Below are 108847 nucleotides of genomic sequence, written 5' to 3'. Positions count from 1 at the left end.
TAGCGTAACGAGGGGCCCCGGCGGAAACGCCGGGGCCCTTTTCGCATGCGTCACATCAACCTGTGACTGGACGTCCCTTCAAATCAGGCCATCATCACCTATCTAGTCATTCGAACTCCCCAACCGGAACGTAGATGCCGACAAGAAGGCCAGGTGAACAGAATGGGGGTGGCCAGGGTGCCGCCACCATCACCGAGACAAAGCCCAAGGTTCAGAAGCCCTCGCTGTATCGGGTGCTGATCCTGAACGACGACTACACGCCGATGGAATTCGTCGTCTATGTGCTGGAGCGGTTCTTCCAGAAGAGCCGCGAGGACGCGACCCGCATCATGCTGCATGTGCACCAGCATGGCGTCGGGGTCTGCGGCGTCTTCACCTACGAGGTGGCCGAAACCAAGGTCGCCCAGGTGGTCGAGACGGCGCGCCGTCACCAGCACCCGTTACAGTGCACTATGGAAAAAGACTGAGAGGATCTCCCCATGCCCTCGTTTTCACGTCCTCTCGAAGAGACCCTGCATCGCGCGGTCTCCTATGCCAACGAACGCCGCCACGAGTATGCGACGCTCGAACACCTGCTGCTGGCGCTGGTCGATGACGCCGACGCCGGCGCGGTGATGAAGGCCTGCAACGTCGATCTCTCCGCGCTGAAGACCGCGCTGACGCTGTATGTCGACACCGATCTGGCCGCGCTCGCGACGTCGGACGGCGAGGACGCCAAGCCGACCGCCGGCTTCCAGCGCGTGATCCAGCGCGCGGTGATCCACGTCCAGTCCTCGGGCCGCGAAGAAGTGTCCGGTGCCAATGTGCTGGTCGCCATCTTCAGCGAGCGCGAGAGCCACGCCGCCTACTTTCTGCAGGAACAGGACATGACCCGCTATGACGCGGTCAACTTCATCGCCCACGGCATTCCCAAGAAGGCCGGTGGTGGCGAGCCGCGTCCGCCCAAGGTCGCGGGTCAAAGCCCGGAGGAGGCCGAGGACGCCGCCGCTGTCAAACAGGGCGGAGAGGCGCTGGAAGCCTATTGCGTCGACCTGAACGAGAAGTCGCGCAACGGCAAGATTGACCCGCTGATCGGCCGCCAGGCCGAGGTGGATCGCTCGATCCAGATCCTGTGCCGCCGGACCAAGAACAACCCGCTGCTGGTCGGCGAGCCCGGCGTCGGCAAGACCGCCATCGCAGAAGGCCTGGCGCGCAAGATCGTCAACCACGAGGTCCCGGCGGTGCTGGAAGGCGCGACTATCTACAGCCTCGACATGGGCGCGCTGCTGGCCGGCACCCGCTATCGCGGCGACTTCGAGGAGCGGCTGAAGCAGGTCGTCAAGGAACTCGAGAACCACGAGAACGCGATCCTGTTCATCGACGAGATCCACACGGTGATCGGCGCGGGTGCGACCAGTGGCGGGGCGATGGATGCGTCGAACCTGCTGAAGCCCGCCCTGGCCTCTGGCACCCTGCGTTGCATGGGGTCGACGACCTACAAGGAATACCGCCAGCACTTCGAGAAGGACCGCGCCCTGGTGCGGCGCTTCCAGAAGATCGACGTCAACGAGCCGACGGTCGAGGACACGGTGAAGATCCTCAAAGGCCTGAAGACCGCCTACGAGGGTCACCACAAGCTGCGTTACACCGATGCGGCGATCCGTTCGGCGGTCGAGCTGTCGGCCCGCTACATGACCGACCGCAAACTGCCGGACAAGGCGATCGACGTGATCGACGAGGCGGGGGCGTCGCAGATGCTGCTCCCCGAGAACAAGCGGAAGAAGGTCATCGGCCAGAAGGAAGTGGAGGCCGTCATCGCCAAGATGGCGCGCATTCCGCCCAAGTCGGTTTCCAAGTCCGACACCGAGGGCCTGCGTGAGCTTCAGACCGACCTGAACCGGGCCGTCTTCGGCCAGGACGCGGCGATCGAACAGGTCGCTTCCGCCATGAAGCTGGCCCGCGCCGGCCTGCGCGATCCGCAAAAGCCGATCGGATCCTTCCTGTTCGCCGGACCGACCGGCGTGGGCAAGACCGAGGTGGCCAAGCAGCTGGCTTCGACCCTGGGCATCGAGATGCTGCGCTTCGACATGTCGGAATACATGGAGCGCCACACGGTCAGCCGCCTGATCGGCGCGCCTCCGGGCTACGTCGGGCATGACCAGGGCGGCCTGCTGACCGACGCCGTCGATCAGCACCCTCATGCCGTGGTCCTGCTGGACGAGATCGAGAAGGCCCACCCCGACGTCTACAACATCCTGCTCCAGGTCATGGACAACGGGATGCTGACCGACGCCATCGGCAAAAAGGTCGATTTCCGTAACGTGGTCCTGATCATGACCACCAACGCGGGCGCGGCCGACAATGCCAGGGCCTCCATCGGCTTCGGTCGCGGCAAGGTCGAGGGCGAGGACGAAAAGGCCATCCAGCGCCTGTTCGCGCCGGAGTTCCGCAACCGTCTGGACGCGGTGGTCAGCTTCAAGGCCCTGCAGCCGGAGGTCATCCGTCAGGTGGTGACCAAGTTCGTCCTGCAGCTGGAGGCCCAGCTTGCGGATCGCAACATCACCATCGAACTGACCGACGACGCGGCCGACTGGCTGGCCAAGAACGGCTTCGACGAACTGTATGGCGCGCGCCCCCTGGGCCGGGTCATCCAGGAGAACATCAAGAAGCCCCTGGCCGACGATATCCTGTTCGGACGTCTGACGCGCGGCGGCCACGTCAAGGTCGAGCTCAAGGACGGCAAGATCGCCTTCGACATCACGCCGACGGCGGGTGCTCCGGCCAAGGAAACGGTGGATGGGGTGGCGGTGTAGTCTGTCGCGTCTCCTCCCCGTCTCGCAGAAATGGGGAGGGGGCAGCGAGCCCTTCGCGAGCTGACGGAGGGGTTCTTGAGGCGCTCAAGGGCGGTGGGGCGTCGAGAACCCTCCACCCCCGCCAAGAGGCGGGCGGTCCCCCTCCCCATCGCTACGCGACGGGGAGGAGACAAGAAAAAAGGCCCGGGAGCGATCCCGGGCCTTTCGTTTGTCTGCAGGCTTGAAGCCTAGTAGCGGCGGCGGCCCGAGCCGGCGATCAAGAAGGCGAGGCCCGCCAGGATGCCCGTGGTCAGCAGCGGCTTGCGACGGGCGAAATCCAGGCCCGTGTTGATCGGCTGGCGCAGGTCGGCGGGGGCGCGCTCTGCCAGGGTGTCCAGCTTGTCGATGGCGCGGCCATAGGCGTCGAGCGCCTTGCCCTTCACTTCCTCGAACTTGCCTTCGACCTGCAGCTTGGTGTCGCCGGTCAGGTTGCCGAGGCCGTTCTTGAGCTTGCCAGAGATGCCGTTGGCGGCACCTTCGATACGTTGGTCGGTCATGATGAAAGTCCTTCTGATCTGAAGCGCCGGGGAGGCTGCCGTGATAGCGCGCGCCAACGGCTACGGTTCCGCATTTGAGCACCTTCCGGTGCGGCGTTTCGTCAGAGGCGCGTGAAGGCGATCCCGTCGCCGTCGAACAGGTGGGCGTGATCAGGGTCGATGTGCAGGGTCAGCGCCTGGCCCACCGTCGGGCGGACGTCGCCGGGCAGCTGGACCGTCAGGGTCTCGGGCGAACCGGGATGGGTGACGTAGGCATAGGTGGCATTGCCCAGGGTCTCGACGAAGGCGACGGTCACGGCGATGACGCCGTCTTTGCCGGACAGGGTCAGATGCTCCGGTCGGATGCCCAGGGTGATGGGCTGACCGACCTTGGCGTTCGAGGCCTGGGCGGCGACCGTGATCGTCTCACCCGCCGGGGTCCGGACGACGGCGCGGGTCGATGAGGCCTCCATCACCTCGCCGGTGATCAGGTTCATCTTGGGGCTGCCGATGAACTGGGCCACGAACAAGGTGCGGGGATTCTCATAGAGCTCCATCGGTGCCCCGACCTGCTCGACCACGCCACCGTTCAGGACCACGATCCGGTCGGCCAGGGTCATGGCCTCGACCTGGTCGTGGGTGACGTAGATCATGGTCGTCTTCAGTCGCCCGTGAAGCGACGCGAACTCGTAGCGCATGCGGACGCGCAGGGCGGCGTCCAGGTTTGACAGCGGCTCGTCGAACAGGAAGACTTCGGGCTCGCGCACGATGGCGCGGCCGATGGCGACACGCTGGCGCTGGCCGCCGGACAAGGCCTTGGGCTTGCGGTCCAGGTATTCGGTGATGTTCAGCGTTTCGGCGGCGGCCCGCACCCGGCGGTCGATCTCGGCCTTGTCCGCCTTGGCCAGAGTCAGGCCGAAGGCCATGTTCTGATAGACGCTCATATGCGGATAAAGCGCGTAGGACTGGAACACCATGGCGATGCCCCGGTCGGACGGGCTCATGTCGGTGACGACCGTGCCGCCGATCGAGACCTGACCCGCGTCGGCCTGTTCCAGACCGGCGATCACGCGCAGCAGGGTGGATTTTCCGCAGCCGGACGGGCCTACGAAGACCACGAATTCGCCGTCGCCGATGGTCAGGTCGACGCCCTTGAGCACCTCGGTCGCACCGAACGATTTGCGAATGCCGCTGAGGGCCACGTCGGCCATGTTTGTTCCATCCCGGTCGTCTTGTTTTGCAGGAACTGTAAGCGGTTACAGGTTCGACGCAAACGTGCATCTTTTAAACCCTGCGTCTCGGACAGGCGGCGTCCGCCGATCAGACCAGCAGCGCCGCTCGTTCCTCGGCCGTCAGCATGCGCCAGCGGCCTTCTTTCAGACCATCCAGCCGGATCGGGCCGATGCGGATGCGAAGCAGGTCGATGACTTCCAGCTCGGCGTGTTCGCACATGCGCCGGATCTGGCGGTTGCGGCCCTCGGTCAGGACGAAGCGCAGGCGTTGCTGCTCCATGCGGCTGACCTTGGCGTACTTCAGCTGGCGGCCGTCCAGCATGATGCCGTGGCGCAGCAGGGCGAGCTTCTTCTCCGTCACGTCGCCGACGACGCGGACAAGGTATTCCTTGTCCAGCCTCGACTCCGGACCGATCACCGCCTTGGCCACCACCCCGTCGGACGACAGCATCAGCAGGCCCCGCGAATCCTCGTCCAGCCGGCCGATGGGGGGCAGGGAAGTGTCTGCGTCGGGCGCGGTGCCTGGACCAATCAGGTTGGCGGATGTCAGCAGGCGGACGGCCGGAATCTTGTCCGGCTCGGGCTGGCCGGAGACATAGCCGACCGGCTTGTGGATCACGACGGTGATCCCGGCGGCCAAGGCGGTCTCCGCGCGGTCGGACAGGGTCAGGGTCTGGCCGGGTTCGATTTTTCGGCCGGCGTCTGTGACGACTTCGCCGTCGATGGAGACCAGGCCATCGGCGATCAGGGCATCCGCCTCTCGCCGCGAGCAGACGCCGGTCTGACCGAGCCATTTGTTGATGCGGCTGGGTTCGAGGCCGTCGTAGAGGCGGGAGAGGGCCAAGTCAGTCGGCCGAAAGCGCAGCCGTGGCGACCTCGGCGTCCTGGGCGGCAGAGGCTCCGGAGACACCGATGGCCCCGACGATGCGACCGTCGACCACGATGGGGATGCCGCCCGCGATCGGCAGGGCGTCGTCGTTGGCGATGCTGACGATCCGTCCGGCCAGCGTCCGCTCCTCCATCACCGAGGTGGCCAGGCGGTAACGCGCAGCGGTGCGGGCCTTTTTCTGGGCCACCAGAATCGAGCCGTACTGGGTGTCGTCCATGCGGGCGAAGGCGACGAGTTCGCCGCTGGGCTCCACGATGGCGACGGCCATGCGGAAGTTGCCACGCGCGGCGGCGGCGACCGCGCGGTCGATCAGGGCCTGGGCGGCCTCCAGGGAGATCGGCGTGCCATAGGGCGGCGAGGGAGCGGCGACGATGGCGGGCGCGGCCTGGGCCGGCGCCGCCGTCTGGGCCATCGCGGCGGGCGCGGCGAGCGCGAGGGCCAGACCGATGGCGATCAGGGGGGCGAGGGTCTTCATGGCGCGCTCCAGAGGCTCAGCTGACACGGCGGAACATCAGCAACAGGTTGTTGGCGGGCATCTCGGCACGGCGGGTCAGGTGCAGGCCATGCGTCTTGGCCAGGGCGGCGACGGCCTCGACCTCGCGCAGGCCCCACGCGGGGTCGCGAGACTTCAGGCTGGCATCGAAGGCTTCGTTTGACGGGGCCAGAGGCACGTCGGTCTCTCGGAAAGGACCGTAAAGGACCAGAAGGCCGCCAGGGTCGGGCAGGACGCGGCCGGCCCCGGCCATCAGCCCCTGGGTCGCCGACCACGGGCTGATGTGGATCATGTTGATGCAGACGATGACCTGGACATCGACACCGGGCCAGGAGTCGGGACGGGCCGCATCGAGGTCGATCACCGGCTTCAGGTTCGGCAGCGCGGCTTCTGCGGCCCAGGCGGCGATGCTGGCGCGGGCCTCGGGCGACGGGTCGCTGGGGGTCCAGGTGGTCAGGGGCAGGGCGCGGGCGAAGGCGACGGCGTGCTCGCCGGAACCGGATGCGATCTCCAGCACGCGGCCCCTGGCAGGCAGGTGCGCCCTCAGCACCGCCAGGATCGGATCGGTGTTCCGGGCCACGGCGGGAGAGGCCATGGCACCGCTGGGCGCGGCAAGCGTGATGGGATCGAGCGTCTGCACAGCGTTGCAGATACAGGGGCTCGCGCCATCGCGCGACTGGATTCGACCTTGGCGGCACGATGGACAGGCGGGCGGTGGGTGAAATCCTGCGCCGGTTGACGCGGCGGCATCGCGGGTGGCATTGCGCCTGTAACGGGCCGTGAGGCGCTGTTACAAAAGAGGCGGTCCACGGCGGCGTCAGACCGGCCGGGCCGACGTTCAGGAGAGTTCGCTTGGCTTCCATCTCGACCATCGCAGGGCTTAGCCCTGCGCCGACCCGACACGCCCGCCTGATCGCGTGGGTGGAACAGATCGCTGCATTGACCAAGCCGGCACGGGTGCACTGGTGCGATGGATCGGAGGCCGAGAAGGCCGAGATCGTCGCCGACCTGATCGACAAGGGCACGCTGAAGGCGCTGGACCAGGACAAGCGTCCCGGTAGCTATTACGCCGCCTCGGACCCCAAGGACGTCGCGCGGGTCGAGAGCCGGACCTTCATCTGTTCGGCCGAGGAGATCGACGCCGGCCCGACCAACAACTGGGCCGATCCGGTCGAGATGCGAACGCGGCTGGACGGTCTGTTCGACGGCTGCATGGCCGGGCGGACCATGTATGTGGTGCCCTTCTCCATGGGACCGCTGGGCTCGGAGCTGTCGGCTCTGGGTGTCGAGATCACCGACAGCGGATATGTCGCGGTCTCCATGGGCATCATGACCCGGATGGGAGCGGCGGCGCTGGAAGCCCTGGGCGACGACGGCGTGTTCGTGCCGGCCGTCCACACCCTGGGCGCGCCCCTGGCCGAGGGACAGGCGGACGTCGCCTGGCCCTGCAACGCCGAGAAATGGATCGTCCATTTCCCCGAGACGCGCGAAATCTGGTCCTATGGCTCGGGTTATGGCGGCAACGCCCTGCTGGGCAAGAAATGCTACGCTCTGCGGATCGCCTCGATCATGGCCCGGGACGAGGGCTGGCTGGCCGAGCACATGCTGATCCTGAAACTGACCGATCCCAAGGGGCGGTCGAAATACATGGCCGCCGCCTTCCCCAGTGCCTGCGGCAAGACCAATCTGGCCATGCTTCAGCCGACGCTGCCGGGATGGAAGGCCGAGACGATCGGCGACGACATCGCCTGGATGCGCTTCGGCGACGACGGGCGCCTGTACGCCGTGAACCCTGAGGCAGGTTTCTTCGGCGTCGCGCCGGGCACGAGCCGCAACACCAACCAGAACGCGCTGGCGACCCTGGCGACGAACACCGTCTTCACCAATACCGCCCTGACTGCGGACGGTGACGTGTGGTGGGAGGGTCTGACCAAGACCGCGCCTGATGGCATGACGAACTGGAAGGGCGTGGCGCACGACCCTGCCTCTGGCGAGCCGGCGGCCCATCCCAACGCCCGCTTCGCCGCCCCCGCGAGCCAGTGCCCGACCATCGCGCCGGAATGGGAGGATCCCAAGGGTGTGCCGATCGACGCGGTCCTGTTCGGCGGCCGCCGCGCCTCGGCCGTGCCGCTGGTCACCGAGGCGTTCGACTGGGAACACGGGGTGTTCATGGGCTCGACCGTGGCGTCCGAAGGTACGGCCGCGGCAGAGAACGCCATCGGCGAACTGCGCCGCGATCCGTTCGCCATGCTGCCCTTCTGCGGCTACAACATGGGCGACTATTTCGCCCACTGGCTGTCGCTTGGGGCCAAGGCCGATCCTGCCAAGCTGCCGGGCATCTATTTCGTCAACTGGTTCCGCAAGGACGAGGACGGCAAGTTCGTCTGGCCGGGATTCGGCGACAATGCGCGGGTTCTGAAATGGATCGCCGAGCGGCTGGATGGCGAGGCCGAGGCCGTGGATACGCCGGTCGGGCGGGTGCCTGCTGCGGGTGCGCTGGATGTGGACGGTCTATCGCTGAGCGAGGCCGATCTGACGACCCTGCTGGAGGTCGATGCCGAGGTCTGGACCGAGGAGGCCGGGCTGATCCCGCCATTCTACGTTCGCTTCGGCGACCGGCTGCCCAAGGCCCTGTGGGCCCAGCACGCCGCCCTGACCGAGCGTCTGGCGGCGGTGCGGATCGCGGACCAGGCGGCGGCGATCGCGGCGGAATAGGGCCAAGGTCAGTCTCGACTTGAAATCGACGGACGCTCGGTCGAAGGACTGGCCGTGGCTGATATTTCCTGTGACATCGTGGTGGTCGGTGCCGGCGTGCTGGGGCTTTGCGTCGCCAGCGAACTGACGGCGCGCGGACATGATGTGCGTGTCGTCGATCCGGGCGAGCCGAACGCCTCTTCGGTCGCGGCGGGGATGATCGCCCCCGGCGCCGAGACGCTGCTGGACCTGCCGAGCGGGGACGTCGCGGCCCTGTTTCGCGAGGCGGCGGAGCTATGGCCCGACCTGGCTGCACGTCGGGGCGTCACCCTCGACCTGACTCCCGCTGAATGGGCGGGCGACGACCGGGAAGCGGCCGCGTCCGTGCTGGTGGACAGGGGCTTTCGGCCGCTGTGGGAGGGTGCACGGTTGTATCTGCCGTCCGACGTCCGGCTGGACCCGTCGCAGGCCCTGTCCGCCTTGGCCGCCTCCATCGACTCGCCGAGCCTGCCGCGAAGGCTGGCCCGGATGGAGCGGGTCACGGACGCGTGGCGGCTGCATATGGACGGTGGCGCGATCACGACCCGGACCCTGGTCTTGGCCAACGGGACGGCGGGTTCTGTTCCGGGGCTGCCGGAGGCCGTCGCCGGAATCCTGCGCCGCGTCTCGCCGATCGGGGGGCAGATCGGCAGGATCGCGTCACCTCTCACGCACCGGGTTCTAAGAGGCGATGGCGTCTATGTCGTCCCAGGATCTGCGGGGACGACCCTGATCGGCGCGACCATGGTCGAGGGCGAGCGGCATCCCAGACCCGATCCCGAGGCGTCGAGAGGCCTGATCCGGATGGCCGAACGGCTGTTGGGCCAGACGATCGAGGATGCCGTCGAATGGCGGGTGGGCGTGCGGGGGGCCAGCCCGGACGGTCTGCCCATGGCCGGGCCGACGGACGATCCGTCGATCCACGTCGCCCTGGCTCCCCGCCGGAACGGCTGGCTGCTGGGGCCGATGGTGGGTCGGGTCGTGGCGGACGGCATCGAAGGGCGGCCGCGCGCTCGACACGCGGCCGCCCTCGATCCGCTGCGGTTCACCCCTCCGGAAGATTGAAGCGCAGACCGATGTTGACGCGGGCCCCATCCACCGCCTGACCGTCCACGGTGCGGGGGCTCATGCGGAAATACCGCGTCAAGCCCAGGGCGGCGCGGCCAAAGCCGAAGCCGCCGGGTGTCTCGGACACGACGGCGCAGTCGCTCACCGTGCCGTTGGCGCGAACCAGGCAGCTGAGTCGGGCCGACCCCGAAATGGACTGCGAGATCGCCCGGCCGGGATAGGCGCGCGCCAGTTGCTCGCCGCTGGGCTGGCTGACCCAGCGCGGCGAAGTGATGACCGGCGGGCCGGGCGGCGTCGTGTCGACCGGCTCGCTTGACGTTCCGGTCGTCTCGGTCGAGGGGACCAGCGTCGTCGTGTTGATGGTCGGGCCTGGTTCGGAGACGGTCGTGGCCGACGGGACCGTGCTCAGCGTCTCCGTCGGCTGCTCGGGCAGAGGCGTGCGGTTCACGTCGGGATTGGGAGCCGGAGGGGTCGTGGACTTGACCGGATTTAGAGGCCTTGGCTCCGGGCGGAAGAAGGTCGTCTCGATGACCCGTTCCGGCGGCGTGGGCGCGGTCTCGGCCTCGACCTTCTGGTAGTAGAGCACGGCACCGACCGCGACGTGGGCCAGGGCCACGATGCCGATGGCGATCCAGGTGGACCGGGGCAGGGGTCGTTTGCGCTCGGCGAAATCGATCGGGCTGACCAGTCGAGGTCCGCCTGCGGTCTGCATCATCATGGCCGTCACTCCCTCAGTTTATAAGCCGCTCCCCAGCAACCCTGAGAGGAATGACGCGCGCGACTGATGGCGGGAATGGGGCAGAAGAAACGTCGGTTTCTGACTGAACAATGATAAGTGCGCTAACGCTCGGCTCGCGGAGCCTCGCTGCATGAGCGCGACGTGTTGACGCCGTTAACGGACATTAACGCTCGATTAACCACGATCTCCGAGCCTTGCTCCATGAGCGTCGGAGCGATTCCAGCAGCGGGCGGGGTGGAGGCGGCGATCCGTCGTGCCGCCAGCGCGACCGGCGTGGACTTCGACTTCCTGATGAAGACGGCGCGCCGCGAGAGCGCGTTCAACCCGTCGGCCCAGGCACGGACGTCATCGGCGGCGGGCCTTTTTCAGTTCATCGAGCAGACCTGGCTGGCGACCGTCAAACAGCACGGAGCGCAGCACGGTTACGGTCAGTACGCCGACCTGATCCACCGGGGATCGGACGGACGCTGGCAGGTCAGCGGGTCGGCGCGGAACGTGGTGCTGGACCTGAGGTTCGACCCTCAGGCCGCCTCGACCATGGCGGGCGAGCTGACGGCCTCGAATGCCGCCTATCTGCGCGGGCGGACGGGGCGCGAGCCGGGCGCGGGCGACCTGTATGCCGCGCATTTCCTGGGACCGGCGGGGGCGGCGCAGATCATGGAGGCCATGGAGGCGCGGCCGGGTGCCAATGCGGCGGCCATGTTCCCGCAGGCGGCGGCGGCGAACCGCTCTATCTTCTATCGTGACGGGCGGGCGGCGACGGTGGCCGAGGTGCACGCCAACCTGCAGCGCACGGCCGGCGAGGGGGCACCGGCGATGGGGTCGGGCGGGGCCAGCCTACCGGCGCTCGACGAAAAGGACGCCGCCATCGCCGCGCGGATGGACCGTCTGAAACAGGATCAGGGCCTGCTGGCGCTGCTGTTGGGGCAAGAAGGCGACCAGAAGGCCGGCGGCTTCACCAAGGCCTTCGGGGCCGGCTCGGATTCGGTATCCGGCGGCGGGTGGTAAACCGCGCGTTAAGCAAGCAGGCTCACGGTATTGATCGTCCTCCGCGACTCACGATCCGAGCCCCCATGACCGCCTATCGCGCCCGCCTGACCGAGTTCGACATCCGCCGCCTGATCAAGGCGACGGACGAGGACGAACGGGCCTCGGCTGCGCACAAGCTGTGCCGCAGCATCGACCGAATCGATCTGGACGACGCCGACCGCGAGGCCGCGCAGAAGATCATGCGCGTCCTGGCCCAGGATGCGGCCGAACTGGTGCGGCGAGCCCTGGCCGTGACGCTGAAAAGCTCGGACCTGCTGCCGCACGACGTGGCGCGACTGCTGGCGGCGGACGTTGATTCCATCGCCCTGCCGATCATCGGATCGTCGCCCGTCTTCACCGACGACGACCTGATCGAGATCGTGAAGGCCGGATCGGCCGTGCGTCAGGTCGCCGTGGCTGCGCGACCGAAGGTGTCTCGTGACGTCGCCGACGCCCTGAGCCGGGATGGGTGCGAACAGTCGGTGCGGACGCTGGCGTCCAACGACAACGCCGATATTTCCGAAGGCGCCATGGGCACCGTCGTGGACCGGTTCGGGTCGGTGCCCGAGGTCGTGGCCGCCCTGGCTTACCGGCAGGTGCTGCCGCTGGACATCACCGAGCGGCTGGTCGCCCTGGCCAGCGAGGCCGTGCGCCACCACCTGGTGACCCGCCACGCCGTGGCCCCCGAGACCGCCATCCGGCTGTCGACCTTCGCGCGCGAACGGGCCACCGTCGATCTGATCGACCAGGCCGCGACGACGCAGGACATCGCAACCTTTGTCGGTCAGTTGAACGCGCGGCGCGCCCTGACAGGATCGCTGCTGCTTCGGGCGCTGGCGCGGGGGCAGATGACCCTGTTCGAGCACGGTCTGGCGGAGTTGGCCTCCACCCCGCACGAGCGCGCATGGCTGATGGTGCACGACGCGGGTCCGCTGGGGCTGAAGGCGATCTATGATCGGGCCGGGCTGCCGCCACGGCTGTTCCAGGCCTTCCGTGCCGGCGTCGACACATGGCGACAGCTGTCGGCGGAGGGTGCCGACACGACGGGCGAGGCGTTCCGCGAACGGATGCTTGAGCGGTTCCTGACCCAGCGGCCGAACACGTCGCGCGACGATCTGGCCTATTTGATGGAGCGGCTGGACCGGCCGTCGGAAACGTCGACCCGGCTGGTGGCGGCGAACGCGGCGTAGAGTTCGCTCTGCCTGTGCGCCGGGGTTCAGCCCGCCCGGTGGGCGGCGACCTTGGCTTCGAGGGTTTCAGACAGGACGCGGCCAGTGGGATGGTCGTCGGTCTGGATCTGATCGCGGACGACGGCACGGATGGCGTCGATGTGGGCGTCGATCAGGACCATGGGCGCGTCCATGCGCTTGATCGGATCATCCATCAATTTGCACAGCGATCCAGCCAACCGCGTGACCAGCGGATACTGATAGGTGGCCCCCAGACCCTTGAGGTCATGGGCGCGGAAATACAGGCCTTCGGCGGTCTTGGCGTTGTAGCCCTCGGCGCGGATCGCGGCCTGGGCGGCGTCCAGCTTGGTGATCTCGTCCTGCAGCCACTGACCGAATTGGCCCGACATCGCCTTCAGAGCCTCTTCGGCGCGGGCGATGGCGTCGGCGTTGATACCGCTGAAGCCGCCGCCGACCTTGGCGCGCAGCATGTTGGGCGGACGGGTGACTTGAGCCGGGTTGCTCACGGTGGACTCCTGCGAACGTCGTGATCGCAGATTGCACAGCCCCTCTTAAGAAGCCGTGACCTGCCTTCAGGCCGTGAACTGTTCGGCCAGGACGCGTTCCTCGAACGAGCGGCCGGCATCGAACAGCATGGTCAGGGCGACGTCGCGCCGTTCCTTGACCGCGACCTTCACCACGCGTCGAATCTCCAGGCTGTCGGCGACTGCGCTGACCGGCCGCTTGTCCGCCTCCAGAACCTCGAACTCCACCCGGGCGCGATGGGGCAGCAGGGCACCGCGCCAGCGGCGGGGTCGAAACGCGCTGATGGGCGTCAGGGCCAGCATCCGCGCGTCCAGCGGGATGATCGGGCCGTGGGCGGAAAGGTTGTAGGCCGTCGAGCCGGCGGGCGTTGCGACCATGCAGCCGTCGCAGGACAGCTCCTCCAGCCGCACCTTGCCGTCGACGCTGATCTTGAGCTTGGCGGACTGGCGGGTCTGGCGCAGCAGGGACACCTCGTTGATGGCCAGGCCGGTGTGGACCGCGCCGCTTTCGGTCCAGGCATCCATCTGAAGCGGGTGAATGACGGCGCGACCGGCCGAGCCGATCCGTTCCAGCAGGCCGTCCTCCTCGTAGTCGTTCATCAGAAACCCGACCGACCCACGGTTCATGCCGTAGACGGGCGTGCGGCGCGTCAGATTGGCGTGAAGGGTCTCCAGCATGAAGCCATCGCCACCGAGGGCGACGATCACGTCCGCCTCGGCTTCGGAGACCGTCCCGTAGAGGGCGGAGAGGCGCTCGCGCGCTTCCAGAGCCTCGGGTCGATCGCTCGCGCAGAAGGCCAGCCGGGGCGTTGAGGTCGGAGCGTTCACCGCACCACGAGAAGCCGAGGCGACCAGCGAAGTCAAACGGCGTTTCGCCGGGTCAGCCGCCGACGTGGCCCATCAGGGCGCGGAATTCCCGTGCCGCGGCCGACGGCGGCAGGGACATGCGGCCATGTAAGCCAACGTCGCCGTCGCCCGGCCATCCGTCGCTCAGTGCCCGGATTTCGTCCAGCACGGCTGGGAAGACGGCCCGGTCGATGCCGACGGCGGCGCACAGAAGGAACAGGGCGTCGGGGCTGGGGCGCACGATGGCGGCGCGGACCTGATCGATCGTGAACCCGCTGAGCGCCGTGACGCCGTGCTCGAACAGGCTGAGGCGCTTTTCGCGGACGGCGCGGATCAAAAAGCCCGCACGCAGCTGGCCCGCGCCCTGCAGCTTGGCGACCAGCCGGCGTTCCATTTCTTCCTTGTCGACGACGGCGGCGGCGTCCTCGATGCCCTTGGGTTCGGCCAGGGGCGGTCGGGTGACCGTGTCGATGGCGGTGGCGAGTTTGGTCTCATCGACCCGGAAACGCTCGCCGATGGCCTCGCGAAGGGCCTGACCGACCCATTGATAGAGCTGGGTCGCCAGGGCGTCGTTCAACCGCGGATGGCGGGTCAGGGGGGCGCGCAACGCCGCGATGCGGCGAGAGTGTTCGATCAGCCGTCCAAGGGCGTCGTCGCTGATCTGGGCGGTCCGGTTGCCGGCCAGGGCGGTCAGGGTGGCCGGCTCGCCCCGGTCGATGATGGCGTCGGCCACGCTGCCGCCGATGTTGGGGCGGCGCGCCACCTCGATCTGATGCTCGAGGGTGGCTTCCAGCAGGACGCGCAGAAGGTCCTGATCCTTCAGCAGGGGGCTGGCGGCGATGACGGGGCGGGCGATCTCGATTTCGTCCAGGGCCAGCATCGCGATCAGCGCCGGCGGAGCCCATTCGGCCGAGGCCAGGCATTCCGACAGGGCCTTTCGGATATCGCGCTCGGCCTGACGGGCGATGACCATGAAGATTTCGCCCAGTACGGGAGACGCCTCGGCACCCGGCGGTGACGCGTCGCACAGGGCGGCGATGCCCAGAAGCAGCCGTCGTCGGTCGTCGGTGGTCTTGCCTTTGGCGAGTTCCAGCAGACGCGACGCCGATGTCAGCGTCTCCGCATCGGAGGGCGGGGGCGTCGTCAGGCGAAGGACAGCGGTCACGGCGGGCTCCGGTCGGAAGGTCTCCGAACGCCTGCCAGCTTGACCTTGAGGTCGTGAAAACTTGGTTAAGCAAGCCTGAATCCAGCCCGGCTTGACCCCACTCGAGGTTGGAGCGAGGGTTGGCGCACGGTCGTGTGATCGACGATCAGGAGTGAACCATGGCCGACGGTGCCGCACAGAGCCTCAAGTCCCGCGTGTCGGCAGAGGAATGGCAGGCGCGGGTCGATCTGGCCGCCCTCTACCGGCTGGTCGCCCTGCACGGCTGGGACGACATGATCTTCACCCACATCTCCGCCCGGGTGCCGGGGCCGGAGCATCACTTCCTGATCAACCCCTATGGCTTCTATTTCGAGGAGATCACCGCCTCGTCTCTGGTGAAGGTCGATCTGGAGGGAAACGTCGTTCAGGAGACGCAGAGCTTCATCAACCCGGCGGGTTTCACGATCCACTCGGCCATCCACGCGGCGCGCGAGGACGCGCATTTCGTCATCCATCTGCACACCGTGGCGGGCGTGGGCGTGGCGGCGCAGGCGGAAGGACTGCTGCCCATCGGCCAGAACGCCTGCCTGCTTCAGCACCAGGTGGCCTACCACGGCTATGAGGGACTGGCCCTGAACCACGACGAGCGCGAGCGGCTGGTGGCGGATCTCGGCGACAAGCCGCTGATGCTGCTGAGGAACCACGGCACGCTGGCCGTGGGCCAGACCGCTGCGGCGGCGTGGGTCGGGATGTTCTTCCTGGAGCGGGCCTGCGCCCAGCAGGTGGCGGCGCTGTCGGGGGGACGCGAGCACGTCCTGATGGCCCCGGATGCCGCGCAGGCCGAGACCAGGGAGCAGGGCAAGGGGATCGGCTTCGTTTCCAGCCTGGCCTGGCCCGGCGCGCTGCGCCTGCTGGATCGGAAATCGCCCGGCTACGACGCCTGATGCTCTGCCGCTGCCTCGTGGGCCTTGTGCTCGCGGCGGTGGCGTCGTCGTCCGTCGAGGCCGGGGCATGGACGCAGAAAAAGGGTCGGTCCCAGGTCATCGTGAAGGCCGAGATCATGCGTGCCGAAGACGGCTATGACCCCTCGGGTGCCGTCTTGTCCTTGCCCGACACGCGCCGTGACCGGGCCCTCGGCGTGTTCGCGGAATACGGCATTACGGATCGGCTGACCGTCCAGTTCAAGGGCGACTGGCAGTCGGGCGAAGATGCCTTCGTCGATTACGAGGGACGCGGACCCGCCGAGATCGGACTGACCTGGCAGGCGTGGCGCGACGACCGGGCGGCCGTCAGCCTGTATGCCGGATATGCGGTCGCGGGCGAGGGGCGCAACGCGGGCTATGCGGCACCCGGCATCGGGGATCAGGACTGGGAGGTGCGAGCCTCGGCCGGCCGGTCGTTCGGAGACGGGGCGGGCTGGGTCGATCGGCTCGTGCCCGGTCGCTCTTTCGTCGAGGTTCAGGCTGCGCGTCGGATGCGGGACGGCCTGCCGGACGAAACGCGGGCGGACGTCACGATCGGCAACCGGTTCGCCGAGGGGTGGATGCTGTTGGGCCAGGCCTTCGGCGGCGTCACGGACGATGACGGGGCGCGTTGGCTCTCGGTCGAGACCTCGATCGTGCGTGATATCGGACCGTGGAGCATCCAGGCGGGATGGCGACGAACGGTGGCGGGACGGGAAACACCACGGGCCGAAGGTCCGACGATCGCGCTCTGGCGGCGATTCTGACGTCCGGGCCCCGTGGTGGAATGCCGCGACGGAAACCGGAACGGCTCACGTTACAAACTCTTTAAGTTGCCTCGCGAAGCGGAACGGCTATGCCGTCCGACGTGCAATCAGGAGTCGGTGCCCGCGTGATCAAACGTCATTTCTTTCTCGTCGCCGCGGCCGTGGTCCTGGGTCTGATGATCGTGGCCGCCGTGATGCGCGTGGCCTTCGCCGGTGACGAGGCGGGTGCCGGCGGCTCAGGCGGCGGGGCCGGAGGCCGGGGCGGCGGGAGAGGACAGGCGGTCGAGGCGGCCGTGGTGGCCCAGCGACCCTTCAGCGACCAGATCAACGTGCTGGGCGTCGCGCGCGGCCGGCGGTCGGTCAACATCACATCCAACAGCTCGGAACTGATCACGCGGGTGATGTTCTCCGATGGTCAGCGGGTCGCGGCGGGAACCGCGCTCGTCGAGCTGCAGGCGCGCGAAGAAGACGCCGGGATCATCCAGGCGCGCGCCAACGTCGCCCAGGCCGAGCGGGAATACGAGCGTTACCAGGGACTGGCTGAACGGGGCGTCGCGCCGCGCGTGACGGCGGAGGAAGCACAGACGACGCTGGCGACGGCCCGTGCCTCGCTGGCGGCGGCCGAGGCGCGGCGGGGCGACCGCGTCATCCGCGCGCCGTTCGCCGGGACCCTGGGGCTGTCCACCGTGACGGCGGGAACCCTGATCAGCCCCGGCGCGGTCATCACGACGCTGGACGACACTTCGGTGATCCGCGTCGATTTCCCGGTGCCGGAGCGCTACATCGGCGTGCTGCGATCCGGGCTTTCCATCACCGCCACGGCGGACGCCTATGGCAACGAACAGTTTTCGGGGCGGATCGCCCTGGTCGACACGCGCATCAACGAGACGACCCGCGCGGTGACCGCGCGGGCCGAGTTCCCCAATCCGGGCGGGCGCATCCGGCCGGGCATGCTGATGCGCGTGGCCATCCAGCAGGGCCAGCGCCAGACCCCGGCCGTGCCCGAAGCGGCGGTTCAGTACGAGGGCGACGGAGCCTTCGTCTATCGCATCGCGGCTGGCGACAAGGGATCGACCGCCCAGCGCGTCGAGGTCGAGACCGGGGCCGTGGAGGGCGGCTTTGTCGAGATCGTCTCTGGTCTGAACGCGAATGACCGGGTTGTGGCCAGCGGCCTGAACCGCATCCAGCCCAACGCCCCAGTGACCGTGGCCGGAGCCGGCGGGGCGCGTCGCGCCGGAGCGGCCCCGAACGCAGCCGCACCGTCGCAGGCGGCTGCTCCGAATACAGCCGCGCAGCCGCAGGCGGCTGCACGATGATGCTGTCCGACGTTTCCGTCCGGCGGCCGGTGCTGGCGGCCGTGGCCGCTATCGTGCTGTGCGTGATCGGGGCCGCGGCCTTCTTCTTCCTGCCGGTGCGCGAGCTCCCGGACGTCGATCCGCCGATCGTGTCGGTGTCGACCAGCTATGCCGGGGCCTCCGCCGAGGTCATCGAAAACCGGATCACCGAGCCGATCGAGCAGCAGGTCGCCGGCATCCAGGGCGTCGAACGCATCACCTCGTCCAGCCGTGACGGCCGATCCAGCGTCACCATCGAGTTCGGCCTGGACCGCGACATCGACGTAGCCGCGTCCGACGTGCGTGACCGCGTCAGCCGGGTGCAGGGGCGCCTTCCCGACCAGGCCCAGCCGCCGGAGGTGGCAAAGGCCGACTCCGACAGCCAGCCGATCATGATCCTGTTCCTGCGGTCGTCGTCGATGAACCGGCTGGAGCTGACGGATTATGCAGACCGCTATCTGCTCGACCGTCTGGCGACAGTGCCGGGCGTGGCCCAGGCCCAGATCTATGGCGAGCAGCGCTATGCCATGCGCATCTGGCTGGACGCCGACGCCATGGGCGCGCGCGGCCTGACCGTTTCGGATGTCGAGAGTTCGCTGAGCGCCCAGAACGTGGAACTTCCGGCCGGCGCGCTGGAATCGACCGACAAGGACTACACCGTCCGCGTGGCGCGCACCTATGCGCGGGCGCAGGATTTCGCCCAGTTGCCGATCGGCACGACGGGTTCTGCGTCGATCGGGTCGGCAGGCGCGTCCGGTTCGGTATCGACCGGCTCGATCCCGAACGGATCGGGGGCCAGCGGCGCGTTGCAGCCCCGGGCAAGCTATGTGACCCGTCTGGGGGACATCGCCCGCGTCGAGGAGGCTCCAGCCGAGTCGAGGCGTCTGTTCCGGGGCAACGGGCTGGATCAGATCGGTCTGGCCGTGACCCGTCAGGCTCAGTCGAATGACCTGGAAATCTCCAAGGGGGTCACGGCGCTGGTCGACGAGATCAAGCCGAGCCTGCCCGAGGGGACCGAACTGGTGGTCGGGTCCGACAACTCGGTCTTCACCTCTCACGCCATCGACGAGGTCTGGATCACCATCGGCATTTCGATGGCGCTGGTCGCATTGGTGAACTTCATCTTCCTGGGAAGCCTGCGCGCGGCGCTGATTCCGTCGATCGTGGCCCCGATCTGCCTGCTGTCGACCTTCATCGTCCTGGCTCCTCTGGGCTTCTCGCTGAACCTGCTGACGCTGTTGGCGCTCGTTCTTGCCATCGGTCTGGTGGTGGACGACGCCATCGTGGTGGTCGAGAACATCCAGCGACGCCTGGACCACGGCGAGCCGCCGCTGGTCGCGGCCGAACGGGGCACGCGACAGGTCTTCTTCGCCGTCATCGCCACCACCATCACACTGCTGTCGGTGTTCGCGCCGCTGCTGTTCCTGCCGGGGTATGTCGGGCGTCTGTTCGTGGAGCTGGCGGCGGCCATCGCGGCCGCGGTGGCCTTCTCGGCCTTCCTGGCGCTCAGCCTGTCGCCGATGCTGGCCTCCAAGATTCTGCGGCCCGCCGCCGGGTCTGGATGGGTCGCGCGCAAGGTCGACTGGGCCATGGACGGCCTGAAGAACTCCTATGCCGACTCGCTGAAGATGCTGGTCGGCAAGCGGGTGGCGGTCATCGGCGTGTCGCTGGTCATCCTGCTGGTGGGCGCGGGGGCGGCGACCATGTTCCTGACCCTGCCCGACGAACTGGTGCCGCCCGAGGATCGCGGTCGCGTCCAGGTGCGCGTGCAGGGGCCCGAGGGTTCGGGCTTCGACTACACCAAGAAGATCATGCTGGGGCTGGAGCCGATCCTGGCGGAGTACAAGAACAACGGTGAGGTCGAAAGCTATCTGATCTCCTCTCCGGGTTTCGGCGGCGGCAGCTTCAACTCGGGCAACGCCTCCCTGATCCTGAAGGACTGGTCCGAGCGCGACCGGTCCGCCGACGAGATCGCCCAGGAGCTGAATGGCAAGCTGCGCGGCCAGACGGGTGCCCAGGTGAACGCCTCGGTGCCGGGTGCCTTCCAGCGCGGCGGCAACACCGGCAATTCGATCGAGCTCGTCGCAACGGGGACGGATTACAGGGAAATCTATAACTGGCTGCAGCCCGTGCTGGCGGCGGCACAGGAGAACGCTGGCTTCTCACGACCGCGCCTGAACTATGAACCGAACGCTCCGCGCTTGCTGGTCGAAGTCGATCCCGAAAAGGCGGCCGCTCTGGGCGTTTCCGCCCAGGAGATCGGGCGTACGCTGGAGACCATGTTCGGATCCCGGCTGGCCACGACCTATATCCGGGGCGGTCAGGAATACGATGTGATCCTGCAGACGGATCGCGAGGACCGGTCGTCGCTGTCCGATCTGGAGACGCTGTATGTCGGTGCCGGGTCGGGCGCGCTGGTTCCGCTGTCGTCGGTGGTCACGACCAAGACCAGTGGCGACACGCCGGACCGTCGGCGACTGGACCGTCAGCGGGCCATCACCCTGTCGGCCGACCTTAACCCGGGCACGACGATCGCCGACGCGGTGGCCTTCATGAACGCCCAGGTGGCCGAGCAGCCCAAGGGTGTCGTCAACATCCAGTACGGTGGCGCCGCGCGGGATCAGCAGGAGGCGGGCGGGGCCGTGGCATGGGCCTTCGCACTGGCTCTGCTGCTGGTGTTCCTGGTTTTGGCGGCGCAGTTCGAAAGCTGGATCACACCGGCGGTCATCATGCTGACGGTGCCGCTGGCGGCGGCGGGCGGGCTGTTCGGCCTGTTCATGGCCGGGTCCAGCCTGAACATCTATTCGCAGATCGGTCTGATCATCCTGATCGGCATCGCGGCCAAGAACGGCATCCTGATCGTGGAGTTCGCCAACCAGCTGCGCGACCAGGGCCGGTCGATCACCGAGGCGATCATCGAGAGCTCGTCGCTGCGTCTGCGGCCGATCATCATGACCTCGATCGCCACGGCGTTCGGGGCCCTGCCGCTGGTGCTGTGGTCGGGCGCCGGGGCGGGCAGTCGCCAGACCATCGGTGTGGTGATCTTCACCGGCGCGATGTTCTCGACCCTGCTGACCCTGTTCGTGGTGCCGGTGATCTACGGGGCCCTGGCCCGCTTCACCAAGTCGCCGGAATACACGGCCCGCAAGATCGAGGAATGGGAAGCTCAGGAAGCGACCGCCAACGATCCGGTCCCTGCGGCGGCGGAGTGACGGAGGGGTTCTTGGCCAGCACTCAGAACCCCTCCGTCTGCTCGCAAGGGCTCGCATTCACTTCCCCATTCGCCGAGCGGCGAACGGAGAGGAGACAATCTGCCACTGGACGAACCGCTTACGCGTCTGATAAGCGTTCGCAGTAACGGAGATGCAAGTCGATCTCCGGTAAGGCGAGCGTCATGAGCAACGTCATTTCCCTGTCCGAAGCGCGTCTGGGCGACCGGGGTGTCATCACCCGGGTCGGCGCGGATGCTCGCGACGAGCACGGGGCCGAACTGGAACGTCGCCTGCTGGAACTGGGCCTCGTCGAAGGTGCCGTGATCCAGCTGCTGCACCAGGGTGCGATTGGCAAGGATCCGATGGCGCTGAAGGTCGATGACATGCGCGTCGCCTTGCGTCGTCGCGAGGCGCGCGGCCTGACCATAGAGCTGTTCGCGGAAGCCGCCGAATAGGATGGACGTCGCCGTCAGGCCCGTCCGGGTCGCGCTGGTCGGCAATCCCAACTCGGGCAAGACCGCGCTGTTCAACGCTCTGACCGGGGCCCACCAGAAGGTCGCCAACTACGCCGGCGTCACCGTCGAACGGAAAGAGGGCCGCGTGCTGGCCGCATCCGGCCGGTCGATGTCGGTGCTCGATCTGCCCGGCACCTATTCCCTGCGCGCCCGCAGCCCGGACGAGGAAGTCACCCGAGACGCCGTGCTGGGTCGCCTTCAGGGCGAGGCCGTGCCCGACGTCATCGTGGCCGTGGCCGATGCGACCAACCTGCGGCTGGTGCTGCGGCTGATCCTGGAGCTGAAGGCGGTCGGGCGGCCGATGGTGCTGGCGCTCAACATGTACGACATCGCCCAGCGCCAGGGCCTGCGGATCGATCTGGAGCGGTTGTCGCGCGAGCTGGACGTGGCGATCTTCACCACCGTGGCCACGCGCAAGCGGGGCATCGTCGAACTGGTCGAGGGCATCGAGACGGCCGCCGGACCGGGCTGGATGTCGGCGGGCGACGGCTGGACCGCGCCCGATGCCGACGCCCTGCGCGGGGCCCATCGCCGGGCCGAGCAGATCATGCGCGATTGCGTGCGCCCGCCCGAGCGGCCGGACACCCTGACGGGCAAGATCGACGGCGTTCTGCTGCATCCCGTCGCCGGACTGGCCATCCTGATGGTGCTGCTCTTCGTCATGTTCCAGGCCGTCTTCACCTGGGCGACGCCCCTGATGGACGGGATCGAGACGGGCTTCTCCATGCTCGGGGTCGGCGTCGCATCGGTTATGCCGGACACCGGCCCCGTGTGGCCGCTGGCGCAGAGCCTGCTGGTCGATGGCGTCATCGCCGGTGTGGGATCAGTGCTGGTCTTCCTGCCCCAGATCCTGATCCTGTTTCTGTTCATCATCGTTCTGGAAGACTTCGGCTACATGGCCCGGGCCGCCTTCCTGATGGACCGGATCATGGGCGGGGCAGGGCTGCATGGGCGGGCTTTCATTCCCCTGCTGTCCAGCTTCGCCTGCGCCATTCCGGGGATCATGGCGGCGCGGGTGATCGATGCGAAGCGCGATCGGCTGACGACCATCATGGTGGCGCCGCTGATGACCTGTTCGGCGCGCATACCGGTTTACACGCTGATCATCGCCGCCTTCATTCCAAGCCGGACCGTCTGGGGCTTCGCCAATCTGCAGGGGCTGGTGATGTTCGGCCTTTACGCCGTCGGGATCGTCAGCGCCCTGCTGGTGTCGTTCGTCATCCGCAAGGTTTTCTGGAGAGGGGCGGTCGAGCCCTTCATGATGGAACTGCCGGCCTACAAGACGCCCGACGTGAAATCGGTGGCGATCAACCTGTGGATCCGGGCGCGCATCTTCATGGCGCGGGCAGCACGGATCATCCTGCCGCTGATGATCGTCGTGTGGGCCCTGTCGACCTTCCCCTATCCGCCCCAAGGCGCGGTCGGGCCGGCCATCGACTGGTCGTTCGCGGGCATGATCGGCCATGCGCTGGAGCCGCTGTTCGCGCCGATCGGCTTCAACTGGCAGATGGTGGTGGCCCTGGTGCCCGGCATGGCGGCGCGCGAGGTCGCGGTGGCGGCGCTGGGCACCGTCTATGCCATCGGCGATCCAGAAGCCGCCGGCAGTCTGCTGGGTGCCACCCTGGCGGCGCAGTGGTCGCTGGCGACGGGCCTCAGCTTCCTGGCCTGGTACGTCTTCGCGCCGCAGTGTGTTGCGACCCTTGGCGTGGTCAAGCGCGAGCTGAACAGCTGGAAATGGATGTGGGTCATGATCGCCTACATGTTCGCCCTGGCCTATGGCGCGGCCTTCGTGACCTATCACACCGCCGTCGCCCTGGGTGGCGGCTGAGCCCCGAAGCGGGCTAAGCCGGATTGGTGCCCACGCCCTTCGTCATCGCCATCCTCATGGGCCTGCTGGGCCTGATCGTCGGAAGCTTCATCGCCGCCGTGACGGTCCGCATGCCGCGCGACGAGGACATCATCTTCGGCCGGTCCCATTGCATGAGCTGCGAGGCACCGCTGAAGGCCTGGCAGCTGGTGCCCGTGGTCAGCTGGCTGGTGCAGCGCGGGCGGTGCGCCCTGTGCGGGGCGGCGGTGTCGCCGCGCTATCTGCTGATCGAGTGCGGAGGGGCGACCATCGGAGTCTGGGCCGGGCTGTTCGGGGCCGAGATCGGGTGGATCATGGTGGGGGCAACCGCCGTCCTGGGGTGGCAACTGCTGCTGATCGCCCTGATCGATGCGGAGAATTTCTGGCTGCCGGACGAATTGACCCTGCCGCTGATCGCGAGCGGCCTGATCGCGGCGGGGGTCATCGCGCACGACTGGCCAATCCCCCAACTGATCGGGGCGGCGTTCGGCTTCGGGGCGCTATGGGTTCTGGCGGCCCTGTATCGGTTGATCCGCAAGCGAGATGGGCTGGGTGGCGGCGATCCCATCCTGTTCGCGGGTGTCGGGGCCTGGGTCGGCTGGATAGGCCTGCCCAGCGTGCTGCTCTGGGCCTGCGCGGCGGGGTTCAGCGTGGTGCTGACACTGCTGATCACGCGGCGCAAGGTGTCCGGCGGGGACCGTCTGCCCTTCGGCACCCTGCTCGCGATCGGCGTCTGGCTGACCTGGCTCTACGGGCCGATCGGCGGGTGAAGGCGGCGTCCTATCGTCCCGTGACCAGCTTCACGACGATGTGGGCGGTGGTGTCCAGGATCGCATCGGACGGCGTGTCGCCGCGTCGCATCAGCTCGAACCCGGCCGCCACCGACTCGACCAGGTTGGCGACTTCATATGAAGCCAGTCGGGGGTCAAGACCGGGGGCGTGATAGCCAGTGGCATGGGCCACCGCGATCCGGCGCTCCAGCGACAAATGGACCCGGCGCAGACGGCGCACGCGGGCTTCGACGAACCCGATTTGTCCCTTGTCGGCCAGCATGTGCTCGATGCGAAGGACGGGCCCGTGGTCGCGCCAGATCATGAGTACGTCGACGACATAGGCACGCGCGGCCGCAAAGGCCTGTTCCGCCGACCAGTCACCGTCCAGGTGGCGCGACAGCGGCTGGAAGTCGGTGGCAGCGGCCTCGCATAGCGCCAGAACGGGTTCCTCGACCGTCTTGAAGTAGGTGTAGAAGTTTGACGGCGACACACCGGCCTCGGCCGCCAGGTCCGCGACACGCAGCTCTCCCAGATGGTGCCGCTCCAGAAGCCGACGGGTGGCATCGAGGATGGCCGCGCGCGTCCGTCCGCCTCGCGCGCCGATGCGGTGTCCCAGCTTGTTGATGGTGCGTTCGGCCATGGGCGGGGATAGGGGCGTGGGGAGGGCAGACGGGTGTTCGCGACGATGGGATAGCCATCGCACCTCCCTCCAGGCGCGTCATCCCCTCTCGCCCCGAAAGAGCGCTCAGATCGTCCCGACGACACCCAGCCGAACCAGCTGGTCGGCGACGGCGCGCGCGGCGTCCTCGGGCGTCAGATCGGCGGTGGGCAGCGTGAGGTCGGGGGTCACCGGGGCCTCGTAGCCCGAGCCGACGCCTGTCAGGCCGATGATCGTCCCTCTTTCTGCACGGGCATACAGGGCCTTGGGGTCGCGGGCGCGGCACAGGTCGAGCGGGGTGTCGATGAACACTTCGAGGAAGGGTGTATCAAAACAGATCGACCGGGCGTGGGCACGCTGGGCCTGAGCGGGCGAGATCAGGGCGCAGATCGCGACGACCCCGGTCCCGGCGAACAGGCGGGCGACCTCGGCCACGCGACGAACGTTTTCCGATCGGTCGGCGTCGGAGAACCCCAGATCGCGGTTCAGGCCGTGCCGCAAATTGTCGCCATCCAGCACCACTGTACGGATCCCGCCGGCGTGGAGGTGGCGCTCCAGCGCGGCGGCGATGGTCGACTTTCCAGAACCGGACAGGCCGGTCATCCAGACGACGGCCCCGCGGTGGCCATTCCGATGTTCCCGGGCCGCGCGATCGACAGCCGGGGCGACGCGGTGAATGTCGGTCGGCTGACCGAGGGGGGCGAGCGCGGTTCCGGCTGCGACGGTGGCATGGGTGTCCCGGTCGATCAGGATCAGGGCTCCTGTGCCAGGGTGGTCGGCGAAGGTGTCGAAGGCGACGCGCCCGGTCGTCTGGATAACCCGGTCGCCGATCTCGTTCATGGCCAGGGCGACGGTGCCGCCGTCGTCGGCGCTCAGCCGGGCGGGGACCAGGGCGGTGCCGATGCGCAGCAGATAGCTGCGGGCCGGATCCAGAGGGGCCTCGTCCATCCACAGCAGGCGGGCCGAGAGCCGATCTACGGCGGCGGGGCGATCCGTGGGTGGGGCCAGGACGTCGCCGCGCGCGATGTCCAGATCCCGGTCGAGCACCAGGGTGACGGCGTCCCCGGCCTGGGCGGTCTCGGCCCATTCGCCCGCGCGGACGATGCTGGCGACGTGGGCGGTGCGGCCCGAGGGAGCGACGACGATCGCGTCGCCCACGGCGATGCGTCCGGAGGCGATGGAGCCGCTGTAGCCCCTGAACTTTTCGTCCGGACGGCTGACGTACTGGACCGGCAGCCGGAATGCGGCGTCGTGGCCAGCCGGTTGCGTGTCGGCGATCTCCAGCGCCTCGATCAGGGTCGGACCGCTGTACCAGGGCGTCGTGGCGGAGCGGCGGACCAGATTGTGACCATGCCGGGCGCTGATCGGAATGGCCGTGACCTGGGTCAGACCGTGGTCGCGGGCCACCTCGGCATAGGAGGCCTGGATGGCGTCGAAGACGGCGGCGTCGCCATTCACCGCATCCATCTTGTTGACGGCAAGGATGACCTGACGGATGCCGAACAGGGCGACGATGCGGCTGTGACGGCGGGTCTGTTCGGACAGGCCCTTGGTCGCATCGACCAGGATGACCGCCAGGTCGCAGGTCGAGGCCCCGGTCGCCATATTGCGGGTGTACTGGGCGTGACCGGGCGTGTCGGCGACGATGAAACTGCGCCGGGGGGACGAGAAATAGCGATAGGCGACATCGATGGTGATGCCCTGTTCGCGCTCGGCCGACAGACCGTCGAGCAGCAGGGCATAGTCGGCGGCGTCACCATCGGTGCCGAAACGGCGCGAGTCCTTCCGAAGGGTGGCCAGCTGGTCCTCGGGCACCTGTCCCAGGTCAAACAACAGGCGACCGATCAGGGTGGATTTGCCGTCGTCGACCGAGCCACAGGTCAGGAACCGCAGCAGGTCGCGCGACCCGGCAGGCGGGGGCGGGGGGCGAACGGCAAAGGTCGTGCCGTCCACTAGAAGTAGCCCTCGCGCTTCTTCATCTCCATCGAGCCCGTGCCGTCTCCGTCGATCAGGCGACCCTGACGTTCGGAGTGGCGGCTGGCGTTCAGTTCGGAGATGACGGCGTCCAGCGTCGTGGCGTCGGATTCGACGGCGGCGCTCAGCGGATAGCACCCCAGGGAGCGGAAGCGGACGCGGCGCAACTGGGGCACCTCGCCCGGCAGCAAGGGCATTCGCTCGTCGTCGCGGACGATCAATTGACCCTGGCGGATCACGGTGGGGCGCAACGCGGCGAAATACAGTGGGACGATCGCGATGTTTTCGGCGCGGGTGTACTCCCAGACATCGCGCTCGGTCCAGTTGGACAGGGGGAAGACCCGCAGGGATTCGCCCGGACCGATCTGCGTGTTGTACAGCCGCCAGAGTTCGGGCCTTTGCAGCCTGGGCTCCCAGGCGTGGACGGCGTTGCGGACCGAGAAGATGCGCTCCTTGGCGCGCGAGGCTTCCTCGTCGCGTCGCGCCCCGCCGAAGGCCGCATCGAAACCATGCCGTTCCAGCGCCTGTTTGAGGCCCTCGGTCTTCATCACACGGGTGTGGGTTTCCGCGCCGGAGCGGATGGGGTCGATGCCTTGCGCCGCGCCGTCGGGGTTGATGTGCACGATCAGACGCACGCCATACAGGTCGGCGATAGCGTCTCTATGCTCGATCATCTCCCGGAATTTCCAGGTCGTATCGACGTGCAGAAGCGGGAAGGGGATCGGTGCCGGGAAGAAGGCTTTCCGGGCCAGGTGCAGCATCACGCCCGAATCCTTTCCGATCGAATACAGCATGACCGGATTGCGGGCCGTCGCGGCGACCTCGCGGATGATCTCGATGGCCTCGCTTTCGAGACGGCGCAGGTGGGCGTTGGGCCGGGGCGCGGTCCGGGGCGAAAGCGGCGTGGTCAGGGTCAGGTCGGCGTGCACGGCAGGTCCTCGGCGAGGCTGTGCAGTGCCGGACCTTCATGCGGGCGTCGAACGAGGATTGTTCGGCGGCGGTGATAGAAAAGCTGAAGCCGCCTACAGGGTGTCCATGTTGTTGTCGTGATCGACGGCCTGTCGCTTCAGCCAGGCGGTGAAGGCGAGGGCGCTGGCCGAGGCCGGGCGGTCGCGGGGCATGATCACATAATAGGCGAATCCCACGGCCTCTGATCCATCGGCGAAGGGCGCGACGAGGCGACCGGCGGCGAGGTCGGCCTGGGCCAGGGTGCGTTTGGCCAGCGCCACGCCGCGTCCGGCGATGGCCGCCTCGATCAGCAGGCTGGACTGGTTATAACGCGAGCCCCGGCGCGGATCGGGATGGCGGACCTTGCGCGCCTTCAGCCACATGGCCCAGTCGGGACGGCTGGGATCCGCGTCGGACGACACGTCATGCAGCAGGGTATGATGGACCAGGTCGGCCGGCGACTGGATCGGATGGTCGCCCTTCATCAGGCGCGGGGCGCAAACGGGCAGGACCGTCTCGGTCATCAGCAACTGGGCGACGTGGCCGCCGTAGTTGCCGGGGCCATAGCGGACGGCCAGATCGGCCGCGCCCTCGGCCAGATCGACCGGCTCCATGTCGGCGGAAATCCACACCTCGATCTCCGGGTGGGCGGCGTGGAAGTCGTCCATGCGCGGCATCAGCCATTTTGCGGCGAAGCTGGGGGCGACGCTGACCGAGATCTGGCGTCGGCGCGGCGGCTCGCGCAGCAGGGCCGAGGCGTCCATCAATCGCTCGAACCCCTCGCGCAGCAGGGGCGCGGCCGCGCGGCCCAGGTCGGTGATCTGCAGCCCCTTGGCCTCGCGCTTGAACAGGGGGCCGCCCACGGTGTCCTCAAGCAGACGGATCTGCTGACTGACGGCGCCCGGCGTGACGGACAGCTCGTCGGCGGCGCGAGTGAAGTTCAGATGCCGCGCGGCGCTCTCGAAAGCGCGCAGGGCATTGAGGGGGAGCAGGGGTCTGGCCATACCCCTAGAAATCCTATCAGCAATGCGAAGACAATCTGATTTGTGACCCCCACCGCGACAGGTCGATAGGAACCGCACGTCGGACCGTTGTTCGCAGGCCCGGCGGGAGCTTTCGTCATGCGTGTCTTTCTCGCTTCCATTCCCCTGGATCATGCCCGCGTCGTCGTCATTGGCGGGGGCGAGGCGGCCCTGGCGAAGTTGCGCCTGTTTATCGACAGCCCCGCGGAGGTGCTGTGGTTCGCGCCCGATGCCCTGCCGGAACCGGCGTCGATGCCGCGCGGTGGGCCCGCGCCGGAACTGCGGATGCCGGACGCCGATGACCTGGCGGGCGCCAGGCTGGTCTTCATCGCGGTGGAGAACGCGGCCAAGGCGGCGCGGCTGGCGAGCGTGGCGCGGGGTGTGGGGGCCCAGGTCAATGTCGTGGACCGCCCCGCGCTCGGGGATTTCCAGACGCCGGCTTTGATCGACCGCGACCAGATCGTTGTCGCCATCGCCACGGGTGGCACCGCGCCGATCCTGGCCCGCGACCTGCGTTCGAAGATCGAGGCGGTTCTGCCGGCTGCGCTCGGGCCGTTGGCAAAACTGGCGGGCGAGCTGCGCGATACGGTCAAGGCGACGGTGCCGGACTTCCTGGCGCGGCGCCGTTTCTGGGAGCGGGCGTTCCGTGGCGCGGCGGCCGATCTGGTCGGGGCCGGCAAGGTCTCCGAGGCGCGGCGCGAGATGCTGCGGCTGCTGAACGTGGCGGCACCGGAGCAGGGCGTGGTCCATATCGTGGGGGCGGGGCCGGGCGATCCGGAACTGCTGACGCTGAAGGCGCTGCGGGTGCTGCAGGACGCCGACGTCATCATCCACGACCGGCTGGTGCCCGAGGCGGTGCTGGCGCGCGCCCGCCGCGATGCCCGCAGGCTGTATGTCGGCAAGACGCGCGGCGACCATTCGGTACCTCAGGATCAGATCGAGCAGTTGATGATCGAGGAGGCGCGCGCCGGTCAGCGCGTCGTGCGGCTGAAGGGCGGCGACCCCTTCGTGTTCGGGCGCGGCGGCGAGGAGCTGGAGGCCATGCGCACGGCGGGCGTGCCGGTCTTCGTGGTGCCGGGCGTCACGGCGGCCCTGGCTTGCGCGGCGTCTGCGGGGATTCCTCTGACGCACCGGGACCATGCGCAATCGGTGACCTTCGTCACGGCTCAGGAAAAGCCGGGCGGTGTGGCTCCGGACTGGCAGCGGCTGGCGGGGGCGAACCAGACGCTGGCCATCTATATGGGCGCGGGCCGGGCGGGCGAGACGGCGGCATCGCTGATCGCGGCGGGACGGTCGGGCGCGACGTCCGTCGCCATCGTGGAGAACGGCTCGCGGCCGGACGAGCGGGTCATCACCGGACGGCTGGACGATCTGGGCGCACTGGTCGCGCGTTCGAACCTGACGGGCCCGGCCCTGTTGTTCGTCGGCGAATGCGCGGCCTTCAGCGCGGCGCAACTGGACGTGCGGGCGGAGGCGGCCGCGTGAGGATCGTCACCGCGAACCGGCTGAGCGACGGGCGGGTGTTGTATCTGGGTGAAGGCGGTCGGGCTGTGGAAGCGATCGGGCAGGCTGCGACCTTCGACGACGATACGGCCGATGCGGCGCTGGCCATCGCGGCGGGACGACCCGAAGTCTTCGTGAACCCCTATCTGATCGCAGTGAGTGGCCATACGCCGTCGGGCCGCGACCGGCTGAAGGAATCGATCCGCTCCGCCGGCCCGACCGTGGGTAACAGCCTGTCGAGCGAGGCCGCCTGATGTATCGCTATGACGAGTTCGACGCCGCCCTGGTGCGCCAGCGGGTGGAGGAGTTCCGCGATCAGGTCGATCGCCGCGTGTCCGGTGCCTTGACCGAGGACGCGTTCAAGCCGCTGCGGCTGATGAACGGCGTCTATCTGCAGCTGCACGCCTACATGCTTCGGGTCGCGGTGCCCTATGGCGTGATGAACGGCACCCAGATGCGGCGCTTGGCCCATATCGCCCGGACCTACGACAAGGGCTACGGCCACTTCACCACACGCACGAACATCCAGTTCAACTGGCCCGCATTGAGCGACCTGCCCGCGATCCTGACCGAACTGGCCGAGGTCGAGATGCACGCCATCCAGACCAGCGGCAACTGCATCAGGAACGTCACCACCGACGTCTTCGCCGGTGCCGCCGACGACGAGATCGAGGACCCCCGGCCATGGTGCGAAATCCTGCGCCAATGGTCGACGATCCATCCGGAGTTCAGCTTCCTGCCCCGCAAGTTCAAGATCGCGGTGATCGGCGCCGAAAAGGATCGGGCGGCGATCCGGACCCATGACGTCGGCCTGCGGATCGTGCGTGGTGCCGATGGCGGGACGGCATTCCAGGTCTATGTTGGGGGCGGGCAGGGGCGACTTCCGTATATCGGGCAGGAGATCGCGGCGGCGGTGCCGGGTTCGGAGATCCTGGCCTATCTGACGGCCATTCTGCGGGCCTACAACCTGCTGGGCCGGCGCGACAACAATCAGAAGGCGCGGATCAAGATCCTGGTCGCGTCGCTGGGCATCGATGCCTTTCGCGAGGAGGTCGAGCGCCAGTTCGCGACCCTGCGTCAGGAAGACTTGCGCATCCCCGACGCCGAGATGGCCCGCATCCGCGCCTATTTCGCGCCGCCCCCGTTCGCCGACTTGCCGCGCGTGTCGGGTGCTTTCGATCGAGCGGTGCTGGCCGATCCGGACTTCGCGCGGTTCAGCCGGAACAATGTGCGGCGTCATCGTCAGCCGGGATACGCCAGCGTGGTGATCTCGTTGAAGCCCGTCGATGGCGTCCCCGGCGACATCACGGCGGCGCAGATGGAGGCGGTGGCCGATCTGGCCGAGCGGTTCTCGTTCGACGAGGTGCGCGCCGCCTATGAGCAGAACCTCGTTTTGCCCCACGTCCGGCTGGACGATACGCCCGCGCTGTGGCGGGCACTGCGCGAGGCAGGGCTGGCGACGGCGAACGCGGACCTGGTCACCGACATCATCGCCTGCCCGGGCCTGGATTACTGCAGCCTGGCCAACGCCCGCTCCATCCCCGTGGCGCAGGATCTGTCGCGCAGGCTGGCGGACATGGCGTGGCAAGAGGATGTGGGTCCGGTGCGGATCAACATGAGCGGCTGCATCAACGCCTGCGGCCACCACCACGTCGGCCACATCGGCGTGCTGGGCGTCGATCGAAAGGGCGAGGAATACTACCAGATCACCGTCGGCGGTTCGCCCGACGAACAGGCGGCCCTCGGCGAGATCGTGGGGCGCAGCCTGCCCGCCGACGCGGTCGCCCCGGCCATCCAGCGGGCGCTGGACCGCTATCTGGTGATCCGCAGCGAAGGCGAGCGGTTCATCGACACGGTCCGCCGGGTCGGGGCCGACCCCTTTCGCCAGGCCATCTATGAGACGATCGATGCTGCTGCTTGAGCCGACAGTTCCGGGTCTGAGGCTGCCGGTGTCGATCCCGCTCGCCGAGCTCGAGGCGGCGGTGGTCGGGGTCGAGACGCTGGTGCTGGAGTTCGGCGCGTTTCGCGATGGCCGTGGATTTTCGCTGGCGTCCATCCTGCGCGAGCGGGGCTGGACCGGGCGGCTGGTGGCGGCGGGGCATGTCTTGCCCGACCAGGCGCGGCATCTGATGCGCTCAGGCTTCGATGCCGTGGAGCGGCCGGTCGGCGACGACGCCGCGCCGTGGCAGCGAATGCTGGCGGCGTTCGATGTGGTCTATCAGCCCGCCGTCGACGATGCAGTGCCTGCCTGGCGACGGCGAGCGGCCGCAGCGAAACCTGACCTCGATACCCTGGCGGCGACCTTGAACGCAAAGTTCGGCGCATCGGAGCCGGTCGATATCCTGCGCGCGGCGTTCGCGGTGTCCGGCCTGAAGATCGCGGCCCTGTCGTCGTTCGGGGCAGAAGCGGCGGTGCTTCTGGACCTGATCGCCCGGACGCGCGCGGACACGCCGGTGCTGTTTCTGGAGACCGGCCAGCATTTCCTGCAGACGCTGCAGTACCGGCGCGAACTGACAGAGCGGCTGGGCCTGACCGACGTTCGCCTGGTCGTGCCGGACGCGGAAGAACGGGTCGACATCGATCCAACGGACGACCTGTGGCGCACCGACGCCGACGCCTGCTGCGATCTGCGCAAGGTCCGGCCTCTGGCCCGGGCATCGGCGGCGTTCGACGCGCTCATCACCGGGCGCAAACGCTATCAGGCCGGGACCCGCCGGGCGCTGGGGGCCTTCGAGGTGCTGGACGGGCAACTGCGGATCAACCCTCTGGCAGGATGGAGCGCCGAACAGATCGAGGATCATGCCGTGGTGCACGCGCTGCCAAGGCATCCGCTGGTCGCCCAGGGATATCCGTCGATCGGCTGCTGGCCTTGCACGTCGCCCGTGGAGGAGGGGAAGGACGCGCGGTCCGGCCGCTGGTCCGGCGTGGACAAGACCGAGTGCGGCATTCACCTTGGTGGCCGACTGGTCCCCGCGGTCTGACGCTTCCGAGATCCCATGCCCACCACATCGATCATCGACCTCATCGGCAACACGCCGCTGATCCGGCTGAACCGTCTGTCGGAGGCGACGGGCTGCGAGATCCTGGGCAAGGCCGAATTCATGAACCCCGGCGGCTCGATCAAGGACCGCGCCGCCCTCTCGATCGTCCAGACCGCCCGGGCGGACGGATCGCTGCGGCCCGGCGGCACGATCGTGGAGGGGACGGCGGGCAATACCGGCATCGGTCTGGCCCTGGTCGGGGCGGCGCTGGGCCACCCTGTCGTCATCGTCATTCCCCGCACCCAGTCCGAAGAGAAGAAGTCCGCGATCCGGGCGCTCGGCGCGCGTCTGATCGAGGTCGACGCCGCGCCCTTCTCCAGCCCGAACCATTTCGTCCATTATTCCGGGCGGTTGGCGCAGGAACTGAATGCGTCGGAACCGAACGGCGCGATCTGGGCCAATCAGTTCGACAACACCGCCAACCGTGAGGCCCATTACGCGGGCACCGGCCCCGAGATCTGGGAACAAACCGGCGGGCGCATCGACGGCTTCGTCAGCGCGGTGGGATCGGGCGGCACGATCGTAGGGGCGGGGACCTATCTGAAGCAGCAGGACCCGGACATTCAGGTCGCGCTGGCCGACCCGGCGGGCGCCGCCCTGTTCAACTGGTTCACCAGGCACGAGATGACGGCCGAGGGGTCGTCGATCACCGAGGGCATCGGCGTGGCGCGGATCACCGGCAATCTGGAGGGCTTCGCGCCCGATCACGCCTATCGCATCGAGGACGCCGAGTTCCTGCCCATTCTGTTCGACCTGGTGGTGCACGAGGGTTTGTCGCTGGGCGGATCGGCGGGGGTGAATATCGCCGGCGCAGTGCGGCTCGCGCGTCAGCTTGGGCCGGGCAGGACGATCGTGACGGTGCTGTGCGACCCGGGTTCGCGCTATGCGTCCAAGTTGTTCAATGCCGAGTTCCTGGCCGGAAAAGGCCTGCCCGTGCCGCCGTGGGCGTCCGCTTCGGGACTGTCCTCCGCCGCCTGAGTCTCGGTTTGGCGTCATCTGCTCCGAAAACCGCTGACACTTTTCGGGATGACACCAGGGCTGGTGCCGGCTGCAGGAATCGAACCCGCGACATCCAGTTTACAAAACTGGCGCTCTACCAACTGAGCTAAGCCGGCCCATGACCGCTGAGGGTGGGCAGCGTTTAGCTGGCGCGGGCGGCGCGGCGCAAGCTATGAAACGCCATGCCGAACGCCGCCTACATCCTGCCCGTGGTCATGCTGGCGCTGTCCAACGTCTTCATGACGGTCGCCTGGTACGGCCACCTGAAGTTCGGGTCAAAGCCATTGTGGATCGTGGTGATCGTCAGCTGGGGGATCGCCTTCTTCGAATACTGCCTGGCCATTCCGGCGAACCGGATCGGTCATCAGGTCTATTCCACCGCCGAGCTGAAGACGATGCAGGAGGTCATCACCCTGCTGGTGTTCGCCGTCTTCTCGGTGACCGTGCTGGGCGAGAAGCTGACGCTGAATCACGGGGTCGGGTTCGCCCTGATCTTCGCCGGGGCCTGGTTCATCTTTCGCGGGCCGTTCAGCTGAGCGCGGCCGCGATACGGTCCGCCGTCGCTTTGAGTTGATCCATGTCCGCCATGCCCGCCTGACCGTGACCCGCCATCGGCCGGTCGGCCCATCGGGGGATGACGTGGAAATGCAGGTGAAACACGGTCTGCCCGCCCGCCTCGCCGTTGAACTGCATGATGGAAAAGCCGTCGGGCGACAGGGCCTTCATCACCGCCTTGGCGACCCGCTGGGTCGCGGTGGTCAGGGCGGCGAGGGTCTCGGCCTCAACCTCCAGCAGGTTGCGGGCCTGGGAGGTCTTGGAGATGACCAGGACATGGCCCTCGGACTGCGGAAACACGTCCATGAAGGCGAGGACGGCATCGTCTTCGAACACCTTCACCGCAGGGATCTCGCCGCGCAGGATCTTCGCGAAGATGTTTGACGGGTCATAGGGGGCGTGCAGGGTCATCGCGCCTGGATATCCCTTCTCCCCTTGCGGGAGAAGGTGGCTGAGCGAAGCGAGGTCGGATGAGGGGTGACTCCGGAGCGTAGGCGTGTGGTTCGCAAGACCCTCACCGGCGAGATCGCGATTCACCCCTCATCCGCCCCTCCGGGGCACCTTCTCCCGCAAGGGGAGAAGGGAGGTTTGCGGTCCTGAACGACGCCCGCTAGGACAGCCGCTTCTCCCGCCTTCCCAAAAGACCGCGCCATGCACGACATCCGAGCCATCCGAGAGACCCCCGAAGCCTTCGTCGCGGGCTGGTCGGCGCGGGGCGTTGACGATGCGGAGGCGCTGGTCGCCGAGATCTTGAGGCTGGATACCGAACTGCGCGCCGCCCAGACGTCGGGGCAGGATGCGCTGGCCCGGCGGAATGCCGCGTCCAAGCTGATCGGGGCCGCCATGGGCCGAAAGGATATGGCCGAGGCCGACCGGCTGAAGGCCGAGGTCGAGGGGCTGAAGGGCGAGATCGCCGCCGCCGAGGCCATCGAGGCGGAGAAGGGCAGAGCGCTGCGCGACCTGCTGGCGGCGCAGAAGAACCTGGCGGCGGCGGACGTGCCGGATGGCGAGGACGAGGACGGCAATGTCGAGGTGTCCGTGTGGGGCGAACCCCGGCGGACGGGTCCGGCGAAGGACCATGCCGACCTGGGCGAGGCGCTGGGGCTGCTGGACTTCGAGGCGGCGGCGCGGATGTCGGGGGCGCGGTTCGCGGTGCTGAAGGGCGGTCTGGCGCGGCTGGAACGCGCCGTCGGCCAGTTCATGCTCGACGTGCAGACGACCGAGCACGGCTATCTGGAGGTCAATCCGCCCTATTTGGTGCGCGACGAGGCGATGTTCGGAACGGGGCAATTGCCGAAATTTGAGGAGGATCTGTTCGCTACCGGCGGGGGAGCATCATCGGACATTCTCGACTTCGCCAGCGATCGCTTCAACGGCGTGTCTGATCGCCTCGACGGGCTCGTTGAGGCTTGGCTGAAATCTGTCTCCGACGCTGAAGCCGCTGGCGTCGATGCGGGTTGGACTGCCGACTTCACCAAGCTCGCTGTGGCTGCGATGGAGTCCTCCATCGCGGACCATACCGCGTTCCTTGAGGAACTTGAGCGGTCTGGGGCTGGGAACGATCGCCGCTATCTCATCCCCACCGCCGAAGTTTCCCTGACCAATCTCGTGCGGGAGCAGATCACGCCGGAGGAGGAGCTGCCCCTTCGCCTCACGGCCCTGACGCCCTGCTTCCGGGCCGAGGCGGGGTCGGCGGGGCGGGATACGCGCGGTCTGATCCGCCAGCATCAGTTCCACAAGGTCGAACTGGTCTCCATCACGCCGCCCGAGGCCAGCGACGACGAGCACGAGCGCATGACGACCTGCGCCGAGACCGTGCTTCAGCGGCTGGAGCTGCCCTATCGCCGGATGCTGCTGTGCAAGGGCGACATGGGGTTCTCGGCGCGCAAGACTTTCGACCTGGAGGTCTGGCTCCCCAGCCAAGGGACGTATCGCGAGATCAGCTCGGTCTCCAACTGCGGGGACTTCCAGGCACGGCGGATGGATGCGCGGTTCAAGCGGTCGGCGGGTGGCAAGCCGGAGTTCGTCCACACGCTGAACGGCTCAGGGCTCGCGGTCGGGCGCACGCTGGTGGCGATCATGGAGAATTATCAGGACGAGGGCGGGCGGATCGCAGTGCCGGAGGTGCTGGTGCCGTATATGGGCGGGGTGACGCATGTGGGCGCGTGATCCCTCTCCCAGAGGGAGAGGGCTTGAGGCCCGCAGAGCGCAGCGATGCGCCTTGGCCGAAAGGGTGAGGGGTTTTGCCCCCACCCGCTCGCACCGTAACCCTTCACCCTTTCGCGCGAGAACGACCGCTTCGCGCTCGTGCGCTCAAGCCCTCTCCCAACAGGAGAGGGAAGCGATATGAAAATCCTCCTCACCAACGACGACGGTATCGAGGCGGAGGGCCTCGCCTGCCTCGAACGGATCGCGCGCACCCTGTCGGACGACGTCTGGATCGTGGCTCCGCATGAGGAGCAATCCGGCAAGGGGCGGGGGATCACCCTGACCGAGCCGCTGCGGGTCAATCGCTTTGGCGAGAAGCGGTTCTCGGTTACCGGCACGCCGACCGACTGCGTCGTCCTGGCCGTCAACGACCTGATGCCCCAGCGGCCCGATCTGGTGCTGTCGGGCGTCAACCGGGGGCACAATGTGGGCGAGGACTGCTCATACTCCGGCACGGTCGCTGGCGCGCTGCAGGGCATGGCCTTCGGCATCCGATCCATCGCCTTGAGCCAGTCGCTGGAGCGGTTCCACGACGAGGTCACCGCCCACTGGGAAACGTCCGAGGCCTTCGCCCCCGCCATCATCCGCCGCCTGCTGGATCAGAGCTGGGAGGCGGGCATCGTCATGAACCTGAACTTCCCCGCCCGCGCGCCTGAAGACGTCACCGAGGTCGAGGTGACGGTCCAGGGGTTCCGTCAGGCCGGAGAGATGCATGCGGTCAAACGCACCGACCTGCGCGGCCGCGACTACTACTGGATGAGCTTTCGCGGCACGAAGACGGACCACGCGCCCGGCACCGACCTGCGCGCCATGGACGACGGCAAGATCAGCGTCACGCCGCTGCACATCGACCTGACGCACAGGCCCAGCGTCCACGATCTGAAGGGTGTGCTGGGCGGGGTGCCCCCCAAGGCCGATCCGAGATGAACCTGCGCGACGACCGGGCCGGCCGGCTGATCCTGTCGCTGCGCCAGCAGGGGGTGACAGAGCCTCGCGTGCTGGCGGCGATGGAATCCATCGACCGCGCCGTCTTCGTCCACGAGAAATTCCTCGATCAGGCCTGGGAGGATCAGGCCCTGCCGATCGACTGCGCCCAGACGATCAGTCAGCCCTACATCGTCGGCCTGATGACCCAGGCGCTGGACGTGCAGGCCCGCCACCGGGTGCTGGAGATCGGCACCGGCAGCGGATACCAGTGCGCGGTGCTCAGCCGCCTGGCGCGCTATGTCTATTCGGTCGAACGCTATCGCAGCCTGCTGGTAGAGGCCGAGGCGAAGCTGCGGACGCTGGGCATCGACAACGTCATCACCCGCCATTCCGACGGCGGCCTGGGCTGGATCGAACAGGCGCCCTTCGACCGCATCATGGTCACCGCCGCATCGCCCACCGAGCCGACCGAACTGCTGAAACAGCTGAAGCCCGGCGGGGTGCTGGTCTGCCCGGTGGGGAAGACCTCGGTGCAGATGCTGCATCGCTACACCGGCCAGCCGGACGGGTCGTTCAGCCGCGAAAGCCTGCGGGAGGTGCGGTTCGTGCCTTTGGTCGAGGGCACGGCGAAGGAGGGGTGAGAGGAGGGATTAGGGACTAGGGATTTGGGATGGGGTAGGCCTACTCAACGCAGGGTGCCGTCCCTCTTGCTTACTAATCCCCAATCCCTCTCCTCCATTAACCTTCGCGCCCAACTTTCGTGCTGTTTGCCGGTTTGTGTGCGAGGCACTGAGCGATGCGTTTCGGGGAGGGGTCCATGCGGCTTTCATTTTGGCTGACGGCGATGCTGCTGATCGGTGGCGGGTTCGCGACGACCGCGTGCTCGAGCCTGCCGTCGGAGCCCCGCTATTCGACCCGGCCCATGGCGGGATACGGCACCGGGGCTGTCCCGGCGCAGCCTGGCTATGGCCAGCCTCCTTATCCCGGCGCCGTCTCGCCTCCGCCCTATGAGGCGCCGCCGCCCGCCACCGTGCCCTATGAAAGCATCGACGGCGGGGCGCTGCCGCCACCGTCGTCGTCCAGCACGACGACCGGCAACCTGAACGGCGGAAACTATCCGCCGCCCCCGGCCTATGAGCCGACCTACACGCCGCCGCCCGCGCCGAGCTATTCGCCGCCCGCCTATCCGCCGGCGAGCGCGCCCGTCTCGACCAGCGCCGGGGCCGCCTACACGATCCGCAGTGGCGACACGATCTCGGGTGTGGGGCGACGGTTCCAGACGCCGGTGCAGACCCTGATCGATCTGAACGGTCTGGGGCCTCGCGGGGCCATCACCGTGGGTCAGGACATCATCCTGCCCGACAGCGCGGTCGACACCGGCCCCGATCCCTACGCCACCGGCCCGGCCCCCAGGGGCGTGATGGTGCCCGAGAACGGCATGGCTCCGCCGCCTCCACCACCGCCTTCCGGCAACCCCGCCGCCCCGCCGCCGTCGCGACAGCCCGCCAGCACGGGCACCGTCGGCACCGCGCCGGCGGGATCGTCGGTCGCCCTGCAATGGCCGGTGCGTGGAGAGATCGTGCGACGGTTCGGACCCGTCGGCATGGGCGAGCGCAACAACGGCATCAACATCGGGGCCTCAGCCGGGGCGGAGGTGGTCGCGTCTGCAGACGGCCGCGTGGCCTATGTCGGCGACGATCTGGTGGGTCAGGGGCTGACGGTGCTGATCGTTCACCGCGACGGCTGGCGCACGGTCTATGGTCATCTGGGCTCGGCGACGGTGGACGACGGAGCCGACGTGCGCGCGGGCCAGCAGATCGGCACGGTCGGGCTGACGGCCGGCGACGGCCGCCCTTCGATCCATTACGAGACCCGTCGGATGCAGGGCGACGAGCCGGTGGCGATCGACCCGCTTACGGTGTTGCCCCGCTAGCGGCGTTGCAATGTCGGAGGCTCGGCCCTAGGTATCGCGCCTTGTTTTCAAAGGGCGCCCCGACGTGTGGCCTGCCCGCGTCGGGGATTGACCTATGACACCTACCGCTGACGGCGGCCCCATGGCCCTGATCGTGCAGTTCCTGCCGTTCGTGGCGATCTTCGTGCTGTTCTACTTCCTGCTGATCCGCCCCCAGCAGAAGCGCGCCAAGGAACATCAGGCCCTGATCTCGGCCGTCAAGCGCGGCGATACCATCGTCCTGTCGTCCGGCCTGATCGGCAAGGTGACGCGCGTCGAGGAGGCCGAGGTCAACGTCGAGATCGCGCCCAGCGTGAACGTCCGCGTCGTCAAGGGCATGATCGCCGAGGTGCGCAATCGCACCGCGATCGCCGCCAACGATACCAAGGCCATCTCCAAGTCCTGATCCCCGACCGCTGAACCGGAAGTCGCGTCCATGATTCAGCTGTCCCGCTGGAAAGTCATCCTTCTCGCACTGGCCCTCGTTTTCGGGCTGCTGTTCGCCTTGCCCAACGTGCTGACACCGTCGCAGCGCGCCGCGCTTCCCGGCTTCATGCCCAAGAGCGCGCTGAACCTCGGGCTGGACCTGCAGGGCGGGTCATACCTGCTGCTGGAAGTCGACGTGGACGCGATGCGGACCAAGCGCGTCGACAATCTGATCGAGGACGTCCGCGTGGCCCTGCGCGAGGCGGGCATCGCCACCAACCAGATCGCGCGCGAACCGGGTGGGGCCGTGGTCACCCTGGCCGATCCGTCGCGGTCCGAAGCCGCCTACCAGGAACTTCGCAAACTGGTCGGCGCACCGGGCCAGAATGGTGCCGCCGAGCGCGCGGCGACGCGGCTGTCGGACGGCCGGGTGCGGCTGGCCTTCACCCAGGCGACGCTCGACACCATGGGCGCTACGGCGGTGGACCAGTCCATCGAGGTCGTGCGCCGCCGGATCGACAGTCTGGGCACGCGCGAGCCCTCCATCACCCGCCAGGGCACCGAACGCATCGTGGTCCAGGCCCCGGGCGAGAGCGACCCCGCTGCGCTGGAGCGTGTCATCGGCCAGACGGCCCAGCTGACTTTCCAGATGGTCGATACGGAAAACTCGGTCCAGGACGCCCTGGCCGGTCGCGTGCCGCCGGATGCCCAGTTGCTGGTCGGCGACGACGGACAGACGCCCTATCTGGTCAAGAAACGGGTTCTGGTCTCGGGCGAGAACCTGACCAAGGCGGAGGTCAGCGCCGACCAGAGCGGCCGTCCCGCCATCGGCTTCCGCTTCGATGGTCAGGGCGCGCGCCGGTTCGGCGAGGCGACCGCAGCCAACATCGGCAAGCCCTTCGCCATCATCTTGGACGGGAAGGTGATCTCGGCCCCGACCATCAATGGCGCGATCCTCGGCGGCTCCGGCATCATCGAGGGCAACTTCACCATCGCCTCGGCGGCCGAGCTTGTGAACCTGCTGAACGGCGGGGCGCTGCCGGCGCCCCTGAAGGTCGAGGAGCGCCGCACCGTCACCGCCGAACTGGGTGCCGACGCCGTGCAGAACGGCAAGCTGTCGACCATCATCGGCTTCATCATCATCGTCCTGTTCATGATCCTTGCCTACGGCCTCCTGTTCGGGGGCATCTCGGTGATCGGTCTGATGCTGAACGGCCTGCTCATCATCGCGGCCATGTCGTTGACCCAGGCCACCCTGACCCTGCCGGGCATCGCGGGTCTGGTGCTGACCTTCGCGGTGGCCGTGGACGCCAACGTGCTGATCTACGAACGAATCAGGGACGAGGCACGGGCCGGTCGATCGGTCATCGCCTCGCTCGACGCCGGCTTCAACAAGGCCATGGGCACGATCATCGACGCCAACCTGACGACCCTGGTGGCGGCGGCGATCATGTTTATCTTCGGGGCCGGACCCGTGCGCGGCTTCGCCTGGACCCTGTCGATCGGGGTGTTCACCTCGGTCTTCTCGTCCGTCCTGGTGGCCCAGGTGCTGCTGGCCTACTGGCTGAAATTGGCCAAGCCCAAGACCCTGCCGATCGCGGAGACCGTCAAATGACCTGGTGGCCCCTGATCAAGGTCCTTCCCCAGAAGACCAACTTCCATTTCGTCAAATACGCCCGGGTCGCGGCCGTGCTGTCGATCGTGCTGTGCACGGCCTCGATCATCGGCTGCTTCTATCCCGGCCTGAACATGGGCATCGACTTTCGCGGCGGGGCGGTGATGGAACTCACCAAGCCGGACAACCAGACGCTGGATCTGGCGGGGGTGCGCGAGTCCGTCGCCAAGCTGGGCCTCGGTGACGTCGGCGTCCAGGGTATCGACAACGCCTCGAGCGCGGTCGTGCGCTTCCAGGTGCCGGATGGCCAGGAACAGACGGCCGTGGTCAATCGCGTCCAGGGGGCCATCACCCAGGCCGTCGGTCCTGTGACCTATTCGGGCGTCAGCGTCGTGGGCTCCAAGGTGTCGGGCGAACTGTTCACCTCGGGCCTGCTGGCTCTGGGCGTCGCGATCGCCTTGATGTTCGCCTACATCTGGTTCCGGTTCGAGCCGCAGTTCGGTTTCGGCGCCGTGGCTGGCCTGTTGCACGACGTCATCCTGACGTTCGGACTGATCGTGCTGTTCAAGCTGGAGTTCAGCCTGAACATGGTCGCCGCCATCCTGACCGTCATCGGCTATTCGATGAACGACACGGTCGTGGTGTTCGACCGCCTCCGCGAGAACCTGCGCAAATACAAGACAATGCCGCTGCGCGAGGTCATCGACCTGTCGCTGAACGAGACCCTGTCGCGCACCATCATCACGGGCGTCACCGCTGTCATGGTGCTGGCGGCCCTGGCGATCTTCGGCGGAGAGGCGCTGTTCGGCTTCTCGATCGCCCTGATGTTCGGGATCATCGTCGGCACCTATTCCTCGATCTATGTCGGCGCGCCGATCATCCTGCTTTGGGGGGTCAAGCGCGGCGAGATCGCCGAGGACGCCAAGCCGGTGAAACTCGGTATGGCGAGCCGGCCCTGACGACCGATCCTGACGTGGCGCAGGTATAGGCTCAGCCTGATGTCGGTGTGGCTGGGGGGGTGCGGTTGGAGAAGAAGAAGTCACTTTTTTTTCGACTCCAACTCTCACCGCGTCTGCCTGCGACCTGTGGCGTCGGCGGTCGATTAGGGTAGGGTCCGCTGCATTGAATCACGCCTTGGGGGCACGCCGTTGGCCAATCTGCTTTCGAACTTTCGCACCACGCTCCTGATCAGCCTGCTGCTGGCGGCGATCATGATCTTCGCCTTCTCGCGCGTGTCCGACCTCGATGCCCTGACCTTCTGGCAGGCCGTGGCGCGCTGGGCCCACGTCGGGTTCGGCATCCTGTGGATCGGCCTGCTGTACTACTTCAACTTCGTCCAGATCCGGGTGATGCCCCTGATCCCCGGTGAGCTGAAACCGGCCGTGTCGAAATACATCGCGCCCGAGGCTCTGTTCTGGTTCCGCTGGGCGGCGCTGGGCACCGTTGTCGCCGGTCTGGCGGTCATGGGCTTGAAGGGCCACGCCTATGCCGCCGAGGTGCTCAGCTTCGGCTTTGCGGGCGGCCTGGTTCAGGGCGATCAGGGCTTCACCCTGATGGGCGTCGGTGTCTGGCTGGCGATCATTATGTTCCTGAACGTCTGGGGCCTGATCTGGCCGAACCAGAAGCGGGCGCTGGGTATCGTCGTGGTCGACGACGACCGGAAGGCCAGGGCCGCGCGGATCGCCATGCTGGGCAGCCGCACCAACCTGCTGCTCAGCCTGCCGATGCTGACCTCCATGGCGATGTACCAGACCCTGTTTGGCTGATCCCTCGGACACGCTCGACGCCCAGGTGCGGGCAACCGACCCGGATCGCTGGCTGTCCAGCCGGTTCGTGAGCGACCCACTGGCCCGCGCCGATCTGATCGCGCTCTATGCCTTCGAGGCCGAGCTTATGGCGATCCCGACGCGGGTGACACAGCCTCTGCTGGCCGAGATGCGCTATGCCTGGTGGCGTGAACAGCTGGACGGGGTCTGGGCCGGCATCCCCCGCAAGGGCCACCCGGTGCTCGAGGCCCTGACCGATCTGGTCGCCCGTCACCGCCTGGATCGCGCTCCGTTCGATGCCTTGGTGGAGGCTCACATCGATCGCGTCCACGGAGAGCCGCACGATCTGGACGCCTTCTACGTCGGGCCGATGCGGGTCGCCGTCCAGATTCTGGCCGGTCCCAGCCACGTGACTGCTGTGGTCGATGCCGCTCGCGTGTGGGGACTGACCCAGGTCGGACGGGTCGAGGAGACCAAGCGTCTGAAACCCGCTGCAAATCGGGCTCTGAAACACCTTCCGGCAGCAGCCTTCCCGGCCGTGGCCCATGCCGCGCTGGTGTCGTCCGGGGGTTCTGAAGCGACCAAACGTCTCCGGCTCGTCTTGGCGACCCTGAGAGGCCGGATCTAGCGCCGCACGCCCGATCGCACCAGCTCTGGCTGGCGCTGGTCGAGATACAGCACCGTTCCGACCGCGAGCGGCAGCAGGGTGGCGACGACAATGATGGCTACGCTTGTGAACATGACCAGCAAATGCGCAGGCTGCCCAGCAGGTTCCGCCGGTGCGTCAGGCGGCGTCGCGCCAGGCTTCCAGCTCGCGCAGTGCCCGGACGCTCATCAGCCGCTTCTTGGCCCGGCCGCGTTCCTTCAGTGGGATCTTGACGCCCGCCTCATCGACCTTGGGCGCTTCCAGCGGCGGTAGCAGGCCATAGTTGATGTTCATCGGCTGGAATTTGGATCCGGTCAGATGCCCACCGGTGATGTGCTCGACCAGGGCCCCGATCGCGGTATGCGCCGCCGGAGCCTCCAGTGGCCGACCCAGCCGCTCGGCCGCCGCCAGCCGCCCGGCCAGCAGGCCCGTGGCCGCGCTCTCGACGTAGCCCTCGACCCCCGTGACCTGACCGGCGAAGCGCAGTCGCGGCATGGCCTTCATGCGCAGTTGGCGGTCGAGCAGGTTGGGACTGTTCAGATAGGTGTTCCTGTGCAGGCCACCCAGTCGGGCGAACTGGGCGTTCTGCAGGCCCGGGATCATCCGGAACACCTCGGCCTGTGCCCCATGCTTCAGCTTGGTCTGGAAGCCGACCATGTTGAACAGCGTCCCGAGCGCATTGTCCTGGCGCAGCTGGACGATGGCATGGGCCTTGACCAACGGGTCGCGCGGATTGGTCAGTCCGACCGGCTTCATCGGGCCGTGCCGCAGGGTCTCGCGGCCCCGTTCCGCCATGACCTCGATGGGCAGGCAGCCGTCGAAATAGGGGACGTTCTCCCACGTCTTGAACTCAGCCTTGGGTCCGCTCAGCAGGGCGTCGATGAAGGCCTCGTACTGGGCCTTGTCCATCGGGCAGTTGACGTAGGCGGCGGCGTCTCCGCCGGGCCCTTCCTTGTCATAGCGCGACTGACGCCACGCGATGTCGAAATCGATCGAGTCCGCATGGACGATGGGGGCGATCGCGTCGAAGAACGTCAGGCTCTCCTCCCCTGTCAACGACAGGATGGCGTCGGCCAGGGCGGGCGAGGTCAGCGGGCCGGTGGCGACGATCACGCTGTCCCAGTCCTCCGGCGGCAGGCCCGCGATCTCCTCGCGCACCACCGTGACCAGCGGGTGGGCGTGAAGGCGCTGCGTCACGGTGGCCGAGAACGCCTCGCGGTCCACGGCCAGGGCCCCGCCCGCCGGGACCTGGTTCACGTCGCCGCTGGCCATGATGATCGAGCCCAGCGCCCGCATCTCGGCATGCAGCAGGCCCACGGCATTGTGCTCCCAGTCGTCGGACCGGAACGAGTTCGAACAGACCAGCTCCGCCAGCCCATCGGTGTGATGGGCATCGGTCTTGATCCCCGGCACACCGCGCATCTCGTGGATCACCACCGGCACGCCCGCCTGGGCGATCTGCCAGGCGGCTTCGGAGCCGGCCAGGCCGCCGCCGATGACGTGGATGGGGGATAGGGCAGGGGAGGACGTGGTCATGCGGCTTCTTAGCCACGCCCGGCCAGTTCGTCAGCAGGCGTCTGTCAGGCGTCGTCGTCGCGGGCTATAGGGTTGGTCATGCTCAGCGAGGGGGCTTGATGAGCCACAAGGATGTCCACGGTCGCCGGTTGAACCTGCGCGCTGCGCTCGGCGCGACAGCGCGGGCCATGCCGCGTCTGTGGCTGGGGGCGGGCGGCGCGCTGGTCATGGCCGTCGCTGCCTGGGCTGCCCCCTCGTTCGAGGGGGTTCATTCGTTCAGAAGCTGGATCGTGGGTGCCGCCGTAACCCTGACCCTGGTGGCCGTCGGTGCCTTGGCACGGCTGTCGATCAGCGACGACGTAAAGGCGGCCCGCGCGCTCGGGCTGGGTCCGCTGGGGCTCCAGTTCCGGTGGCCGGAGCTGCGTCTGGTCGGAGCCGCCCTGCTTTGCCTGATCTTTCTGACCATGATCATCGCCATGCTGGGCCTGGTCGTGCTGGCCATCGCCGGAGTGGCCGAGCTGGACGTCGCGGCGATCCAGGCGCGGGACTGGGCGGCTGTGGGGCCGGCGTGGAAGCTGGGTGTGCTGGCCGTCGTCGGGCTCGGAGCCCTGCTGCTTCCGCTGCTGCTGGCGGTACGGCTGTCGCTGTTCGTGCCGGCGACCCTGGGGCGCAGGCAGATGGTGTCGCTGAACAGCATGGGCATTGCCTATGGCAGCTTCTGGCAGATTCTTGGCGGCTTGATCGTGACGTCGGCACCGCTGATCGTACTTCCGGCATTGCAGGGGACCGGCGCGCTGGACGGTGTCCTGGGCGGCGTCCTGACGGCCGCGCTTCTGATCGGCATCCAGCTGCCGCTGACGCTGGGCTTCCTGGGCACCGCCTACCGCCGTCTCGAATACTGGAGCCCGCAGGAGGGTCACGCATGAAACCGACGTTCTCGATCGGGGCATCTCTCGAAGCGCCGTTCGCCCTGATCCGACGCCGACCCCTGACCGTCTTCGGGTGGGGTCTGGTGATGTTCGCGGTCGTTGCGGCGATCTATGCCCTGATGATCCCGCTGTTTCTGCGCCTGCCCTGGGGCCAGGGCGATGCCCTGATGGACGCCTACGCTGCGGAGATCATCCAGCTGCAGGCCGCGATCAACGGGCTGAACCTGGTGCTTTATCTGGTCGCGCTGGTGCTGGTGAACGCGGTGGGGCGGGCGGTGCTGGCGGCGGGTCGGCGCGACGCCTTCCTGTTCATGCGCCTGGGGATGGACGAGGTGCGGGTCGCGGTCGTGATCGTGGCCACTTTTCTCGGCTGGTACATCGCCGTGATCTTGCTGGTCCTGATCGGGGTGGCCCTGGGGGCGGCGCTGTGGTCGATGGGCGAGGGGATCGCGATCGGCGTCGTGGTGCTCTACGGCATCGCGGTCCTCATCGGTGCGATCGTGGCCTGGGTGCGCGTCTCCCTGATCGCGCCGGCGACATTGATCCTGGGCCGGTTCGCCTTCGCCGAGGGCTGGGCGATCGCCAGGGGACAGGTGCTGAAGCTGATCGGCATGAACGTGCTGATCTGGATCATCTACATGCTGGCCTATATCGGGATGATCGCCATCATCGCCGCGATCGTGGTCGGGGGCTTCTTCGGACAGGGGCTGGAATGGCCTTCGGTCGTCGATAGTCCACTGGACCTGATGCCGCTGGTTCGACCGATGACGATACCGGTCCTGGCGACCCTGCCCATCCTCATCGTCTCGTTCGGATCCTGCATGGGTCTGATCACTGCGCCATCCGTCGTGGCGGCGCGTCAACTGCTGGATGGGACACCGTTGCGGCCCGTGCCGGCTGTGGCTGACGTCGTGCCCGGCGATAGGCTAGAACCCGCCTAGAGCAGTTCCCTGGGAGGGATTCGATGACTTTTTCGGCCACAGACGCGGCGTTTGAGGGTTTCCGGCTGGTGCGGCGGCACCCGATGACGGTCGTCTTCTGGTCGCTGGCCTATCTGGTCGCGATCGGTGCCTTCTTCGGGCTGTTCGGATCGGGCCTGGCCAGCCTGTTCGCGGCGACGGAGACGCTGCAGGGTAGCGAACCGACGCCGGCCGAGCTGGAGGGATTGAGCACGACCTATCTGAGCCTGTTCAGCCTGGCGGCTCCGCTCGGCCTCGTTCTCGGTGCGGTGCTGAACACCGCAGTGGCACGGGCGGTCGTCCGGCCCAGCGACAGCGCCTTCGGTTACCTGCGGCTGAGCATGGACGAACTTCGCGTACTGGCCGTGAGCGTGGTGCTGTCGATCGTCATCGGTTTCGGGGCGGTCGTCCTGTTCGGCGTCGTCGGCCTGATCGCCGGGTTGGCGGCCAGCGTGAACTCGGGGCTGGGCGTGCTGGTTGGCGTCCTGCTGGGACTGGGCGCCGTCGTCGCGCTGATCTGGGTCATGGTGCGACTCAGCTTGGCGGTGCCGATCACGGTGGCGGAACGGCGCATCTCGCTGTTCGAATCCTATGGCCTGACCAAGGGCCATGCGTTGAGCCTGCTGGGCATGGCGATCATCGCTTTCATCATGACGATGCTGGTGGGCGTGCTGTCCGGCATCGTCGCCCTGCCGGTGACGATGATGACCGGAGGTGTGGAGCAGCTGGCCGCGCTGGACGGTGCATCGACGGCCGAAATCCTGCGCACGGCCGGGCCGGCGATCGCGGGTTTCGTGGTCGTGAACGCCATCGCCTCCGCGCTCCAGCTCGCCGTCCTCTATGCACCGTTCGCAGCGGCGTATCTGGGCCTGAAAGGCGTCGCGTCCGAGAGCTGAAACGCTGGCGAACCTGTCCAAGGCTTAACTTGGCCATATCCGCGCGGGCAGTTAGCCTGAGCTGGTCAACAGGGATGGGCGAAATGGCAGGACGGGAACTCTACGCGCCGGCACCGAGCCGGCAGCGCAGGACATGGTCGGCGGCAGCCGTCATTCTGGCGCTGGCCTTCATCGTGCTCGGCCAGATCGGCGCGGTCGTGCCGATGCAGATCACCCACGCCCTGCCGTCGGACCAGACGATCTGGACCAGCCTGTCCTACATCCTGTTCGTTGCCTTCGGGCTGGGCGCAGCGCTGACGATCGCCTGGGTGGTGTTCTTCGAGCGCCGTAGACTGGCCAATATCGGCCTCAACAGCGACTTCGCCGTCCGGATCGGACGCGGGTTCGGTCTGGGCCTGGTCTATCTCGCGGCCGTGGTCTGCATCATCTGGGCGACCGGGGCCTATCGCGTCGAGGCCCCCGGCATCTTCCAGGCGGGCGTGTCGGCGGCGGTCCTGACCCCGCTGGTGGTCCTGCTGTTCGGTTTCATCGTGCAGGGTTCGACCGAGGAGATCGTGTTTCGCGGCTGGCTGATGGGCCTCATCACCTCGCGCCACGGGCTGGTGATCGGCCTGACGGTGTCCAGCCTGCTGTTCGGCCTTGCCCACGCCGGCAATATCGCGCCGTCGAAGGAACTGGCCCTGGCCCTGGTCAACATCGCCCTGTTCGGGGTCTTCATCGGCCTTTATGCTGCTCGCGAAGGGTCGATCTGGGGCGTCTGCGGCTGGCACGCGGCCTGGAACTGGCTGCTGGGCACCGGCTTCGGGCTGGAAGTCTCGGGCGAGGTCGTGAACGTCACGCCCTCCATCGTCGATCTGAAGGCCGTCGATGGAGCCGCCTGGTGGCTGACTGGCGGGGCCTTCGGACCGGAAGGCAGCGTCGTGGTAACGGCCGTGCTGCTGATCAGCGCGGTGGTGCTGGTGACGCGCGGCGGCTTCGCCCGCCAGGGCGGGCTGGCGAGCGCCTGATCGGATCGATCAGGCCTTCACCTTCGCCCGCTTCGGCTTGACCGTCTCGGCCGTCAGGGCCGCCACCCGCGCCTTGCGACGCGTTTCGTGGCGGTCCAGGACCTCTTTCAGATAGCGACCGGTCCAGCTGGCCGCGTTGGCCGCGACCTGTTCGGGGGTGCCCACGGCGACGATCTCGCCCCCGCCGTCGCCGCCCTCGGGACCGAAGTCCAGCAGGTAGTCGGCGACCTTGATGACATCCAGGTTGTGCTCGATCACCACGATGGTGTTGCCGGCATCGACCAGCTCCTGAAGCACCTCCAGCAGCTTCCGCGTGTCCTCGAAATGCAGGCCGGTCGTGGGTTCGTCCAGGATGTAGAGGGTCTTGCCGGTGGCCCGTTTGGACAGCTCCTTGGACAGCTTGACCCGCTGGGCCTCGCCACCCGACAGCGTGGTCGCGGACTGGCCAACCTTGACGTAGTCCAGGCCGACCCGTGACAGGGTCAGCATCTTGTCGCGGATCGGCGGCACGGCCTTGAAGAACTGGCCGGCCTCCTCGACGGTCATGTCCAGAACGTCGGATATGCTCTTGCCCTTAAAGACGATTTCCAGCGTCTCGCGGTTGTAGCGCTTGCCCTTGCAGACATCGCAGGTGACGTAGACGTCGGGCAGGAAGTGCATCTCGATCTTGATCAGGCCGTCGCCCTGACAGGCTTCGCAGCGCCCGCCCTTGACGTTGAAGCTGAACCGGCCGGGGCCGTAGCCGCGCGCCTTTGACTCCGGCAAACCCGCATACCAGTCGCGGATGGGACCGAAGGCCCCGGTATAGGTCGCCGGATTCGATCGCGGCGTGCGCCCGATCGGCGACTGATCGATGTCAATCACCTTGTCGAAATGCTCCAGCCCCTCGATCCGGTCATAGTTGGCGGGGGCGTCGGACGCATTGTGCAGCCGACGCGCGGCGGCCTTGTACAGGGTCTCGATCGTGAAGGTGGACTTGCCGCCGCCCGACACGCCGGTGACGCAGGTGAACAGGCCGACAGGGATGGCTCCAGTGACGTTCTTCAGGTTGTTGCCGGTCGCGCCGCTGATCTTCAGCATCTTCTTCTTGTCGACCGGGCGACGGCCTTCGTGCGGCAGTTCGATCTCACGCTCACCGGTCAGGTATTTGCCGGTCAGGGACTTCGGGTTGGCCATGACCTGGGCCGGCGTGCCCTCGGCACAGATCTCGCCGCCGTGGACGCCGGCGGCCGGACCCATGTCGATGACGTAGTCGGCGGTCAGGATCGCCTCTTCGTCATGCTCGACGACGAGCACCGAGTTGCCGAGGTCGCGCAGACCCATCAGCGATTCCAGCAACCGGGTGTTGTCGCGCTGGTGCAGGCCGATCGACGGCTCGTCCAGCACATAGAGGACGCCGGTCAGGCCGGATCCGATCTGCGACGCCAGTCGGATCCGCTGGCTCTCGCCCCCCGATAGGGTCCCGGACGATCGCGACAGGCTGAGGTAGTCCAGGCCGACGTTGTTCAGGAACCGCAGCCGATCGGTGATTTCCTTCAGGATGCGACGGCCGATCTCCAGCTGCTTGTCGGTCAGCCGGTCCGAAAGGGTGGTGAACCACAGATAGGCCTTTGAGATCGACAGCCAGCTGATCTCGGCGATGTCCTCGCCGTCGATCTTCACCGCCAGGGCCTCCGGCTTCAGCCGCTTGCCGCCGCACGCCTCGCACGGCGTCTCGGACTGGAAGCGCCCCAGCTCCTCACGCACCCAGGCGCTGTCGGTCTCGCGCCAGCGGCGGTCGAGGTTGGGGATCACCCCCTCGAACGGCTTGGAGACCTCGTATTTGCGGGCGTTGTCGTCATAGACGAACTTGATCTTCTCGGTGCCCGTGCCGTGCAGGATGACCTTGCGGGCCTGATCCGGCAGCTCGCGCCACGGCACATCCATCGAAAACCCGTAGTGCCGGCTGAGCGCCTGCAGCGTCTGGGTATAGAGGGGCGAGGGGCCGCGCGACCACGGAGCCACCGCGCCCTTGTGCAGTGTCTTGTCGCGGTCGGGGATGACCAGATCGGCGTCGAATGTCAGCTTCAGCCCCAGGCCGTCGCAGACCGGGCAGGCCCCGAACGGGTTGTTGAAGCTGAACAGGCGCGGCTCGATCTCGCTGATCGTGAAGCCGGAAACCGGGCAGGCGAACTTTTCCGAGAACAGCAGCCGTCGTGGCTCCTCGCCCTCTGCGGCATTGGCCCATTCCGCCACGGCGATGCCGTCGGCCAGGTTGAGGGCGGTCTGGATACTGTCGGCGTAGCGGGCCTCTAGCCCGGCCTTGGTGACGATCCGGTCCACGACGATGTCGATGTCGTGCTTGAACTTCTTGTCCAGCGTCGGCGCGTCCTCGATGGCGTAGAATTCGCCATCGATCTTCAGCCGCTGGAAGCCCGAGCGTTGCCACTCGGCGATCTCCTTCCTGTATTCGCCTTTCCGACCGCGCACGACGGGAGCCAGCAGCAGCAGGCGTTCGCCCTCGGGCAGGGCGACCAGCTTGTCGACCATCATCGACACGGTCTGGCTTTCGATCGGCAGGCCGGTGGCGGGCGAATAGGGGACGCCGACCCGCGCCCACAACAGGCGCATGTAGTCGTTGATCTCCGTCACCGTGCCGACGGTCGAGCGCGGGTTCTTGGACGTGGTCTTCTGCTCGATGGAGATGGCCGGCGACAGACCCTCGATCAGGTCGACATCCGGCTTGCCCATCAGCTCCAGGAACTGGCGCGCATAGGCCGACAGGCTCTCGACATATCGCCGTTGCCCCTCGGCATAGATGGTATCGAACGCCAGCGAGGATTTGCCCGAGCCCGACAGTCCGGTCATCACGACCAGCTTCTCGCGCGGGATGTCGACATCCACGCCCTTGAGGTTGTGCTCGCGCGCGCCGCGCACGCGGATGAAGTTGTGCTTTTCGGTCATCTGTTCCGGGAACGCGGGAGAGCCGGACAGGTGTCCGGTGCAACATCGCTATATGGGCATTGATCGCGCTGATTCAGCAAGAACAATGTGGGAACATTGAGGCTGCTGTCAGTCCGTGGCCGAGCGCAGGAAATCGCCGGCGTTCAGCGTGATGACGCATTGGAAATCGTCAGGGCCGCCGGTCGAACAGTAGTCCACGCCGAACAGGTCGCGCACGACCCGATTGGTCGAACGGAAGGTCCGGCCCTCGGACACGAACTCGGAGCCGATCTCCGCGCTGCGGGTGGCCAGCCCATCGTAGAAGGCGCGGGCGGGCGTGCCGGTGCAGGTGAACAGGATGGTGCTGGTGTCGTCGTCCTGGGCGTGGGCGAAGGCTCCCGATCCGGCGGCCTGGGCGATGCAATCGGCATAGAGCGCCGCCCGGGGCTCGCTGTGCGTGGCGACGGGGGCGTAGCTCGGCGGACTTGAAGGGGCATCGGGCATGGACGCGCAGGCGGCCGAGCCCAGCAGGGCCGATCCGATGAGACAGCGGGCGAGCGTGCGGGTCATGGCTTTCTCCGAGCTGGGGGCGTTGCTTACCGTAACCGGTTGCGCCTTCCGCGCGAAGGCCCTGCGCCTCCGTCACACTTCGTGTCAGGGTCTGCATCGGGGAGCCGCCATGACCTTCACGCCCGTCGAGATCCCGTCGCCCAACCGCACGCCGGCACCCGTGGGCGGTGCGGCGCATGTGGTGATCGTCGGGGCGGGTTTCGGGGGGCTGTCGTGCGCGATGGCCCTGGGCGGGTCGCGGGTGCGCGTGACCATCGTCGACCGGGTCAACTATCACCTGTTCGTGCCGCTTCTCTATCAGGTGGCGACCGCCGCCCTGTCGCCGGCCGACATCGCCGCCCCGGTCCGACGGGTAATGGCGAAATATCCGAACGTCGATACGGTGCTGGGCGAGGTCTGCGGCGTCGATACCCTCGGACGTCGCGTGATGCTGAAGGACGGCGGTCATCTGCCCTACGATGCGCTCGTGATCGCCACCGGGTCCGTCTACAACTATTTCGGCAACGACGGCTGGGCCGAGCATGCGCCGGGCGTGCGGAGCATCGAGAACGCCCGCGCGATCCGGGCAAAGCTTCTGAAGGCGTTTGAAAGGGCCGAGACGGAGGACGATCCGGTTCGGCGCGACGCGCTTCTGACGACGGTGGTGATCGGCGGCGGCCCGACCGGCGTGGAGATGGCGGGCACGATCGCGGAACTGGCCCGCTATACGCTGGCGGGCGATTTCCGACGCATCGATCCGACCTGGGCGCGGGTCATCCTGATCGAAAGCGGGCCCAGGCTGCTGGCCAGTTTTCCGGCCTCGGTCCAGGCCTATGCGCTGAAAGCCCTGACCGATATCGGGGTCGAGGTGCGCCTGAACACGCGGGTCGAGGCGATCGATGCGGATGGGGTCATGGCGGGAGGAGAGCGGATCGCCGCCTCCTCGGTGATCTGGGGGGCGGGCATCAAGGCGGCCCCGGCGCGTGACTGGTTCGGGGCAATGGCCGTGGATCGTCAGGAGCGGCTGATGGTCAATCGCGATCTCTCCCTGCCCGGCGCGGACGGCGTCTATGTCATCGGCGACCTGGCCAGCTTCGAGCAGAAGGGCAAGGCACTGCCCGCGCTGGGTCAGGTGGCCAAGCAACAGGGGCTGCATCTGGGGCGGGCGTTGAGGCGAAACCTGCCTCGGTCGAAGGCCGGCCGAAAGATGAAGATGCCGCGGTTCCGCTATCGCAGCCGGGGCGACACGGCGGTGATCGGGCGCGGCGCCGCCGTGTTCGTGATCGGGCCGATCAAGCTGACGAAGGGCATCGGCTGGCTGTTGTGGGGCTTCGTCCACGTCTATCTGCTGATTGGATTCGACCGGCGGATGTCGGTCGCCTCCCAGTGGGTCTGGCGCTACCTGACCTCCGAGCGAGGGGCCCGTCTGATCGATTGAGCGTCAGCCCCAGCCGACGACGGTTCCCACGCGGCGGGCGGACTCGATCGGTTGAAGCTGGGTGCGGGGTTCGGTCTCCGCCTTGCCGAACAGCCAGCCCTGGCCGTAGTCGACGCCGAGGCCGCGCAGGATGTCGGCCGTCCCTTGCGTCTCGATCATCTCGGCGATGGTATCGACCTTCAGCGAGGCGCACAGCTCGACCAGATGCGCGATCAGGGTCTGGGCGCGGGGATCCGTCTCCAGCCCCCCGACGAACTTGCCGTCGATCTTGACCGTATCGACCGACAGACCGCGCAGGTAGTCGTAGCTGGCAGAACCGGCGCCGAAATCGTCGATGCAGACCTTGATGCCGGCCGCGCGCAGCGCCCCGAGGCGGCGGTTGGCCGCGTCGATATCCGCCAGGGCGGCGGATTCGGTGACCTCGACGATCAGGCGGCGACGTTCCTCGGGGCGGGCCGCGGTCATGCGCAGGACCGCCTGGACATACCGGTCGTCGGTCAGCGATGCCCCGGAGACATTGACGGCGAATTTCAGCAGTCCCGAGCCGGGACGACGTAGCCGACCCAGCGCCTTTTCGGCCACCGCCACGTCGAAGCTTTCGATCAGCGCCAGCTCCTCGGCCATGTGAATGGTGTCGGCGGGACCGTTCGTGCCACGGAACCGGGCCAGGGCCTCGAAATGATGCACAGCTTCAGTCTTCAGATCGACGATCGGCTGAAAGTGCAGGTCGAAGCCGCGCTCTCGCACCATGGTCCGGAAGGCGTCGGCGTTCTTGAGCGTCCGCGACAGGGAGGCGGTGAAGGACAGCTCAGGCTGTTCCAGCCCGCCGTCCTTCAGGCAGCCTTCGACCGCGAAACGCAGGGCTCGAAGCGTGTTCAGGGAATCACCGCCGACATCGATACCGACCTCGGCCGATCGGACCCCCAGGTCGAGACCCTCGCTGAGACCCAGTTCGCGAACCTCGCCGGCGAGGTCGTTGTCGGTCGAACGATCGCGCAGCATGGCGAACCGCTCGGGCCCCAGTTGTCCGGTGCTGTCGCCGTTGACCGACGCGGCCTGCAGCGCGGCCTGCACGCGCGCATTCAGGCGCTCACCGGCCTCGCCCAGCGCCCGGGCGGCCTCTAGCCCGGCGACATCGACGAAGGAGACGGCCAGATCTCCAGATGCGCCCGGCGCGGTCAATACGTCGCGCGCACGCTCGAGAAACGCCACGGGAGTCAGTGCCGGGCGCGACTGAGGGTCGTGAAGTCGATAGGCCGGACCTTCCCAGGTCACGGCCGCCGAGATGTTGGGGGCCAGTTCTGGCATGACGAACAGCCGCACCGTCGCGCGGCGCACGCGATTCTCCCCGGCTGCGAACAACAGCTCGACCGCAGGCGAGCGGGTGCCGGATTTGAGGGTGGCCAGGACCGTCTCGATCGCCTTTGCGCTGGCCTTGCCGACGCCGTCGAAGATGGATGAACCGATCAGCGTCTCGGCCGAAAGGTCCTTTGACGGACCCGATCCCAGTGCGAAGACGATCCTGCCCTCGGGTGCCAGCTCAACCAGCAGGTCGGCGGCGGCAAAGGCGATACCCAGAAGGCGCTTGCGGATCGGCATGCCCTCACAGTGGCATACAGCCCTTAAGCTTCACCTCAGACACATCGTTAACGCGTTCCGGTCAGGCGGTGCGATTCAGCGTCACCGCTCGGCCGTCACCAGCGGCTGCCCGGCCCGAGGCACCGTAGCCGGTGCCCATGGCGCGCGCGCCGGCGACCTCCTGCGCGATCGTCCTTACGAGGCCTTCGGAAATCGTTCGCGCGGCTTCGACTGTGCGGGCGTGGATGGCCAGAACCGCCTCGAACGCTTCGGTCGCCTTGATCAGTCCCATGCGCTCGGCCAGGGGCGCGGCGGACAGCAGACCGGGATTGGATTTGAGCTGGGCCGATTCGCGCCGATAGAGATTGGCCAGGTCCTGCGTCTCGCCGAGGCTGGCGGCCACGTCCTGAGGCCGGTGTGAGGCGAAGGCATCGGTTTCAGCCTCGAGCCGGGCCGTCAGACGGTCGGTCAGGTCGGTCAGACGACGCAGATGGGCGGTGGCGGTGACGGAATCGTAGGTCATTCGGCGGTTCCGGCCTGGGCTTGCGTCTGTTGGGCCTGCATGCGGACCATCTCGGCCACCACGGTGTCGGCCAGGCCGATGCCGCCGGCCTTGACCGTCTGTTTGGCCATGGCGTCGATCATGAAGCTGCGCCACGTCCCCTCGGCCTCGCCTCCGCCGAACGGCCCGTCGGTCGACAGGCCCTCGAACATGGGTTTCAGCATCTGGGCGAGGAAGGACGCTTCGAAGTTTTCCGCCGTCTCCCGCATGCGCGCGGACGCGGCGTTGGGAGCGGACGGAACCGGCGCCAGCAGGTCGGCGGAAACGGCCAGGTCGCTCATCACAGCACCTCGATTTCGGCCTGCAGCGCGCCCGCCGCCTTGATGGCCTGGAGGATCGAGATCATGTCGCGGGGCGATACGCCCAGGGCGTTCAGACCGTTGACCAGCGTCGACAGGGAGGTGGCGCCGTTCACCAGCCGGATTTCGCGGCCCAGTTCCTCCTCGACCGTGACGTCGGACTGGGGGACGACCGTGGTCTGTCCCTGACTGAAGGGGGCGGGTTGACTGACCTGGGGGCTTTCCTGGACCGAGATGGTCAGGTTGCCTTGCGCGATCGCGACGGTGGAGATCCGGACGTTCTCGCCCATGACGATGACGCCGTTGACCTCGTCGATGATGACCTTGGCGGGGGTATCGACCGCGACCGGCATGTTCTCGACCCGGCTGATGAAGGCCGCCATGCCGAGTTGCGCCGGCGCGCGCAGGGCGATGACCGATCCGTTCTCTGCCAGGGCGGTGGAGGGATAGGTGGCGTTGATGGCCGCGGCGACCCGCTGGGCCGTGGTGAAGTCGGGGTTGCGCAGCGTCAGGCGAACTTCCTGCTGGCCGTCCAGATTGAAGCCGGTCTCACGCTCCACCGTCGCGCCCGATGCTATGCGCCCGGCGGTCGGCACGCCGCGCGTGACCGACGACCCCGAGGCACCGGACCCGGAAACGGAGCCGGTCTGCACCGAACCCTGCGCCACAGCATAGACGTTGCCGTCCGCGCCCTGAAGGCTGGTGACCAGGAGCGTCCCGCCCAGCAGGCTCTTGGCGTCGCACAGGCTGGAGACCGAAACGTCCACGCGCGAACCCGGTGTGGCGAAAGGCGGCAGATCTGCGGTCACCATGATGGCGGCCAGGTTCTTGGAGTTGGCATTGGATCCGCGGATGTTGACGCCCAGCCGCTCGGTCATGCCTTCGAGCGACTGTCTGGTGAAGGGGCAGTTGCGAAGGCTGTCGCCCGTTCCGGCCAGGCCGACCACCAGGCCATAGCCCACCAGCTGGTTGGTGCGCACGCCCTCGATCGAGGCGATGTCCTTGATGCGCGACTGCGCCGACGCGGGCCCGGCCACGGCGAGCGCCAGGGCGAGCGGGGCGAGGAGGGCGGTCAGCAACTTCTGCATCGGGCGGACTTTCGGCGAACAGACTCGCTGCATGCGATGCGAAAGTCGTGCCGGACCAAAAGTCTTTGAAAATCAGTAGTCACGAGGATCGGGGTGGCTGCTTCCCGGCAAAACCTGCCGCGTCGTTAACCAAACGGTGACGGACGTCCGGCGATGGTGGGCCATGCCAAAGAGCACCCTGTCATGAAGGTCATTGGCCCCTCGGGTATCGGCCCGGCCGCCAGTCAGCGACCCGTGCGCGCGAGCGGCGGCTTTTCCGTGCCGCAAGGCGCGGCGACGGCCTCGACGGCGTCATCCCAGGCTGTGTCGTCGGCATCCGGCGTCAGCGACGTCTCGGCGCTCATGGCGCTTCAGGGGGTGGAGACGGCGACGGAGCGGCGCCGCCGCGCGGTCCGGCGCGGCGCGAATCTGCTCGATCGGCTGGACGAACTGAAGTTGGCCCTTTTATCGGGGGATTCCGGCGAGGGTGCTCTCGAACGCATGGCTCGGGGCCTGCACGAGGAACGCCCGGAGGATCCCGACGAGGCGTTGACCGGCCTGTTGCAACAGATCGATCTGCGTGCCGCCGTCGAGCTGGCAAAGGCCGAAGTTCGCCGCAGCGCAGCATAAACCCCGGAAAACCCGGTCAAATCCCCTGTTCGACGCGCCGGGTGATGAAGAAATGTCACGATGGCGGTTACAAGAGAGCTTGGCCGCAATCACGGACGCGCGATGACGGTTGCCGCGAGTCACCAACCCTGCCTATAGGCCGTCTTGCGCCATGGGGGGCGCTGTTTCGAGTGTGAGTGCGATGACCGCATTGGCCTCTGTTCCGTCGGACGAACCGGCCGGTTACCGGCCTTCGGAAGACGAGCCGTTCATGAATGAACGGCAGCTCGCCTATTTCAAACACAAGTTGATGGCCTGGCGGGACGATATCCTGCGCGAGTCCAAGGGCACGGTCGTCAACCTGAAGGCCGAGACCGAAAACCATCCCGACCTGCTGGACCGCGCGTCTTCGGCGTCAGACCGGGCACTGGAACTGCGCACACGGGATCGGCAGCGCAAGCTGATCTCCAAGATCGAGGATGCGCTGCGCCGGATCGAGGACGGCTCCTACGGCTATTGCGAGGACACGGGCGAGCCGATCGGCCTGGGCCGTCTGGAAGCGCGTCCGACCGCGACGATGTCGGTCGAGGCCCAGGAGCGCCACGAACGCCGCGAGCGGGTTCACCGCGACGATTGAGCCGGTTGTCCTTCTCGCCTTGCGGGAGAAAGTGGCCGAGCGGAGCGAGGTCGGATGAGGGGTGGCTCCCGGTCTTACCGGCGAGCCCCCTTCTTCAACGCGCACCCTTCGACGCCGGGAGTCACCCCTCACCCGATCGCGCCAGGACGACGGCTGCGCCGCCGTGCGCGATCTCCCTCTCCCGCAAGGGGAGAGGGCGACCTACTCCGGAATATCGCTGAAGTTGCCGAAGCCGCTGCGGGCCAGGTTGCCGAAGCGGGTCGTGTCCGCGTCGAAGCTCAGCTTCACGATGCCGATGGGTCCGTGGCGCTGCTTGCCGATGACCACCTCGGCCTGGTGTTCCAGCAGGTCCATGTCCTCCTGCCATTTCAGGTGTTCTTCGGTGCCCTCGCGCGGTTCGGTGCGGCCCAAGTAGTAGCTCTCGCGATAGACGAACATCACGCAGTCGGCGTCCTGCTCGATCGAGCCGGATTCGCGCAGGTCGGATAGCTGCGGCCGTTTGTCTTCGCGGTTCTCGACCTGACGCGACAGTTGCGACAGGGCGATGATCGGGACGTTCAGTTCCTTGGCCAGGGCCTTCAGGCCGCCGGTGATCTCCGACACCTCCTGCACCCGGTTCTTCTGGGCATTGCCCTCGCCGACGGTGATCAGCTGGAGGTAGTCGACGATGATCAGGTCCAGGCCCTGTTCCATCCGCTTCAGGCGACGGGCGCGGGCCGCCAGCTTGGAGATGGCCAGGCCGCCGGTGGCGTCGATGTAGAGGGGGCTTTCGCCGATCTCGATGGCGGCATCGCGCACCTTGCCGAAGTCACTGGCATCGATTTCGCCCTTCCGCAGGCGATCAGAGGACACGCCAGACGCATCGGCCAGGATACGCATGGCCAGCTGTTCGGCGCTCATTTCCAGCGAGAAGAAGGCGACCACGCCGCCGGACACCGTCTTTCGGCCGTCCGGGGTCGGCTCCCAGCGGTAGTTGCGGGCGACGTTGAAGGCGATGTTGGTGGCGAGCGCCGTCTTGCCCATCGACGGACGGCCGGCGAGGATCAGCAGGTCGGACGGGTGCATGCCGCCCAGCTTGGAATCGAGATCGTCAAGATGGGTGGCCAGGCCGGCCAGCTTGCCGTCCCGCTGATACGCCTCGCCCGCCATCTGCACGGCGCCGGCCAGGGCCGTCGAGAAGCTGACGAAGCCCGATGAGGGCGCGCCGGTCTCGGCCAGTGAATACAGGGTCAGTTCCGCCTGTTCGATCTGGTCGATGGCGGGCGTCTCGGGGTCCGGCGCTTCCTTGATGATGTCGCCGCCGATGCGGATCAGGTCGCGGCGCAGCGCCAGGTCGTAGACGACGCGCGCATAGTCGGGCGCATTGGCCCCAGGAGGGGCGCGGTCCATCAGGTCGGCCAGATAGCGCAGCCCGCCGAACTCGGCGAACGCCGGGTCCTGCTTGAATCGCTCCATCAGAATGGTCGGTTCGGCCAGCATGCCCTGGCGGATATGATCCTCGATCGCGTCGTAGAGCCGCTGGTGGAAAGGCTCATAGAAGTGCGAGCCGCGCAGGCGGTCCGACAGGCGCTCGAAGATGGCGTTGTCGAACATCAGCGCGCCCAGCAAGGCCTGCTCGGCCTCCAGGTTGTGCGGCAGCGACGGAATGGCGACGGAGTCGGCGAAGGGGGTAAAGGCGTTCATCGGGTTAACGACTTACCCCTCTCACGCGTCTGCGACAGGCCCGGACGTATCCGTGGCCGGGGATCGAATTGGTCCGTCTGTGGACCGCTGGAAAATCCCTAGACGGATCAGTTGAGCGAACCTGGCTAGAACGAAAAACGGCGCGGAGATCGCTCCCCGCGCCGTCTGTCGTCTATCGTCCGGTCGGCTGGACCTAGCCTTCGGAACCGAGACCGTCCTGCTGGCCGGCGCCGCCTTCGACCATGTCGCGTGCCTGTTCGGCGGCGGCATTGCGGTCTTCGTCGTAGGCCGACTTGATGACGTCCTCGCCCTTGGCCTGACGCTCGGCTTCGTCGGCCGAACGGGCGATGTTGATCTTGACCGTGGCGGCGACCTCGGCGTGCAGGCGAACCAGCACTTCGTGGACACCCAGGGTCTTGATCGCCGTGTTGAGGACCACCTGGGAGCGTTCGATCTTGCCGCCTTCGGCCTGAACGGCCTCGGCGACGTCGCGACCGGAGACCGAGCCGTACAGCTGGCCGGTCTCACCCGCCTGGCGGATCATGACGTAGGACTGACCGTCGATCTTGTCGGCGATCTTCTGGGCCTCGCCCTTGTTCTTCTCGTTGCGGGCCTCGATGGCGACGCGGTCGAATTCGAACTTCTCCAGGTTCTTGGAGGTGGCGCGAAGGGCCTTGTCCCGCGGCAGCAGGAAGTTGCGAGCGAAGCCATCCTTGACGGTGACGACGTCGCCGATGGCGCCGAGGTTCTCGACGCGTTCGAGCAGAACGACCTTCATCTTATTTCACCACATAGGGCAGGAGGGCCAGATAGCGGGCGCGCTTGATGGCCTTGGCCAGTTCGCGTTGCTTGATCTGGGACACGGCGGTGATGCGCGAGGGCACGATCTTGCCGCGTTCGGAAATGTAGCGCTGCAGCAGCTTGACGTCCTTGTAGTCGATCTTCGGCGCGCCTTCGCCCGTGAACGGGCAGACCTTGCGGCGACGATTGAACGGACGGCGGCCGGAGCCGGAGCCCACGGGCATGCCGGGGACGTTGGACGAGGAGGTGGTATCGGTCATGGGTTCAAATCCTCCTTACGCGGCCACGTCGGCGTCTTCACGCGGCGTGCGCTCACGGTCGCGTTCACGCTCGCGCTCGCGGCGGGCCAGAAGCGGCGACAGTTCCAGGTCGAGCTCCTCGACGCGAACGGTCAGCCAGCGCAGCACGTCCTCGTTGATGCCGAGCTGACGCTCGACTTCGGCCATGGCGGGCGGGGGGCAGTCGATGGCCAGCAGGGAATAGTGGGCCTTGCGGTTCTTCTTGACCCGATAGGTCAAGTTGCGCAGGCCCCAGTACTCGATCTTGGCGACGGAACCGCCGCCGGCCACGATCAGGTCCTTGATGGTGTCGTTGAGGGCTTCGGCCTGTTGCGCGCTGATATCCTGGCGCGTCATGACCGTGTGCTCGTAAAGAGCCATTCGTCAGTCTCCCTGGTGGGGCGTCGGCGCGGAGGGACCGGGTAAAGTCCGAACCACGATGGATCCTGAAGCGGCGGCCGGGAGGACTTCCCGGACCCTTTGGCGTTCCGCATCAGGACCGAAGCCCTGGAAAGCGGGCGCGTATAGGGGAAAAGGGGGCAGGGGGCAAGGCGAGAGCGTCAGTCGGCTCGCGGCAAGCCTCTCGCCGAACGCCAAACTCTAAGAATCGCGACTTCGTCGGCGTCCACCCTGTGGATTAGGATGCAGCCTGTGAGAGGCACGACACGTTCGAGCGTGCCCTCAATCTGACCCTTACGGCCGCGACTCTCTAGTTGGCCGAGGCTGTCGATCGCCTCGATTAGGCGCTCCGCCACTTTGTGAGCGTTCTGTGTGCTGTCGCCGCTGATGTAGTCGAAGATATCTCGAAGGTCTTCGCTCGCTTGCAGCGAGGTCCGAACCCTCATTCCGCCGCTTGGGCCAGTCGTTTGGCCATATGGGCGCGAAGTCGGGCTTTGACGACGTCCCAATCCTCGACCTCGCCCCGATCCGCCTGGTCAATGCCGACCTGAACGGCTGCGCGAAACTCGGCGTCATGATCCAGGTATTGGTTCACGGCCTCCTGCACGACGGAGGCGGTGCTGGCATGCCGGTACCGCGCGATTTCGCCCAGGCGTTTCGCCTGATCATCGCTGAGCTGAACGGCGACGTTTGTCATTTCAAGAATCTCCTCCATCGAGGCTGAACCGTCAAGAAGAACGCCGCATCGATCGACGCCGGCCGTCTTGCCGTGACGGAACGATCGGCTTACCCCTCCGCGCTCCTGACAACCATCACGGACCGACCATGACCCTCGCGCTTCTCTTCCCCGGACAGGGCAGTCAGGCCGTCGGCATGGGGGCCGTGCTGGCCGAGACTTTCGCCTCGGCGCGGGACGTTTTCGCCGAGATCGACCAGGCTCTGGGGCAGGATCTGTCCGGCCTGATGCGTGACGGGCCGGAGGATCAACTGACCCTGACCGAGAACGCCCAACCCGCTTTGATGGCGGTGTCGCTGGCGGTCATGCGGGTGCTTGAGAATGAGTTCGGCATCGGGGTCGATCGCGCGGCGTTCGTGGCGGGGCATTCGCTCGGAGAATATTCAGCGTTGGCGGCCGCCGGGGGGCTTTCGATCGCGGACACGGCGCGGCTGTTGAAGCTGCGGGGTCAGGCCATGCAGCGCGCGGTGCCGGTGGGGCAGGGGGCGATGGCCTCGCTGATCGGGCCGAAGACGGATCTGGCTTTGGCCGAGGCCGCCGCCGCCGCTGGAGCCGAGATCGGCACCTGCGTCGTGGCCAACGACAACAACAACGGCAATGTCGTCATCTCGGGCGACAAGGCCGCCGTGGACCGCGCCATCGAGAAGGCCAAGGAACTGGGGGCGCGGGCCATCCCGCTGAACGTCTCGGCTCCCTTCCACTGTCCGCTGATGCAGCCTGCGGCCGACGAAATGGCCGCTGCCCTGGCTTCGGCCAACCTGATCGCACCCTCAGTGCCGGTTGTCGCCAATGTCACCGCTGGGCCTGAAACGGATGCCGACACGATTCGCCGTCTGCTGGTCGAGCAGGTCACCGGCCGCGTGCGCTGGCGCGAGAGCATGATGTGGATGGCGGGCGAGGGCGGCGTGACCCGCTTCGTCGAGATCGGCTCGGGCAAGGTGCTGACCGGCATGGCCAAGCGCATCGCCCCGGATGCAGAGAGCCTCGCGCTGAACACGGCCGAGGATATCGAAGCGTTTGCGAAGTCGCTGGCGCAATAAGGAGACACAGATGTTCGATCTCACAGGCAAGACCGCCCTCGTCACCGGGGCCACGGGCGGGATCGGAGGGGCCGTCGCTCGCGCCCTGCACGCGCAAGGGGCCACCGTTGTCCTGTCCGGCACGCGCGAGGCTGTGCTGGCGGAGATGAAGGCCGAGCTGGGCGAGCGCGCGCATTTCGCGACCGCCAACCTGTCCGACCCGGCCTCTGTCGATGCGCTGGTCGGCGTGGCCGAAGAGGTCGCAGGCGCGGGCCTGGATATCCTCGTCGCCAATGCGGGCATTACGAAGGACGGCCTGCTGCTGCGGATGAAGGACGAGGATTTTCAGTCCGTCCTGACCGTCAATCTGGAGAGCTATTTCCGCCTGAGCCGCGCGGCCATGAAGGGGATGATGAAGCGTCGGTCGGGCCGGATCATCGGCGTGACCTCGGTGGTCGGCGTCACCGGCAATGGCGGGCAGACGAACTATGCCGCGTCAAAGGCCGGGATGATCGGCTTTTCGAAGTCCCTGGCCCAGGAGGTCGGATCGCGCGGCATCACCGTCAACTGCATCGCGCCGGGCTTCATCACCTCGCCCATGACCGACGTGCTGAACGAGCAGCAGCGGGAAGGCATCCTGAGGAACATCCCCGCCGGTCGCCTGGGCACGGGCGACGAGATCGCGGCCGCCGCCGTCTATCTTTCGTCGGACGAAGCGGCTTACGTCACGGGCCAGACGCTGCACGTCAACGGCGGCATGGCGATGATCTGATCGCCCAGGAGACAACTCGATGATCGTCCTCCGCTATCTCGCCACCGTCCTGGCCGGGCCTCTGCTGTTGATCGGCGTCATCTGGGTGCTGCAGGGGTTCAACATCCTGCCGGGCAGCTTCATGACCGGCCATATCATCTGGGCCATCTATGGAGCCCCGATGGCGATCGTCGGTGGCGCACTGGTCTGGTGGATCAATCGCGGACAGAAGTAACTCCGCGTTACGCCCTATTTCCACGGCCGAGGGGTGTGCTAAAGCGACGGCAACCGGTTGGGTCAGCGAGGCGTTGCCTCTTGCGCAACCGGGGCCGTCGTGAGACGGCAGATCGAGATTACAACGCCGCCCCGGGCGGCCTCTAAAAGGCAGAGACACCCATGTCCGATACCCTGGAACGCGTCCGCAAGATCGTCATCGACCACCTGGACGCCGATCCGGACAAGGTCACCGAGAAGGCCAGCTTCATCGACGACCTGGGCGCCGACTCGCTCGATAACGTCGAACTGGTCATGGCCTTCGAGGAAGAGTTCGACATCGAGATCCCCGACGACGCCGCCGAGCACATCCAGACCGTCGGCGACGCGGTCAAGTTCATCGACGAAAAGACCGCCGCCTAAGCGCATTCGGTCCATCGGCAGCTGATGGCCGCCCGGCCCTCCTAGCGGAGCGGCCCGGCGGCCATTACTGTTTCTGAATCAGGTATCTGCTGGAGCGCGAAAGCATGCGTCGCGTCGTCGTCACCGGTCTCGGCCTCGTCACCCCTCTGGGCACCGGCGTCGAGCACAGCTGGAAGGGCATCGTCGAGGGGCGATCCGGCATCCGTCCGATCACTTCCTTCGATACCACGGGCTACGGCTGTACCATCGCGGGCGAGGTCCCCAGCGTGGATGGCCGTGGCGGCGGGGGGCCTGATGTGCCCGGCAGCTTCGATCCCGACGCGATCATGACGCCGAAAGAGCGCAAGCGTGTCGACGACTTCATCCTGTTCGGCATCGCCGCCGCCGACGAAGCTCTGAACGACGCCAACTGGCATCCCGAGACCGACGAGGACAAGGAGCGCACCGGCGTCATGATGGGCGCGGGCATCGGCGGCCTGGGCCCCATCGCCGACGCCTCGACCGTTCTGAACGAAAGCGGCCCACGCCGGATCAGCCCCTTCTTCATCCCTTCGGCCCTGATCAACCTGGCCAGCGGGCAGATTTCGATCCGGCATCAGCTGAAAGGTCCGAACCACGCGGTGGTCACGGCCTGCGCCTCAGGCGTTCACGCGATCGGCGACGCGGCCCGGATGATCGCCTTCGACGACGCCGACGTGATGGTCGCGGGCGGGGCGGAAAGCTCTATCGTGCCGCTGGGCATCGCTGGCTTCCTGGCCTGCAAGGCCCTGTGCACAGCCTATAACGACAGTCCCGAAGAGGCCTCGCGCCCCTACGACCGGGGCCATGCCGGTTTCATCATGGGCGAGGGCGCGGGCGTGCTGGTGCTGGAGGAATACGAGCATGCCAAGGCGCGCGGGGCCAAGATCTATGCCGAGGTCATCGGCTACGGCATGTCGGGCGACGCCTTCCACATCACCGCGCCGTCCGAGGACGGCGACGGAGCCTATCGGGCTATGAAGGCGGCGGTGAAGCGGGCCGGGATCGCAATCGAGGACATCGACTACGTCAACGCCCACGGCACCTCGACGATGGCCGACTGGATCGAGCTGCGGGCCGTGGAACGGCTGGTCGGCGACCATGCGAAGAACCTGGCCATGTCCTCGACCAAGTCGATGACGGGCCACCTGCTGGGCGCGGCCGGGGCCATCGAGGCGGTGTTCAGCGTGCTGGCCATCCGCGACCAGATCGCGCCGCCGACGATCAACCTGGACGACCCGGAACACGAAACCGCCATCGACCTGGTGCCTCACAAGGGGAAACCCATGGAGATCGACGTCGTGATGTCCAACAGCTTCGGTTTCGGCGGCACCAACGCCTCGGTCATTTTCCGCAAGGTCACCTGACATGACGAACGGCCGGGGGGCGGCGCCGAGGCAGAAGCGGTCGGGACTGGTGGCGGCCGCGCTGGCCGCGTCCGCGACCGTCAGCCTGTTCCTGATCGCGGGACTGGCCTGGGCGTGGAGCGTCTATTACGCGCCGGGACCCTCTGCGAGGACGGGCGCTGCGACCATCGTGACCCTGCCGTCCGGATCCGGAGTCTCGGCGATCGCAGCGACCCTGAAGAACGCGGGGGTCATCCGCTCGGTCGACATGTTCAAGGCCGCCGCGACCCTGACCGGAGCCGACCGCCGATTGCGAGCCGGTGAATACGAGGTGCCGACCAAGGCCTCGCTGAAAGGCGTGCTGGCCCTGCTGACCGATGGTCGCGTCGTCCGCCATTTCGTCACTATCCCCGAGGGCTGGTCCTCGGCCCAGGCCGTCGACATCCTCAACAAGGAAGCGGTCCTGACGGGCACCATCCCGGAAGTGCCGGAGGAGGGCTCCCTGTGGCCCGAGACTTACGAGGTCGCCAGGGGTGAAGGCCGGGCCGAGCTCATCGCCCGCATGCAGCGCGCGGCGTCCGAAAATCTCGCCGACCTGTGGGCCCAGCGGGGACCCAACACAGTGGTCCGAACGCCGGAAGAGGCCGTGATCCTGGCCTCCATCGTCGAGAAGGAGACCGGCATCGCCCGCGAACGGCCGCAGGTCGCGGCGGTGTTCTCCAACCGGTTGCGGATCGGCATGCGGCTGGAGAGCGATCCCACCATCATCTACGGCATCACAAAGGGGCGACCGCTGGGGCGCGGCATCCGGCGATCCGAGTTGGAACGCGACACGGGCTATAATACCTATCTGATCGACGGCCTTCCTCCGACGCCCATCGCCAATCCGGGACGACAGTCGTTGATGGCCGTGCTGAATCCGCCGCGGTCGCAGGATCTGTTCTTCGTCGCCGACGGGACCGGCGGGCATGTGTTCGCCTCCACCTATGAGCAGCACCTGGCCAATGTCGCGCGCTGGCGTTCGATCGAGGCCCGCACGCCCGGCCCGCCCCCGGCGGAGACCCTGCCGCCGGGCACCGCGCCGGTCGCACCGCCGCCTGTGACCGGTGATGCGGTCATCACCATGCAGGCCCCCGGCACGCTGACGCCTGCCCGACCCACCACGGCGCGTTCTGCCGCCACCACCGCGCCCGCCACGACACCCGCCCCTGCGAACGGACCGTGAGCATGCTGTCGGGCATGACCGGCTTCGGCCGGGCGGACGGAGCCCAGGACGGCTGGACCTGGACGGTAGAGGCGCGCTCGGTCAACGGCCGCAATCTTGAGGTCCGGTTTCGCGGGCCGAACGGCTTCGACAACCTGGAGCGGCTGGCCAAGGCGGCGGCGCAACGACGCCTGAGCAGGGGGCAGGTGACGCTGGGCGTAAACGCGCGTCGAGCCGAGGGCGATGCGCCCACGCTGAAGGTCAACGAGGCTGTGCTGGCCCGATATCTGGCGCTGGCCAACCAGCTGGCGGAGGAAGGGGCGACCCCGCCGTCGGCCGATGGCCTGCTGGGCCTCAAGGGCGTGATCGAGAGCGAGGAACAGGTCGACGACGCCGAAGCCCGCGCGTCGGTGGAAGCCGCGATCGCCGTCAGCGTCGAGCAGGCACTGGATGCGCTGAAGGTCTCGCGCGAGCGGGAGGGCGCTCAGTTGCGGCCTGTGATCGAGGACTTCATCGCCCGGATCGAGGCCCTGGTCGCCGCCGCCGAGACCGAAGCCGTCGCCCAGACCGAAGCCGTGCGCGACCGCTTCGCCCGCCGCATGGCCGAATTGGCACCCGACGCCCCGGGCCTGCAGGAGCGCATCGTGCTGGAGGCGGCCGCCCTGGCCGCCAAGGCCGACGTGCGCGAGGAACTGGATCGGCTGACGGCCCACGTCGCCTCGGCCCGCAGCCTGCTGGATCAACCGCCCGCCGGTCGCAAGCTGGACTTCCTGATGCAGGAGTTGATGCGCGAGGCGAACACACTGTGCTCGAAATCGGCTACGACGGCGCTGACCGCCACGGGCCTCGACCTGAAGGCGGTCATCGAGCAGCTTCGAGAACAGGTTCAGAATGTCGAATGACCGCACGCCCCGCCGGGGTGTCCTGCTGATCGTGGCCAGCCCGTCGGGCGCGGGCAAGACGTCCCTGTGCCGCCGCTTGATGGCCGACCACGGCGGGCTGGAGCTGTCGGTCTCCATGACCACGCGCGGCATCCGGCCGGGCGAAGTGGCCGACCGCGACTATCACTTCGTTTCGCCTGAGGCGTTCCAGCGCGGCATCGACGAGGATGCCTTCCTGGAATGGGCCGACGTGCACGGCAACCGATACGGCAGCCCGCGTGCCCCGGTGGACAAGGCCCTGTCCGAGGGGCGCGACGTGCTGTTCGACATCGACTGGCAGGGCGCGCGTCAGATCGCCGAGAAATGCCCGGGCGACGCCGTGCGCGTCTTCATCCTGCCGCCCAGCCTGGAAGAACTGCGCCGTCGCCTGGTGACCCGGTCGCAGGATGCCGACGACGTCATCGAACGCCGAATCCAGAACGCCAAGGGCGAGATCGAGCACTGCGGCGAGTTCGACTATGTCTTCGTCAACGACGATTTCGACCGGTCCTATTCCGAACTGGCCCACATCTATCACGCCGAGCGCAGCCGCCGGTTCCGTAACACCTGGGTCGAGGCCTACCGGACGGGCCTGCTTTCCGAGACGGTCTGAACATGTCCAGCGATATCGAAATCTCGCAGGCTGCGGTCCTGGAACCGATTCAGGACATCGCCGCCAAGATCGGGATCGGGCCTGACGAGCTGGAGCCCTATGGCCGCCATATCGCCAAGCTGTCGCGTGAAGGCCTGGCCCGGCTGACGGATCGTCCGTCCGGTCGGTTGATCCTGGTCACAGCCATCAATCCGACGGCGGCGGGCGAGGGCAAGACAACGACGACCATCGGTCTGGGCGATGCCTTGAACCGGATCGGGCGCAAGACCGTCATCGCACTGCGCGAACCGTCCATGGGGCCGGTGTTCGGGCGAAAGGGCGGGGCGACGGGCGGAGGCTATGCCCAGGTCGCGCCGATGGACCGGATCAACCTGCATTTCACCGGCGACTTCCACGCGATCACCTCGGCCCACAACCTGCTGGCGGCGATGGTCGACAACGCGATCTACTGGGGCAACGACCGGGGTCTGGATGCGCGGCGGGTGACCTGGCGTCGGGCCGTGGACATGAATGACCGCGCGCTGCGGCAGGTCGCGGTCGGTCTGGGTGGCACCAACGGCGCGGCGCGAGAGACCGGATTCGACATCACCGTGGCCAGCGAGGTCATGGCCATCCTGTGCCTGGCGGAAGGCCCGGACGATCTGGCGGCGCGGCTGGCGCGCATCGTGGTCGGTCGGACGCGGGATGGCGTGGCCGTGACGGCGGGCGACATGGGCGCGGCCGGGGCGATGGCTGCGATCCTGAGCGACGCCGTCCTGCCAAATCTGGTCCAGACGCTGGGCGGCACGCCCACGCTGGTCCACGGTGGCCCCTTCGCCAACATCGCTCACGGCTGCAACTCCGTGACAGCGACCCGCGCGGCGCTGGCTTTGGGTGATTTCGCGGTGACGGAGGCCGGGTTCGGGGCCGATCTGGGGGCCGAGAAGTTCCTGAACATCAAGTGCCGGTCCAGCGGCCTGGCCCCATCCGCAGCCGTCATCGTGGCGACCGTGCGGGCGCTGAAGTTGCAGGGCGGCGTGCACAAAGACGCTCTGGGCACCGAGGACGTGGCGGCCGTTCGCGCCGGCTTCGTCAATCTGGCCCGCCATATTGAGAACCTGCATGGCTTCGGCCTGCCGGTCGTCGTGGCGATCAACGCTTTTCATAGCGATACGGCCCAGGAACAGGCCGCGATCGTCGATCTGTGCGCCGAGCACGGAGTGGAGGCCCACGTCTGCACCCACTGGGCCCATGGCGGGGCGGGGGCCGAGGCGCTGGCCCAGGCGGTGGCGGAGCTGGCAGAGGCAAACACCGATCCAGCGCGTGCGCTGAAGCTGACCTATGCCGACGACCTGCCGCTGGAACAGAAGATTCGCACGGTGGCTCAGAGCCTGTATCGCGCGTCTGACATCGCTTTGTCCTCAGCAGCGAAGAAGGACCTCGCTCGGTTCGAGGCTGACGGGCACGAACACCTGCCGGTCTGCATGGCCAAGACGCCCTATTCCTTCACCGCCGACGAGAAGGTGTCAGGCGCGCCGCAGGGGTTCGTGCTGCCGATCGATTCAGTGCGGCTGTCAGCGGGGGCGGGCTTCGTCGTCGCCCTGTGCGGGGCGGTGAATACCATGCCGGGCCTGCCGCGCGTTCCCTCGGCCGAGCGCATCGGGCTCGGACCCGACGGCCGGATCACCGGGCTGGACTGACGTTCAGCCGGCCGCCCTCGCCGCGAACCAGGGGATCATCCGGGCCAGGGCGTCCTCGATCTCCGCCGTCGAGACGGCGAAGCTGAAGCGCATGAAGCGGTGTCCGTCGATGGGGTCGAAGTCCACGCCCGGTGCCGTCGCAACCCCCGTGTCGCGCAGCAGACGCTCGCAAAAGGCCACGCTGTCCTGCGTCAGATGGCCGATGTCGGCCCAGATGTAGAAGGCCCCGTCCGGGGGCGCGATCGACTTCAGGCCCAGCGCGGGCAGTGCCTCCAGCATCCGGGTCCGGTTGTTGCGATAGACGTCGATATGACCTTCCAGCACCGCCTGCTGATCCATGGCGATCAGGCCCGCGTGCTGGCTCAGGCTGGGCGGCGTCAGGAACAGATTGCCGATGAAGGCTCGCGCCCGCTCCGCATGATCGGCGGGGACCAGCAACCACCCCAGCCGCCAGCCTGCCATGCTCCAGTATTTGCTGAAGCTGTTGATGACTATCGCGTCCGGTTCGAACGAAAGCATCGACGGCTGGGGCCCGACATAGGACAGGCCGTGATAGATCTCATCCGAGATGATGCGGATGTTCCGTGTACGGCATATCTCGGCGATCCGGACCATCTCATCGGGCGCGATGACCGATCCGGTCGGGTTGGCGGGGCTGGCGATGATGACCCCGGCGGGGGCCGGGTCCAGTGCGGCCAGGGCGTCGGCGGTCAGCTGATAGTGTTCGGCCGGACCACAGGCGATCTCGATCGCCTCCATGTTCAGGGCCCGGACGGTATTGCGATAGGCGACATAGCCCGGCCGGGCCATGGCGATCCGGTCGCCCGGCTTGAATGCGGATGACAGGGCCAACACGAGCGCGGGAGACGCCCCGCACGTCAGCAGAAGGCGCTCGGGCGTGATCGCGACGCCGTATCGATCCCGATACAGCTGGACGATCCGCGCCTTTAGCGGCGCGCTTTCCCAATAGCCCATGCCGTCGATGTCCAGCACGCGGTGTGCCTCGGCGATCGCGGCGGGCGGCGCGCCGGTCGAGGGCTGGCCGAACTCCATGTGGATCACGCTGCGCCCCTCGGCCTTCAGGGCATGGGCCAGGCGGCTGATGACGATGGCGCGGAACTGGTCGATGTCGGTCATAGGGTCGCTCTTGCCAGTCGCAGGAACCCCGCGATGTCGATGGTCTCGGCCCGCGCGTCCGGATCGACCCCGGCGGCCGCGCACAGGGTACCGCCGCCGAGTTGCTTCAGGCTGGAGCGCAGCATCTTGCGGCGCTGGCCGAAGGCTGCGGCGGTGACGGACTCCAGCCGTTTCAGCGTCGCGCGGTCGGGGCGTTCGGCGCGTGGGATCAGATGGACGACGGCGGATGCGACCTTGGGCGGCGGGGTAAAGGCGGCGGCGGGCAGGTGCATGACGATCCGTGCCTCTGCCACCGCCTGTGATATGACGGCGAGGCGCCCATAGGCGTCGTCACCGGGGCCGGCCACGATCCGCTCCGCGACCTCCTTCTGGAACATCAGGGTCATGGCGTGCGGCGTCCAGACCCCGGTCAGCCAGTCGATCAGCAGTGGCGTCCCGACGTTGTAGGGCAGGTTCGAGACGATGTGCGCCGGGCCTTCGACCAACCTCGACTGATCGACCTTCAGGGCGTCCGCCTCCACGATGGTCAGGCGGCCGTCGCCGGTGTCCAGTTCGGCAAGAAGGGGCAGGAAGCGCGGGTCCTTCTCGATCAGCACGACCCGACCGGCGTCACTCTCCAGGATGGCGCGGGTCAGACCGCCGGGGCCGGGCCCGACCTCGATCACGGCGCGCCCCTCGAACGGACCGGCCAGACGCACGATCTTGCGCGTGATGTTGAGGTCCAGCAGGAAATGTTGGCCGAAGCTCTTTTTGGCCAGCAGGCCGTGGGCTTCCAGCGACTCACGAAGGGGGGGCAGGTCGGTCACCCGCTCCGCTTAGCCCGCCGCGCGCGCCTCCGCCATGGTGGAGGCCAGACGGATCGCCGCGATCAGACTGTCGGCCCGCGCCACACCCTTGCCGGCGATCTCGAAACCCGTGCCGTGGTCGGGCGACGTGCGCACGATCGGCAGGCCCAGGGTGGCGTTCACACCACCCCAAAAGTCCAGTGTCTTGACCGGTATCAGGGCCTGATCGTGATACAGGCAGATGGCGGCATCATAGGTGGCGCGCGCGCCGTCGTGGAACATCGTGTCGGCGGGCAGGGGGTCGGTGATGGCGATGCCCTCGGCGCGCAAGGCTTCGGCGGCCGGTCGCAGAACCTCGATCTCCTGCAGGCCCAGCGCCCCGCCTTCACCGGCGTGGGGGTTCAGGGCGGCCAGGGCCAGCCGAGGAGAGGCGATGCCGAAATCGCGCTTCATGGCCTCGTGTACCACCCGCGCTGTGCGGCAGACGCGTTCGGCGGTGACCAGTTCGGGCACCTGGTCCAGGGCGACATGGATGGTGACCAGACAGGCGCGCAGATCCCTGGCCGTCAGCATCATCACCGGCCCGCGAGTCCCGGCGAAGGGCGCGTCGGCGGTCAGTTCAGCGATGAATTCGGTGTGCCCGGGAAAGCGAAACCCGGCCGCGTACAACGGGGCCTTGGCGATCGGGGCGGTGACGACACCGGATGCCTCGCCCGACAGGGCCAGCCCGACAGCCCGTTCGATCCAGTCGGCGACGACCGAGGCGTTTCGGGCGTCGGGTCGGCCCGGTTCCACAGGGGCCGGTGCCGGATGGTTCAGGACCGGAAGGGCGCGCGCGAAGACCGAGGTGGCTTCGGACGGCGCTCCGACCTCGGCCACGGGAACACCATGACGGGCCAGCAAGGCCATGTCGCCGACGACCGCGAAGGCGGCCTCGCCGGACAGGGCTTGCCAAGCCTTGGCCACGATCTCGGACCCGATTCCGGCAGGCTCGCCCAGGCTCAGGACGAGAGGGGCCGATGCCATGGGCCTACTTCAGTTCGATCAGGGCGTCAGCGCGGAGGTCGCGCAGATAGCGGCGGGACAGCATGGCCAGATTCTGGTTCTGCAGGCGGCCCTCGACCTCGCGCGCGGTGGGCACGTCGGCACCGCCTGCGCGGCGTCCGCAGACGGCGAGCAGATGGACGCCCAGCGGTGTGCGGACCACGTCGCTGACGCTACCGACCTCGGCCGACCGGGCGACCTGCTGGAACTGGGGCGCGAGGTTCGCCACGTCGGCCTCGCCCAGGTCGGACCCCAGAAGCCCGGCCTCGGACGACGTGCGCTGCAGAATGTTGTCGCACGTGAGGCTGCCGCGCAGGGCCTGCAGCCGGGTGGTGGCGGCGGCCACGTCGGCGGGTGGTGCCGTTTCGGGCAGTTCGATCATGGCCTGTTTCAGCGACACCAGATTGGTCGCGGCCCCGGAGCGCTTGTCGCGCATGTAAATGATGTAGACGCCGCCGGAGACAGGGATGGGTCGCGACAGCTGACCGACCTGCAGCGCTTCCAGCGCCGCCTGTAGCTCGGGCTGCACGGTGCCTTGCACGATCCAGCCGGCGTCACCCCCACGCGCGGCCGAGGGGGCGGCCGAGAACTGGCGCGCCACGGCCTGGAACGGCGCGCCCTGGACCATCTGCTGGACCAGCTGCTCGGCTCCGTTGATGGCTTGCTGCTGGCCGCCGACGCGGGCGGCCTCGATGTAGATTTCGCCGACCAGATACTGGGGCTTGGATGCGGCTTCGGTGACCTGGCGCAAGGCCTGCTGAACCTGGGCACGGCTGACGCGGGACCGGCTGTTGAAACGGCCGCCGACCAGCTCGCGCCAGCCGATCTCGGTGCGCAGTTGTTCGCGCAGGTTTTCCGGCCGGATGCCCCCGGTGGTCAGGAACTCCAGATAGGCCTCGGGCGTCGCGCCGGCTTCCTCGGCCATGCGCGCGATTTCCTGATCCACCTCGGCGTCGGTGATGATCAGTGTGTCGAACTTGGCGATCTCGGCGGCCTGCAGGCGCTCCTCGATCAGGCCCTGGAGCGCCTGTTGCTGGATCGCCGGGATGTTCTCCTCGGTCGGTTGGACCTGGCTCATGGCGATGGTGGTCAACATGCGCTGACGCAGGTCGAAGCCGGTGATCACCTGATCGTTGACGGTCGCGACGATGCCGTCGGCCATCTTGAACTCGGGCTGCGGGGGTTGGGCGGCGGTGATTGGCTGCTGGCCGGCGGCCGGATTCAGAGTGCCGGCCGCAGCGCCCGGGGCCTGCGCCGGACGTGGAGCCGTCTGGGCCACGGCGGAACCGGCGACCAGCCCCGCCATCGCGACGGCGGTCGAAATACGCATCAAACCCATGGTCAGTCCTGATTCCCTCGAACCCGCGCGCCGTATCCAAAAACGGGCCAGGCACACGCGTTCACGCGTCATGCCTAACGCAAGCCGTTTGATCCATAGCCTGACCCTCCAAAAGTGGCGAGGTTTAGACGAACGTAGACGCCATCGGACGGGCCGGTCGGTCGAACGCGGGTGTTGTCGCGGCGATAGCCGACCTCGACCCGGAAACAGTCGTCGTCGAACAGCACTCCGACTTCGGAGCGGGTAATCAGATTGCGCTCCAGGTCGGCGATGCCCGCGACCGTGACGCCCCAGTTGCCATAGATGAATTGCTGGCCCGCCAACTGGACGAATTCGTAGTTCCGGTTATTCGGTCCGGTGAGGGGATTGGACCGATCGACGATGTAGCTCAGCGTGGCCAGGTTGCGTCGGCCCCAACGGCCGTCGACCGTAGCCTCCGCCCGACGGATGTTGCCCGATCCATCCACCGTCGCATGGCCCCAGCCGCGAATCTGGTCCGACGGTTTGAACGAGCCTTGCACCACCCAGTCCGACGTCTGGGCTCCGACGCCCGTGGGGTCGTAGAGTTTGGTCGGCGCGTCGGGGATCGGGATGCCGAAAGCGGTCTGGTCCTCATCGCGCATGCTGCGACCGACGAACAGGCTGGCGCTGCGGTTGTTGTCCCAGCGCAGGGTCGAGCGCACCCCGGCCGTGAATCGAAACCCACCCTCCAGCAGGTCGTAGCCGGGAAATCTGTCGATCCGGAACAGCGAGGACTCATCAAGCTCCAACGTCTCCGAATCCTCGACGGGGATGCGGGCGTCCACGTCAGGCCGATTTGACAGTGAAATCTGGGCCAGCGGCTCGACGATCAGGTCAGCCCCGTCGCCCAGGCGGCGGATCAGCGGATAGCTGACGTCAAGGCCGATGGTGGCGCGTTCACGGGTAATGGTCTCGTCGGCCAGACCCAGGATGGGGGGCAGGTCGGCGACGGAATAGACATCGACGCGTCCGTCGACGAAGGGCTCATAGCGAATGCCCGCCGCCGAGGTCAGCGACCGGCGCCAGTCGATCTGGCCCGTGATCCTGCGGCTGTCGACGCCCGGCAGGCCCAGGGTCGATCCCGTCGGCACGGCCTGGGGCCTCAGCACCGGACTGCCGATGTAGTCGTCGCGATAAAGGGACACGGCCGATCCGCGCAGGCGCAGACGCCCGCCCAGAACCGGCCGCTCCGGCTCCCATCGCGCATCGATCAGGGGCGCGACAAGCGGCAGCGACCCATCGTTCTCGAACACGTTCAGCGCCGGCGTGATGTCGTTGAACTTCGCGACCCGCAGGCTCTGGAAAGAGAAGGCGGCGACCGAGAGATACGAACGCTCGGTCTGGCGCTCGGCGTACAGCTGCGAGATCAGGCGACGCTGGTCGCCGTAGTAGAGGCCGTTGTCCTGATAGGGGTCGATGACGTCGTAGCGGTCGAACAAAGTCTTGTCCGACGTCCGCTCGGCCGTGAAGCCCCAGCGCCAGGGACCCGTCGGATCGAATCGCCCCCAGCTGAGCAGATAGCTGCGGCTGGTCTCGTCGCCGAAATCGACGTTGCTCTCGGCGCTGCCGTCGCTGTCCAGATCGAAGTCGCCGAAGTTGCGGGCATAGGTATAGCCGGTCCGCGCCACGATCGTGCCGTTCGTAAAACGCCTGCGCCACTGCAGGTTCAGGAACGGGGCGACGCCTGTGTTAAACTGCGGGCTGATCAGCCAGTCCTCGGACGGGGAAACCACCTGAAGATACGGTGTCTCGATCGAGACGCCGCGTCCCTGGTCGTAGTTGACGATGGGGACCAGGAACCCGGAGGCGCGGTCCACGGTCGGGTCCGGATGGGCGAAGAACGGCGTCCAGAAGATCGGCACCCCACCGACCTTGAAGACCGCATTGCGATACAGGATCGCGCGCAGGGCCTCGTCCTGGACGACCTTCTCGGCCTGAATCGAGAGGCTCGGTTCCTTGGGGTTCCCCTCCGCGTCGCAGATGGGGCAGGGCGTGAACAGGGCGTAGTTCAGCTCGTTGACGTTTTCGGAACGCCGCACGGCCGTGGCCGCCATCAGGCTGGAGCCGTTTGCCAGGCGGGTGGCCAGGTCGACCGCGACCCCGGCCTTCAGGTCGGAATCGAGCTCCAGATGGCTGGCATGAACGACGTTGCCGTCCGGGTCGATCAGTTCGACATCACCGTCGGCGACTCCGATGCCCTGACCGATGTCATAGGTGACGGCGCGCCCGCGCAGCGAGTGGCTCTGGAAGCGGGCATACACCCGGTCCCGTTCGCCGGTGGCGGTGATCACATCGCCTTGTCGAGTCGCCTGATCGGCCTCCAGATAAACGGCATCGGTCGTCAGGCCGTCGGCGACCGGCGTCGGTCGAGCTTGCGTCTGGGCCCACGCAGCGCTGGATACCGCCCAGACGGCCAGCACCGATCCGGCCAGCAACCGGGTCCGCAGACCGTGACGGTAAAAGGGGCCGCGCTCAGCCTTCATCGATCCGAACCACGTCCTCTTGAGGCCCCCGCCTTGGAGGCTCGCTTAGCCGTCTTCGGTATAGAACAGCAAGGTGAAGGCCGCGAGCGCCGTCAGGATGGCGGGCAGCCAGGCGGCGATGAAAGGCGGCACCACCTCCGCCGAGCCCATGGCCGCCGAGAACTGGTTCAGGAAGAAGAAGGCGAAGCCCAGCACCACCGCCGCCACAGCCATGCGCGCGAGGTCGCCAAGCCGCATGAGCCTGAGTGAGAAGGCCGCCGCCAGGATGGTCATGGCCGCGAAGGCCAAGGGCGTGGACAGCAACTGCTGCAGGCGCAGGCGATAGGCGGTCGATGAGAATCCCGCCGCCTCGATCCGCTGGATCTGCCCGGGCAGCGACCAGAAGGGGGTCGATTGCGGCCGGGCGAAGCGCTCGAACGCCTCGTCGTCGGCCAGGCTGGAGGGCAGGTCCAGTGTCGAATAGCGCGTCGCGCGCTGACCCGTCTGTGCCCCCACCGCATCGACCAGTCGCCACCGCCCGGCGCTCAGGCTGGCGGACCTGGCGTCGATCCGCTCGGTGAAGGCGCGGCGGCCGGCCGGGTCCGTCGCGTAGATGAAAAAGGTCACGTCCAGCAGTTGTGCCCGCGCCCGATCCTGGCGCGCCGCGCGGATGACCATCTGTCGCTGGCCTTCGCCCTCGCGCAGCCAGATCGCTTCCTGTTTGCCACCGCCTACGGAGCCGGAAATGCGAGCCCGCTCGCGCTGGAACATGCCGTCGCCCGACGCCGCGAGCGGACCGATGACAGTCACCGTCAGGATCCCGGCGACCAGCGCAGCGCCCGCAGCGGGCAGCACGAACCGCCACGCCGATACGCCCGCCGCGCGCATCGCGATCAGTTCGCTTCGGCGGTTCAGTCCGACGAAGGCCGCCAGAGTGCCGAACAGGAAGACGAACGGCAGAAGCTGCACGATCACGGCGGGCGACTTGATCAACATCAGTCCCAGAATCCGCACCCCCGACAGATCTGTGTCGGACCCCAGGCCGCGCGAAATCTCGACGAAGTCGATCAGCATGACCAGGGCGCTGATCACCCCCAGCGCCACGGCCAGCGACTTGCCCAGCTGGAGCAGGATGTAGCGCTCGATCCGGCCCAGCCGCAGCGCGCTGAGGACGTGGGCCGGGGCCGCGCCGATGTTTCCCAGCGCGCTCATGCCGGTCGCACCCTCAATCGAGCCAGCGTCATGCGCGAGGCTTTGCGCGGCTTCAGCGCCCTGAACAGAAGCCGGAGCGCGACGGCCGTCGCCGCGATCGGCAACAGATACTGCAACACGTTGAGCCATCCGTTCCAGGCACTGGCGGCGACGACGGCATAACCCACGACCCGCACCAGCAGGAAGGAGGCCGAGGCCTTTGCGATGCGAGCGCTGTATCCGGTCCGGCTGAAGGCCCCGCCCAGAATCGCCGTCAGGGCCATGGCCATGGCTGTGAGGGCATAGAGCGGGGACGACAGACGTGAATTGGCCTCTGCCAGCAGTTCACCTCGCGATCCGGTGTCGCGAACCAGTTCGGCCGTGGGGTTGAACAGCTGGCGCATCCACAGATCTGCGGGCTTGTAGCGGATGTGCTGATCGTCCGTGACATACTGGCCCAGCGGGAAGACATAGCCGTCGAAAACCAGCTGCTGCAGCACGCCGGCAGAGCTGTACTGCTGCCAGGAGCCCTGTTTCATGGTCAGGACCGGCTGCCCATCGACCCGGCCGAAGCGAGCCTCGGCCGCATCCCAGGTCGTCACCTCGTCGCCGTTCTGGATGTAGATGAAAAGGTTCTTCAACAGCCCGTTCTGCTCGATCTGCTGGACATAGACGGTCAGGCCGTTCGGCCCCTGGACGAACCGCCCCTCCTCGACCAGCAGGGCGGCCAAGTCTGTCCGGATGGCGAAGGCCTGCTCGCGTGCGGTCCTCTGGGCCCAGGGTTGGACCACGACGTTGGTCAGCAACATGACCGCCGCGACACCGATGGCCAGCAGCGCTCCGGGCGCGATCATCTGCCAGCGCGTCATGCCGCTGGCATAGGCGGCGGTCAGCTCTTGTTCGCGCTGCAGCCGCGTCAGGGCGATCAGCCCCCCCACGAACAGGCCGATCGGCAGAATCACGCTGAACAGCTGCGGCACCGCCAGCAGGGTCAGCTTGGCCATCACCCAGACGCTCTGCCCACGTTCGACGATGACCTCCAGCTGATCCAGGCTCTGGCTCAATATCCCGATGCCGGCCAGCGAGGCGCACGCTGCCAGCACGGGCAGGGCGATCTGGCGGAACAGATATTTCTGAATCAGGGTCATGCGGGCGATGAAATCACCCGGTTGCGGGCGCGGGCGGAGCGGTCCATCTAATACACATCCGGCTGCGTCCCCGACAATGGTCGACGCGACCACCTTCACAGTATCAACGACCGGGAGCGAATCCCGGCTGGAGTCTCGAGTTCATGAATATCGCCTTCGTCGCCGAAGCCGGCGTCTCGCAAGCTCTCGCCATCCTGGTCCACGATGGCCGGGCCTTCGCCGGATCGGGCACCGACCACGACGCCGCCGCATCGGGCAGCCTGGCCAGGGCCGTGTCCAACAGCCGGTTCACCGGCGGCGGCTCCAGCTCCCTCATCGTCGCCGCGCCGCAGGGCATCAAGGCCGACACGGTGGTCCTGGTCGGGGCCGGCGATGCCGCCAAGTTCGACGACCTGGCGATCGAGACCGCGGCAGGAACCGCCTATCATGCGGTCAAGCTGTCGGGTGCCGAGACGCTGACAATCGATGTGGCCCACCTATCGGCAGAGCAGGCCGCCCGCGCCGCCTTCGCGGTAAAGCTGGCCGCCTACCGGTTCGACAAATACCGGACCAAGGAAAAGCCGGACAAGATTCCCTCGATCAAGACGGTCAACATCGTCACCTCAGACGTCGCAGCCGCTCAGGCCGCATTCGAGCCTCTGAGCGCAGTGGCCGATGCGATCTACTTCTCGCGCGATCTGGTCGCAGAGCCGGCCAACGTCCTGTATCCGGCAGAGTTCGCCCGCCGCGTGAAGGCGCTGGAACGCCTGGGCCTGAAGGTCGAGATTCTGGGCGAGAAGGAGATGGAAGCCCTGGGCATGCACGTCCTGCTGGGCGTCGGTCAGGGGTCGGTGCGCGAAAGCCAGCTGGCGGTCATCCAGTGGAACGGCGGCACCCCCGGCGACCAGCCGATCGCCTTCGTCGGCAAGGGCGTCTGTTTCGACACCGGCGGCATCTCCATCAAGCCCGCCGCCAATATGGAAGACATGATCTGGGACATGGGCGGGGCCGCTGCCGTCGCCGGCCTGATGCATGCGCTGGCGGGTCGCAAGGCCAGGGTCAATGCCGTCGGCGTGCTGGGTCTTGTCGAGAATATGCCCGACGGAAACGCCCAGCGTCCCGGCGATATCCTGACATCCATGTCCGGCCAGACGGTCGAGATCATCAACACCGACGCCGAGGGTCGCCTCGTCCTCGCCGACGCGCTCTGGTACACGCAGGATCGCTTCAAGCCGAAGTTCATGATCGATCTGGCGACCCTGACCGGGGCCATGATCATCGCTCTGGGCCTCGACTACGCCGGCGTCTTTTCCAACGCGGACGATCTCGCCGACGCCATCCTGGCCGCCGGGCCCAAGGTCAACGAGAACGTCTGGCGCCTGCCCATGCCGCCCCAATACGATAAGATCATGGACAGCGTGAACGCGGACGTGAAGAACTCGGCCGGTCGCGACGGGGGTTCGATCACCGCCGCCCTGTTCCTGCAGCGCTTCACCAACGGCGTGCCGTGGGCCCACATCGACATCGCGCCGGTGGCCTGGGCTTCGAAATCGACGCGGGCGACCGTGCCGGACGGCCCGGTGGGCTGGGGCGTGCGGCTGCTGGACCGCATGGTGGCCGACACCTACGAGGGCTGAATTCTTGGCCGACGGTTCGGGCGAGATCTGGTTTTACCACCTGGAGCGATCCACTCTGGATCAGGTCCTGCCCGAACTGCTGGACAAGACGCTGCAACGGGGCTGGCGCGCGCGTGTGCGGGTCGCCGATGCCAATCGTCTTGCGGATATCGACGAACGACTGTGGTCGTGGCGCGAGGACAGTTTTCTCGCCCATGGTCTGTCGGATCAGCCGCATGCGGAGCGGCAGCCGATCCTGCTGACCACTGGAACCGAGAACCCCAATGCGTCTCAGGCGCTGTTCATTGTCGATGGGTCGGACATGACCGTCACCGAGGAGTTCGAGCGATGCTTCATCATTTTCGACGGCCGGGACGAGACGGCGCTGCACGGCGCGCGGGAACGCTGGAAGACCCTGAAGGGGCAGGGAGCCAATCTGGCCTACTGGAAACAGTCGGACGCGGGGCGCTGGGAAAAGGCGGCTTGATCGGCACGCTGCTGCTGGCGGCGTGCTCGTCTTCACCTGTAGCTGCCCCTGAGGCCCCCAGGGTGGTCGAACAGGCGCAAGCAAACCAGCCCGTTGGAACGCACATGCCGGATGGGGCCGAGGATCTCTGCAAGGCCGCTGACTTCCAGTATCTGGTGGGACGATCCAAGACAGAGATACCAGTGCCGGTCGAGGTCGTCAGCCGCCGCGTGGTCTGCACGACCTGCCCGGTGACGATGGACTTTTCGCCCTACCGACTGAACATCTTCTACAATGAACAGAGCGGTATCGTGGAGCAGGTTCGATGCGGCTGATCGCAACCCTTTTCGCGACCGCGGCTCTCGTTGGCTGCGCGGCGACACCGACGGCCCCCGCTCCGGACGACCCCAAACAGTGTGATGCGGCCGGCGCACGCTCCCTGATCGGCAGCCATGTCGGGGCTGTGGATTTCGCGGCCGGGGCCAATGTGCGGATCGTCTGCACGACCTGCGCGGCGACCGAGGACTATCGCCCAGACCGCCTGAACGTCCGCTTCGACCAGGCGACCGGCATCATCAAATCCGTCGATTGTGGCTGACGACGTTCCCGCGCCGTCGAAACGGCGCGGGGTGTTCCTCAACCTACCAGCGCCAGGCGTCGTAGATGGCGTCGATGATGTAGCCGTCGAAGCTGTCGATCAGATAGATCGTTGTATCGACCAGGACCCACTGGGTTCCCGGCGGCGGATAACCCAGGCCATAGGTCCGGTAGTCGTTCAACTGGTAGCGCCAGAAGATCGACGGCAGATAGGATCCGACATAGTAGCGCTGGCCGTAATAGCTACGGGGAACCGAGTAGTAGCCGTAGTTGGGCGAGAAGTAGAAGCCGAACCGCACGCCGCTGAAGCCCCTGAACGACCGATCGTTGCGCCACCAGTCGCTGGACCGGCCACGGTTCCAGTCGCGCCGCCAGTCATTCTGGTTCCAGCGGTTGTTGAAGCCGCCATAGTCGCGCCGACCGTTCCGATCGCTGCTCCAGTTACGGCCGCCGCCATTGCGATCTCTGTTCCAGTCCTGGCCACCACTGTTGCCGGTCCAGCCACCGTTGTTGCGGTCGCGGTTGCGATCACCGTTCCGGTCCTGGCCGTTGTTGCCGCCACTGTTCCAGCGCCCGTCATTGCCGCGGTCTCGGCCCTGGCCATTGCGATCCCGGTCGCCGCGATCGCGGTCACCCCGGTCCTGGCCGCCACTCCACGAGCCTTGGCCTTGGGCCTGACCATTCTGGCCGCGATCGCCACGGTTCCAGCCGCTTCGGCCACCGTTGTCCTGTGGCGTCGATTGCGCGGGCGCAGGCGGGGCCGCGACGGGAGGAGCGGGTTGGCTCCATCCTCCTCCACCATTGTCACCGCGCCTGCCGCCTCCCTGACCGCCGGCGCTCCATCCACTCCGGTCGCCGCCACCGCCACCGCCGCCACGATCCTGTCTCCCACGATCCTGGTTCCCGCGCTCAGAGTTTCCACGGCCCTGACCATCGCGCCCCGCGCCGCGCCCACCGCCTCGGTCCTGGGGGACGTCGGCAGACGCGCGGACGAATGCGTCCGGCCCGGATCGCTCAGTCCGTGCATCGGCCGACAGGACGTTCGGCTCATCCTGGGCGTGGGTCATGGTTGGCAGAGCCAGGACGGCGAGGGCGGCAAAGGCCGTAAGGGTCGATTTCATCTCATGGTTTCCCGCACGCCGATCCCGGCGGCTCATCGACACGTTCACGTTTTCACCATGAACGCCGTCTGAACGGAACGACGCCTTGCGAAAGCTATGCCGGGACCCAGATCAGGGGGCGCAATGATTGCGCCCGCCTGCATTCCGGAGACTTCACATGTCCGATCCGATCCAGCTCTGGTATTGGCCCACGCCCAACGGCTGGAAGATCTCCATCGCGCTGGAGGAGATGAGCCTGCCCTACGAGGTCAAGGCCGTGAACATCGGCACGGGCGAGCAGTTCACGCCGGAGTTCCAGGCCATCAGCCCCAATGGTCGCATGCCCGCCATCGTCGATCCCGATGGACCGGACGGACAGCCGCTGTCGATCTTCGAAAGTGGCGCGATCCTGCAGTACCTGGGCAACAAGTCGGGGCAGTTCTATCCGACCGATATCCGCACCCGTGCCGAGATCGACCAGTGGCTGTTCTGGCAGGTCGGCGGTCTGGGGCCTATGGCGGGCCAGACGCATCACTTCCGCCAGTACGCGCCAGCGATCATCAAGGACCAGCGCCAGATCGCCTATGGCGTGCGCCGCTACACCGACGAGACTCACCGGCTGTATGGCGTCATGGATCGTCGGCTGGTGGATCGCGAGTTTCTTGCGGGTGACTATTCCATCGCTGACATGGCGGCCTGGCCCTGGATTCTGCCGGAACATCAGGGTCAAAACATTGACGACTTCCCGAACCTGAAGGCCTGGCTGGCCCGTGTCGGTTCACGCCCGGCGGTGGTCAAGGGGCGCGCGGTCGGTGACGAGCTGCGCAGCAATCTGGCCGCCTCGGGAAAGGCGGCCGAAGAGGCGCGCAAGGTGCTTTTCGGACAGCGCTCAAGCAGCGCGTCTCCGCGAGAGGCGCGTTAGCGTAAAAAGGCCGGCGCGGACGGTGAGAGTCTGAATCAGGGATTTACAGTGTATTTCGCAGGTCTGAATGACCTGCGCAGTATTCATTTTCCCTTTACAGAAAAGACTTTGCGGCATCCGGCGCTGTTAACTTTAACTTCAAACCGGGGGTATTTGATCGTGTCTCGAAGGGCGGGTCCAGAACGGACGTCCGCCATCGCAAAGGATACGGTGATGAACGCGCAAGAAACCGCGCCGGAACTGCAAATCGAGGCCGCAGCGTTGCCTCTGCCGACCGTGGACATGGACGGCGACGCCCTGTTCCGGCTGGGCATGATGTATTCGGCCGGGTCGGGCGGTTGCCCGATGGACCGGGTCTCGGCCCACATGATCTTCAACCTGGCGGCCATGAAGGGTTCGATCGAAGCCCGCGTCTATCGCCGCGAGATGTCCGAAGAGATGGAGCGCGACGAGATCGCCGAGGCCCAGCGCGCCGCCCGCCGCTACATCGACGCCGGCGTGGTCAAGTTGGCGGCATAAGCGAAGGCGTTAACCGTTCTAATTGGCCGATTGCTATCGCGGAGGGGTGAGGCCTCGCCTCATCAACTCGGCATAAGCCACCCGCTGTTCGTCAGACATTCCGTCCCGTGCCAGCTTTTCACTTGATGCTCGTTGGGCTCTGCGTTGGGTCTGTGGGTAGGCACAAGCCAAGCGCGTGTCATATCGCGCATCGACTGTGCAGAGGCTTTCGAAGCCAGTCAGGCCGTTGAACCGATACACGATACCGTCGCCGACGACCAAAGTCCTCTGCGTCGAGCCAAAACCCCAAGCCGCTAATCCAAGCGCTGCGATAACCGCTGCGGCACCAAAAATGTCGTCGCGTTTCAAGCTCCGGGCCTCCTAAAAGCTCTGATACTGCCCGTTGATCGAGTAGTTGAAGCCGATCGGCAGGGCCGCCCGCACCTGGGTGAAGAAGTTGGCCAGTTCGCCCAGCGTCGAGCGTGGCACGAACAGGATGTCGCCACGCCGCAGGGCCACGACCTCTCCGCGGCGCGGGCGCAGATCCACCACACGCATCATCCGGATGCCGCCCGGCCCGCGCCGGATCAGCGCCACCTGTTCGGGCTTGGCGCCCGGCAGGAAGTCGCCCGCCTGCACGATCGCCTGATAGGCGTCCATGTCGCCGTTCATGTCATAGACGCCGGGGGTTCGAACCTCGCCGGCCACCCAGACCTTGACCGGTCCCGCCGTCTTCAGCGTCACCTCGACCACGGGTCGAACCAGCTGCGAGGCGTAGGCGCTGGACAGGTCGTATTCCAATTCGGCCAACGTCCGGTCCGCCGCCATGGCCTGGCCGATCAGGGGCAGGGCGATCCGTCCATCGGGTCCGACCTTGACCGTGCGGGTCAACTCGGTCGCTGTCGGCGTCGCAACCTCGATCTCGTCCCCGGGATACAGCAGATACTCCGGCTCCGCGTCGGTCCAGTCGGCGAAGGCGATGTCGGGAAAGCCCGATGTCTGCACACGGTTGGGCGGTGAACCGCTCTGCCCGCTGGCACACCCCGCCACCGACGCGGCGACCAGCGCCGCGCTCAGGGTCGAAAGAATCTGTCGCCGATCAAGCATGAAACCGACCTTCGGCGATCATGGGTAATCAGTGGTTAACGCCGCTCGTTGAAAGGTTGAACTCGTTCACGATTCCACGGATTCGCCTGTTCCATGCGTTCGACGGCCAGCACGACGACCTATGTCTCGGCCCGCCCCCGTTACGGGGTGTTCGACGTCATCGGCCTGCTGTTCCGCGAACTGGTGCTGATGATCGTGATCTTTCTGGTCGTGTTCGCCATCGGGGCCGCCGCCGTCCTGACATTGAAAAAGACCTATACCGCCGGGGCCAGCCTCTATGTCGGGGCGGGTCAGGAATATGTCTATCAGCCGCGCGTCGGCCTTGGTGATCGCCAGTCCACGCCGCCCGCGCCCGGGGAGGTCGCCCAGGCCGAAGCGAACATCATCGGCAGCCGCGAGGTGAAGCTGCGTGCCGTTCGCGCCCTGGGCCTGGGGTTCTTCCAGAAGCCCGGTAAGGTTTCCACCGACCCCGTGGCCAAGCAGGAAGGCGATGCGATCAAGGCCATCAACGACGGCCTGACCATCTCCACCACCCCGCAAAGCTCGATCATCGGCCTGGGCTTCGAGAGCGACAATGCCGACAAATCCGCCCGCATTCTGAACGCCATCGTCGATCAGTATCTGATCTATCGCCGCGAGGTGTTCCAGGACCGCTCGACCCCCGCCATCCAGTCTCAGCGCAGGGTGTTCGAGGATGAGCTGGCCGATGTGGACACGGCCTACGAGACCTTCCTGACCTCCAACGACATCGGGGATTTCGCGGCGTCCAAGGTCGCCCTGGCCGCCGTCTATCAGTCGACCCTGACCGAGAAGCTGTCGGTCGAGAACCAGCTGAACCAGGCCGCGCGCCGGTTGCAGACCCTTCAGGCCCAGCAGGCCAACACGCCGGCAGAGGTCACCCTGCAGCAGGACCTGAACGTCTCGGCCCAGGATCAGATTCTGCAGCTGCGCACCGAGCGCGAGCAACTGCTGGCTCGCTATCAGCCCGACAGCCAGCCGGTGCAGGACATCGAGGCTCGCATCGCGGGCCTTCAGGCCTATGTGGCGTCCGGCACCACCGTGGGGGCCAAGGAGGTGCGTCTGGGCCCCAACCCGGTCTGGACCGAGCTGGAGACGACCCGCATCACGACCCAGGCAGAGCGGGATTCGTTGTCGGCGCGCCTTGCCTCGGTGAACCGCCAACTGGCGGAGATCCTGGACCGTCAGGCCCGATTGACCCGGCTGGAATCCGAAAACGCCACCCTGGCCTCGAACCGCGACGTCCTGACCGCCAACATCCGCGACTTTCAGCAGCGCGAGGCCCAGAGCCGCGCCGACGCCGGCCTTGTCCGCGCCGGAGCCGACAATGTCAGGGTCATCGAGCGCGCCGCCGCCCCGACGCGCGGCACCAGCCTGAAACTGCCCTTGCTGGCACTGGTCTTCTTGTTCGCCGGGTTCACGGCGCTTTGCGTCGGTCTGCTGCGGGTGTTCATGCGCCGGGGCCTGTCGACGCCCGCCATCGTGGGCCGGACCCTGGATATGCCCGTTCTGGCCGTCGCGCCGATGAAGGCATGATAGCGTCCCCCTCGACAGTCACCGCGTAACCGATTCGATGGTCGATCTCACAAGCGAAATGGCGGGCCTCTGGGCCGCGCTGGGATCGGCCCCCGCCCACCGCGGACGGGTCATCCAGTTCGTGTGCGCCAACACGGGGGAGGGGGCCTCCACCGTCGCGCGCGAGTTCGCCCGGCTGGCGGCGGTCCGGGCGCGCAAGCCCGTCTGGCTGATCGACGCCGACCTGGCCCAGCCGGGGCAACAGGAGGCCGTCGGGGCGGAGTGGGAACGGTTCGGGCGTCTGGGGGCAGCGACCGCGTCATCCCCCGACGGCTCCAGCTTCTATGCCGTCAGCCCGCCGGTGATCGGGCGGGACCGAAAGCCCGTTTCGCCCGCCCGTCTGATGACGGCGCGCCCTTGCCTGGGTGGCCGCCTCTGGGTCACGCGCTTCCGGGCAGAAGTGCTGCGCTCAGGCCAGCGCGCCGAGCCGATCAACGATCCCCGTTACTGGGACGTGATGCGAAAACACGCCGACACCGTCGTCATCGACGCGCCCGCCGCCGACCGCAGCGACCTTTCGATCACCCTGGCCCCTTTCGTGGATGCGACGGTGCTGGTCGTCGCGGGCGACGTGTCCGGCGCGGCCGAGCCCGTCATCCTGCGTGACGAGATCGAGTCCGTGGGCGGGCGTATCGCGGGCGTGGTGGTCAACCGCTCGACCTATCGCCCGCCCGCCTTCCTTAAGCGGCTGACGGGTTAGACTCCCAGCGCCTCACGGCCCATGCGCTGCAGCAGGTCGCCGCCCTGGCCGACGGCCGCCAGTCGGCTGGAGGCGTGGCCCAGAACGTTGGCGGCATAGATTTCGTAAAGCGCGATCTTGCCCCCCAGCCAGGCCGGGTCGCCGTCGTTGGCGTTCAGCTTCGCCCTGGCCGCCAGAGCGCCCTTGGCCAGCATCCAGCCGCCGATGACGTCGCCCATAAGCTTCAGATAGGCGTCGGCGGCGGCCAGCACGTCGGCCGCCCCGGCCGGGTCGGCCTTGCGGTCCAGGATCCACAGGGTCGCGTCCTCGACCGCCTCGATCGCCGTGGCGAACCGCTCGACGGGCTTGCCGGAATACAGGCCGCCGAGGTCCTTCAGCGTCGCCTTCATTTCGGCGATGACGGCCTTGGCCGAGGACCCACCGTCCTGCGAGAGCTTCCTGCCCACCAGGTCCATGGCCTGGATGCCGTTGGTGCCTTCGTAGATCGGGGCGATGCGGGCGTCGCGATAGAACTGGGCCGCGCCGGTTTCCTCGACGAAGCCCATTCCACCGTGGATTTGCACGCCCTGCGAGGCGATATCGACCCCCGCGTCGGTCGACCAGGCCTTGGCGATCGGGGTCAGCAGGTCCTCGCGGCCCTTCCAGTGGGCGCGCAGTTCCGGCGTCGCGGCGTGGCGGGCCATGTCGGCGGCGACCCCGGTGGACAGGCAGATGGCCCGTGCCGCCTCGATCCGCGCCTTCATGACCGACAGGGTTCGGCGCACATCGGGGTGGTCGAAGATCGGCGCGCCCGCCTCTCCGGTCCAGACGGATCGCCCCTGACGGCGGTCCAGCGCATAGGCCAGGGCGTGCTGATAGGCCCGCTCGGCGATGCCGACGCCCTCCATGCCGACGCCGACCCGCGCGGCGTTCATCATGGTGAACATGTGGGCCAGGCCCTCGTTGGGCCCCCCGACCAGCTCGGCCGTCGCACCCTCGTACTGCATGACGCAGGTGGGCGAGGCGTGGATGCCCAGCTTGTGCTCGATGCCGACGGGGCGGAAGGCATTGCGGTCGCCCAGCGTGCCGTCTGGCTTCACCAGATATTTGTTGGCCAGGAACAGGCTGATCCCCTTGGGGCCGGCGGGCGCGTCGGGCAGGCGGGCCAGCACCATGTGGACGATGTTGTCCGTCGCGTCGTGGTCGCCCCAGGTGATGTAGATTTTCTGGCCCGTCAGGCTGTAGGTCCCGTCGCCATTGGGCGTGGCGGTCGAGGTCAGCGCCCCCAGGTCCGATCCGGCCTGAGGCTCCGTCAGGCACATGGCGCCCGTCCATTCTCCCGACACCATGCGCGGCAGATAGGCGGTCTTCTGGTGCTCGGTCCCGTGCGCCTCGATCGCCTCGATGGCGGCAAGCGACAGCATGGGGCACAGGCCAAAGGCCATGTTGGCGGCGTGCACGGTCTCATAGGCCGCCAGCTCCAGCGCCTTGGGCAGGGCCGCGCCTCCCGCCGAGGCGGGCGCCGCCAGACCGGTCCAGCCGCCCGCCGCGAACTGGCGATAGGCGTCGGCGAAGCCGGGGGCCGCCGTGACCGCGCCGTTGGCGTATCTCGCGCCCGCCAGGTCGCCCGGCCGGTTCAACGGGGCCAGCACCTCCTCCGAGAACGACCCCGCAGCCTCCAGAATGGCCGTCAGCACATCGCCGTCGTAGTCCGGGAACGCCCCCGTGGCGGCCAGGTCGTCGATGCCGGCGACGGCGGTCAGGCTGAAGGCCAGGTCGCGGACGGGGGCGCGATAGGTCATGGCAAATCCTCTTTCGGAGCCGTGCACCGCTCCGTTCGTCCTCTTCATGCGACGATGCCGTCGCGTCAGGCAAGTCGCGGCTTGGCGGCGGGCGTCAGGTGCGCCAAGCTGTCGCCCACGACATAACCGGGGACACCGCATGGCCGAGCCACGCAATCGCTATTCGACCGTTTCGCTGATCTTCCACTGGGGCCTGGCCCTGCTGGTGCTGACCCAGGTGTTGCTGATCACGGCGCACGAGGCGACCAAGGGACCTCAGTCCCGCGAATTCATCGTGATGCACAAGGAGGTCGGCCTGACGATCCTTGTCCTGACCCTGGCGCGAATCGTTTGGCGGCTGATGAACCCGGCCATCGCCCTGCCGGACGCCACGCCGCGCTGGCAGAAGATCGCAGCCCGGACGACGCACGTCCTGTTCTACGTCCTGCTGATCGGTCTGCCGCTCGGCGGATGGGCGGCGTCCAGCGCGGGCGGGCGCGACATCAGCTATTTCGGAATGTTCAACTGGCCCGTGCTGCCCCTGCCGCAGAGCCGCGAACTGGCCGGCACCTTCATGGACATGCACGAGCTGGGCGTGAAGTTCCTCTATGTCCTGCTGGCCCTGCACGTCCTGGCGGCGCTGAAGCATCAGTTCATCGATCGCGACAATGTGCTGCACCGGATGGTGCCCTTCATCCCGCGCCGACCGTGAGCGACACCCCGGCCGACGCCGTCGCGGCGTTACGGGCCGGGGCGCTGGTGATCCTGCCGACCGAGACGGTCTATGGGCTGGCGGCCGATGCGGGCAATGCCGACGCGGTGGCCCGCATCTTCGAGGCCAAGGGCCGGCCCCGGTTCAACCCCCTGATCGCCCATGTGGCCGATGTGGATGCCGCCGAGTCCATCGCTGTTTTCGACGACGCGGCGCGGACCCTGGCCAACGCCTTTTGGCCTGGTCCCCTGACCATCGTGGCCCCGGTCCGGCCGGGCGAGCGCGTCTGCGATCTGGCGCGGGCGGGTCTGGACAGCGTGGCGGTGCGGGTTCCGGGCCACAGGATAGCGCAGGCGGTGCTGGCGGCGTTCGGAGGCCCCGTCGTCGCGCCCTCGGCCAACCGGTCAGGCCGCCCCAGCCCGACGACCTTCGCCGACGCGGTGGAAGAGACGGGCACCTCCGCCGCCGCCGCCCTGGACGGCGGGCCGTGCGCGGTGGGGGTGGAGAGCACGGTCGTGTCTGTGCTGGACGGCCGCGTCGCCCTGCTGCGGCCCGGCGCGGTTACACGCCCCGAGATCGAGGCCCTGGTCGGCCCGCTGGCCCAGAGCGACCACGGCCACCGCTCCCCCGGCCGCCTGACCACCCACTACGCCCCCGACGCCCCCGTCCGCATCGATGCCGAGACGGCGCGGGACGGCGAGGTCCTGCTGGGCTTCGGCCCCGGCTCCGGCGACCCCCGCTGGAGCCTCAGCCCGTCCGGCGACCCCCGCGAAGCCGCCGCCAACCTGTTCCGCCTGCTGCGCGAGGCGGACCGCGAACACCCCGTGGGCATTGCCGTGGCGTCTGTGCCGATGGCTGGACTAGGCGAGGCGATCAACGACCGGCTGAGGCGGGCGGCGGGGTTTGTGGGTTAGGCAACCAAGTCCTTCCCCCATTCTTCATGGGGGAAAGCGGTCCGTCGCTGGCGCAGCCAGCCAGGACCGATGGGGGAAGTCGTGCCTTGCTTCGACTGGGGATGCAGTTTCCCCATCCGTCCTGTTCTCGCTTCGCTCGAAGACGGACGGCTTTCCCCCGCCAAGCGCGGGGGAAGGGCTCGCTCACCCAAACCGCGCTTGCAGATCGACGCTCGACCGTACGCCGACATCCCCGAAGCAGCTCTCCAGCCAGTCCTCCGCCGCGGCCCGGCCCCGCGCCTTCAGGTCGTTGAGAAAGGTCCATTCGGTGTTGAACTTGGAGCCCAGCGACAGGTCGCCCAGCCAGCTGTCGGCCTCGATCGCGTGCATCAGGATGTGGCGGTACTGATCCCGCGCGGAGGGCGTCAGGCGGCCTTGTTCAATCAGGTCCTGCACGAAGGCGACGGCGCGCAGTTCGGCCGCCAGGGGGGCGTTGAAGACGACCTCGTTCAGGCGATCGACGATCTCTCCGGCCGCGCGCGGGGCCTCGCGCCGCTCGAACGGGTTCAGGGTCATCAGCAGGATGTCGTCGGGCGTGTCCTGATAGAACAGCGGCCACAGCGGCGGATTGGCCAGATAGCCGCCGTCCCAGTAAGGCTCGCCGTCGATCGTCACCGCCTGAAACAGATGCGGCAGGCAGGCCGAGGCCAGCAGCACCTGATCGGTGATCTCGGCCGAGGCGAAGATGCGCGACCGGGCATGGCGCACGGCCGTCGCCGCCACGAACAGCTTGATGTCGGAGGCCCGCACCGCCTCGAAATCGATCGAGGCCTTCAGGACCCGGTTCAACGGGTTCAGGTTGAACGGATTGAACTCATAGGGCGACATCGCCATCGCCAGGGTCTCGGACGCCTTCCAGAACGGCGAATCCGTCAGCCAACTGGGCGACATCGCGCTGGACCAGATCGAAGAGTCTCCGAACACGTTCTTGCCGCCCGACTGGTTGGTCTCGCGCCACAGCCTGTCCAGCGCCGCCCGCCCGCCGTCCGCACCGCCGTGGGCCAGACCCGAGATCAGCGCGGCGGCGTTCATCGCCCCGGCCGACGCCGCGGTGACAGCACGGATGTCCAGCACGTCGGCCTCCAGCAGGCGGTCCAGCACGCCCCACTGGAACGCTCCGTGTGCCCCGCCGCCCTGAAGCGCCAGACAGATGGGGCGCCGCGTCGGGCTTGTGTCGCCGTCTTTCGCCATCCCGCCCCCCGGCTGTGCCCTATTGCGCGGTCCAGCCGCCGTCGATCGAGAAGCTGGCCCCGTTGGCCGAGGCCCCAAGGTCCGAGATCAGATACAGGAACATGCCGGTCAGCTGATCGGTGGTGACGAACTGCTTGGTCGGCTGGGCCTCCAGGATCACGTCGGTGATGACCTTTTCCTTGGAGATGCCGCGCGCCTTGGCCTGATCCGCGATCTGGGCCTGAACCAGCGGCGTCTCGACATAGCCGGGGCAGATGGCGTTGCAGGTGATGTTATCGCGCGCGACTTCCAGCGCCACCGTCTTGGTGAAGCCGACGACGCCGTGCTTTGCGGCAACATAGGCCGACTTGAACGGGCTGGCGACCAGACCGTGGGCCGAGGCGATATTGACGATCCGGCCGCGCCCCTGCGCCTTCATGATCGGGATGGCGGCGCGGGTGGCATAGAAGGTCGACGACAGGTTGATGGCGATGATCTGTTCCCACTTGTCGGACGGGAACTTCTCGACGGCCTCGACGTGCTGGATACCGGCGTTGTTGACCAAGATGTCGACGCGACCCAGCTGGTGCTTTCCGAAGGCGACCATGTCGGCCACCTCGTCGCCCTTCAGCATGTTGGCGGCGTGATACCGGACGCGGACGCCGCACGACGATTCCAGCTCGGCGCGGGTGCGTTCGATCTCCGACGGATCGCCCAGGCCGTTCAGCACCACGTCACCGCCGCGCGACGCCACCGCACGCGCCAGCGCCAGTCCGATGCCCGAGGTCGAGCCGGAAATAACCGCCACCTGACCGCGCAGGTCGTTGGGATCGCGATAGACGGGGCGCTCGGTCGCTTCGCCGTCCTTCTTGCCGGGCCACTGGAACATGGTGTCTCGTCCACTCTGGTTTCTTGATGCCGCCGAAAGACGGGCGGCTGTTTTCGGTTCCCTCAGCCTAGCCGTTCGCGGCTGCGAAGGCGACAGGTCGAGGCAGATTTCATGACCGGGTGAATATCCAGTCCATGTCGGTGGAGGCGGCCTTCTGGAAGCTATACCCGTCGCGGTCGAAGGCCTTCAGGTCGCTGGCCTTTTCGATCCGCTCGTCGATGGCGAACCGGGCCATGGTACCGCGCGCCTTCTTGGCGAAGAAGGAGATGATCCGGCTTTCTCCGTCCTTGTTCTCGCGAAACTGCGGGGTGACGACGGGCAGTTTCAACGCCTTGGCATCGACCGCGCCGAAATATTCCTGGCTGGCCAGGTTCACCAGCGTCGGGTCGGCCTGGTCCGTCGCATCGGCATTCAGCTGTTTCGAGATCCGGTCGCCCCAGAAGTCGTAGAGGCTGGACCCGCGGCGCGTCTTCAGCCGGGTGCCCATCTCCAGCCGATAGGGTTGGATGCGATCCAGCGGACGCAGCAAGCCATACAGGCCCGACAGAATGCGCAGATGATCCTGTGCATAGGCCAGCGCCTTGTCGTCCAGGGTCCGCGCCTCCAGCCCCTGATAAACGTCGCCGGCGAAAGCGAAGGCGGCCTGAATGCCCACATCGGTGGCGGCGGGATCAAAGGCCTGGAACCGTTCGCGGTTCAGCCGGGCCAGGTCATCGGAAATGCCCATCAGCCGGCGCAGGTCCGCCTTGGTCTGACGCTTGGCCGTGCGCGCCAGATTGGCCAGGTCGTCGGTGAAGCGCGGCTGGGTGGCCGGGACGCTCAACTCGGGTTCCGAAAAGTCCAGCCGCTTGGCCGGGGACAGCACGATCAGCAAGGGCAGGGGCTCCGTTCGTCAGCGGCGGTGTCTAGGCCGGTTCGGTGACGGAATGAAGGGCGCGGATCGCCTCAGAACAAGACGGCCGGGTTCATGATCCGCTTCGGATCGATGGCGGCCCGGATCGCCTGCATGGTCGCGATCTCCAGTGGCGACTTGTAGCGTCGGGCCTCGTCGGTCTTCAGGCGACCCAGGCCGTGCTCGGCGCTGATCGACCCCTCGTAGCGGGCGACGATGTCGTGGACGACTTCAGATCCCGCCTCCCATCGGCCGAGGAAGGCTTGCAGGTCCGCACCCGGCGGACACAGGACGTCATAGTGCATGTTGCCGTCGCCGACGTGGCCGAAGGCGCTGACCCGCGCGCCCGGCTCGAACCGTTCGACGGCGGCCGTGGCCTCGTCCAGGAAGTCGGCGATGCGGCTGACGGGCACGGAGACGTCGTGCTTCCACCCTCCACCCTCGGGCTTCTGGGCGGCCGACTGTTCCTCGCGCAGCTTCCAGAAATCACGGGCCTGGGCCTCGTTCTGGGCTATGGCGGCGTCGGTGATCAGTTCGGCCTCGAAGGCGGCGGACAGGATGCGCTCCATCCCCGCCTCGGCTGCGCCCGGCTCGCCAGAGGTCAGCTCGATCAGGGCATACCAGGGCTGGACGCTGTCCAGCGGCTCGCGGACGCCCGGGATGTGCTTCAGGGCGAAATCCACCCCGACCCGCTTCATCAGCTCGAACGCCTCGACCCCGCCGCCGGTCTCGGACTTGGCGCGAGCCAGGAGCTGGATGGCGGCATGCGGATCGTCGAGGCCGACGACCGCTGTGGCCCGGCTGCGCATGATGGGGAACAGCTTCAGCGTCGCGGCCGTGACGACACCGAGCGTGCCCTCGGCACCGATCAGCAGCTGCTTCAGGTCATAGCCGGTGTTGTCCTTCCGTAGGCGTTTCAACCCGTTGAACACCTGACCGTCGGGCATGACCGCCTCGATGCCCAGCACCAGGTCGCGCATGACGCCATAGCGAATCACGGCCGTGCCGCCCGCATTGGTCGAGATCACGCCCCCGATCGTCGCTGTGCCCTCGGCCGCGAGGCTGAGCGGGAAGAAACGGTCCGCCTTGGTCGCCAACTGCTGGGCCTCCAACAGGGTGACGCCCGCCTCGACCGTCATGGCGTCGTCAAGCGGGGTCACGTCGCGGACGGCTCGCAGCCGGCGGGTGGACAGCAAAACCTCGCCATAGGGAATCTGACCGCCGACCAGGCCGGTGTCGCCGCCCTGGGGCACGATGGCGACACCGTATCGCGCGCATATGACGACGCTCTGCGCGACCTCGTCGGTCGTGGCCGGCTTCAACATCATGGGCGTGTTGCCGTTCCACCGATTGCGCCATTCAGTCAGCCAGGGCGCGATCTCGGACGCATCCTCTGTCCACCCGGCCGGGCCGAGGGCGGCCTTCAAGGCGGCGACGGCGTCTGCGGGGAGAAGGGGGCTCGCGCTCATACCGTCTTGTCTCAAAGCGTGGCCGCATGCGCCACCCCAAACCGCCTCCGGGCCGCTATGATCTATGGATGAGCCAGTCGTCCGCCATGATCCCAGTGCCCGCAGTGGGCGTCGTCTGTCTGAGAGGCGACCAGGTGCTGTTGATCCGGCGCGGAACGTCGCCGCGTATCGGCCAGTGGAGCCTCCCCGGCGGCCGCATCGAGCCGGGCGAGCGAGCCGTCGATGCCGCCCTGCGCGAGTTGCGTGAGGAAACCGGCGTGACGGCCCGCATCATCGGGCTGATCGACGTCGTCGATGGCATCTTCGCCGAGGAGGGGCGCCATTATGTCCTGATCGATTACGCAGCCGAGTGGATAGAGGGCGAGGTCAGCGCTGGTGACGACGCAGCCGATGCCGTCTTCGTGCCGCTCGAGGACGCCTTGAGGGCCGTGGACTGGGATAAGACGCGCCGCGTCATCACGGCGGCGGTCGAGCTGGCTGGGCGGTCCTGATCATCCCGTCAGGTGTCGTCACTTACTTTGGCCAGCCCAAAAAGCGACACAAACGCCAGCCGATCCGGATGACTTTTCCAGTATCGTCTGCCACATAGCAAAGAGATCGGCGTTTTGCCGACTCGGGGGAGATATCGAATGAAGAAGACCTTGCTCGCGGCGGCATCGACCGCCGCACTCGTGATCGGCATGAGCGCCTTCGGCACCGCCGCCATGGCGCAAGCCACCATGACGGTCACCAACACCGGTGAAGTCGCGATCACCGAACTGGCCATCTCGGGCACCTCGGTCGAAGACTTCGGCGACAATCTGCTCGACGAAGAAATCGCGCCGGGCGACGGCGTCGAAGTGACCTTCGACGTCGGCGACGACTGCGTCCAGGACGTGATGGCCACCTACGAGGACGGCGACACGGAAGAACAATACGACATCGACCTGTGCGCCGGCGGCGACATGGACATCGTCGATGACGACGAGGACGAAGAAGATCCGTCCGAAGACGAAGACGAAGACGAGGACGACGACTCGGACGATGAGGACGAGGACGACGACTCGGACGATGAGGACGAAGACGACGACTCGGACGACGAAGACGAGGACGAAGACGACAGCGACGACGAGGAAGAGGACGAGGAAGAAGAAGAGTAGTCTTCTTTCAGATTCGATCTTTGCGGCGGTCCCTTTGGGGGCCGCCGTTTTCGTTTGGGGCTGTTTCGGCGGGATCGGGCCGGTTTCGATGGAACGGCGCTTCGGGCGGGCGTAACGTGGGCGGCGTTGGAGGAAACGAATGAGCTATTTCGCACTCGCCCTGGTGGCCCTGGCCATCGTCCTGCTGTTCAGCGTGGTCAAGATCGTGCCGCAGGGGCGCGAGCTGACCGTCGAACGGTTCGGCAAATATACCAAGACCCTGAAGCCGGGCATCAGCATCCTGACGCCCTTCGTGGAGCGGATCGGGCGGCGCATGAACATGATGGAGCAGGTTCTCGACGTGCCCCAGCAGGAGGTCATCACCAAGGACAACGCCATGGTGAAGGTCGACGCCATCGTCTTCATCCAGGTGATGGATGCGCCGAGCGCCGCCTATCGGGTGGAAAATCTGCCCTATGCCATCACCCAGCTGTGCATGACCAATCTGCGGACCGTGGTGGGCTCGATGGAGCTGGACGAGGTGCTGTTCCAGCGCGACTCGATCAATACCCGGTTGCTGACCGTCATCGACGCGGCCACCGAGCCCTGGGGCGTCAAGGTCAACCGGATCGAAATCAAGGATCTGACCCCGCCGGTCGACATCACCAACGCCATGGCCCGCCAGATGAAAGCCGAGCGCGAGAAGAGGGCTGTCATCACCGAGGCCGAGGGCGAGAAACAGGCCGCCATCGCCCGCGCGGAGGGGGCCAAGCAATCGGCCATCCTGCAGTCGGAAGGCCGCAAGGAGGCCGCCTTCCGCGACGCAGAAGCTCGCGAGCGCGCCGCCGAGGCCGAGGCCAAGGCGACCGCCATGGTCAGCCAGGCCATCGCGGCGGGCGACGTCAACGCCATCAACTATTTCGTGGCCCAGAAGTACGTCGAGGCCTTCGCTGAACTGGCCCGAAACCCGACCGCCAAGACGGTCATCGTGCCCGCCGAGATGGGCAGCCTGGTCGGCACCATCGCCGGGATCGGCGAACTGGTCGGCCTGGCGCGTGATCAGCAGCAGGTCGCCCGTGCGACTCCGCCGCCGCCCGCCCGCACGCGGGGATCAACCGTGCCGCCGACCGCCTGAACCGGAGCCATGTCATGACCGCGATCGCCGATATCTATGCCGCCCAGCCATTCTGGATCTGGCTGGCGCTCGGGGTATTGCTGCTGGCCGTCGAGGCCGCGTTCTCGACCGAATGGCTGTTATGGCCTGCGGTCTCGGCCGGGATCGTCGCGGTCCTGACGGCGCTGGGCCTGCGGTTGGGTTTGCCGGTCGAGATCGGACTGTTCGCCGCCTTGACCCTGTTGTCGACCCTGCTGTCGCGCAGGCTGATCCAACGCGTGAACCCTTCGGACAGCCCCGACATCAACGATCGTGATGTACGGCTCGTCGGGCAGCGGGCGAGGGTGGTCGGCGCTTTCGTCGGAGGCCGGGGACGCGTATTCGTGTCCGGGGCTGAATGGCCTGCTGAAATCGAGGGCAGCGCGCCCGACGTCGGTGCCGATGTCATCGTCGAATCCAGCCTGGGATCCGGCCTCAGGGTCCGCGCAGCCTAGGCTTTCGCCTTCGCCGCACGCATCTCCTCGATTCCGCGGTTGGCCAGCTGATCGGCCCGTTCGTTCAGCGCGTGTCCGGCGTGGCCCTTGACCCAGTGCCATTTCACCTCGTGACGCGCGCGGGCGATGTCGAGGCGTTTCCACAGGTCGTCGTTCTTGACGGGCTTCTTGTCGGCCGTCTTCCAGCCCCGCGCCTTCCAGCCGTGGATCCAGCCGGTGATGCCGTCCATGACGTATTTGCTGTCGGTGTGAAGGTCGATCCGGCACGGCCGGGTCAGGGCCTCCAGCGCCATGATGGCGGCGGTCAGCTCCATCCGGTTGTTGGTCGTCAGCGGCTCTCCGCCCGACATTTCCTTGGTCTTGTCCCCGAACTGGATGATGGCCCCCCAGCCGCCGGGGCCGGGATTGCCCTTACAGGCACCGTCGGTGTGGATGATCACGTGACTCATTTGCGCGGACTTACAGGTTCGCTTGGCGCGGTGCCATCCGTTGGCCTATATGCAGCGTATGTTTGACACGGGCCGTTTTCGGGCTCGTTCGAGGAGATCAGTCTTGGGCAGCTTCAGCATCTGGCACTGGGCCATCGTCATCGTCGTCGCCGCGCTGTTGTTCGGCGGCAAGGGCAAGATTTCCGACCTGATGGGCGACGCCGCCAAGGGCATCAAGGCCTTCAAGGACGGCATGAAGGACGAGGACAAGAAGGACGGTCCGCGCAGCGGCGTGTCCAGCCTGCCGCGGACCGACGCCGAAAAAGAAGAGCTGAAGCGCTAGTCCGCGGGCGAGCGGGACCTGACGCATGGGCGGCCTCGGCCCCGGGATCGGGGGCTTCGAATATTTGATTATCGGCATCGTCGCCCTGGTCGTCGTGGGACCCGAACGGCTGCCCGGTCTGTTGCGGCAACTGGGCAAGATGGTCGCCAAGGCGCGCGGCATGGCCAACGAGTTCCGCGCCAGCTTCGAGGACATGGCCCGCCAGTCCGAACTGGATGACCTGAGGAAAGAGGTCGAGGCTCTGCGCACCACCCAGATGGTGCCGCTGGGGGCCGCCGCCGACGCCGCCTTCAAGGACATCAAGGCAGAGCTGGACAGGCCCGCCTACGTCGAGACGCCGCCCAACGCCGTGGTGCTGGACCAGCCAGAGTTCCCGGAATCCGTGACCATGCCTGCGCCGGAGGCCGCACCGGCTGCACCGAAGCCGCGCAAGGCCCGTGCGGCCGCCGCCAAGCCCGCATCGGCCGATGCGGTCACGAAGACGCCGGCCAAGCCCCGGGCCAAGGCGGTGGCCAAGACCGCCGAGACCCCGACGCCAAAGACCTCCAAGCCCCGCCCACCGCGTAACAGCAAGATCGACCTGTGACCGACCGCGACGAGGACGAGATCGAGGCGTCGCGCGCGCCGTTGATGGATCATCTGATAGAGCTGCGCGGGCGGCTGGTCTGGTGCGTGGTGGCCTTTATCGCGGCCTTCATTCTGTGCTTCTTCTTCGCGGCCCAGCTGCAGGTCGAACTGATCAAGCCCTTCCAGGCCGCGGCCGCCGTTCACGCCGCCGCCGTGGCCAAGGGCGAGCACGGCAACCCGATTGACCTGCTGCTGATCACCGCCGGCCTGCGGCCCTTCCCGCCGGGCGGGTTGGCGGCAGTGCAGCTGATCGCGACGGCACCGCTGGAGCAGCTGTTCACAAAAATGAAGATCGCCGGGTTCGGGGCCATCGTCCTGGCCTTTCCGGTCATCGCCTATCAGCTTTACGCCTTCGTGGCGCCGGGCCTTTACCGGAACGAGAAGGGGGCCTTCCTGCCCTTCCTGATCGCCACGCCGGTCATGTTCTGCCTGGGCGGGGCGCTGGTCTATTTCGTCATGCTGCCGTTCGTGATGCTGTTCTCGCTGAGCCAGCAGATATCCAGCGAGGGGATCACGGTCATGCTGACGACCAAGATCTCGGACTATCTGAACCTGGTGACGTCGCTGATCCTGGCCTTCGGCCTGTGCTTCCAGCTGCCGGTGGTGACGACGCTCTTGGGGATGGCCGGGCTGATCTCGTCCAAGGTGATGAGCGAGGGCCGCCGCTATGCCATCGTCGCCGTCGTCGTCCTGGCCGCCGTGGTCACCCCGCCCGACCCCATCAGCCAGCTGATGCTCGCCGTGCCCCTGGTCCTGCTCTACGAGGTCTCGATCTGGTGCGTCCGACTGATCGAATGGCGGCGCAAGAAGGACGAGGACGCCGAGGCGTTGGCGGCGGTCTAGGTCGTTAGACCCGGTTTATGTCAGTCTGCTTGCGCACGTCAGGCTTCTTCGGCATCTCTGCTTTGCTTGCATTCTCCAGAGGAGCCTCGCATGGGGAGCTTCAGCCTATGGCATTGGGCCATCGTCGGCGTCGTGCTGATGATACTGGGCTATCCAGCGGCACGGATTCTGAAGCGTCTTGGCTTCTCTCCATGGTGGGTCGTGCTGGCCTTGATCCCTTATCTTAATGTCGGTGGATTGTGGCTACTGGCTTTCGTCAAATGGCCAATCGAACGCCGTGAGGTCTAGGAAGCCGGCCAACGAAAAGCCCCGGACGGCGGACCGTCCGGGGCTCTTGCTATCCGCAGATACGACCGATCAGCAGCTGTAGTACATGTCGAACTCGACCGGGTGGGGGTGGAGCTGGAGGCGCATGACCTCTTCCATCTTCAGCTCGATATAGCTGTCGATGAAGTCGTCATCCATGACGCCGCCCTTCTTGAGGAAGGCGCGGTCCTTGTCGAGGTTCTCGAGCGCTTCCTTCAGCGAGCCGCAGACCTCGGGGATGTTGCCGCGCTCTTCGGGCGGCAGGTCGTACAGGTTCTTGTCGGCGGGGCCGCCCGGATCGATCTGGTTCTCGATGCCGTCGAGGCCCGCCATCAGCAGGGCCACGAAGGTCAGGTAGGGGTTGCCCATCGGATCGGGGAAGCGCGCCTCCAGGCGCTTGGCCTTGGGCGACGAGGTGTGCGGGATGCGGATCGAGGCGGACCGGTTGCGGGCCGAGTAGGCCAGTTTCACCGGGGCTTCGTAGCCGGGGACCAGACGCTTGTAGGAGTTGGTGGTCGAGTTGGCGAAGGCGTTGATGGCCTTGGCATGCTTGATGATGCCGCCGATGTACCACAGACATTCCTGGCTCAGACCGGCGTATTTGTCGCCGGCGAACTGGGGCTTGCCGTCCTTCCAGATCGACATGTGGACGTGCATGCCACTGCCGTTGTCGGCGAACATGGGCTTGGCCATGAAGGTCGCCGACTTGCCGTAGGCCGCGGCCACGTTGTGGATGACGTACTTATACAGCTGAAGCCGGTCGGCCATGGTCAGCAGGTCGCTGAACTTCAGACCCAGTTCGTGCTGGGCGGGGGCGACCTCGTGGTGGTGCTTTTCGGGGTTGAGGCCCAGGTCGCGCATGACGCCCAGCATCTCGCCGCGCAGGTCCTGGCCGCTATCGACCGGATTGACGGGGAAGTAGCCGCCCTTGGGCCCCGGGCGATGGCCCATGTTGCCCTCGGTGTATTCCGAGCCTGTGTTGGCCGGAAGCTCGATGGAGTCGTAGCTGTAGCCCGTGTTGTGCGGCTGGGTGGACCAGCGCACGTCGTCGAAGATGAAGAACTCGGCTTCCGGGCCGAAATAGACCTGATCGCCGACGCCCGAGGACTGGACATAGGCCAGGGCCTTCTTGGCCATCGAGCGGCTGTCGCGGTTGTAGGGTTCGCCCGTGTCCGGGTTCATCACGTCGCAGAACAGGAACATCGTCGTCTGCTGATAGAAGGGATCGATGTAGGCCGTGGTCAGGTCCGGCATCAGCAGCATGTCGCTCTCGTTGATCGCCTTCCAGCCGGCGATGGACGAGCCGTCGAACATGGTCCCCTCGGTCAGGAACTCCTCGTCGACCAGGTCGATGTCGAAGGTGACGTGTTGCAGACGTCCCTTGGTGTCGGTGAAGCGAACGTCGACGTATTTGACGTCCTTGTCCTTGATCTCCTGCAGGATCTTGCTGGCGGCGCTCATGAGTTCGATGTCCTTCTTTGCGTTTCTTCTGGGGAGGAAGCTTACTGGTCTTGTGCGGCCTAGACCGCCTGCGCTCCGGTTTCGCCGGTGCGGATCCGGATGACGTCGGCGATGTCGGAGACGAAGATCTTGCCGTCGCCGATCTTGCCCGTGCGGGCAGCGGTCTGGATGGCCTCGATCACGGCCGGGGCCAGGTCGTCGGCGACGACCACTTCGATCTTGATCTTGGGCAGGAAGTCGATGACGTATTCGGCCCCGCGATACAGTTCCGAATGGCCCTTCTGGCGGCCGTATCCCTTGGCCTCGAGCACGGTCATGCCCTGCACCCCGATGTCCTGGAGCGCCTCTTTGACGTCGTCCAGCTTGAACGGCTTGATGACGGCTTCGATTTTCTTCATGGGCGCCCCCGAGGTGGCATCGTCTGGGCCAGACACTCGGGGAGCAAAGGGACACCGCATTGCAGCATAAGGCAAGGGCCGCGTTGCATTTTCAGGCGCTCCGTGCGCGGAAAGACGAATGGTGAAAACGAACGACCCATCGCTTTGGCTCGCGGCCATTCCCTGGCCGGGCGCGCAGACCCATAAACACACGCGCGGGCGGCTGGGCGTGGTGTCAGGCGGACCCCTGCGCACGGGGGCCGCGCGGCTGGCGGCGCGGGCAGGTCTGCGGACCGGGGCCGGGCTGGTGCGGTTGCTGTGTCCGCCAGACGCGGCCCTGGTCATGGCCGGGGCGGTCGAGGCGGTCATGGTCGATGCGTTCGAAACACCGGATGACCTGGCGGCGCTGACCGGGCCGATGCAGGCCGTGGTGATCGGCCCGGCGGCGGGGCTGGATGAGGCGACCGTGGCCAATCTGAGGGTGATCTCGGGCGGGGACGCGGCGCTGGTGGTGGATGCCGATGCGCTGACCATCTTCGGGGGGCGCACCGAAGACCTGTTCGCGCTGCTGAACGATCGGGATGTCATCACCCCGCACGAGGGCGAGTTCGAGCGGCTGTTTCCGGGTCTGCTGAAGCAGGGCAGGGAGGCGGCGTCGAAGCAGGCGGCCGAGCGGTCTGGTGCCGTCGTGGTGCTGAAGGGCAGCCGGACATTGATCGCCGAGCCGGACGGCCGGATCGTGGTTCAGCCGGAGGCCTCGCCGTGGCTGGCGACAGCGGGCAGCGGAGACGTGCTTGCCGGGATGATCGGCGGCTGGCTGGCCCAGGGGATGTCGGCCTTCGACGCGGCCTGCGCGGCCGTCTGGATTCACGCCGACGCAGCCGAACGCTTTGGTCCCGGATTGATCGCCGAGGACCTGCCCGAACAGATCCCCCATGTGCTGAAAGGCCTGCGATGACCCCGACCCTGTATGGCATCAAGGCCTGCGACACGATGAAGAAGGCCCGCGCCTGGCTGGATCAGCACGACCGGGCCTATGTCTTCCACGACTACAAGGCCGTCGGCATCGACCGGGCGACGCTGGCGGGATGGGTCGCCGAGCACGGCTGGGAGACGGTGCTGAACCGCAAGGGCACGACGTTTCGGGCGCTGCCGGACGAGGCCAGGGCCGGGCTGGACGCGGACAAGGCCATCGCCCTGATGCTGGCCCAGCCATCGATGATCAAGCGGCCCGTGCTGGACCTCGGCGGCAGGACCGTCGTGGGGTTCAAGCCGGAAGTCTATGCAGAGGCGTTCTAGGCTCAGCCCTCGACGTCGGTCTCGGGCCGGTCGTGGCCGTCGGCGCGTTCGGTGACCCAGGTGCCGGTCGCATCGGCGTATTCGATCATGGCGGTCTGGTCCGCGACGCGCTGCTCGCGGCTGGCCCGCACGGCGGCGGCCTTGGCCGAGTCGTGGGTGGGATGCGTCTCCGAATAGGTGTCGCCGACCTTGTAGGCCCAGCCGCCGTCGTGTTCGACGATGCGATAGGTGACGTGGGTCATGGATGCTCCTGCAAGGTTAGGCGGTCTCATTCGCATTTTCTGCGCAGCCGTGCATCCATTTCGCGCGTCGGCTGCGACCAATCAATGAAAGCGCGGGCGATGGGCCGGTGCGCAAGGGGTAACGACGATGGAAGACCTGTTCCGATCCTACTGGTGGTTGCTGTTCCCGCTGGGCTGGTTCGTGTTCGGCGGCCTGCAGTCGGTGATCGACTACTTCCGACACAAGGACACGCTGAAGATCATCAAGACCTATGCCGACAAGGGCGAACAGCCGCCCGAAGCCCTGCTGAAGGCCCTGCAAGAGCCTGAATACGAAGACCGTCGTGACCGCCGCCGATATCGCTACCGGTCGCATGGAGAGCGCGGCAACGTCTTTTCGGTCGTGCTGTTCGGGTGCCTGGCCATGGGGTTCGGCTATGCCAGCTTCACGAACATGTACGAGGCGGGCGACGCTTTCCTGATCGTCGCCTTTGTCATGGGTGCGCTGGCGCTGGCGTCGCTGGTCTCGGTCGTGATGGCCGAGCGCAATCCGCGCGCGTGATGGCGGCGGGTGGGGGAGATGACGACAGACGCCGAGCTGGTGCGGGATGCCCGCGCCGGCTCGGACGCCGCATTCGCACGGCTGGTGGAACGGCATCAGGCACCGGTGCGGGTCTTCCTGCGCCGGATGCTGGGGGGCGGTTTCGACATGGCCGACGATCTGGCGCAGGAGGTGTTCGTGGCGGCCTGGGGATCGCTGGGGCGGCTGAAGGATCCGGCCGGGGTGCGGTCCTGGCTGTTCGGCATCGCCTGGCGACGGGCGCAGGACCGGATGCGATCGGGGCTGCGGGGGCAGGCGCGGGACCGGGCCTGGCTGGACGAAACCCAGGCATCGGCCGGGATATCGCCGGAAGACCGGATGGCGCTGGCCGATGCCATGGCGAGCCTGCCGGCGGATCAGAGAGCGTGCGTGGCCCTGTGCCTGGCCGACGGGTGGTCGCACGGGGAGGCGGCGGAGGCGCTGGGGCTACCGCTCGGCACGGTCAAATCCCATGTCACCCGGGGTCGGGCGCGGCTGCTGTCCGTCTTGACGGGAGGATCGGATGACGCCTGAAGACAAGATTTCCGCCTTTTTCGCCGAGACGGCCCCGCCCGCGCGCGATCTGAGCTTTCAGGCCGAGGTGGCCGAGCGGATCGCGCGTCGCCGGGCGATCGCGACGGTGGTCGCGCTGATCCCCTGGACGATCGCCGCCATCACCCTGTGCTGGGCGCTGGGGCCGCTGCTGGCTGCGTTCGTGATCGGGTTCAGCCAGACCCTGGCCCCGGCGGTGGCCATCCTGGCGCTGACGGCGCTGGGGGTCGCGGTCTCGCTGACGGCGGGACGCAGGCTGGCGCCCGCCTGAGGCCCTAGCCGCCGCGCAGAAACCCGAGGCAGTCCGCCTTCACAGCCTGAAGCGCAGGGTCGGTCACCCCCTCTACGGCAGCGATGACGGTCGGGTCCTCGGTGGCCTCGCACGTCTGTTCGTCGGCACCGCCGGAAGCGTCCAACGCGGTGAGCACGCCCGTCGGATTGTTCGGCAGGGCTCGCCACAGGGCATCCGCCAGACCGTCTGCATGTTCGCCGTCCACGACGGGCCGCAGCAGGGGCGCGATCGTCAGCCATTCCGGATCGCCGGTCGCGATCCCCGCGAACACCTGCTCCAGTCCGGTCGGGTCGGCCGGACCGGTCAGGACCGCCACCGTATGTCCCGCGCCGTCGGCGGCGATCAGGTCGGCCAGATGCGCGGCGGTCATCGGCTGTTCCGGGATGTCGCGCGGCGCGGGCTCATCCGCATGTGGGGAACAGGCTGTCAGGGTCGCGATCAGGGCGACGAGGGTCAGGCGATGCATCGGGCGAAGTCTCCTCGTGCGCCACCTTACGAAGATTTCACGTCGATTGGCGCATCCGTTGGCGCTCGCCGCCGCCTCTTGTGATCAGAAGGCCCGGGCATCAGGCGCGCGCCGATCATTCAAAGAGGGGCTAAACCCATGGAAGACTTCGTTCCGATCTTCGCCATCTTCGCCGTCTTCGGCTCGATCACGGCCATCGTCGTCGGTCCCAGCTGGCTGAAGAGCCGCGAGCGTCGCGAGATGCAGGCGACCGTTCGCGCCGCCATCGACAAGGGTCAGCCCCTGCCGCCCGAGGTCATCGAGGCGCTGGGCACCGAAGCCAGCAAATGCATCCCGTCGCGCAGCCGCGATATTCGTCGCGGCATCATCTGGCTGGCTGTCGGCATCGGTCTGGCCGCCTTCGGTCTGATCAACGATCTTACGGGGAACAGCGACAGCTGGGACCACAACGGGCCGGACTTCGGTGGTGGCCTGCTGGGCATCGCAGCCATCCCGGTGACCATCGGCTTGGCTTTCATCGTCCTGAGCTTCTTCAACAAGAACAAGGACTGAGCCCTGATCTGACAGGGGGAATCATCAGTCATGGCCAAGTCCTTGATGGACCATCACGACGTCGAGCTCGCCGCCCTTGCGGCGGCGGGCGGGCGGCGCGAGTTCGGCGAACTGGTCCGCCGCCACGGCTCGGCCGTGCGATATCTGCTGCGGCGGATGGGGGCGCAGGGGTCGGAGGCCGACGACGTGGCCCAGGATGCCTTCTTGCAGGCGTTCGAGAAATGCGCCGAGTTCCGGGGCGACGGCACCTTCGCCGCCTGGGTCAAGCGCATCGCCGCGCGTCTGTATCTGAAACGCAAGGCCAGGGACGCCCGCTATGTCGCCGAGATCGA

Annotated in this window: 115 protein-coding genes and 1 tRNA gene (1 of these 116 only partly in view); 69 read left to right on the top strand and 47 right to left on the bottom strand. The window is 67.2% G+C overall.

What is annotated here, in order from left to right; all coding sequences use genetic code 11:
• The first annotated feature begins 134 nt into the window (after positions 1–134).
• Both clpS and clpA read left to right on the top strand, forming a co-directional pair.
• Positions 135–467, top strand: coding sequence for an ATP-dependent Clp protease adapter ClpS (clpS, locus tag AC1DW4_RS12030; RefSeq protein WP_477017501.1), 333 nt, complete (start codon positions 135–137; stop codon positions 465–467).
• A 12-nt stretch (positions 468–479) separates the two neighbouring features.
• Positions 480–2792: an ATP-dependent Clp protease ATP-binding subunit ClpA gene (clpA, locus tag AC1DW4_RS12025; RefSeq protein WP_477017500.1), complete on the top strand. Its 2313-nt coding sequence runs from the start codon at positions 480–482 to the stop codon at positions 2790–2792.
• Positions 2793–3019: 227 nt separating this feature from the next.
• Here the strand turns inward: clpA and AC1DW4_RS12020 are convergent, their stop codons facing one another.
• From AC1DW4_RS12020 to AC1DW4_RS12000, 5 genes are all read right to left on the bottom strand, one after another.
• Positions 3020–3328, bottom strand: a complete 309-nt coding sequence (locus AC1DW4_RS12020; RefSeq protein ID WP_477017499.1) for a CsbD family protein — start codon at positions 3326–3328, stop codon at positions 3020–3022.
• Between the two features lie 101 nt (positions 3329–3429).
• The gene (locus AC1DW4_RS12015; protein WP_477017498.1) at positions 3430–4518 is read right to left on the bottom strand and encodes an ABC transporter ATP-binding protein; all 1089 of its coding nucleotides are present in this window, start codon (positions 4516–4518) and stop codon (positions 3430–3432) included.
• A gap of 109 nt (positions 4519–4627) precedes the next feature.
• Positions 4628–5383: a pseudouridine synthase gene (locus tag AC1DW4_RS12010; protein ID WP_477017497.1), complete on the bottom strand. Its 756-nt coding sequence runs from the start codon at positions 5381–5383 to the stop codon at positions 4628–4630.
• A 1-nt stretch (position 5384) separates the two neighbouring features.
• Complete coding sequence (locus AC1DW4_RS12005) at positions 5385–5903, bottom strand: GlcG/HbpS family heme-binding protein (protein ID WP_477017496.1); 519 nt, start codon at positions 5901–5903, stop codon at positions 5385–5387.
• Between the two features lie 16 nt (positions 5904–5919).
• Positions 5920–6516: a DUF938 domain-containing protein gene (locus tag AC1DW4_RS12000; RefSeq protein WP_477017495.1), complete on the bottom strand. Its 597-nt coding sequence runs from the start codon at positions 6514–6516 to the stop codon at positions 5920–5922.
• 257 nt (positions 6517–6773) lie between these two features.
• Between AC1DW4_RS12000 and AC1DW4_RS11995 the strand changes: the two genes are divergently transcribed.
• Together AC1DW4_RS11995 and AC1DW4_RS11990 are read left to right on the top strand one after the other, a co-directional pair.
• On the top strand, positions 6774–8636 hold the full coding sequence (locus tag AC1DW4_RS11995) for a phosphoenolpyruvate carboxykinase (GTP) (RefSeq protein ID WP_477017494.1): 1863 nt from the start codon (positions 6774–6776) through the stop codon (positions 8634–8636).
• Positions 8637–8690: 54 nt separating this feature from the next.
• Positions 8691–9719, top strand: a complete 1029-nt coding sequence (locus AC1DW4_RS11990) for an NAD(P)/FAD-dependent oxidoreductase (RefSeq protein ID WP_477017493.1) — start codon at positions 8691–8693, stop codon at positions 9717–9719.
• On the opposite strand, the gene AC1DW4_RS11985 is transcribed toward AC1DW4_RS11990, so the two are convergent.
• The gene (locus AC1DW4_RS11985) at positions 9700–10440 is read right to left on the bottom strand and encodes a TonB family protein (protein ID WP_477017492.1); all 741 of its coding nucleotides are present in this window, start codon (positions 10438–10440) and stop codon (positions 9700–9702) included. The two genes, AC1DW4_RS11990 and AC1DW4_RS11985, sit on opposite strands and share 20 nt — an antisense overlap.
• Before the next feature lie 222 nt (positions 10441–10662).
• Between AC1DW4_RS11985 and AC1DW4_RS11980 the strand changes: the two genes are divergently transcribed.
• Together AC1DW4_RS11980 and spbR are read left to right on the top strand one after the other, a co-directional pair.
• Entirely contained in the window at positions 10663–11469 is an 807-nt protein-coding gene (locus tag AC1DW4_RS11980) for a transglycosylase SLT domain-containing protein (protein ID WP_477017491.1), read from the top strand.
• Positions 11470–11534: 65 nt separating this feature from the next.
• Positions 11535–12680, top strand: a complete 1146-nt coding sequence (spbR, locus tag AC1DW4_RS11975; protein WP_477017490.1) for a SpbR family protein — start codon at positions 11535–11537, stop codon at positions 12678–12680.
• A 26-nt stretch (positions 12681–12706) separates the two neighbouring features.
• Here the strand turns inward: spbR and AC1DW4_RS11970 are convergent, their stop codons facing one another.
• The 3 genes from AC1DW4_RS11970 to AC1DW4_RS11960 form a co-directional block, all read right to left on the bottom strand.
• A complete protein-coding gene (locus AC1DW4_RS11970) occupies positions 12707–13186 on the bottom strand; it encodes an Hpt domain-containing protein (RefSeq protein ID WP_477017489.1) in 480 nt (159 codons plus the stop codon).
• A gap of 66 nt (positions 13187–13252) precedes the next feature.
• Positions 13253–14032, bottom strand: coding sequence for an NAD kinase (locus tag AC1DW4_RS11965; protein ID WP_477017545.1), 780 nt, complete (start codon positions 14030–14032; stop codon positions 13253–13255).
• Positions 14033–14084: 52 nt separating this feature from the next.
• Positions 14085–15215, bottom strand: a complete 1131-nt coding sequence (locus AC1DW4_RS11960; RefSeq protein ID WP_477017488.1) for a DUF2336 domain-containing protein — start codon at positions 15213–15215, stop codon at positions 14085–14087.
• A gap of 158 nt (positions 15216–15373) precedes the next feature.
• On the opposite strand from AC1DW4_RS11960, the gene AC1DW4_RS11955 reads away from it, so the two are divergent.
• From AC1DW4_RS11955 to AC1DW4_RS11925, 7 genes are all read left to right on the top strand, one after another.
• Entirely contained in the window at positions 15374–16138 is a 765-nt protein-coding gene (locus tag AC1DW4_RS11955) for a class II aldolase/adducin family protein (RefSeq protein WP_477017487.1), read from the top strand.
• A gap of 38 nt (positions 16139–16176) precedes the next feature.
• Positions 16177–16923: a hypothetical protein gene (locus tag AC1DW4_RS11950; RefSeq protein ID WP_477017486.1), complete on the top strand. Its 747-nt coding sequence runs from the start codon at positions 16177–16179 to the stop codon at positions 16921–16923.
• 125 nt (positions 16924–17048) lie between these two features.
• Positions 17049–18239, top strand: a complete 1191-nt coding sequence (locus tag AC1DW4_RS11945; protein WP_477017485.1) for an efflux RND transporter periplasmic adaptor subunit — start codon at positions 17049–17051, stop codon at positions 18237–18239.
• Positions 18239–21469: an efflux RND transporter permease subunit gene (locus tag AC1DW4_RS11940; protein ID WP_477017544.1), complete on the top strand. Its 3231-nt coding sequence runs from the start codon at positions 18239–18241 to the stop codon at positions 21467–21469. Before AC1DW4_RS11945 ends, AC1DW4_RS11940 begins: the two co-directional genes overlap by 1 nt.
• A gap of 182 nt (positions 21470–21651) precedes the next feature.
• Complete coding sequence (locus tag AC1DW4_RS11935; protein ID WP_477017484.1) at positions 21652–21924, top strand: FeoA family protein; 273 nt, start codon at positions 21652–21654, stop codon at positions 21922–21924.
• 1 nt (position 21925) lies between these two features.
• Positions 21926–23812 carry a ferrous iron transporter B gene (gene feoB / locus AC1DW4_RS11930; RefSeq protein WP_477017483.1) on the top strand — a complete coding sequence of 629 codons (1887 nt, stop codon included), beginning with the start codon at positions 21926–21928 and terminating at the stop codon, positions 23810–23812.
• Positions 23813–23838: 26 nt separating this feature from the next.
• Positions 23839–24600, top strand: coding sequence for a prepilin peptidase (locus AC1DW4_RS11925; protein WP_477017482.1), 762 nt, complete (start codon positions 23839–23841; stop codon positions 24598–24600).
• A 10-nt stretch (positions 24601–24610) separates the two neighbouring features.
• On the opposite strand, the gene AC1DW4_RS11920 is transcribed toward AC1DW4_RS11925, so the two are convergent.
• From AC1DW4_RS11920 to gcvA, 4 genes are all read right to left on the bottom strand, one after another.
• Positions 24611–25243, bottom strand: coding sequence for a TetR/AcrR family transcriptional regulator (locus tag AC1DW4_RS11920; RefSeq protein ID WP_477017481.1), 633 nt, complete (start codon positions 25241–25243; stop codon positions 24611–24613).
• Between the two features lie 105 nt (positions 25244–25348).
• Positions 25349–27214, bottom strand: coding sequence for an adenylyl-sulfate kinase (cysC, locus tag AC1DW4_RS11915; RefSeq protein ID WP_477017480.1), 1866 nt, complete (start codon positions 27212–27214; stop codon positions 25349–25351).
• Positions 27214–28164, bottom strand: coding sequence for a sulfate adenylyltransferase subunit CysD (gene cysD, locus AC1DW4_RS11910; RefSeq protein ID WP_477017479.1), 951 nt, complete (start codon positions 28162–28164; stop codon positions 27214–27216). The genes cysC and cysD overlap by 1 nt, the downstream gene beginning before the upstream one ends.
• 93 nt (positions 28165–28257) lie before the next feature.
• Positions 28258–29187 (bottom strand): transcriptional regulator GcvA, encoded by a 930-nt coding sequence (gene gcvA / locus AC1DW4_RS11905; protein WP_477017478.1) that lies wholly within the window; start codon positions 29185–29187, stop codon positions 28258–28260.
• 117 nt (positions 29188–29304) lie between these two features.
• On the opposite strand from gcvA, the gene cysG reads away from it, so the two are divergent.
• From cysG to AC1DW4_RS11880, 5 genes are read left to right on the top strand one after another with little or no spacing between them, the layout of a single operon-like run.
• Positions 29305–30690, top strand: a complete 1386-nt coding sequence (cysG, locus tag AC1DW4_RS11900; protein WP_477017477.1) for a siroheme synthase CysG — start codon at positions 29305–29307, stop codon at positions 30688–30690.
• Complete coding sequence (locus tag AC1DW4_RS11895) at positions 30687–30962, top strand: DUF2849 domain-containing protein (protein ID WP_477017476.1); 276 nt, start codon at positions 30687–30689, stop codon at positions 30960–30962. Before cysG ends, AC1DW4_RS11895 begins: the two co-directional genes overlap by 4 nt.
• Positions 30962–32629, top strand: coding sequence for a nitrite/sulfite reductase (locus AC1DW4_RS11890; RefSeq protein ID WP_477017475.1), 1668 nt, complete (start codon positions 30962–30964; stop codon positions 32627–32629). The genes AC1DW4_RS11895 and AC1DW4_RS11890 overlap by 1 nt, the downstream gene beginning before the upstream one ends.
• Positions 32616–33689, top strand: coding sequence for a phosphoadenylyl-sulfate reductase (locus tag AC1DW4_RS11885; protein ID WP_477017474.1), 1074 nt, complete (start codon positions 32616–32618; stop codon positions 33687–33689). Before AC1DW4_RS11890 ends, AC1DW4_RS11885 begins: the two co-directional genes overlap by 14 nt.
• Positions 33690–33704: 15 nt before the next feature.
• Positions 33705–34727, top strand: a complete 1023-nt coding sequence (locus AC1DW4_RS11880; RefSeq protein ID WP_477017473.1) for a cysteine synthase A — start codon at positions 33705–33707, stop codon at positions 34725–34727.
• A gap of 61 nt (positions 34728–34788) precedes the next feature.
• Here AC1DW4_RS11880 and AC1DW4_RS11875 read toward each other — a convergent pair.
• A tRNA-Thr gene (locus AC1DW4_RS11875) sits at positions 34789–34864 on the bottom strand.
• Between the two features lie 66 nt (positions 34865–34930).
• On the opposite strand from AC1DW4_RS11875, the gene AC1DW4_RS11870 reads away from it, so the two are divergent.
• Complete coding sequence (locus tag AC1DW4_RS11870) at positions 34931–35284, top strand: DMT family protein (RefSeq protein ID WP_477017472.1); 354 nt, start codon at positions 34931–34933, stop codon at positions 35282–35284.
• Here the strand turns inward: AC1DW4_RS11870 and AC1DW4_RS11865 are convergent.
• Positions 35277–35714 carry an HIT family protein gene (locus tag AC1DW4_RS11865; protein ID WP_477017471.1) on the bottom strand — a complete coding sequence of 146 codons (438 nt, stop codon included), beginning with the start codon at positions 35712–35714 and terminating at the stop codon, positions 35277–35279. The two genes, AC1DW4_RS11870 and AC1DW4_RS11865, sit on opposite strands and share 8 nt — an antisense overlap.
• A 240-nt stretch (positions 35715–35954) precedes the next feature.
• Here AC1DW4_RS11865 and serS point away from each other — a divergent pair, with 240 nt between their 5' ends.
• The 9 genes from serS to AC1DW4_RS11820 all read left to right on the top strand — a co-directional run bounded on the left by serS (position 35955) and on the right by AC1DW4_RS11820 (position 44824).
• Entirely contained in the window at positions 35955–37472 is a 1518-nt protein-coding gene (serS, locus tag AC1DW4_RS11860; protein WP_477017470.1) for a serine--tRNA ligase, read from the top strand.
• A gap of 177 nt (positions 37473–37649) precedes the next feature.
• Complete coding sequence (surE, locus tag AC1DW4_RS11855; RefSeq protein WP_477017469.1) at positions 37650–38438, top strand: 5'/3'-nucleotidase SurE; 789 nt, start codon at positions 37650–37652, stop codon at positions 38436–38438.
• Positions 38435–39079, top strand: coding sequence for a protein-L-isoaspartate(D-aspartate) O-methyltransferase (locus AC1DW4_RS11850; protein ID WP_477017468.1), 645 nt, complete (start codon positions 38435–38437; stop codon positions 39077–39079). The genes surE and AC1DW4_RS11850 overlap by 4 nt, the downstream gene beginning before the upstream one ends.
• A 176-nt stretch (positions 39080–39255) precedes the next feature.
• A complete protein-coding gene (locus tag AC1DW4_RS11845; protein WP_477017467.1) occupies positions 39256–40371 on the top strand; it encodes a peptidoglycan DD-metalloendopeptidase family protein in 1116 nt (371 codons plus the stop codon).
• Positions 40372–40465: 94 nt separating this feature from the next.
• The gene (gene yajC / locus AC1DW4_RS11840; protein WP_477017466.1) at positions 40466–40795 is read left to right on the top strand and encodes a preprotein translocase subunit YajC; all 330 of its coding nucleotides are present in this window, start codon (positions 40466–40468) and stop codon (positions 40793–40795) included.
• Between the two features lie 30 nt (positions 40796–40825).
• Positions 40826–42430, top strand: coding sequence for a protein translocase subunit SecD (gene secD, locus AC1DW4_RS11835; RefSeq protein WP_477017465.1), 1605 nt, complete (start codon positions 40826–40828; stop codon positions 42428–42430).
• Positions 42427–43389, top strand: a complete 963-nt coding sequence (gene secF, locus AC1DW4_RS11830; RefSeq protein ID WP_477017464.1) for a protein translocase subunit SecF — start codon at positions 42427–42429, stop codon at positions 43387–43389. Before secD ends, secF begins: the two co-directional genes overlap by 4 nt.
• Positions 43390–43578: 189 nt before the next feature.
• Positions 43579–44196: a hypothetical protein gene (locus AC1DW4_RS11825; RefSeq protein ID WP_477017463.1), complete on the top strand. Its 618-nt coding sequence runs from the start codon at positions 43579–43581 to the stop codon at positions 44194–44196.
• Positions 44189–44824 carry a squalene/phytoene synthase family protein gene (locus AC1DW4_RS11820; RefSeq protein WP_477017462.1) on the top strand — a complete coding sequence of 212 codons (636 nt, stop codon included), beginning with the start codon at positions 44189–44191 and terminating at the stop codon, positions 44822–44824. The genes AC1DW4_RS11825 and AC1DW4_RS11820 overlap by 8 nt, the downstream gene beginning before the upstream one ends.
• A 156-nt stretch (positions 44825–44980) precedes the next feature.
• On the opposite strand, the gene trmFO is transcribed toward AC1DW4_RS11820, so the two are convergent.
• The gene (gene trmFO, locus AC1DW4_RS11815) at positions 44981–46378 is read right to left on the bottom strand and encodes a methylenetetrahydrofolate--tRNA-(uracil(54)-C(5))-methyltransferase (FADH(2)-oxidizing) TrmFO (protein ID WP_477017461.1); all 1398 of its coding nucleotides are present in this window, start codon (positions 46376–46378) and stop codon (positions 44981–44983) included.
• Positions 46379–46476: 98 nt separating this feature from the next.
• Here trmFO and AC1DW4_RS11810 point away from each other — a divergent pair, with 98 nt between their 5' ends.
• From AC1DW4_RS11810 to AC1DW4_RS11795, 4 genes are all read left to right on the top strand, one after another.
• Positions 46477–47283, top strand: a complete 807-nt coding sequence (locus AC1DW4_RS11810; protein ID WP_477017460.1) for a hypothetical protein — start codon at positions 46477–46479, stop codon at positions 47281–47283.
• Entirely contained in the window at positions 47280–48227 is a 948-nt protein-coding gene (locus tag AC1DW4_RS11805; RefSeq protein WP_477017459.1) for a hypothetical protein, read from the top strand. The genes AC1DW4_RS11810 and AC1DW4_RS11805 overlap by 4 nt, the downstream gene beginning before the upstream one ends.
• Before the next feature lie 23 nt (positions 48228–48250).
• On the top strand, positions 48251–49141 hold the full coding sequence (locus AC1DW4_RS11800) for a hypothetical protein (protein ID WP_477017458.1): 891 nt from the start codon (positions 48251–48253) through the stop codon (positions 49139–49141).
• Positions 49142–49224: 83 nt separating this feature from the next.
• Entirely contained in the window at positions 49225–50148 is a 924-nt protein-coding gene (locus AC1DW4_RS11795; RefSeq protein WP_477017457.1) for a lysostaphin resistance A-like protein, read from the top strand.
• Positions 50149–50157: 9 nt separating this feature from the next.
• Here AC1DW4_RS11795 and uvrA read toward each other — a convergent pair whose 3' ends face one another.
• Both uvrA and AC1DW4_RS11785 read right to left on the bottom strand, forming a co-directional pair.
• Positions 50158–53091 carry an excinuclease ABC subunit UvrA gene (uvrA, locus tag AC1DW4_RS11790; protein WP_477017456.1) on the bottom strand — a complete coding sequence of 978 codons (2934 nt, stop codon included), beginning with the start codon at positions 53089–53091 and terminating at the stop codon, positions 50158–50160.
• A 108-nt stretch (positions 53092–53199) separates the two neighbouring features.
• Positions 53200–53640, bottom strand: coding sequence for a hypothetical protein (locus tag AC1DW4_RS11785; protein WP_477017455.1), 441 nt, complete (start codon positions 53638–53640; stop codon positions 53200–53202).
• A 109-nt stretch (positions 53641–53749) separates the two neighbouring features.
• Here AC1DW4_RS11785 and AC1DW4_RS11780 point away from each other — a divergent pair, with 109 nt between their 5' ends.
• Positions 53750–55057, top strand: a complete 1308-nt coding sequence (locus AC1DW4_RS11780; RefSeq protein WP_477017454.1) for an NAD(P)/FAD-dependent oxidoreductase — start codon at positions 53750–53752, stop codon at positions 55055–55057.
• A gap of 3 nt (positions 55058–55060) precedes the next feature.
• Here AC1DW4_RS11780 and AC1DW4_RS11775 read toward each other — a convergent pair whose 3' ends face one another.
• The 4 genes from AC1DW4_RS11775 to AC1DW4_RS11760 form a co-directional block, all read right to left on the bottom strand.
• Complete coding sequence (locus tag AC1DW4_RS11775; protein ID WP_477017453.1) at positions 55061–56656, bottom strand: EAL domain-containing protein; 1596 nt, start codon at positions 56654–56656, stop codon at positions 55061–55063.
• A 61-nt stretch (positions 56657–56717) separates the two neighbouring features.
• Positions 56718–57158 carry a flagellar basal-body protein FlbY gene (locus AC1DW4_RS11770; protein ID WP_477017452.1) on the bottom strand — a complete coding sequence of 147 codons (441 nt, stop codon included), beginning with the start codon at positions 57156–57158 and terminating at the stop codon, positions 56718–56720.
• Complete coding sequence (locus AC1DW4_RS11765; RefSeq protein ID WP_477017451.1) at positions 57155–57478, bottom strand: rod-binding protein; 324 nt, start codon at positions 57476–57478, stop codon at positions 57155–57157. Before AC1DW4_RS11765 ends, AC1DW4_RS11770 begins: the two co-directional genes overlap by 4 nt.
• Entirely contained in the window at positions 57478–58584 is a 1107-nt protein-coding gene (locus tag AC1DW4_RS11760) for a flagellar basal body P-ring protein FlgI (protein WP_477017450.1), read from the bottom strand. The genes AC1DW4_RS11765 and AC1DW4_RS11760 overlap by 1 nt, the downstream gene beginning before the upstream one ends.
• Positions 58585–58767: 183 nt before the next feature.
• On the opposite strand from AC1DW4_RS11760, the gene AC1DW4_RS11755 reads away from it, so the two are divergent.
• Positions 58768–59193 carry a flagellar assembly protein FliX gene (locus AC1DW4_RS11755; protein ID WP_477017449.1) on the top strand — a complete coding sequence of 142 codons (426 nt, stop codon included), beginning with the start codon at positions 58768–58770 and terminating at the stop codon, positions 59191–59193.
• A 181-nt stretch (positions 59194–59374) separates the two neighbouring features.
• Entirely contained in the window at positions 59375–59809 is a 435-nt protein-coding gene (gene dksA, locus AC1DW4_RS11750) for an RNA polymerase-binding protein DksA (protein ID WP_477017448.1), read from the top strand.
• A gap of 201 nt (positions 59810–60010) precedes the next feature.
• Here dksA and AC1DW4_RS11745 read toward each other — a convergent pair whose 3' ends face one another.
• The 6 genes from AC1DW4_RS11745 to AC1DW4_RS11720 all read right to left on the bottom strand — a co-directional run bounded on the left by AC1DW4_RS11745 (position 60011) and on the right by AC1DW4_RS11720 (position 63667).
• Positions 60011–61492, bottom strand: a complete 1482-nt coding sequence (locus AC1DW4_RS11745; protein ID WP_477017447.1) for a replicative DNA helicase — start codon at positions 61490–61492, stop codon at positions 60011–60013.
• A 193-nt stretch (positions 61493–61685) separates the two neighbouring features.
• A complete protein-coding gene (rplI, locus tag AC1DW4_RS11740) occupies positions 61686–62270 on the bottom strand; it encodes a 50S ribosomal protein L9 (protein WP_477017446.1) in 585 nt (194 codons plus the stop codon).
• A 1-nt stretch (position 62271) separates the two neighbouring features.
• Positions 62272–62553, bottom strand: a complete 282-nt coding sequence (gene rpsR / locus AC1DW4_RS11735) for a 30S ribosomal protein S18 (protein ID WP_477017445.1) — start codon at positions 62551–62553, stop codon at positions 62272–62274.
• Positions 62554–62568: 15 nt separating this feature from the next.
• A complete protein-coding gene (rpsF, locus tag AC1DW4_RS11730; RefSeq protein WP_477017444.1) occupies positions 62569–62952 on the bottom strand; it encodes a 30S ribosomal protein S6 in 384 nt (127 codons plus the stop codon).
• 179 nt (positions 62953–63131) lie between these two features.
• Positions 63132–63416, bottom strand: coding sequence for a type II toxin-antitoxin system RelE/ParE family toxin (locus tag AC1DW4_RS11725; protein WP_477017443.1), 285 nt, complete (start codon positions 63414–63416; stop codon positions 63132–63134).
• A complete protein-coding gene (locus AC1DW4_RS11720; RefSeq protein ID WP_477017442.1) occupies positions 63413–63667 on the bottom strand; it encodes a CopG family ribbon-helix-helix protein in 255 nt (84 codons plus the stop codon). The genes AC1DW4_RS11725 and AC1DW4_RS11720 overlap by 4 nt, the downstream gene beginning before the upstream one ends.
• A 128-nt stretch (positions 63668–63795) precedes the next feature.
• Here AC1DW4_RS11720 and fabD point away from each other — a divergent pair, with 128 nt between their 5' ends.
• From fabD to AC1DW4_RS11675, 9 genes are all read left to right on the top strand, one after another.
• Positions 63796–64746 (top strand): ACP S-malonyltransferase, encoded by a 951-nt coding sequence (fabD, locus tag AC1DW4_RS11715; RefSeq protein WP_477017441.1) that lies wholly within the window; start codon positions 63796–63798, stop codon positions 64744–64746.
• Between the two features lie 10 nt (positions 64747–64756).
• A complete protein-coding gene (gene fabG, locus AC1DW4_RS11710; protein WP_477017440.1) occupies positions 64757–65497 on the top strand; it encodes a 3-oxoacyl-[acyl-carrier-protein] reductase in 741 nt (246 codons plus the stop codon).
• Between the two features lie 19 nt (positions 65498–65516).
• Positions 65517–65711: a hypothetical protein gene (locus tag AC1DW4_RS11705; protein ID WP_477017439.1), complete on the top strand. Its 195-nt coding sequence runs from the start codon at positions 65517–65519 to the stop codon at positions 65709–65711.
• A 161-nt stretch (positions 65712–65872) separates the two neighbouring features.
• Complete coding sequence (locus AC1DW4_RS11700; RefSeq protein ID WP_013270001.1) at positions 65873–66112, top strand: acyl carrier protein; 240 nt, start codon at positions 65873–65875, stop codon at positions 66110–66112.
• A 104-nt stretch (positions 66113–66216) separates the two neighbouring features.
• Complete coding sequence (gene fabF / locus AC1DW4_RS11695) at positions 66217–67497, top strand: beta-ketoacyl-ACP synthase II (RefSeq protein WP_477017438.1); 1281 nt, start codon at positions 66217–66219, stop codon at positions 67495–67497.
• Position 67498: 1 nt separating this feature from the next.
• Positions 67499–68701 (top strand): endolytic transglycosylase MltG, encoded by a 1203-nt coding sequence (mltG, locus tag AC1DW4_RS11690; protein ID WP_477017437.1) that lies wholly within the window; start codon positions 67499–67501, stop codon positions 68699–68701.
• Positions 68702–68703: 2 nt separating this feature from the next.
• Positions 68704–69582, top strand: coding sequence for a YicC/YloC family endoribonuclease (locus tag AC1DW4_RS11685; RefSeq protein ID WP_477017543.1), 879 nt, complete (start codon positions 68704–68706; stop codon positions 69580–69582).
• Positions 69572–70213 carry a guanylate kinase gene (gene gmk, locus AC1DW4_RS11680; RefSeq protein ID WP_477017436.1) on the top strand — a complete coding sequence of 214 codons (642 nt, stop codon included), beginning with the start codon at positions 69572–69574 and terminating at the stop codon, positions 70211–70213. The genes AC1DW4_RS11685 and gmk overlap by 11 nt, the downstream gene beginning before the upstream one ends.
• Before the next feature lie 2 nt (positions 70214–70215).
• The gene (locus AC1DW4_RS11675; protein ID WP_477017435.1) at positions 70216–71892 is read left to right on the top strand and encodes a formate--tetrahydrofolate ligase; all 1677 of its coding nucleotides are present in this window, start codon (positions 70216–70218) and stop codon (positions 71890–71892) included.
• A 3-nt stretch (positions 71893–71895) separates the two neighbouring features.
• Here AC1DW4_RS11675 and AC1DW4_RS11670 read toward each other — a convergent pair whose 3' ends face one another.
• The 7 genes from AC1DW4_RS11670 to AC1DW4_RS11640 all read right to left on the bottom strand — a co-directional run bounded on the left by AC1DW4_RS11670 (position 71896) and on the right by AC1DW4_RS11640 (position 81019).
• Entirely contained in the window at positions 71896–73029 is a 1134-nt protein-coding gene (locus AC1DW4_RS11670; RefSeq protein WP_477017434.1) for a pyridoxal phosphate-dependent aminotransferase, read from the bottom strand.
• On the bottom strand, positions 73026–73835 hold the full coding sequence (gene rsmA, locus AC1DW4_RS11665) for a 16S rRNA (adenine(1518)-N(6)/adenine(1519)-N(6))-dimethyltransferase RsmA (protein ID WP_477017433.1): 810 nt from the start codon (positions 73833–73835) through the stop codon (positions 73026–73028). The genes AC1DW4_RS11670 and rsmA overlap by 4 nt, the downstream gene beginning before the upstream one ends.
• A 9-nt stretch (positions 73836–73844) precedes the next feature.
• Positions 73845–74840, bottom strand: coding sequence for a 4-hydroxythreonine-4-phosphate dehydrogenase PdxA (gene pdxA / locus AC1DW4_RS11660; RefSeq protein ID WP_477017432.1), 996 nt, complete (start codon positions 74838–74840; stop codon positions 73845–73847).
• 4 nt (positions 74841–74844) lie between these two features.
• On the bottom strand, positions 74845–76188 hold the full coding sequence (locus tag AC1DW4_RS11655) for a peptidylprolyl isomerase (RefSeq protein ID WP_477017431.1): 1344 nt from the start codon (positions 76186–76188) through the stop codon (positions 74845–74847).
• 83 nt (positions 76189–76271) lie between these two features.
• Positions 76272–78701 (bottom strand): LPS-assembly protein LptD, encoded by a 2430-nt coding sequence (locus AC1DW4_RS11650; protein ID WP_477017430.1) that lies wholly within the window; start codon positions 78699–78701, stop codon positions 76272–76274.
• A 45-nt stretch (positions 78702–78746) separates the two neighbouring features.
• Positions 78747–79892 (bottom strand): LPS export ABC transporter permease LptG, encoded by a 1146-nt coding sequence (lptG, locus tag AC1DW4_RS11645; RefSeq protein ID WP_477017429.1) that lies wholly within the window; start codon positions 79890–79892, stop codon positions 78747–78749.
• Positions 79889–81019, bottom strand: a complete 1131-nt coding sequence (locus AC1DW4_RS11640) for an LptF/LptG family permease (protein WP_477017428.1) — start codon at positions 81017–81019, stop codon at positions 79889–79891. The genes lptG and AC1DW4_RS11640 overlap by 4 nt, the downstream gene beginning before the upstream one ends.
• Before the next feature lie 143 nt (positions 81020–81162).
• On the opposite strand from AC1DW4_RS11640, the gene AC1DW4_RS11635 reads away from it, so the two are divergent.
• From AC1DW4_RS11635 to AC1DW4_RS11620, 4 genes are read left to right on the top strand one after another with little or no spacing between them, the layout of a single operon-like run.
• Positions 81163–82635 (top strand): leucyl aminopeptidase, encoded by a 1473-nt coding sequence (locus AC1DW4_RS11635; RefSeq protein ID WP_477017427.1) that lies wholly within the window; start codon positions 81163–81165, stop codon positions 82633–82635.
• A 4-nt stretch (positions 82636–82639) separates the two neighbouring features.
• Entirely contained in the window at positions 82640–83101 is a 462-nt protein-coding gene (locus AC1DW4_RS11630) for a DNA polymerase III subunit chi (RefSeq protein WP_477017426.1), read from the top strand.
• Positions 83098–83415: an I78 family peptidase inhibitor gene (locus AC1DW4_RS11625; protein WP_477017425.1), complete on the top strand. Its 318-nt coding sequence runs from the start codon at positions 83098–83100 to the stop codon at positions 83413–83415. Before AC1DW4_RS11630 ends, AC1DW4_RS11625 begins: the two co-directional genes overlap by 4 nt.
• Entirely contained in the window at positions 83406–83678 is a 273-nt protein-coding gene (locus AC1DW4_RS11620) for a peptidase inhibitor I78 (protein ID WP_477017424.1), read from the top strand. Before AC1DW4_RS11625 ends, AC1DW4_RS11620 begins: the two co-directional genes overlap by 10 nt.
• A gap of 43 nt (positions 83679–83721) precedes the next feature.
• On the opposite strand, the gene AC1DW4_RS11615 is transcribed toward AC1DW4_RS11620, so the two are convergent.
• Positions 83722–84798, bottom strand: coding sequence for an RcnB family protein (locus AC1DW4_RS11615; protein ID WP_477017423.1), 1077 nt, complete (start codon positions 84796–84798; stop codon positions 83722–83724).
• Between the two features lie 157 nt (positions 84799–84955).
• Between AC1DW4_RS11615 and AC1DW4_RS11610 the strand changes: the two genes are divergently transcribed.
• Positions 84956–85699 (top strand): glutathione S-transferase family protein, encoded by a 744-nt coding sequence (locus AC1DW4_RS11610; RefSeq protein ID WP_477017422.1) that lies wholly within the window; start codon positions 84956–84958, stop codon positions 85697–85699.
• A gap of 213 nt (positions 85700–85912) precedes the next feature.
• On the top strand, positions 85913–86218 hold the full coding sequence (locus AC1DW4_RS11605; protein ID WP_477017421.1) for a sel1 repeat family protein: 306 nt from the start codon (positions 85913–85915) through the stop codon (positions 86216–86218).
• A gap of 360 nt (positions 86219–86578) precedes the next feature.
• Here the strand turns inward: AC1DW4_RS11605 and AC1DW4_RS11600 are convergent, their stop codons facing one another.
• Positions 86579–87304: a polysaccharide biosynthesis/export family protein gene (locus AC1DW4_RS11600; RefSeq protein ID WP_477017420.1), complete on the bottom strand. Its 726-nt coding sequence runs from the start codon at positions 87302–87304 to the stop codon at positions 86579–86581.
• A 93-nt stretch (positions 87305–87397) separates the two neighbouring features.
• On the opposite strand from AC1DW4_RS11600, the gene AC1DW4_RS11595 reads away from it, so the two are divergent.
• A complete protein-coding gene (locus AC1DW4_RS11595) occupies positions 87398–88858 on the top strand; it encodes a GumC family protein (RefSeq protein ID WP_477017419.1) in 1461 nt (486 codons plus the stop codon).
• A 37-nt stretch (positions 88859–88895) separates the two neighbouring features.
• Positions 88896–89597 (top strand): P-loop NTPase family protein, encoded by a 702-nt coding sequence (locus tag AC1DW4_RS11590; protein ID WP_477017418.1) that lies wholly within the window; start codon positions 88896–88898, stop codon positions 89595–89597.
• On the opposite strand, the gene AC1DW4_RS11585 is transcribed toward AC1DW4_RS11590, so the two are convergent.
• On the bottom strand, positions 89594–91378 hold the full coding sequence (locus AC1DW4_RS11585) for an acyl-CoA dehydrogenase (RefSeq protein ID WP_477017417.1): 1785 nt from the start codon (positions 91376–91378) through the stop codon (positions 89594–89596). The genes AC1DW4_RS11590 and AC1DW4_RS11585 overlap by 4 nt on opposite strands.
• A 139-nt stretch (positions 91379–91517) precedes the next feature.
• Between AC1DW4_RS11585 and AC1DW4_RS11580 the strand changes: the two genes are divergently transcribed.
• Together AC1DW4_RS11580 and AC1DW4_RS11575 are read left to right on the top strand one after the other, a co-directional pair.
• Positions 91518–92069: a cytochrome b gene (locus AC1DW4_RS11580; protein WP_477017416.1), complete on the top strand. Its 552-nt coding sequence runs from the start codon at positions 91518–91520 to the stop codon at positions 92067–92069.
• Positions 92066–92983 carry an L-threonylcarbamoyladenylate synthase gene (locus tag AC1DW4_RS11575; protein ID WP_477017415.1) on the top strand — a complete coding sequence of 306 codons (918 nt, stop codon included), beginning with the start codon at positions 92066–92068 and terminating at the stop codon, positions 92981–92983. The genes AC1DW4_RS11580 and AC1DW4_RS11575 overlap by 4 nt, the downstream gene beginning before the upstream one ends.
• A gap of 183 nt (positions 92984–93166) precedes the next feature.
• Here the strand turns inward: AC1DW4_RS11575 and AC1DW4_RS11570 are convergent, their stop codons facing one another.
• The 4 genes from AC1DW4_RS11570 to AC1DW4_RS11555 form a co-directional block, all read right to left on the bottom strand.
• A complete protein-coding gene (locus AC1DW4_RS11570; RefSeq protein WP_477017414.1) occupies positions 93167–94213 on the bottom strand; it encodes a patatin-like phospholipase family protein in 1047 nt (348 codons plus the stop codon).
• 19 nt (positions 94214–94232) lie between these two features.
• The gene (locus AC1DW4_RS11565) at positions 94233–95081 is read right to left on the bottom strand and encodes a 3-hydroxybutyrate dehydrogenase (protein ID WP_477017413.1); all 849 of its coding nucleotides are present in this window, start codon (positions 95079–95081) and stop codon (positions 94233–94235) included.
• Positions 95082–95190: 109 nt separating this feature from the next.
• Complete coding sequence (yaaA, locus tag AC1DW4_RS11560) at positions 95191–95955, bottom strand: peroxide stress protein YaaA (protein WP_477017412.1); 765 nt, start codon at positions 95953–95955, stop codon at positions 95191–95193.
• Positions 95956–96026: 71 nt separating this feature from the next.
• Positions 96027–97442: an FAD-binding oxidoreductase gene (locus AC1DW4_RS11555; protein WP_477017411.1), complete on the bottom strand. Its 1416-nt coding sequence runs from the start codon at positions 97440–97442 to the stop codon at positions 96027–96029.
• 68 nt (positions 97443–97510) lie between these two features.
• Here AC1DW4_RS11555 and AC1DW4_RS11550 point away from each other — a divergent pair, with 68 nt between their 5' ends.
• The 4 genes from AC1DW4_RS11550 to AC1DW4_RS11535 all read left to right on the top strand — a co-directional run bounded on the left by AC1DW4_RS11550 (position 97511) and on the right by AC1DW4_RS11535 (position 100168).
• Positions 97511–97933 (top strand): NUDIX hydrolase, encoded by a 423-nt coding sequence (locus tag AC1DW4_RS11550; protein ID WP_477017410.1) that lies wholly within the window; start codon positions 97511–97513, stop codon positions 97931–97933.
• A 138-nt stretch (positions 97934–98071) separates the two neighbouring features.
• A complete protein-coding gene (locus AC1DW4_RS11545) occupies positions 98072–98581 on the top strand; it encodes a hypothetical protein (protein WP_477017409.1) in 510 nt (169 codons plus the stop codon).
• A 139-nt stretch (positions 98582–98720) separates the two neighbouring features.
• Positions 98721–99695, top strand: a complete 975-nt coding sequence (locus AC1DW4_RS11540; protein ID WP_477017408.1) for an SPFH domain-containing protein — start codon at positions 98721–98723, stop codon at positions 99693–99695.
• A 14-nt stretch (positions 99696–99709) separates the two neighbouring features.
• Positions 99710–100168, top strand: a complete 459-nt coding sequence (locus AC1DW4_RS11535; RefSeq protein ID WP_477017407.1) for an NfeD family protein — start codon at positions 99710–99712, stop codon at positions 100166–100168.
• Here the strand turns inward: AC1DW4_RS11535 and rnhA are convergent.
• Positions 100165–100617 carry a ribonuclease HI gene (rnhA, locus tag AC1DW4_RS11530; protein ID WP_477017406.1) on the bottom strand — a complete coding sequence of 151 codons (453 nt, stop codon included), beginning with the start codon at positions 100615–100617 and terminating at the stop codon, positions 100165–100167. The genes AC1DW4_RS11535 and rnhA overlap by 4 nt on opposite strands.
• Positions 100618–100720: 103 nt before the next feature.
• On the opposite strand from rnhA, the gene AC1DW4_RS11525 reads away from it, so the two are divergent.
• The 4 genes from AC1DW4_RS11525 (at position 100721) to AC1DW4_RS11510 (ending at position 102697) form a co-directional block, all read left to right on the top strand.
• Positions 100721–100939 (top strand): twin-arginine translocase TatA/TatE family subunit, encoded by a 219-nt coding sequence (locus AC1DW4_RS11525; protein ID WP_477017405.1) that lies wholly within the window; start codon positions 100721–100723, stop codon positions 100937–100939.
• 25 nt (positions 100940–100964) lie between these two features.
• Positions 100965–101525 carry a Sec-independent protein translocase protein TatB gene (gene tatB, locus AC1DW4_RS11520; RefSeq protein WP_477017404.1) on the top strand — a complete coding sequence of 187 codons (561 nt, stop codon included), beginning with the start codon at positions 100965–100967 and terminating at the stop codon, positions 101523–101525.
• 44 nt (positions 101526–101569) lie between these two features.
• Complete coding sequence (gene tatC, locus AC1DW4_RS11515; RefSeq protein ID WP_477017542.1) at positions 101570–102409, top strand: twin-arginine translocase subunit TatC; 840 nt, start codon at positions 101570–101572, stop codon at positions 102407–102409.
• A gap of 90 nt (positions 102410–102499) precedes the next feature.
• Positions 102500–102697 (top strand): hypothetical protein, encoded by a 198-nt coding sequence (locus tag AC1DW4_RS11510; RefSeq protein ID WP_477017403.1) that lies wholly within the window; start codon positions 102500–102502, stop codon positions 102695–102697.
• 69 nt (positions 102698–102766) lie between these two features.
• On the opposite strand, the gene glnA is transcribed toward AC1DW4_RS11510, so the two are convergent.
• Together glnA and AC1DW4_RS11500 are read right to left on the bottom strand one after the other, a co-directional pair.
• Positions 102767–104176 (bottom strand): type I glutamate--ammonia ligase, encoded by a 1410-nt coding sequence (gene glnA, locus AC1DW4_RS11505; protein WP_477017402.1) that lies wholly within the window; start codon positions 104174–104176, stop codon positions 102767–102769.
• Positions 104177–104235: 59 nt separating this feature from the next.
• The gene (locus AC1DW4_RS11500; protein WP_477017401.1) at positions 104236–104574 is read right to left on the bottom strand and encodes a P-II family nitrogen regulator; all 339 of its coding nucleotides are present in this window, start codon (positions 104572–104574) and stop codon (positions 104236–104238) included.
• A gap of 118 nt (positions 104575–104692) precedes the next feature.
• Between AC1DW4_RS11500 and AC1DW4_RS11495 the strand changes: the two genes are divergently transcribed.
• Both AC1DW4_RS11495 and AC1DW4_RS11490 read left to right on the top strand, forming a co-directional pair.
• On the top strand, positions 104693–105511 hold the full coding sequence (locus AC1DW4_RS11495; protein ID WP_477017400.1) for an NAD(P)H-hydrate dehydratase: 819 nt from the start codon (positions 104693–104695) through the stop codon (positions 105509–105511).
• Positions 105508–105852 (top strand): ArsC family reductase, encoded by a 345-nt coding sequence (locus tag AC1DW4_RS11490; RefSeq protein WP_477017399.1) that lies wholly within the window; start codon positions 105508–105510, stop codon positions 105850–105852. The genes AC1DW4_RS11495 and AC1DW4_RS11490 overlap by 4 nt, the downstream gene beginning before the upstream one ends.
• 2 nt (positions 105853–105854) lie before the next feature.
• Here AC1DW4_RS11490 and AC1DW4_RS11485 read toward each other — a convergent pair whose 3' ends face one another.
• Positions 105855–106094 (bottom strand): DUF2188 domain-containing protein, encoded by a 240-nt coding sequence (locus tag AC1DW4_RS11485; RefSeq protein ID WP_477017398.1) that lies wholly within the window; start codon positions 106092–106094, stop codon positions 105855–105857.
• A gap of 127 nt (positions 106095–106221) precedes the next feature.
• Here AC1DW4_RS11485 and AC1DW4_RS11480 point away from each other — a divergent pair, with 127 nt between their 5' ends.
• The 3 genes from AC1DW4_RS11480 to AC1DW4_RS11470 are packed head-to-tail and all read left to right on the top strand — an operon-like array spanning position 106222 to position 107476.
• Entirely contained in the window at positions 106222–106635 is a 414-nt protein-coding gene (locus AC1DW4_RS11480; protein ID WP_477017397.1) for a hypothetical protein, read from the top strand.
• Positions 106636–106653: 18 nt separating this feature from the next.
• On the top strand, positions 106654–107187 hold the full coding sequence (locus AC1DW4_RS11475) for an RNA polymerase sigma factor (protein ID WP_477017396.1): 534 nt from the start codon (positions 106654–106656) through the stop codon (positions 107185–107187).
• Entirely contained in the window at positions 107177–107476 is a 300-nt protein-coding gene (locus AC1DW4_RS11470; protein WP_477017395.1) for a hypothetical protein, read from the top strand. Before AC1DW4_RS11475 ends, AC1DW4_RS11470 begins: the two co-directional genes overlap by 11 nt.
• Positions 107477–107480: 4 nt before the next feature.
• On the opposite strand, the gene AC1DW4_RS11465 is transcribed toward AC1DW4_RS11470, so the two are convergent.
• Positions 107481–107963: a hypothetical protein gene (locus AC1DW4_RS11465; RefSeq protein WP_477017394.1), complete on the bottom strand. Its 483-nt coding sequence runs from the start codon at positions 107961–107963 to the stop codon at positions 107481–107483.
• A gap of 138 nt (positions 107964–108101) precedes the next feature.
• On the opposite strand from AC1DW4_RS11465, the gene AC1DW4_RS11460 reads away from it, so the two are divergent.
• On the top strand, positions 108102–108515 hold the full coding sequence (locus AC1DW4_RS11460) for a DUF6249 domain-containing protein (RefSeq protein WP_477017393.1): 414 nt from the start codon (positions 108102–108104) through the stop codon (positions 108513–108515).
• A 30-nt stretch (positions 108516–108545) separates the two neighbouring features.
• Positions 108546–108847, top strand: partial view of an RNA polymerase sigma factor gene (locus tag AC1DW4_RS11455; RefSeq protein WP_477017392.1) — the 5' portion only. It continues 262 nt past the right edge of the window; 302 of the gene's 564 nt are visible here — the first part of the coding sequence; it begins with the start codon at positions 108546–108548; the stop codon falls past the right edge of the window.

It is taken from the genome of Brevundimonas sp. P2_A6 (genome assembly GCF_056404975.1).
The sequence above is the reverse complement of the archived record's forward strand: the minus strand, read 5'-3'. Positions and strand labels throughout refer to the sequence as shown.

Bases quoted from the DNA above. Each gene is read 5' to 3' on its own strand.
- AC1DW4_RS11480 (WP_477017397.1), top strand. From the start codon at position 106,222: ATGGAAGACCTGTTCCGATCCTACTGGTGGTTGCTGTTCCCGCTGGGC.
- rnhA (WP_477017406.1), bottom strand. From the start codon at position 100,617: ATGAGTCACGTGATCATCCACACCGACGGTGCCTGTAAGGGCAATCCC.
- AC1DW4_RS11805 (WP_477017459.1), top strand. From the start codon at position 47,280: ATGAAACCGACGTTCTCGATCGGGGCATCTCTCGAAGCGCCGTTCGCC.
- AC1DW4_RS11540 (WP_477017408.1), top strand. From the start codon at position 98,721: ATGAGCTATTTCGCACTCGCCCTGGTGGCCCTGGCCATCGTCCTGCTG.
- AC1DW4_RS11590 (WP_477017418.1), top strand. From the start codon at position 88,896: ATGGTCGATCTCACAAGCGAAATGGCGGGCCTCTGGGCCGCGCTGGGA.
- AC1DW4_RS11760 (WP_477017450.1), bottom strand. From the start codon at position 58,584: ATGCAGAAGTTGCTGACCGCCCTCCTCGCCCCGCTCGCCCTGGCGCTC.
- yajC (WP_477017466.1), top strand. From the start codon at position 40,466: ATGACACCTACCGCTGACGGCGGCCCCATGGCCCTGATCGTGCAGTTC.
- AC1DW4_RS12000 (WP_477017495.1), bottom strand. From the start codon at position 6,516: ATGGCCTCTCCCGCCGTGGCCCGGAACACCGATCCGATCCTGGCGGTG.
- AC1DW4_RS11755 (WP_477017449.1), top strand. From the start codon at position 58,768: ATGAAGGTCATTGGCCCCTCGGGTATCGGCCCGGCCGCCAGTCAGCGA.
- AC1DW4_RS11810 (WP_477017460.1), top strand. From the start codon at position 46,477: ATGAGCCACAAGGATGTCCACGGTCGCCGGTTGAACCTGCGCGCTGCG.
- AC1DW4_RS11940 (WP_477017544.1), top strand. From the start codon at position 18,239: ATGCTGTCCGACGTTTCCGTCCGGCGGCCGGTGCTGGCGGCCGTGGCC.
- AC1DW4_RS11635 (WP_477017427.1), top strand. From the start codon at position 81,163: ATGAATATCGCCTTCGTCGCCGAAGCCGGCGTCTCGCAAGCTCTCGCC.
- AC1DW4_RS11920 (WP_477017481.1), bottom strand. From the start codon at position 25,243: ATGGCCGAACGCACCATCAACAAGCTGGGACACCGCATCGGCGCGCGA.
- AC1DW4_RS11550 (WP_477017410.1), top strand. From the start codon at position 97,511: ATGAGCCAGTCGTCCGCCATGATCCCAGTGCCCGCAGTGGGCGTCGTC.
- AC1DW4_RS11610 (WP_477017422.1), top strand. From the start codon at position 84,956: ATGTCCGATCCGATCCAGCTCTGGTATTGGCCCACGCCCAACGGCTGG.
- AC1DW4_RS12005 (WP_477017496.1), bottom strand. From the start codon at position 5,903: ATGAAGACCCTCGCCCCCCTGATCGCCATCGGTCTGGCCCTCGCGCTC.
- AC1DW4_RS11570 (WP_477017414.1), bottom strand. From the start codon at position 94,213: ATGGCGAAAGACGGCGACACAAGCCCGACGCGGCGCCCCATCTGTCTG.
- AC1DW4_RS11615 (WP_477017423.1), bottom strand. From the start codon at position 84,798: ATGAAATCGACCCTTACGGCCTTTGCCGCCCTCGCCGTCCTGGCTCTG.
- AC1DW4_RS11785 (WP_477017455.1), bottom strand. From the start codon at position 53,640: ATGACCCGCACGCTCGCCCGCTGTCTCATCGGATCGGCCCTGCTGGGC.
- AC1DW4_RS11845 (WP_477017467.1), top strand. From the start codon at position 39,256: ATGCGGCTTTCATTTTGGCTGACGGCGATGCTGCTGATCGGTGGCGGG.
- AC1DW4_RS11465 (WP_477017394.1), bottom strand. From the start codon at position 107,963: ATGCATCGCCTGACCCTCGTCGCCCTGATCGCGACCCTGACAGCCTGT.
- AC1DW4_RS11670 (WP_477017434.1), bottom strand. From the start codon at position 73,029: ATGACCGACATCGACCAGTTCCGCGCCATCGTCATCAGCCGCCTGGCC.
- AC1DW4_RS11955 (WP_477017487.1), top strand. From the start codon at position 15,374: ATGGCCGACGGTGCCGCACAGAGCCTCAAGTCCCGCGTGTCGGCAGAG.
- lptG (WP_477017429.1), bottom strand. From the start codon at position 79,892: ATGAGCGCGCTGGGAAACATCGGCGCGGCCCCGGCCCACGTCCTCAGC.
- AC1DW4_RS11475 (WP_477017396.1), top strand. From the start codon at position 106,654: ATGACGACAGACGCCGAGCTGGTGCGGGATGCCCGCGCCGGCTCGGAC.
- AC1DW4_RS11655 (WP_477017431.1), bottom strand. From the start codon at position 76,188: ATGCGTATTTCGACCGCCGTCGCGATGGCGGGGCTGGTCGCCGGTTCC.
- AC1DW4_RS11935 (WP_477017484.1), top strand. From the start codon at position 21,652: ATGAGCAACGTCATTTCCCTGTCCGAAGCGCGTCTGGGCGACCGGGGT.
- AC1DW4_RS11470 (WP_477017395.1), top strand. From the start codon at position 107,177: ATGACGCCTGAAGACAAGATTTCCGCCTTTTTCGCCGAGACGGCCCCG.
- AC1DW4_RS11595 (WP_477017419.1), top strand. From the start codon at position 87,398: ATGCGTTCGACGGCCAGCACGACGACCTATGTCTCGGCCCGCCCCCGT.
- glnA (WP_477017402.1), bottom strand. From the start codon at position 104,176: ATGAGCGCCGCCAGCAAGATCCTGCAGGAGATCAAGGACAAGGACGTC.
- uvrA (WP_477017456.1), bottom strand. From the start codon at position 53,091: ATGACCGAAAAGCACAACTTCATCCGCGTGCGCGGCGCGCGCGAGCAC.
- AC1DW4_RS11675 (WP_477017435.1), top strand. From the start codon at position 70,216: ATGTCCAGCGATATCGAAATCTCGCAGGCTGCGGTCCTGGAACCGATT.
- AC1DW4_RS11850 (WP_477017468.1), top strand. From the start codon at position 38,435: ATGAACCTGCGCGACGACCGGGCCGGCCGGCTGATCCTGTCGCTGCGC.
- tatC (WP_477017542.1), top strand. From the start codon at position 101,570: ATGGATCATCTGATAGAGCTGCGCGGGCGGCTGGTCTGGTGCGTGGTG.
- AC1DW4_RS11490 (WP_477017399.1), top strand. From the start codon at position 105,508: ATGACCCCGACCCTGTATGGCATCAAGGCCTGCGACACGATGAAGAAG.
- spbR (WP_477017490.1), top strand. From the start codon at position 11,535: ATGACCGCCTATCGCGCCCGCCTGACCGAGTTCGACATCCGCCGCCTG.
- AC1DW4_RS11620 (WP_477017424.1), top strand. From the start codon at position 83,406: ATGCGGCTGATCGCAACCCTTTTCGCGACCGCGGCTCTCGTTGGCTGC.
- AC1DW4_RS11885 (WP_477017474.1), top strand. From the start codon at position 32,616: ATGCTGCTGCTTGAGCCGACAGTTCCGGGTCTGAGGCTGCCGGTGTCG.
- gcvA (WP_477017478.1), bottom strand. From the start codon at position 29,187: ATGGCCAGACCCCTGCTCCCCCTCAATGCCCTGCGCGCTTTCGAGAGC.
- rpsF (WP_477017444.1), bottom strand. From the start codon at position 62,952: ATGGCTCTTTACGAGCACACGGTCATGACGCGCCAGGATATCAGCGCG.
- AC1DW4_RS11580 (WP_477017416.1), top strand. From the start codon at position 91,518: ATGGCCGAGCCACGCAATCGCTATTCGACCGTTTCGCTGATCTTCCAC.
- AC1DW4_RS11725 (WP_477017443.1), bottom strand. From the start codon at position 63,416: ATGAGGGTTCGGACCTCGCTGCAAGCGAGCGAAGACCTTCGAGATATC.
- AC1DW4_RS11555 (WP_477017411.1), bottom strand. From the start codon at position 97,442: ATGAGCGCGAGCCCCCTTCTCCCCGCAGACGCCGTCGCCGCCTTGAAG.
- AC1DW4_RS11780 (WP_477017454.1), top strand. From the start codon at position 53,750: ATGACCTTCACGCCCGTCGAGATCCCGTCGCCCAACCGCACGCCGGCA.
- fabD (WP_477017441.1), top strand. From the start codon at position 63,796: ATGACCCTCGCGCTTCTCTTCCCCGGACAGGGCAGTCAGGCCGTCGGC.
- AC1DW4_RS11770 (WP_477017452.1), bottom strand. From the start codon at position 57,158: ATGACCTACGATTCCGTCACCGCCACCGCCCATCTGCGTCGTCTGACC.
- AC1DW4_RS11685 (WP_477017543.1), top strand. From the start codon at position 68,704: ATGCTGTCGGGCATGACCGGCTTCGGCCGGGCGGACGGAGCCCAGGAC.
- AC1DW4_RS12015 (WP_477017498.1), bottom strand. From the start codon at position 4,518: ATGGCCGACGTGGCCCTCAGCGGCATTCGCAAATCGTTCGGTGCGACC.
- trmFO (WP_477017461.1), bottom strand. From the start codon at position 46,378: ATGACCACGTCCTCCCCTGCCCTATCCCCCATCCACGTCATCGGCGGC.
- AC1DW4_RS11985 (WP_477017492.1), bottom strand. From the start codon at position 10,440: ATGATGATGCAGACCGCAGGCGGACCTCGACTGGTCAGCCCGATCGAT.
- secF (WP_477017464.1), top strand. From the start codon at position 42,427: ATGACCTGGTGGCCCCTGATCAAGGTCCTTCCCCAGAAGACCAACTTC.
- AC1DW4_RS11545 (WP_477017409.1), top strand. From the start codon at position 98,072: ATGAAGAAGACCTTGCTCGCGGCGGCATCGACCGCCGCACTCGTGATC.
- AC1DW4_RS11800 (WP_477017458.1), top strand. From the start codon at position 48,251: ATGACTTTTTCGGCCACAGACGCGGCGTTTGAGGGTTTCCGGCTGGTG.
- AC1DW4_RS12020 (WP_477017499.1), bottom strand. From the start codon at position 3,328: ATGACCGACCAACGTATCGAAGGTGCCGCCAACGGCATCTCTGGCAAG.
- gmk (WP_477017436.1), top strand. From the start codon at position 69,572: ATGTCGAATGACCGCACGCCCCGCCGGGGTGTCCTGCTGATCGTGGCC.
- AC1DW4_RS11500 (WP_477017401.1), bottom strand. From the start codon at position 104,574: ATGAAGAAAATCGAAGCCGTCATCAAGCCGTTCAAGCTGGACGACGTC.
- serS (WP_477017470.1), top strand. From the start codon at position 35,955: ATGCACGACATCCGAGCCATCCGAGAGACCCCCGAAGCCTTCGTCGCG.
- clpS (WP_477017501.1), top strand. From the start codon at position 135: ATGCCGACAAGAAGGCCAGGTGAACAGAATGGGGGTGGCCAGGGTGCC.
- AC1DW4_RS11650 (WP_477017430.1), bottom strand. From the start codon at position 78,701: ATGAAGGCTGAGCGCGGCCCCTTTTACCGTCACGGTCTGCGGACCCGG.
- AC1DW4_RS11980 (WP_477017491.1), top strand. From the start codon at position 10,663: ATGAGCGTCGGAGCGATTCCAGCAGCGGGCGGGGTGGAGGCGGCGATC.
- AC1DW4_RS11495 (WP_477017400.1), top strand. From the start codon at position 104,693: ATGGTGAAAACGAACGACCCATCGCTTTGGCTCGCGGCCATTCCCTGG.
- secD (WP_477017465.1), top strand. From the start codon at position 40,826: ATGATTCAGCTGTCCCGCTGGAAAGTCATCCTTCTCGCACTGGCCCTC.
- rplI (WP_477017446.1), bottom strand. From the start codon at position 62,270: ATGAAGGTCGTTCTGCTCGAACGCGTCGAGAACCTCGGCGCCATCGGC.
- fabG (WP_477017440.1), top strand. From the start codon at position 64,757: ATGTTCGATCTCACAGGCAAGACCGCCCTCGTCACCGGGGCCACGGGC.
- surE (WP_477017469.1), top strand. From the start codon at position 37,650: ATGAAAATCCTCCTCACCAACGACGACGGTATCGAGGCGGAGGGCCTC.
- AC1DW4_RS11605 (WP_477017421.1), top strand. From the start codon at position 85,913: ATGAACGCGCAAGAAACCGCGCCGGAACTGCAAATCGAGGCCGCAGCG.
- AC1DW4_RS11745 (WP_477017447.1), bottom strand. From the start codon at position 61,492: ATGAACGCCTTTACCCCCTTCGCCGACTCCGTCGCCATTCCGTCGCTG.
- AC1DW4_RS11485 (WP_477017398.1), bottom strand. From the start codon at position 106,094: ATGACCCACGTCACCTATCGCATCGTCGAACACGACGGCGGCTGGGCC.
- AC1DW4_RS11600 (WP_477017420.1), bottom strand. From the start codon at position 87,304: ATGCTTGATCGGCGACAGATTCTTTCGACCCTGAGCGCGGCGCTGGTC.
- pdxA (WP_477017432.1), bottom strand. From the start codon at position 74,840: ATGGCATCGGCCCCTCTCGTCCTGAGCCTGGGCGAGCCTGCCGGAATC.
- AC1DW4_RS11720 (WP_477017442.1), bottom strand. From the start codon at position 63,667: ATGACAAACGTCGCCGTTCAGCTCAGCGATGATCAGGCGAAACGCCTG.
- AC1DW4_RS11775 (WP_477017453.1), bottom strand. From the start codon at position 56,656: ATGCCGATCCGCAAGCGCCTTCTGGGTATCGCCTTTGCCGCCGCCGAC.
- fabF (WP_477017438.1), top strand. From the start codon at position 66,217: ATGCGTCGCGTCGTCGTCACCGGTCTCGGCCTCGTCACCCCTCTGGGC.
- AC1DW4_RS11880 (WP_477017473.1), top strand. From the start codon at position 33,705: ATGCCCACCACATCGATCATCGACCTCATCGGCAACACGCCGCTGATC.
- AC1DW4_RS11640 (WP_477017428.1), bottom strand. From the start codon at position 81,019: ATGACCCTGATTCAGAAATATCTGTTCCGCCAGATCGCCCTGCCCGTG.
- AC1DW4_RS11565 (WP_477017413.1), bottom strand. From the start codon at position 95,081: ATGTTCCAGTGGCCCGGCAAGAAGGACGGCGAAGCGACCGAGCGCCCC.
- mltG (WP_477017437.1), top strand. From the start codon at position 67,499: ATGACGAACGGCCGGGGGGCGGCGCCGAGGCAGAAGCGGTCGGGACTG.
- dksA (WP_477017448.1), top strand. From the start codon at position 59,375: ATGACCGCATTGGCCTCTGTTCCGTCGGACGAACCGGCCGGTTACCGG.
- clpA (WP_477017500.1), top strand. From the start codon at position 480: ATGCCCTCGTTTTCACGTCCTCTCGAAGAGACCCTGCATCGCGCGGTC.
- tatB (WP_477017404.1), top strand. From the start codon at position 100,965: ATGGGCGGCCTCGGCCCCGGGATCGGGGGCTTCGAATATTTGATTATC.
- AC1DW4_RS11865 (WP_477017471.1), bottom strand. From the start codon at position 35,714: ATGACCCTGCACGCCCCCTATGACCCGTCAAACATCTTCGCGAAGATC.
- AC1DW4_RS11870 (WP_477017472.1), top strand. From the start codon at position 34,931: ATGCCGAACGCCGCCTACATCCTGCCCGTGGTCATGCTGGCGCTGTCC.
- cysG (WP_477017477.1), top strand. From the start codon at position 29,305: ATGCGTGTCTTTCTCGCTTCCATTCCCCTGGATCATGCCCGCGTCGTC.
- AC1DW4_RS11535 (WP_477017407.1), top strand. From the start codon at position 99,710: ATGACCGCGATCGCCGATATCTATGCCGCCCAGCCATTCTGGATCTGG.
- AC1DW4_RS11795 (WP_477017457.1), top strand. From the start codon at position 49,225: ATGGCAGGACGGGAACTCTACGCGCCGGCACCGAGCCGGCAGCGCAGG.
- AC1DW4_RS11765 (WP_477017451.1), bottom strand. From the start codon at position 57,478: ATGAGCGACCTGGCCGTTTCCGCCGACCTGCTGGCGCCGGTTCCGTCC.
- rpsR (WP_477017445.1), bottom strand. From the start codon at position 62,553: ATGACCGATACCACCTCCTCGTCCAACGTCCCCGGCATGCCCGTGGGC.
- AC1DW4_RS11700 (WP_013270001.1), top strand. From the start codon at position 65,873: ATGTCCGATACCCTGGAACGCGTCCGCAAGATCGTCATCGACCACCTG.
- AC1DW4_RS11585 (WP_477017417.1), bottom strand. From the start codon at position 91,378: ATGACCTATCGCGCCCCCGTCCGCGACCTGGCCTTCAGCCTGACCGCC.
- AC1DW4_RS11510 (WP_477017403.1), top strand. From the start codon at position 102,500: ATGGGGAGCTTCAGCCTATGGCATTGGGCCATCGTCGGCGTCGTGCTG.
- AC1DW4_RS11890 (WP_477017475.1), top strand. From the start codon at position 30,962: ATGTATCGCTATGACGAGTTCGACGCCGCCCTGGTGCGCCAGCGGGTG.
- feoB (WP_477017483.1), top strand. From the start codon at position 21,926: ATGGACGTCGCCGTCAGGCCCGTCCGGGTCGCGCTGGTCGGCAATCCC.
- AC1DW4_RS11460 (WP_477017393.1), top strand. From the start codon at position 108,102: ATGGAAGACTTCGTTCCGATCTTCGCCATCTTCGCCGTCTTCGGCTCG.
- AC1DW4_RS11705 (WP_477017439.1), top strand. From the start codon at position 65,517: ATGATCGTCCTCCGCTATCTCGCCACCGTCCTGGCCGGGCCTCTGCTG.